This is a genomic window from Aliiroseovarius sp. S253 (assembly GCF_049800855.1).
Taxonomy (GTDB): domain Bacteria; phylum Pseudomonadota; class Alphaproteobacteria; order Rhodobacterales; family Rhodobacteraceae; genus Aliiroseovarius.
In genome coordinates, this window is the sequence record NZ_JBNAFW010000001.1 from 396,870 (window position 1) to 510,132 (window position 113,263).

At 59.0% G+C, this 113,263-nt stretch carries 108 protein-coding genes, 2 tRNA genes and 1 riboswitch (2 of these 111 only partly in view); of the genes, 62 read left to right on the forward strand and 48 right to left on the reverse strand.

From position 1 onward, the window contains the following. The 3 genes in view from hisS to hisG are tightly spaced (each overlapping or abutting the next) and all read left to right on the forward strand, a layout consistent with a single transcriptional unit that may run on beyond the window. On the forward strand, positions 1-1,288 hold the 3' portion of the coding sequence (gene hisS, locus ACP15F_RS01985) for a histidine--tRNA ligase (protein WP_424939174.1). The gene continues 203 nt to the left of window position 1, outside the view; the window shows 1,288 of its 1,491 coding nt (coding positions 204-1,491); its start codon lies off the left edge, out of view; it ends in the stop codon at positions 1,286-1,288. Further along, entirely contained in the window at positions 1,278-2,375 is a 1,098-nt protein-coding gene (locus ACP15F_RS01990) for an ATP phosphoribosyltransferase regulatory subunit (RefSeq protein ID WP_424939175.1), read from the forward strand. The genes hisS and ACP15F_RS01990 overlap by 11 nt, the downstream gene beginning before the upstream one ends. Next, positions 2,372-3,070 carry an ATP phosphoribosyltransferase gene (hisG, locus tag ACP15F_RS01995; protein ID WP_424939176.1) on the forward strand — a complete coding sequence of 233 codons (699 nt, stop codon included), beginning with the start codon at positions 2,372-2,374 and terminating at the stop codon, positions 3,068-3,070. The genes ACP15F_RS01990 and hisG overlap by 4 nt, the downstream gene beginning before the upstream one ends. Here the strand turns inward: hisG and ACP15F_RS02000 are convergent. The 3 genes from ACP15F_RS02000 to trpS form a co-directional block, all read right to left on the reverse strand. Continuing rightward, a complete protein-coding gene (locus ACP15F_RS02000) occupies positions 3,067-3,720 on the reverse strand; it encodes a TIGR02453 family protein (protein WP_424939177.1) in 654 nt (217 codons plus the stop codon). The genes hisG and ACP15F_RS02000 overlap by 4 nt on opposite strands. After that, positions 3,717-4,361, reverse strand: coding sequence for a CDGSH iron-sulfur domain-containing protein (locus ACP15F_RS02005; RefSeq protein WP_424939178.1), 645 nt, complete (start codon positions 4,359-4,361; stop codon positions 3,717-3,719). The genes ACP15F_RS02000 and ACP15F_RS02005 overlap by 4 nt, the downstream gene beginning before the upstream one ends. A 141-nt stretch (positions 4,362-4,502) precedes the next feature. Then, positions 4,503-5,528 (reverse strand): tryptophan--tRNA ligase, encoded by a 1,026-nt coding sequence (trpS, locus tag ACP15F_RS02010; protein WP_424939179.1) that lies wholly within the window; start codon positions 5,526-5,528, stop codon positions 4,503-4,505. 98 nt (positions 5,529-5,626) lie between these two features. Here trpS and ACP15F_RS02015 point away from each other — a divergent pair, with 98 nt between their 5' ends. Then, the gene (locus ACP15F_RS02015; RefSeq protein ID WP_424939180.1) at positions 5,627-6,313 is read left to right on the forward strand and encodes a rhomboid family intramembrane serine protease; all 687 of its coding nucleotides are present in this window, start codon (positions 5,627-5,629) and stop codon (positions 6,311-6,313) included. 61 nt (positions 6,314-6,374) lie between these two features. On the opposite strand, the gene murJ is transcribed toward ACP15F_RS02015, so the two are convergent. The 3 genes from murJ to ACP15F_RS02030 are packed head-to-tail and all read right to left on the reverse strand — an operon-like array spanning position 6,375 to position 11,855. After that, positions 6,375-7,913: a murein biosynthesis integral membrane protein MurJ gene (murJ, locus tag ACP15F_RS02020; protein WP_424939181.1), complete on the reverse strand. Its 1,539-nt coding sequence runs from the start codon at positions 7,911-7,913 to the stop codon at positions 6,375-6,377. Continuing rightward, positions 7,913-10,696, reverse strand: a complete 2,784-nt coding sequence (locus ACP15F_RS02025) for a [protein-PII] uridylyltransferase (protein WP_424939182.1) — start codon at positions 10,694-10,696, stop codon at positions 7,913-7,915. Before ACP15F_RS02025 ends, murJ begins: the two co-directional genes overlap by 1 nt. Further along, a complete protein-coding gene (locus tag ACP15F_RS02030; protein ID WP_424939183.1) occupies positions 10,683-11,855 on the reverse strand; it encodes an ABC transporter substrate-binding protein in 1,173 nt (390 codons plus the stop codon). The genes ACP15F_RS02025 and ACP15F_RS02030 overlap by 14 nt, the downstream gene beginning before the upstream one ends. 79 nt (positions 11,856-11,934) lie before the next feature. Between ACP15F_RS02030 and rsmI the strand changes: the two genes are divergently transcribed. The 4 genes from rsmI (at position 11,935) to ACP15F_RS02050 (ending at position 15,068) form a co-directional block, all read left to right on the forward strand. Continuing rightward, a complete protein-coding gene (rsmI, locus tag ACP15F_RS02035; protein WP_424939184.1) occupies positions 11,935-12,792 on the forward strand; it encodes a 16S rRNA (cytidine(1402)-2'-O)-methyltransferase in 858 nt (285 codons plus the stop codon). Beyond that, a complete protein-coding gene (locus tag ACP15F_RS02040; RefSeq protein WP_424939185.1) occupies positions 12,789-13,142 on the forward strand; it encodes a YraN family protein in 354 nt (117 codons plus the stop codon). Before rsmI ends, ACP15F_RS02040 begins: the two co-directional genes overlap by 4 nt. A 76-nt stretch (positions 13,143-13,218) precedes the next feature. Then, the gene (gshB, locus tag ACP15F_RS02045) at positions 13,219-14,160 is read left to right on the forward strand and encodes a glutathione synthase (protein WP_424939186.1); all 942 of its coding nucleotides are present in this window, start codon (positions 13,219-13,221) and stop codon (positions 14,158-14,160) included. Next, entirely contained in the window at positions 14,157-15,068 is a 912-nt protein-coding gene (locus ACP15F_RS02050) for an alpha/beta hydrolase (RefSeq protein ID WP_424939187.1), read from the forward strand. Before gshB ends, ACP15F_RS02050 begins: the two co-directional genes overlap by 4 nt. On the opposite strand, the gene ACP15F_RS02055 is transcribed toward ACP15F_RS02050, so the two are convergent. The 4 genes from ACP15F_RS02055 to cobU form a co-directional block, all read right to left on the reverse strand. Continuing rightward, positions 15,056-16,567: a YifB family Mg chelatase-like AAA ATPase gene (locus tag ACP15F_RS02055; RefSeq protein WP_424939188.1), complete on the reverse strand. Its 1,512-nt coding sequence runs from the start codon at positions 16,565-16,567 to the stop codon at positions 15,056-15,058. The two genes, ACP15F_RS02050 and ACP15F_RS02055, sit on opposite strands and share 13 nt — an antisense overlap. Before the next feature lie 64 nt (positions 16,568-16,631). Next, positions 16,632-17,513, reverse strand: coding sequence for a glutathione S-transferase (locus ACP15F_RS02060; protein ID WP_424939189.1), 882 nt, complete (start codon positions 17,511-17,513; stop codon positions 16,632-16,634). Positions 17,514-17,570: 57 nt separating this feature from the next. After that, positions 17,571-18,149, reverse strand: coding sequence for a histidine phosphatase family protein (locus ACP15F_RS02065; RefSeq protein WP_424940928.1), 579 nt, complete (start codon positions 18,147-18,149; stop codon positions 17,571-17,573). A gap of 2 nt (positions 18,150-18,151) precedes the next feature. Further along, positions 18,152-18,694, reverse strand: coding sequence for a bifunctional adenosylcobinamide kinase/adenosylcobinamide-phosphate guanylyltransferase (gene cobU, locus ACP15F_RS02070; RefSeq protein ID WP_424939190.1), 543 nt, complete (start codon positions 18,692-18,694; stop codon positions 18,152-18,154). A gap of 82 nt (positions 18,695-18,776) precedes the next feature. Here cobU and ACP15F_RS02075 point away from each other — a divergent pair, with 82 nt between their 5' ends. The 6 genes from ACP15F_RS02075 to ACP15F_RS02100 all read left to right on the forward strand — a co-directional run bounded on the left by ACP15F_RS02075 (position 18,777) and on the right by ACP15F_RS02100 (position 24,998). After that, positions 18,777-19,562, forward strand: coding sequence for a ChaN family lipoprotein (locus tag ACP15F_RS02075; RefSeq protein ID WP_424939191.1), 786 nt, complete (start codon positions 18,777-18,779; stop codon positions 19,560-19,562). A gap of 66 nt (positions 19,563-19,628) precedes the next feature. After that, on the forward strand, positions 19,629-20,828 hold the full coding sequence (coaBC, locus tag ACP15F_RS02080) for a bifunctional phosphopantothenoylcysteine decarboxylase/phosphopantothenate--cysteine ligase CoaBC (RefSeq protein ID WP_424939192.1): 1,200 nt from the start codon (positions 19,629-19,631) through the stop codon (positions 20,826-20,828). 48 nt (positions 20,829-20,876) lie between these two features. Beyond that, positions 20,877-21,341 (forward strand): dUTP diphosphatase, encoded by a 465-nt coding sequence (gene dut, locus ACP15F_RS02085; RefSeq protein WP_424939193.1) that lies wholly within the window; start codon positions 20,877-20,879, stop codon positions 21,339-21,341. Between the two features lies 1 nt (position 21,342). Beyond that, a complete protein-coding gene (gene moeB / locus ACP15F_RS02090; RefSeq protein WP_424939194.1) occupies positions 21,343-22,374 on the forward strand; it encodes a molybdopterin-synthase adenylyltransferase MoeB in 1,032 nt (343 codons plus the stop codon). 154 nt (positions 22,375-22,528) lie between these two features. Further along, positions 22,529-22,924 (forward strand): ACT domain-containing protein, encoded by a 396-nt coding sequence (locus tag ACP15F_RS02095; RefSeq protein WP_424939195.1) that lies wholly within the window; start codon positions 22,529-22,531, stop codon positions 22,922-22,924. A gap of 55 nt (positions 22,925-22,979) precedes the next feature. Beyond that, entirely contained in the window at positions 22,980-24,998 is a 2,019-nt protein-coding gene (locus ACP15F_RS02100; RefSeq protein WP_424939196.1) for a M3 family metallopeptidase, read from the forward strand. On the opposite strand, the gene ACP15F_RS02105 is transcribed toward ACP15F_RS02100, so the two are convergent. Both ACP15F_RS02105 and ACP15F_RS02110 read right to left on the reverse strand, forming a co-directional pair. After that, on the reverse strand, positions 24,995-25,906 hold the full coding sequence (locus ACP15F_RS02105) for a cation diffusion facilitator family transporter (protein ID WP_424939197.1): 912 nt from the start codon (positions 25,904-25,906) through the stop codon (positions 24,995-24,997). The genes ACP15F_RS02100 and ACP15F_RS02105 overlap by 4 nt on opposite strands. Positions 25,907-25,951: 45 nt before the next feature. Then, positions 25,952-26,485, reverse strand: coding sequence for an SH3 domain-containing protein (locus ACP15F_RS02110; protein ID WP_424939198.1), 534 nt, complete (start codon positions 26,483-26,485; stop codon positions 25,952-25,954). 134 nt (positions 26,486-26,619) lie between these two features. Here ACP15F_RS02110 and ACP15F_RS02115 point away from each other — a divergent pair, with 134 nt between their 5' ends. The 5 genes from ACP15F_RS02115 to ACP15F_RS02135 all read left to right on the forward strand — a co-directional run bounded on the left by ACP15F_RS02115 (position 26,620) and on the right by ACP15F_RS02135 (position 31,861). Beyond that, positions 26,620-27,606: a 2-hydroxyacid dehydrogenase gene (locus ACP15F_RS02115; RefSeq protein ID WP_424939199.1), complete on the forward strand. Its 987-nt coding sequence runs from the start codon at positions 26,620-26,622 to the stop codon at positions 27,604-27,606. A 6-nt stretch (positions 27,607-27,612) separates the two neighbouring features. After that, on the forward strand, positions 27,613-28,146 hold the full coding sequence (locus tag ACP15F_RS02120; RefSeq protein WP_424939200.1) for a hypothetical protein: 534 nt from the start codon (positions 27,613-27,615) through the stop codon (positions 28,144-28,146). Between the two features lies 1 nt (position 28,147). Next, positions 28,148-28,804 carry a hypothetical protein gene (locus tag ACP15F_RS02125; protein WP_424939201.1) on the forward strand — a complete coding sequence of 219 codons (657 nt, stop codon included), beginning with the start codon at positions 28,148-28,150 and terminating at the stop codon, positions 28,802-28,804. A 109-nt stretch (positions 28,805-28,913) separates the two neighbouring features. Further along, positions 28,914-31,418, forward strand: a complete 2,505-nt coding sequence (locus ACP15F_RS02130; protein WP_424939202.1) for a GcvT family protein — start codon at positions 28,914-28,916, stop codon at positions 31,416-31,418. Positions 31,419-31,495: 77 nt separating this feature from the next. Next, positions 31,496-31,861: a GFA family protein gene (locus tag ACP15F_RS02135; protein ID WP_424939203.1), complete on the forward strand. Its 366-nt coding sequence runs from the start codon at positions 31,496-31,498 to the stop codon at positions 31,859-31,861. Between the two features lie 3 nt (positions 31,862-31,864). On the opposite strand, the gene ACP15F_RS02140 is transcribed toward ACP15F_RS02135, so the two are convergent. From ACP15F_RS02140 to ACP15F_RS02155, 4 genes are all read right to left on the reverse strand, one after another. Then, on the reverse strand, positions 31,865-32,461 hold the full coding sequence (locus ACP15F_RS02140) for a DUF937 domain-containing protein (RefSeq protein ID WP_424939204.1): 597 nt from the start codon (positions 32,459-32,461) through the stop codon (positions 31,865-31,867). Positions 32,462-32,567: 106 nt separating this feature from the next. After that, the gene (locus tag ACP15F_RS02145) at positions 32,568-33,650 is read right to left on the reverse strand and encodes a DUF1513 domain-containing protein (RefSeq protein ID WP_424939205.1); all 1,083 of its coding nucleotides are present in this window, start codon (positions 33,648-33,650) and stop codon (positions 32,568-32,570) included. 4 nt (positions 33,651-33,654) lie between these two features. Further along, entirely contained in the window at positions 33,655-34,677 is a 1,023-nt protein-coding gene (locus ACP15F_RS02150) for an imelysin family protein (protein ID WP_424939206.1), read from the reverse strand. Then, positions 34,677-36,161 (reverse strand): di-heme oxidoredictase family protein, encoded by a 1,485-nt coding sequence (locus tag ACP15F_RS02155; RefSeq protein WP_424939207.1) that lies wholly within the window; start codon positions 36,159-36,161, stop codon positions 34,677-34,679. Before ACP15F_RS02155 ends, ACP15F_RS02150 begins: the two co-directional genes overlap by 1 nt. 171 nt (positions 36,162-36,332) lie before the next feature. Here ACP15F_RS02155 and ACP15F_RS02160 point away from each other — a divergent pair, with 171 nt between their 5' ends. The 4 genes from ACP15F_RS02160 to ACP15F_RS02175 are packed head-to-tail and all read left to right on the forward strand — an operon-like array spanning position 36,333 to position 40,092. Next, positions 36,333-36,737 carry an SxtJ family membrane protein gene (locus tag ACP15F_RS02160; protein WP_424939208.1) on the forward strand — a complete coding sequence of 135 codons (405 nt, stop codon included), beginning with the start codon at positions 36,333-36,335 and terminating at the stop codon, positions 36,735-36,737. A 32-nt stretch (positions 36,738-36,769) separates the two neighbouring features. Further along, positions 36,770-36,919: a DUF5989 family protein gene (locus ACP15F_RS02165; RefSeq protein ID WP_348646215.1), complete on the forward strand. Its 150-nt coding sequence runs from the start codon at positions 36,770-36,772 to the stop codon at positions 36,917-36,919. Positions 36,920-36,926: 7 nt separating this feature from the next. After that, positions 36,927-38,762 carry a carbamoyltransferase family protein gene (locus tag ACP15F_RS02170; protein ID WP_424939209.1) on the forward strand — a complete coding sequence of 612 codons (1,836 nt, stop codon included), beginning with the start codon at positions 36,927-36,929 and terminating at the stop codon, positions 38,760-38,762. 34 nt (positions 38,763-38,796) lie between these two features. Beyond that, complete coding sequence (locus ACP15F_RS02175; RefSeq protein WP_424939210.1) at positions 38,797-40,092, forward strand: GDSL-type esterase/lipase family protein; 1,296 nt, start codon at positions 38,797-38,799, stop codon at positions 40,090-40,092. A gap of 5 nt (positions 40,093-40,097) precedes the next feature. Here ACP15F_RS02175 and trxC read toward each other — a convergent pair whose 3' ends face one another. Together trxC and ACP15F_RS02185 are read right to left on the reverse strand one after the other, a co-directional pair. Beyond that, positions 40,098-40,538: a thioredoxin TrxC gene (trxC, locus tag ACP15F_RS02180; RefSeq protein ID WP_424939211.1), complete on the reverse strand. Its 441-nt coding sequence runs from the start codon at positions 40,536-40,538 to the stop codon at positions 40,098-40,100. Between the two features lie 60 nt (positions 40,539-40,598). Continuing rightward, entirely contained in the window at positions 40,599-41,024 is a 426-nt protein-coding gene (locus tag ACP15F_RS02185; protein WP_424939212.1) for an Lrp/AsnC family transcriptional regulator, read from the reverse strand. A gap of 128 nt (positions 41,025-41,152) precedes the next feature. Here ACP15F_RS02185 and ctlX point away from each other — a divergent pair, with 128 nt between their 5' ends. From ctlX to ACP15F_RS02200, 3 genes are read left to right on the forward strand one after another with little or no spacing between them, the layout of a single operon-like run. Then, on the forward strand, positions 41,153-42,109 hold the full coding sequence (gene ctlX / locus ACP15F_RS02190) for a citrulline utilization hydrolase CtlX (protein ID WP_424939213.1): 957 nt from the start codon (positions 41,153-41,155) through the stop codon (positions 42,107-42,109). Continuing rightward, entirely contained in the window at positions 42,106-43,035 is a 930-nt protein-coding gene (gene rocF / locus ACP15F_RS02195; protein ID WP_424939214.1) for an arginase, read from the forward strand. The genes ctlX and rocF overlap by 4 nt, the downstream gene beginning before the upstream one ends. A gap of 11 nt (positions 43,036-43,046) precedes the next feature. Further along, positions 43,047-44,096, forward strand: a complete 1,050-nt coding sequence (locus tag ACP15F_RS02200; protein WP_424939215.1) for an ornithine cyclodeaminase — start codon at positions 43,047-43,049, stop codon at positions 44,094-44,096. A gap of 59 nt (positions 44,097-44,155) precedes the next feature. Here the strand turns inward: ACP15F_RS02200 and gcvH are convergent, their stop codons facing one another. Continuing rightward, the gene (gene gcvH, locus ACP15F_RS02205) at positions 44,156-44,515 is read right to left on the reverse strand and encodes a glycine cleavage system protein GcvH (protein WP_424939216.1); all 360 of its coding nucleotides are present in this window, start codon (positions 44,513-44,515) and stop codon (positions 44,156-44,158) included. A gap of 107 nt (positions 44,516-44,622) precedes the next feature. On the opposite strand from gcvH, the gene ACP15F_RS02210 reads away from it, so the two are divergent. Further along, positions 44,623-45,231: a gamma-glutamylcyclotransferase family protein gene (locus ACP15F_RS02210; protein WP_424939217.1), complete on the forward strand. Its 609-nt coding sequence runs from the start codon at positions 44,623-44,625 to the stop codon at positions 45,229-45,231. Here the strand turns inward: ACP15F_RS02210 and ACP15F_RS02215 are convergent. The 3 genes from ACP15F_RS02215 to gltX form a co-directional block, all read right to left on the reverse strand. Next, entirely contained in the window at positions 45,160-46,560 is a 1,401-nt protein-coding gene (locus tag ACP15F_RS02215; RefSeq protein WP_424939218.1) for an MATE family efflux transporter, read from the reverse strand. The two genes, ACP15F_RS02210 and ACP15F_RS02215, sit on opposite strands and share 72 nt — an antisense overlap. Positions 46,561-46,664: 104 nt before the next feature. Beyond that, positions 46,665-47,315, reverse strand: a complete 651-nt coding sequence (locus ACP15F_RS02220; protein ID WP_424939219.1) for a DUF4386 family protein — start codon at positions 47,313-47,315, stop codon at positions 46,665-46,667. Positions 47,316-47,349: 34 nt separating this feature from the next. Then, entirely contained in the window at positions 47,350-48,675 is a 1,326-nt protein-coding gene (gene gltX, locus ACP15F_RS02225; protein WP_424939220.1) for a glutamate--tRNA ligase, read from the reverse strand. A gap of 61 nt (positions 48,676-48,736) precedes the next feature. On the opposite strand from gltX, the gene ACP15F_RS02230 reads away from it, so the two are divergent. Beyond that, positions 48,737-49,132, forward strand: coding sequence for a metallopeptidase family protein (locus ACP15F_RS02230; RefSeq protein WP_424939221.1), 396 nt, complete (start codon positions 48,737-48,739; stop codon positions 49,130-49,132). Positions 49,133-49,139: 7 nt separating this feature from the next. On the opposite strand, the gene ACP15F_RS02235 is transcribed toward ACP15F_RS02230, so the two are convergent. Beyond that, complete coding sequence (locus ACP15F_RS02235) at positions 49,140-49,568, reverse strand: DUF1801 domain-containing protein (RefSeq protein WP_424939222.1); 429 nt, start codon at positions 49,566-49,568, stop codon at positions 49,140-49,142. A gap of 106 nt (positions 49,569-49,674) precedes the next feature. Here ACP15F_RS02235 and ACP15F_RS02240 point away from each other — a divergent pair, with 106 nt between their 5' ends. Continuing rightward, on the forward strand, positions 49,675-50,610 hold the full coding sequence (locus tag ACP15F_RS02240) for an MBL fold metallo-hydrolase (protein WP_424939223.1): 936 nt from the start codon (positions 49,675-49,677) through the stop codon (positions 50,608-50,610). 18 nt (positions 50,611-50,628) lie between these two features. Here ACP15F_RS02240 and ACP15F_RS02245 read toward each other — a convergent pair whose 3' ends face one another. Beyond that, the gene (locus ACP15F_RS02245; RefSeq protein WP_424939224.1) at positions 50,629-52,290 is read right to left on the reverse strand and encodes an NAD+ synthase; all 1,662 of its coding nucleotides are present in this window, start codon (positions 52,288-52,290) and stop codon (positions 50,629-50,631) included. A gap of 207 nt (positions 52,291-52,497) precedes the next feature. Here ACP15F_RS02245 and ACP15F_RS02250 point away from each other — a divergent pair, with 207 nt between their 5' ends. From ACP15F_RS02250 to ACP15F_RS02285, 8 genes are all read left to right on the forward strand, one after another. Beyond that, positions 52,498-54,012: a 2-isopropylmalate synthase gene (locus ACP15F_RS02250; RefSeq protein ID WP_424939225.1), complete on the forward strand. Its 1,515-nt coding sequence runs from the start codon at positions 52,498-52,500 to the stop codon at positions 54,010-54,012. 260 nt (positions 54,013-54,272) lie between these two features. Next, positions 54,273-55,811, forward strand: coding sequence for a 2-isopropylmalate synthase (locus tag ACP15F_RS02255; protein ID WP_424939226.1), 1,539 nt, complete (start codon positions 54,273-54,275; stop codon positions 55,809-55,811). Between the two features lie 252 nt (positions 55,812-56,063). After that, positions 56,064-57,101, forward strand: coding sequence for a rod shape-determining protein (locus tag ACP15F_RS02260; RefSeq protein WP_424939227.1), 1,038 nt, complete (start codon positions 56,064-56,066; stop codon positions 57,099-57,101). 51 nt (positions 57,102-57,152) lie between these two features. Next, a complete protein-coding gene (gene mreC / locus ACP15F_RS02265; protein WP_424939228.1) occupies positions 57,153-58,097 on the forward strand; it encodes a rod shape-determining protein MreC in 945 nt (314 codons plus the stop codon). Further along, positions 58,094-58,633, forward strand: a complete 540-nt coding sequence (locus ACP15F_RS02270; RefSeq protein WP_424939229.1) for a rod shape-determining protein MreD — start codon at positions 58,094-58,096, stop codon at positions 58,631-58,633. The genes mreC and ACP15F_RS02270 overlap by 4 nt, the downstream gene beginning before the upstream one ends. Beyond that, positions 58,630-60,585, forward strand: a complete 1,956-nt coding sequence (gene mrdA, locus ACP15F_RS02275; protein ID WP_424939230.1) for a penicillin-binding protein 2 — start codon at positions 58,630-58,632, stop codon at positions 60,583-60,585. The genes ACP15F_RS02270 and mrdA overlap by 4 nt, the downstream gene beginning before the upstream one ends. Continuing rightward, complete coding sequence (gene rodA, locus ACP15F_RS02280; RefSeq protein WP_424939231.1) at positions 60,582-61,727, forward strand: rod shape-determining protein RodA; 1,146 nt, start codon at positions 60,582-60,584, stop codon at positions 61,725-61,727. Before mrdA ends, rodA begins: the two co-directional genes overlap by 4 nt. Then, entirely contained in the window at positions 61,727-62,659 is a 933-nt protein-coding gene (locus tag ACP15F_RS02285) for a 2-hydroxyacid dehydrogenase (RefSeq protein ID WP_424939232.1), read from the forward strand. The genes rodA and ACP15F_RS02285 overlap by 1 nt, the downstream gene beginning before the upstream one ends. A gap of 12 nt (positions 62,660-62,671) precedes the next feature. On the opposite strand, the gene dtd is transcribed toward ACP15F_RS02285, so the two are convergent. From dtd to ACP15F_RS02325, 8 genes are all read right to left on the reverse strand, one after another. Continuing rightward, positions 62,672-63,109, reverse strand: coding sequence for a D-aminoacyl-tRNA deacylase (gene dtd, locus ACP15F_RS02290; protein WP_424939233.1), 438 nt, complete (start codon positions 63,107-63,109; stop codon positions 62,672-62,674). Continuing rightward, complete coding sequence (locus ACP15F_RS02295) at positions 63,106-63,786, reverse strand: nitroreductase family protein (protein ID WP_424939234.1); 681 nt, start codon at positions 63,784-63,786, stop codon at positions 63,106-63,108. Before ACP15F_RS02295 ends, dtd begins: the two co-directional genes overlap by 4 nt. 9 nt (positions 63,787-63,795) lie before the next feature. Next, positions 63,796-64,911, reverse strand: a complete 1,116-nt coding sequence (locus ACP15F_RS02300; protein ID WP_424939235.1) for a primosomal protein N' (replication factor Y) - superfamily II helicase — start codon at positions 64,909-64,911, stop codon at positions 63,796-63,798. 76 nt (positions 64,912-64,987) lie between these two features. Beyond that, positions 64,988-66,094, reverse strand: a complete 1,107-nt coding sequence (locus ACP15F_RS02305) for an SPFH domain-containing protein (RefSeq protein ID WP_424939236.1) — start codon at positions 66,092-66,094, stop codon at positions 64,988-64,990. A 28-nt stretch (positions 66,095-66,122) separates the two neighbouring features. Further along, complete coding sequence (locus ACP15F_RS02310; RefSeq protein WP_424939237.1) at positions 66,123-67,085, reverse strand: DUF2927 domain-containing protein; 963 nt, start codon at positions 67,083-67,085, stop codon at positions 66,123-66,125. A gap of 28 nt (positions 67,086-67,113) precedes the next feature. Next, positions 67,114-68,307 (reverse strand): toxic anion resistance protein, encoded by a 1,194-nt coding sequence (locus ACP15F_RS02315; protein WP_424939238.1) that lies wholly within the window; start codon positions 68,305-68,307, stop codon positions 67,114-67,116. Positions 68,308-68,324: 17 nt separating this feature from the next. Then, complete coding sequence (locus ACP15F_RS02320; protein ID WP_424939239.1) at positions 68,325-69,209, reverse strand: 5-bromo-4-chloroindolyl phosphate hydrolysis family protein; 885 nt, start codon at positions 69,207-69,209, stop codon at positions 68,325-68,327. Between the two features lie 277 nt (positions 69,210-69,486). Beyond that, a complete protein-coding gene (locus tag ACP15F_RS02325; RefSeq protein ID WP_424939240.1) occupies positions 69,487-70,545 on the reverse strand; it encodes an alkane 1-monooxygenase in 1,059 nt (352 codons plus the stop codon). 144 nt (positions 70,546-70,689) lie between these two features. Between ACP15F_RS02325 and ACP15F_RS02330 the strand changes: the two genes are divergently transcribed. Beyond that, positions 70,690-72,375: an NAD(P)H-dependent oxidoreductase subunit E gene (locus tag ACP15F_RS02330; protein ID WP_424939241.1), complete on the forward strand. Its 1,686-nt coding sequence runs from the start codon at positions 70,690-70,692 to the stop codon at positions 72,373-72,375. A 110-nt stretch (positions 72,376-72,485) separates the two neighbouring features. Further along, the gene (locus ACP15F_RS02335; protein ID WP_424939242.1) at positions 72,486-73,121 is read left to right on the forward strand and encodes a lysoplasmalogenase family protein; all 636 of its coding nucleotides are present in this window, start codon (positions 72,486-72,488) and stop codon (positions 73,119-73,121) included. Here ACP15F_RS02335 and ACP15F_RS02340 read toward each other — a convergent pair. Continuing rightward, positions 73,118-73,864 (reverse strand): lipopolysaccharide kinase InaA family protein, encoded by a 747-nt coding sequence (locus ACP15F_RS02340; protein WP_424939243.1) that lies wholly within the window; start codon positions 73,862-73,864, stop codon positions 73,118-73,120. The genes ACP15F_RS02335 and ACP15F_RS02340 overlap by 4 nt on opposite strands. Positions 73,865-73,968: 104 nt before the next feature. Here ACP15F_RS02340 and ftsY point away from each other — a divergent pair, with 104 nt between their 5' ends. Genes ftsY through ACP15F_RS02355 form a run of 3 tightly spaced genes read left to right on the forward strand, consistent with a single transcriptional unit; the run spans position 73,969 to position 76,804 of the window. Then, the gene (gene ftsY / locus ACP15F_RS02345; RefSeq protein ID WP_424939244.1) at positions 73,969-75,282 is read left to right on the forward strand and encodes a signal recognition particle-docking protein FtsY; all 1,314 of its coding nucleotides are present in this window, start codon (positions 73,969-73,971) and stop codon (positions 75,280-75,282) included. Positions 75,283-75,288: 6 nt separating this feature from the next. Then, on the forward strand, positions 75,289-76,191 hold the full coding sequence (locus tag ACP15F_RS02350) for an EamA family transporter (RefSeq protein WP_424939245.1): 903 nt from the start codon (positions 75,289-75,291) through the stop codon (positions 76,189-76,191). Positions 76,192-76,201: 10 nt separating this feature from the next. Continuing rightward, the gene (locus ACP15F_RS02355; RefSeq protein WP_424939246.1) at positions 76,202-76,804 is read left to right on the forward strand and encodes an inner membrane-spanning protein YciB; all 603 of its coding nucleotides are present in this window, start codon (positions 76,202-76,204) and stop codon (positions 76,802-76,804) included. A 20-nt stretch (positions 76,805-76,824) separates the two neighbouring features. Here ACP15F_RS02355 and ACP15F_RS02360 read toward each other — a convergent pair whose 3' ends face one another. After that, positions 76,825-77,526 carry a glutathione S-transferase N-terminal domain-containing protein gene (locus ACP15F_RS02360; RefSeq protein WP_424939247.1) on the reverse strand — a complete coding sequence of 234 codons (702 nt, stop codon included), beginning with the start codon at positions 77,524-77,526 and terminating at the stop codon, positions 76,825-76,827. A gap of 122 nt (positions 77,527-77,648) precedes the next feature. Beyond that, positions 77,649-77,727, forward strand: a riboswitch (SAM riboswitch). A 65-nt stretch (positions 77,728-77,792) separates the two neighbouring features. Here ACP15F_RS02360 and ACP15F_RS02365 point away from each other — a divergent pair. From ACP15F_RS02365 to ACP15F_RS02380, 4 genes are all read left to right on the forward strand, one after another. After that, positions 77,793-78,971 (forward strand): aminotransferase class I/II-fold pyridoxal phosphate-dependent enzyme, encoded by a 1,179-nt coding sequence (locus tag ACP15F_RS02365; protein ID WP_424939248.1) that lies wholly within the window; start codon positions 77,793-77,795, stop codon positions 78,969-78,971. Between the two features lie 85 nt (positions 78,972-79,056). Beyond that, a complete protein-coding gene (gene folE2 / locus ACP15F_RS02370) occupies positions 79,057-80,163 on the forward strand; it encodes a GTP cyclohydrolase FolE2 (RefSeq protein WP_424939249.1) in 1,107 nt (368 codons plus the stop codon). A gap of 105 nt (positions 80,164-80,268) precedes the next feature. After that, positions 80,269-80,496, forward strand: a complete 228-nt coding sequence (locus ACP15F_RS02375; protein ID WP_424939250.1) for a DUF1127 domain-containing protein — start codon at positions 80,269-80,271, stop codon at positions 80,494-80,496. A gap of 49 nt (positions 80,497-80,545) precedes the next feature. Then, complete coding sequence (locus ACP15F_RS02380) at positions 80,546-81,994, forward strand: TrkH family potassium uptake protein (protein WP_424939251.1); 1,449 nt, start codon at positions 80,546-80,548, stop codon at positions 81,992-81,994. 66 nt (positions 81,995-82,060) lie between these two features. Here ACP15F_RS02380 and ACP15F_RS02385 read toward each other — a convergent pair whose 3' ends face one another. Then, entirely contained in the window at positions 82,061-83,902 is a 1,842-nt protein-coding gene (locus ACP15F_RS02385; protein WP_424939252.1) for a trypsin-like peptidase domain-containing protein, read from the reverse strand. Between the two features lie 214 nt (positions 83,903-84,116). Between ACP15F_RS02385 and ACP15F_RS02390 the strand changes: the two genes are divergently transcribed. The 8 genes from ACP15F_RS02390 to glmM all read left to right on the forward strand — a co-directional run bounded on the left by ACP15F_RS02390 (position 84,117) and on the right by glmM (position 94,497). After that, on the forward strand, positions 84,117-85,061 hold the full coding sequence (locus ACP15F_RS02390; protein ID WP_424939253.1) for a glycine--tRNA ligase subunit alpha: 945 nt from the start codon (positions 84,117-84,119) through the stop codon (positions 85,059-85,061). A 26-nt stretch (positions 85,062-85,087) separates the two neighbouring features. Next, positions 85,088-85,525: a DUF6446 family protein gene (locus ACP15F_RS02395; RefSeq protein WP_424939254.1), complete on the forward strand. Its 438-nt coding sequence runs from the start codon at positions 85,088-85,090 to the stop codon at positions 85,523-85,525. Between the two features lie 5 nt (positions 85,526-85,530). Then, positions 85,531-87,756, forward strand: coding sequence for a glycine--tRNA ligase subunit beta (gene glyS, locus ACP15F_RS02400; protein ID WP_424939255.1), 2,226 nt, complete (start codon positions 85,531-85,533; stop codon positions 87,754-87,756). A gap of 106 nt (positions 87,757-87,862) precedes the next feature. After that, on the forward strand, positions 87,863-90,421 hold the full coding sequence (locus ACP15F_RS02405; protein WP_424939256.1) for a putative PEP-binding protein: 2,559 nt from the start codon (positions 87,863-87,865) through the stop codon (positions 90,419-90,421). 71 nt (positions 90,422-90,492) lie between these two features. After that, positions 90,493-91,143: a cell wall hydrolase gene (locus ACP15F_RS02410; protein ID WP_424939257.1), complete on the forward strand. Its 651-nt coding sequence runs from the start codon at positions 90,493-90,495 to the stop codon at positions 91,141-91,143. Between the two features lie 90 nt (positions 91,144-91,233). Then, complete coding sequence (locus ACP15F_RS02415) at positions 91,234-92,133, forward strand: dihydroneopterin aldolase (protein WP_424939258.1); 900 nt, start codon at positions 91,234-91,236, stop codon at positions 92,131-92,133. Further along, the gene (gene folP, locus ACP15F_RS02420) at positions 92,130-93,134 is read left to right on the forward strand and encodes a dihydropteroate synthase (RefSeq protein WP_424939259.1); all 1,005 of its coding nucleotides are present in this window, start codon (positions 92,130-92,132) and stop codon (positions 93,132-93,134) included. The genes ACP15F_RS02415 and folP overlap by 4 nt, the downstream gene beginning before the upstream one ends. Positions 93,135-93,150: 16 nt before the next feature. After that, on the forward strand, positions 93,151-94,497 hold the full coding sequence (gene glmM / locus ACP15F_RS02425) for a phosphoglucosamine mutase (RefSeq protein WP_424939260.1): 1,347 nt from the start codon (positions 93,151-93,153) through the stop codon (positions 94,495-94,497). Here glmM and ACP15F_RS02430 read toward each other — a convergent pair. Together ACP15F_RS02430 and ilvC are read right to left on the reverse strand one after the other, a co-directional pair. Then, positions 94,494-95,396, reverse strand: coding sequence for a DMT family transporter (locus ACP15F_RS02430; protein ID WP_424939261.1), 903 nt, complete (start codon positions 95,394-95,396; stop codon positions 94,494-94,496). The two genes, glmM and ACP15F_RS02430, sit on opposite strands and share 4 nt — an antisense overlap. Positions 95,397-95,492: 96 nt before the next feature. Beyond that, a complete protein-coding gene (ilvC, locus tag ACP15F_RS02435) occupies positions 95,493-96,515 on the reverse strand; it encodes a ketol-acid reductoisomerase (protein ID WP_247089244.1) in 1,023 nt (340 codons plus the stop codon). A gap of 139 nt (positions 96,516-96,654) precedes the next feature. On the opposite strand from ilvC, the gene ACP15F_RS02440 reads away from it, so the two are divergent. From ACP15F_RS02440 to ACP15F_RS02450, 3 genes are read left to right on the forward strand one after another with little or no spacing between them, the layout of a single operon-like run. Further along, on the forward strand, positions 96,655-97,110 hold the full coding sequence (locus ACP15F_RS02440) for an Lrp/AsnC family transcriptional regulator (RefSeq protein WP_108855559.1): 456 nt from the start codon (positions 96,655-96,657) through the stop codon (positions 97,108-97,110). Beyond that, a complete protein-coding gene (locus ACP15F_RS02445; RefSeq protein ID WP_108855560.1) occupies positions 97,107-97,562 on the forward strand; it encodes an Lrp/AsnC family transcriptional regulator in 456 nt (151 codons plus the stop codon). The genes ACP15F_RS02440 and ACP15F_RS02445 overlap by 4 nt, the downstream gene beginning before the upstream one ends. 59 nt (positions 97,563-97,621) lie before the next feature. After that, positions 97,622-98,749 (forward strand): aminotransferase class V-fold PLP-dependent enzyme, encoded by a 1,128-nt coding sequence (locus ACP15F_RS02450; protein ID WP_424939262.1) that lies wholly within the window; start codon positions 97,622-97,624, stop codon positions 98,747-98,749. A 62-nt stretch (positions 98,750-98,811) separates the two neighbouring features. Here ACP15F_RS02450 and ACP15F_RS02455 read toward each other — a convergent pair whose 3' ends face one another. The 3 genes from ACP15F_RS02455 to ACP15F_RS02465 form a co-directional block, all read right to left on the reverse strand. After that, entirely contained in the window at positions 98,812-99,012 is a 201-nt protein-coding gene (locus tag ACP15F_RS02455) for a hypothetical protein (protein WP_424939263.1), read from the reverse strand. Positions 99,013-99,125: 113 nt separating this feature from the next. Then, positions 99,126-100,325, reverse strand: coding sequence for an FAD-dependent monooxygenase (locus ACP15F_RS02460; protein ID WP_424939264.1), 1,200 nt, complete (start codon positions 100,323-100,325; stop codon positions 99,126-99,128). A gap of 14 nt (positions 100,326-100,339) precedes the next feature. Further along, positions 100,340-100,987, reverse strand: coding sequence for a pyrimidine 5'-nucleotidase (locus ACP15F_RS02465; RefSeq protein WP_424939265.1), 648 nt, complete (start codon positions 100,985-100,987; stop codon positions 100,340-100,342). A gap of 150 nt (positions 100,988-101,137) precedes the next feature. Here ACP15F_RS02465 and ACP15F_RS02470 point away from each other — a divergent pair, with 150 nt between their 5' ends. Further along, the gene (locus tag ACP15F_RS02470; protein ID WP_424939266.1) at positions 101,138-101,782 is read left to right on the forward strand and encodes a GntR family transcriptional regulator; all 645 of its coding nucleotides are present in this window, start codon (positions 101,138-101,140) and stop codon (positions 101,780-101,782) included. Here the strand turns inward: ACP15F_RS02470 and ACP15F_RS02475 are convergent. Continuing rightward, complete coding sequence (locus ACP15F_RS02475) at positions 101,754-103,760, reverse strand: glycosyltransferase family 2 protein (RefSeq protein WP_424939267.1); 2,007 nt, start codon at positions 103,758-103,760, stop codon at positions 101,754-101,756. The two genes, ACP15F_RS02470 and ACP15F_RS02475, sit on opposite strands and share 29 nt — an antisense overlap. A gap of 128 nt (positions 103,761-103,888) precedes the next feature. Continuing rightward, positions 103,889-105,061 (reverse strand): glutamine-hydrolyzing carbamoyl-phosphate synthase small subunit, encoded by a 1,173-nt coding sequence (gene carA, locus ACP15F_RS02480; protein WP_424939268.1) that lies wholly within the window; start codon positions 105,059-105,061, stop codon positions 103,889-103,891. Between the two features lie 188 nt (positions 105,062-105,249). Between carA and ACP15F_RS02485 the strand changes: the two genes are divergently transcribed. Then, positions 105,250-105,708, forward strand: coding sequence for a GatB/YqeY domain-containing protein (locus ACP15F_RS02485; RefSeq protein WP_424939269.1), 459 nt, complete (start codon positions 105,250-105,252; stop codon positions 105,706-105,708). Positions 105,709-105,757: 49 nt separating this feature from the next. Here the strand turns inward: ACP15F_RS02485 and ACP15F_RS02490 are convergent, their stop codons facing one another. After that, positions 105,758-106,261: a DUF2244 domain-containing protein gene (locus ACP15F_RS02490; RefSeq protein ID WP_424939270.1), complete on the reverse strand. Its 504-nt coding sequence runs from the start codon at positions 106,259-106,261 to the stop codon at positions 105,758-105,760. Between the two features lie 140 nt (positions 106,262-106,401). Between ACP15F_RS02490 and ACP15F_RS02495 the strand changes: the two genes are divergently transcribed. Next, positions 106,402-106,752, forward strand: a complete 351-nt coding sequence (locus ACP15F_RS02495; RefSeq protein ID WP_424939271.1) for a hypothetical protein — start codon at positions 106,402-106,404, stop codon at positions 106,750-106,752. A 66-nt stretch (positions 106,753-106,818) separates the two neighbouring features. On the opposite strand, the gene ACP15F_RS02500 is transcribed toward ACP15F_RS02495, so the two are convergent. The 3 genes from ACP15F_RS02500 to lipB all read right to left on the reverse strand — a co-directional run bounded on the left by ACP15F_RS02500 (position 106,819) and on the right by lipB (position 109,972). Further along, positions 106,819-108,492: a cytochrome c oxidase subunit I gene (locus ACP15F_RS02500; RefSeq protein WP_424939272.1), complete on the reverse strand. Its 1,674-nt coding sequence runs from the start codon at positions 108,490-108,492 to the stop codon at positions 106,819-106,821. Between the two features lie 196 nt (positions 108,493-108,688). Next, the gene (locus ACP15F_RS02505) at positions 108,689-109,174 is read right to left on the reverse strand and encodes a c-type cytochrome (RefSeq protein ID WP_424939273.1); all 486 of its coding nucleotides are present in this window, start codon (positions 109,172-109,174) and stop codon (positions 108,689-108,691) included. Between the two features lie 114 nt (positions 109,175-109,288). Beyond that, a complete protein-coding gene (lipB, locus tag ACP15F_RS02510) occupies positions 109,289-109,972 on the reverse strand; it encodes a lipoyl(octanoyl) transferase LipB (protein WP_424940929.1) in 684 nt (227 codons plus the stop codon). A 124-nt stretch (positions 109,973-110,096) separates the two neighbouring features. Between lipB and ACP15F_RS02515 the strand changes: the two genes are divergently transcribed. Continuing rightward, a tRNA-Leu gene (locus tag ACP15F_RS02515) sits at positions 110,097-110,183 on the forward strand. Positions 110,184-110,221: 38 nt separating this feature from the next. Here the strand turns inward: ACP15F_RS02515 and ACP15F_RS02520 are convergent. Continuing rightward, complete coding sequence (locus ACP15F_RS02520) at positions 110,222-112,111, reverse strand: cation:proton antiporter (RefSeq protein ID WP_424939274.1); 1,890 nt, start codon at positions 112,109-112,111, stop codon at positions 110,222-110,224. A gap of 192 nt (positions 112,112-112,303) precedes the next feature. Here ACP15F_RS02520 and ACP15F_RS02525 point away from each other — a divergent pair. Continuing rightward, a tRNA-Ser gene (locus ACP15F_RS02525) sits at positions 112,304-112,393 on the forward strand. 260 nt (positions 112,394-112,653) lie between these two features. Here ACP15F_RS02525 and ACP15F_RS02530 read toward each other — a convergent pair. Then, positions 112,654-113,263, reverse strand: partial view of an aminotransferase class III-fold pyridoxal phosphate-dependent enzyme gene (locus ACP15F_RS02530; protein WP_424939275.1) — the final stretch only. 2,390 nt of this gene lie beyond the right edge of the window; 610 of the gene's 3,000 nt are visible here — the last part of the coding sequence; the start codon falls outside the window, past its right edge; its stop codon occupies positions 112,654-112,656.

A 113,263-nucleotide genomic window follows, 5' to 3' on the forward strand; every position in this document is an offset into this window, starting at 1 on the left:
CCCGAACGAAGGCGTCTTCGCGTGGCAAGAGTTTGACGAGAAAGACAATGGCGACTGGATGGCCCTGCGCTATGACCTGACCGCACCATTGGCCCGCGTCTATGCGCAGCACCGCAACGACCTGCCGACCCCCTATCGCCGCTATGCGATGGGTCCGGTTTGGCGCAACGAAAAGCCTGGACCGGGACGCTTCCGCCAGTTTTATCAATGTGATGCGGACACAGTCGGTACCGCCTCGATGGCTGCAGATGCCGAGATCTGCGCCATGCTGGCTGACACGCTGGAAACCGTCGGCATTCCGCGCGGCGACTATCTGGTGCGGGTGAACAACCGCAAGGTTATGAACGGCGTGCTGGAAGTCATGGGCGTGGGCGAAGGCCCCGAACGTGAAGCGGTTCTGCGCACCATCGACAAGTTCGACAAAGTCGGCGAGGCCGGCGTGCGCGAGCTGTTGGGCAAGGGGCGACTGGATGCATCCGGTGCTTATATCGACGGCGTAGGTCTGTCGGATGAACAAGCTGAACCGGTGATTGCCTTCCTGACCTCGAAAGGGGCGACGGCTGACGAAACCCTGACGAACCTGCGCGCCGCTGTTGGCGAAAGCGCCGTTGGTGCGGAAGGTATCGCCGAGCTGGAGCAGATCGCGGATCTTTTGGCCGCTCAGGGCTATGGTCCCGATCGGATCGAGATTGACCCGTCCGTCGTGCGCGGTCTTGGCTATTACACTGGCCCCGTGTTCGAGGCCGAGCTGACCTTTGAAATCCAAGACGAAAAAGGCCGTCCGCGCCAGTTTGGCTCGGTCGCCGGTGGTGGTCGCTATGATGATCTGGTCAAGCGCTTTACTGGGCAGGCTGTGCCCGCCACGGGCATTTCGATCGGTGTTGATCGCCTGCTGGCCGCGCTCCGCGCCAAAGGCCGAATGGGTGGCAAGGCCGTTGGTCCTGTCGTCGTCACGGTGATGGATAAATCGCGGCTGGCGGACTATCAGTCGATGGTCTCGGATCTGCGTAACGCGGGCATCCGGGCCGAGGTCTATCTGGGTAACCCGAAGAACTTCGGCAACCAATTGAAATACGCGGACAAGCGCAACTCGCCCGTCGCCGTCATCGCTGGCTCGGACGAATTCGACGCGGGCAAAGTCCAGATCAAGGATCTGGTGCTGGGCGCGAAAATTGCCGAAAGCGCCACGCTTGAGGAATGGAAAGAACGCCCCAGCCAGTTCGAATGCGACCGCGCTGACATGGTCGCTAAGGTCCGTGAAATCATCGAGGCATCTGATGACGGATAAGGCACAGATCCGGGTGGAAGCCGCCCGCCTGATGGGGTTCTTTGAAGCCAAAGGGGCCACAGCCGTCGAAGCGGACATTCTGCAACCCGCAGGCACGCTTCTGGACCTCTATGGCGAAGATATCCGGGGCCGCGCCTTCGTGGCCCAAGACCCGATCCGGGGCGAGGCGATGTTGCGCCCTGACTTCACCGTACCGGTCGTGCAAATGCACATGGCTGACGGCGCAGAACCCGCCCGCTATACCTATATGGGCGAGGTTTTCCGTGCCCAAGAAGAAGCCGCCCACCGTGCGTCCGAAAACTTTCAGGTCGGCTACGAGGTCTTTGACCGCGACGCCCCCGTCGAAGCAGATGCCGAGGTTTTTGCCTATATCCAAGACGCACTGTCGCCCCTGTCGCTGCGCGCAGCTACCGGCGATATGGGCCTGCTTTTGGCTGCTGTGCGTGGATTAAAAACCACGGATCGTCGTAAAGCGGCCCTGCTGCGCCACATCTGGCGCCCACGCCGTTTCCGCGCTTTGCTGGATCGGTTCGCCGGACGCGCGCCTTTGCCCGAAGGGCGCGAGGCAATGTTGGCCAAGGAAGATCCCATGCAGGATGCGGGCCCTCAAATTGGCTTGCGCTCGGCGGCTGAAATCGCTGACCGTATCGCAGCTTTGCGTGAAGACGCTGCCGCCGCTCCGATCTCGACACAGGAAGTCGAGCTTCTGGACGATCTTCTGGCCCTGCGGGAAACCACCGTAAACGTGCTGGAACACCTGCGCGACATCGCCGTGGACATGCCCGCCATTGCGGATGCTGTGGACCGGCTGGAAGCCCGGGCCGAGGCATTGGCCATGCGCGGTGTAGACGTGACCAAGTTGGATTTCGAAGGCAGCTATGGCCGCACCTCGATGGAATACTATGACGGGTTTGTTTTTGGCTTTTACGCCGAAACGCGCCCTGATCTGCCCCCCGTGGCCACGGGCGGGCGTTACGATGCGCTGACCCGCGTGCTGGGCCGTGCCAAGGGGCATGAAATCCCTGCCGTTGGCGGCGTCATCCGCCCCGAGATTGTGTTGGAACTGACCGCAGGGGGCGCAAAATGACCCTGAAGATTGGTGTGCCCTCGAAGGGCCGTCTGATGGAAAAGACCTTTGACTGGTTCGGCGCGCGTGGCGTGGAACTGGCCCGCACCGGATCGGATCGCGAATATGCAGCCGCGGTTAACGGGATCGATGGGATCGAATTGGTCTTGCTGTCCGCAGGTGAGATCCCGCGCGAATTGGCCGCCGGTCGCATCCATCTGGGCGTAACGGGCTCGGACCTTGTGCGCGAGAAGCTGGGCGGCTGGCAGGACAAAGTGTCTGAACTGGCCCTGATGGGCTTTGGTCACGCGGACCTGATCATTGCGGTCCCGAAATGCTGGGTCGACGTGAATACGCTGGACGATCTGGATGCAGCGGCCGCCGCCTTCCGCGCGCAGCATGGTTTCCGCCTGCGCATTGCCACCAAATTCCACCGCCTGATCCGCGATCACCTGCGCGATCACGGTGTGGCGGATTATCAGCTGGTGGACAGTCAGGGTGCCACTGAAGGCACCGTCAAGAACGAAACCGCAGAGGCCGTGGCCGACATTACCTCGACCGGCGAGACGTTGCGGGCGAACCACCTGAAAATTCTGGCAGGCAAGCCTGTGCACAAATCGCAAGCCACCCTGTTCAAGTCGCGCAATGCGGATTGGAATGAACAGACCCGCGCGACACTTGCAACGCTGACCGGTAAGCTGGGTCTTCAGTCCTAAGTCGGCGGCCCCAGCGCGAGCTTCATCCAATTGCGCAGAGGCTCCATTGCTGCAAGTTCGCCCGCGATCGTTTCAGGTGCGTCCGGTCCCATAATCTCGTTCTGCGGGACGTGATCGTTCCACCAGACGATCCCTTTGCGCCGCAAAAGCTCGCCTTGCGGATGATCTGCTTCCCAAGCTAGGGGGATGCGTTTCAAATCGGGTTCGGAGATGCGCAAGCCATCTGAAATTGCTTGTGCGTGCAGCCCTTGCAGGATCTCCCCCTGAGGTCCGGCCACAGTTTCGCGCCAGTGATCCAACGTCTCGCGTTCGAATGCGAATACCCCAAACCCCACCACAAGATGATCGGTTTGCAACCCCACCATCCAGCTGGCGCCAGTCTGCCCGTCTGAAAAGCCGATATGGATATGGGTGTTATAGGGTGTCTTATCCTTGGCGAACCGCAGGTCGCGGTTTATCCGAAAAATGCGTGTTGTCACGTCGGTCGCATAGGTGGTCGCTAGCTTCCGGTTCAACGCATCAGCAAACTGCGCGGCGGCGTTTTTGACATGCGCCTCATAGCGCGACTTGTTCTCCTGAAACCAGTCGCGGCTGTTGTTGTTAGATAGGTCGCGAAGAAACGACAGGGTTTCGTCGCTGAACCAGGTCATGACGCCGGATCGACCGGATCAGAGAACCCCGCCGCCTTGTGACTGCCATCGCAGAAGGGCTTGTTCTTCGATGCCCCGCAACGGCACAGAAATGCCTTTCCGACGGTTCCGATCCTCCGCCCGGTGCCAGAACAGACTTCAAGATTTCCATCCACCACAAGAGGCCCATCCGGACGGCGCGAAACATCTGCTGGGCCGCCTGCCTCCTCGGATTCCGTGGGCGTGGTCGGGGTGGGCTCCCCAGTGGCCTCAAATCCACCTTCCACATGACTGTAGTCGCAATAGGGTTTGTTCTTCGAAAGCCCACAGCGGCACAGCGCCACGCGGGTTTCGCGATCCTCGCCTTCGACGCAGACGTCGCCTGCCAGAACCAGAGGTCCGTTTTCCAAAACTGCCAGACGGTTAATCTTCGGCGCGCGTTCCTCGACACCCGAGTTCCGCCGAAACGCCAAAGCCCCCGATGGGCAGGTGCGGATCATCGCGGCCACTTCCTCGGCGCTCGCATTGTCGGGCTGTACCCAAGGCCGCTTCGCGGGATCAAAAACCTCGGGCAATTGCAGAAAGCAGTTCCGCGCATGAATGCAGCGCTTCAGATCAAAGGTGACTGTGATCTCTTCGCCCGTATACTCTTTACGTTTCATAGCTGGCTCCTTGGCTGACTTCGTTCAGCCTAGCCCAGCCCCGTGAAATCACAAAATCACGAAAAAAGGCGCCCACGACAGGGCGCCTCTCATTTTCTTACCAAAAGTATCCCGGGGTCCGGGGCTGGCCCCGGTCCAAACTTAACGCTTACGCGAACGCAGGAAGCCCGTGATGTCATAGGCGCGATCCAGAATAGGCTGGGCAATTGCCTCGGCCCTGTCTGCGCCTTCGCCCAGAATACGGTCGATCTCGGCTTTGTCGTTCATCAGGCGCGACATCTCTTCCGAGATCGGTGCCAGCTTCTCGACCGCCAGATCCGCCAGCGCGGGCTTGAACTTGCCCCAGCCAGCGCCAGCGTACTCTGTGATCACCTGTGCGTTCGTCAGGCCCGACAGACCCGCGTAAATGTCGACAAGGTTCTTGGCCTCGGGGCGATCCTTCAGACCTTCCAGCGTCTCGGGCAGAGGCTCTGGATCGGTCTTTGCCTTCTTGAACTTCTTGGCGATCTTGTCGGCATCATCGGTCATGTTGATGCGTTCCATGTCGCTTTCACCCGACTTCGACATCTTCTTGGTGCCGTCGCGCAGATTCATCACGCGCGTGGCCGGGCCTTCGATGATCGGCTCGGGCTGCGGGAAGAAGCCTTCTGCCTTGAAATCGTGGTTGAACTTCGCCGCAATATCGCGCGTCAGTTCCACATGCTGCTTCTGATCCTCACCCACGGGCACGTGGGTCGCGTGATACAGCAGAATGTCAGCCGCCATCAGCGACGGATAGGCGTAAAGCCCAAGCGAGCTTTGCTCGGCGTTCTTGCCAGCCTTGTCCTTGAACTGGGTCATCCGGTTCATCCAACCCACGCGCGCCACGCAGTTGAACAGCCATGCTAATTCCGCGTGCGCTGGGACTTGGCTTTGGTTGAACAAGATCGACTGGCTGGGATCAATGCCTGCAGCAAGGAAGCCGGCGGCCACTTCACGGGTTGCGTCAGTCAGCTCTTTCGGGTCTTGCCAGACGGTGATGGCATGCAGGTCGACGACGCAGTAAACCGTCTCGAAATCCTGTGCCTGCATGTCCACGAAACGCTTGATGGCGCCAAGGTAATTGCCCAGCGTCAGCCCGCCCGAGGGTTTGATCCCCGAAAATACGCGCGGCGTGTGATTGGTCATGTGTTTACTCCGTCTGGAATTCTGTGCCCATGTCGATTACCTAGCTGGGCAGAGACCGTCAAGGAAAGCCCGTCGACAAGACGGCGAAGGAGCAATGCATGACCCATCCGCATGATGAAAGCCCCGTCAATCCTCTGCCTCCGGTGGTGATTGCGTTGGCTGTTTTCCTTGTCGGGATCGAACTGGTATTTTGGGTCGGCAGCAAGGGGCTGATTGGTGGGCCCGAGGCCGCAGGCTGGCGCATTGCCACGATCGAGAACTGGGGCTTTCGCGAGCCGCTATTCGCGTGGATGGTTGAAAACGGGCGCTATCCCTTAAAGGACATGGCGCGGTTCTTCACCTACTCGTTCTTGCATCTCAGTTTCACACATCTTTTGTTCGTGCTCGTCTTCCTTCTGGCGCTTGGCAAGATGGTGGGAGAGGTCTTTTCGAACTTTGCCTTTCTGGTCGTCTATTTCGGGTCCGCCATTGTCGGTGCGCTGGTCTATTGGTTGGTTTGGGACACGGGCGTCGTGCTCTTTGGTGGCTATCCAGCGGTGTACGGCTTGATCGGAGCCTACACGTTCATCCTGTGGGCCCAATTGGGCGCGACCGGGGGCAATCAGCTCTCGGCCTTTCGGATCATTGCGTTTCTTCTGGGGATCCAGTTGATTTTCGGACTGCTATTTGGAGCGGGGCTGAACTGGGTTTCCGAGGTGTCGGGCTTCATCGCAGGCTTTGGGCTGAGCTTTCTGGTGAGCCCCGGTGGTTGGTCGCGCGTGGTGCATCGACTGCGTCAGCGGTGAGGCCGGGCCGGGGCCAGCCCCGGACCCCGGGATATTTTTAGTAAGAAAATGAGAACGAGTTCTATCCTCTGCGGAAAGCGGCTTTAATTTCCGACAGTCGGAAAGCGCCGAACAGCTGGCCAAAGAGGCCATAGGCTGCGATGCCGCCAAAGACCAGAATCGTAAGCGCGACGACCTTTAGCCCCGCCGTGCCGAACATCGGCCCCATTACCATCAGAAGAACCCACAAGAGGGCACCCATCGCCCAACTTGCGGCGATGATGCGCCAGAAGCGGGACCAGAAGCGTGCGTCAAAGCGCGTGTCTTCGCCAATTCGGGCAGCGCCGATCCAGGTCAGGCCAGTGATGGTCCACGCGGCTATCGTGGTGGCGATGGCAGCGGCGATGAACCCCAGATAGTAGCTTAGCCCGATGGCCAGCACCGCGTTCACCACCATGCCGACTAGCGCGAAGTGGAAGGGCGTGCGGGTGTTCTCGCGCGCGAAATAGACTGACGCCAGCACCTTTTGCAGAACGAATGCGGGCAGGCCGACGCCGTAGACGGCCGTCGCCATTGCGGTGCGGGCGGTATCGTCGGCCGAGAAGGCCCCGCGCTGAAATAGCACTTCGATCAGTTGGGTGGGGACCACGATTAGGGCGACAGCGGCGGGGATCGTCAAGGCAAGCGACATCTCGCCCGCACGGCTAAGCGCCTCGCGACTAGCGGTCATATCGCCCGCGCGCAGATTACGTGACAGTTCCGGCAGAAGTACGATGCCGATAGCGATACCGACGACGCCCAAGGGAAGTTGGTACAGGCGATCGGCATAGTAAAGCCACGCCACCGCGCCCTCATAGAAGCTGGCGACCTGCCGTCCCACCAGAAGGTTGATCTGGGTCACTCCCCCCGCAAGGGCTGCGGGGGCGGCGATGATGGCCAATCGTTTCAGTTCGGGCGTCATATGCGGCATACGTGGAATCAGACGGTATCCCGCGCGGTTGGCAGCCACCCAGACCAGCGCGACTTGTGCGATGCCTGCAACCGGTACGGTCCACGCTAGTGCCGTGCCGATGTCGATACCCATATAGTCCGCGCACAGCATCGCTGCGATGAAGATCACGTTCAAAAGCACCGGGGCGGCAGCAGCGGCCACGAAGCGCCCGGTGGCGTTCAGAACCCCTGACAAAAGAGCCGCCAGTGAAATGAACAGGATATAGGGGAAGGCAATCCGCCCATAGGTGACGGCCAGATCAAACCGGCTGTCCACCGTAAAGCCCGACGCCATCGCATAGACCAGCGCGGGCATGAAAATCTGCGCAATGATCGAGAAGATCACCAATATGAACGCGAGCCCGGAGAACGCATCGCGGGCGAACTCCAATGCGCCGTCCCCACCTTCGTGTTTCTTGGCGAACATCGGCACGAAGGCCACGTTCAGCGTACCTTCCGCAAAGAAGCGACGGAACATGTTCGGCAGCGAGAACGCGATCAGAAACGCTTCGGCCACGGCCGAGGATCCCAGAAACGCGCCGATCATAATGTCGCGCACGAAGCCAAGGATGCGGCTGGCCATGGTCCAGCCTCCGACGGTCATGAAACCCCTGGCCAATCTTGATGCCATTACGCTGTCGCCCTTTCCGCGCCCTTTTCAATGGCGGTGCGCAGTTTATCTGCAAGCAGATCCTGCTTGTGTTCTGCATAGAATTTCAGACCAAACATGTCTTTGACATAGAAGCTGTCCACCACCTGTTCGCCATAGGTCGCGATCACGGCAGAGGCAATATAGACATTCGCATCGGCCAGTGTGCGGGTCAGGTCGTATAGCAGGCCAGGGCGGTCGCGGGTATCGACCTCGATGATCGTATAGATCTCGGATCCTTCATTGTCGAAGGCGATCGTGGTGGGCACTTTGAAGGCGCGTTCACGTTTCTTGATCTTGTCGCGGCCAGCAATAGCATCGCGCGCAACGACCTCGCCCTTCAGGATTTTGTGAGTCATCTGTGTCAGGCGCTTTTGCTTAGCCACGTCGAACGGGCTGCCATCGGCGTCTTGCACCCAGAAGCACGCGGTCGCATAGCCGTCCTTCGATGTATATGTGCGCGCGTCCACGATGTTGGCCCCGACCGAGGTCAGCGCGCCAGCAAGGCGCGAGAAGATTCCGGGATGGTCGGCCAGTACAAAATAGACGCGGGTGACGTCGCGGTCCTGATCCGGCTCCAGCTCGATCCGAACTTCGTTGTCCTGAATGTCGCGTAGAAGCCGGGCAAAGACAGCATGTGCCGAGACATGAAGCCCCTGCCAATAGGCATCATAGTGCCGGGCGGTTTCTGTCTTCAGATCCTTGGGCTTCCAGTCGGCGAGTTCTTTGCGCAGTGCGCGTTTACTGTCCGCCCCGCGGCTTTCACGATTCAACGCCTCGGTCCCGTCTTCCAGAACCCGGCGGGTCTGGTTGTACAGCGTGCGGATCAGTGTGGCTTTCCAGTTGTTCCACGTATCCGGCCCGACGCCGCGAATGTCACAAACGGTCAGAACGGTCAGCAGATCCAGCCGCCGAACCGAGCGAACCGCTTTCGCGAAATCCTGCACCGTGCGCGGGTCTGAAATATCGCGCTTCTGCGCCATGTCGGACATCAGCAGGTGATAACGCACCAGCCATTCGACCGTCTCGCATTCCCGTTGTGTCATTCCTAGACGCGGGGCCACTTTGCGGGCAATCTTTGCGCCCAGAACCGAGTGATCTTGCGGTCGCCCCTTGCCGATGTCGTGCAGCAGCATCGCCACCATCAGGGTCTTGCGATTGACACCTTTGTTGATGATTTCCGAGCTGATCGGCAGCTCATCTTCCAGCTCGTGCCGTTCGATCTGTGCGAAGTTCGAGATTACCTGAATCGTGTGTTCGTCCACCGTGTACGAGTGGTACATGTTGAACTGCATCATCGCCACGATGGGCTCGAATTCAGGGATGAAGGCGGACAAGACGCCCAGCTCGTTCATCCGGCGCAGCGCGCGTTCGGGGTTGCCGTGTTTCAACAGCAGATCAAGGAAGATGCGGATGGCTTCCTTGTTTTCGCGCACTTCGTCATCGATCAGATGCAGATTGTGCGAGACCAGCCGCATGGCATGGGGATGGATCAACATGCCTGTGCGCAGACCCTCTTCGAAGATGCGCAGCAGGTTCAGCTTATCGGATAGGAACGCGGTCTCGTCCGGCACATCCAGACGGCCCTGCTGTTCAACAAAGCCATGCTTCAGTTTGCGGCGACGTTTCAGAAGCCGCATCAGGCGCGGCTCTTTCTTCAGATGCTGCGCTTCCAGCGCCGTCAACACGATCCGCGTCAGGTCTCCCACCTGTGTGGCATGGCGAAAATAGACCTGCATAAAGTGCTCGACTGCACGGCGGCCTTCGGTGTCTTTGAACCCAAGCCGGTCCGCGACTTCGACCTGCAGATCGAAGGTCAGTTGGTCCGAGGGGCGATTGGTCAGCAGATGCAACTGACAGCGCACCGCCCACAGAAAGCTTTCAGCGTCGCGGAAGGTGTCAAACTCGTCCTCGGTGAAGACCCCTTTCGAGACCAGCTCGGACGGGTGGCCCACGCGGTGTTGGTACTTGGCAACCCAGAACAGCGTTTGCAGGTCACGCAGCCCGCCTTTACCCTCTTTTACATTGGGTTCGACAACATAGCGTTGCCCCTGTTTGACATGGCGGGTGTCACGCTCGGCCAGTTTGGCTTCGATGAATTCGGCCAGCGTGTCGTTGAACAGGTCTTTCCAAAGGCGGTCGTCCAGTTCCTGGGCCAGTTCGGCGTCACCGCAAACGGGGCGTTGCTCTAGCAGGGCGGTGCGGATGGTGTAATCCTCGCGGCCCAGCCGCAGGCAATCGTCGATCGTGCGCGAGGCGTGACCCACTTTCAGCCGCAGATCCCACAGCATGTAAAGCATGCTTTCGATGACGCTTTCCGCCCAGGCGGTGATCTTGTAGGGGGTCAGAAACAGCAAATCCACATCGGATTGCGGCGCCATTTCTCCGCGTCCATAGCCGCCAACGGCGATCACTGCGATGCGTTCGGCAGTGGTGGGGATGGGCAATGGGTGCAGGCGTTCGGTTGCGACACGGTGGACGCAGCGCACAAGGCCATCGGTCAAGTGGCTATAGGCGGCAATGGCGGGGTGGGCATCCAGCGGTGCATTTGACAGAGCGTCAGCGATTTTAGCGCGGCCGGCCTTCATGCTGGTGCGCAGTTCGGCAACTGTCAGTTTGCGAATTTCGGATGCGTCCTTGGCGTCCTCGAAAGCCTGTTCAAGTCGCTGCCATAGGGCGCTTTCATTCAAGATATCTTCGGCAGGGCAGATCAACCGCCCCGCCAATTGGTCCGGATCGCTCCGGTCGGCCTCAGAAACCGGCACCGGAGAAGCTTCTGGGCGCCGGGTCGATGATGACGACCTGACCGTTTTGGATCTGGGCAATGGCCAAGCCGCGGTCGTTCGTTCCGTTGCCACGCAGGCGGAAGATGCCGTTTACACCGACAAAGCCTTGCGGCTGGGTCAGTGCGGTGGTGGTTAGGGCATTTGCTTTACCCGCCTTGACCAGCGCACCGATGGCGGCGACGCCATCATAGGCCAGTCCGGCAATTGGGTGCGGTGCTGCGCCATACTTGGCCTGATACCGTCCGGCAAATCGGTTGCTCAGCGCGGGATCCGGAATCGCGAACCAACCGCCCTGAAGTCCGGGCAGGGACTTGGCGTTGGCCGGGATGTCCCAACGCTGCAGGCCGATATACTGGATGCTTGCAGGATTTACGCCGTTTTCAGGCAAGAGACCCGCCAAGAAGGGCAGTGCGCCAGAGGTGCCCGAGGTCAAGAAGATCGACTGCGCCCCTGAGCTACGTACTTGCGAGCTGATGGCTGGCAGCGCGTTGACGATACCATTTTGCGACAGTTCGAACGAGGCCGTGCCCGCCAGCGTTGCGCCAGAGTTCTGGATCGCCGCCTCGATTGCGGCACGTCCCTGCGCCTCGGCCTGATCATTGCCATTCAAGACCATAATGCGGCCTTTGCCCTGACGTGCAGCAAAGCGGGTCAGGCGGTTGGCCGTGTTTTGGAATGTGTTGCCCAGAATGAAGACGTTGCCGCCCGCGATGCTGGGATTGTTCGAAAAGCTCAGCACGTTCACGTTGCGGCGCGATACGGCCACACCGGCAGCGTTGGCGCTTTGGGCAAAGACCGGGCCAAGGATGATCTTCGCACCGTCATTCACCGCCTTGGTCGCCATCGAGGCCGCCTGATTCGCATTGCCCGCGGTGCTATAGACGCGCAGGTCGATGGTGACACCCGATAATTCGGACATGGCCAGACGGGCGGCATTTTCCAGCGACTTCGCCAAGTTTGCATCATTGGCAGAGCCGGACCCTGACGGCACCAGAAGGGCAACGGGCACGGGTTTATTGGTGTTGATATTCTGGCCGACTTGCGGGGCTGCAACATTACAGGCAACAAGGGCAGAAAGCGACGCAACGGCGGTCAGTGCACCCAGCGCCTTGCGGGTACGTGAGAAAACGGCAAACATACAATATCCTTTCCCGGGCGAGGCAGAACGCACCCCGACAGACAGCTGCATAATAACCCTCAGAACAGGCAGGTCCAGTGTGAAACCCCTGATTACTCCCCTTGATCCCGGACTTTATCTGGTCGCAACCCCCATTGGAAACGCACGCGATATCACGCTGCGTGCTCTGGATGTTCTGGCCTCGGCAGACGTGATCGCCGCTGAAGACACCCGGACCACCCGTAAACTGCTCGAGATCCACGGGATTTCGCTGGGCGACCGCATGCTGATTGCCTATCACGATCACTCGGGTCAGGCCGGGCGCGACGGGATCATGAAGCTGATCGGGCAAGGCAAGTCCGTTGCCTATGCCAGCGAGGCCGGCAGCCCACTTGTGGCAGATCCTGGCTTTGCGCTGGCGCGGGACGTGGCACAGGATGGCGGGTTCGTGACCGCGCTTCCGGGGGCAACCGCCGCGATCACAGCGCTTAGCCTGTCTGGTCTGCCCTCCGACCGGTTTTGTTTCGCGGGGTTTGCCCCTTCGGCCAAAGGCGCGCGCCAGAAATGGCTGTCAGAGCTTCTGGCCATTCCCGCCACGTTGATTATCTACGAAAGCCCCAAACGCATTAATCGTCTGTTAGAAGAACTGTGTTCGACTGAAGCCAAATCTCGCTCAGCCGCGATTTGTCGGGAGCTGACTAAGAAATTTGAGGAAATTCGGCGTGGAACGGTGCAGGACCTTTTCGATCAGATCGCGGATATGACGCTGAAAGGCGAAATCGCCCTTGTGCTGGGGCCGTCCGAAACGGGCACTGAAGAAGTGGATCTTGAACAGATGCTGGGCAATGCCTTGAAGGATATGAGCATGAAGGATGCGGTCGCGATGGTGACACAGGCCACCGGACTGCCGCGACGCAAGGTGTATCAGGCTGCACTGGCGATGGAGCGCGATGCATGAGCGGAATGGTCTCATACCTGTCCGGCATCGCCGCCGAAGACAGTGTGGCCCGCGCCTATCAAGAAGGCGGGCGGCAAGTGGCGTTTCGACGCTGGCGGGGTAAACGCGGCGAGATTGATTTGATCGTACGCGACCGCGATGAAGTGATCTTTGTCGAAGTAAAGAAATCCCGTGATTTCATGCGCGCCGCCGAAGCCCTGTCCAAAGCTCAGATCAAGCGCCTTTATCAGACGGCGGCGGAATTTCTGTGTGGCGAACCCAAGGGGGATCTGACGCCTAGCCGTTTCGACGTGGCATTGGTGAACGAGGTAGGCGAGGTTCAAATCGTTGAAAATGCGCTGGGTTATTGAAATGGGGTGTAGACCCCATTGCGCCACGGGCTGCTCTGCCCCATTTATGGGGGACTGAATTCAGACGGAGCCCCCCATGTCGCTTAAAGTTGCCATTCAAATGGACCCGATCGACCATGTCGACATCAATGCCGACAGTTCTTTTCGCATCGCGGAAGAAGCACAGGCGCGCGGGCATAGTCTTTTCTATTACACTCCCGACCAGCTATCCTATCGCGAAGGTCGTGTTGTGGCACGAGGCTGGCCGCTGACCGTACGCCGTCAACAGGGCAATCACTTCACCTTGGGCGAACTTCAGGACATCGATCTGGCCGAGATGGACGTGGTCTGGCTGCGCCAAGATCCGCCCTTTGACATGGGCTATATCACCACGACGCATATTCTGGACATGATCCACCCAGACACTTTGGTGGTGAATGACCCGTTCTGGGTGCGCAACTACCCCGAGAAGCTTTTGGTTCTGGAATTCCCCGACTTGACGCCCCCGACCATGATCGCGCGCGATTTTGAAACGCTGAAATCGTTCAAGCACACTCATGGCGACATCATCTTGAAGCCGCTTTACGGAAATGGCGGCGCTGGCGTGTTCCGTTTGGACGAAAATGACCGCAACCTTGCCTCGTTGCACGAGCTGTTCGCTGGCATCAATCGTGAGCCCCTGATTGCACAGAAATTCCTGCCCGACGTGTCGAATGGCGATAAGCGTGTCATCCTTGTGGATGGGGAACCCGTCGGCGCGATCAACCGCGTTCCGGCAGAGGGCGAAACTCGTTCAAATATGCATGTGGGTGGTCGGCCCGAGAAGATCGGCCTGACCGAGCGCGACCTCGAAATCTGCGCCGCTATCGGCCCGCTTTTGCGCGAGAAAGGCCAGATCTTTGTCGGCATTGATGTGATTGGTGATTATCTAACCGAGATCAACGTGACCTCTCCTACCGGTATTCAAGAGCTGGAGCGATTTGACGGCACCAATGTCGCCGAGAAGATCTGGCAGGCCATCGAAGCCCGCCGCGCATGAGCTGGCTGCGTCGTCCCCTGAACCTGTGGCTGCGCCTGACTGAGCGTCCGGCGCTAACCCGCGCTACGCCCGAAACAGTGGGCCGTGTGCGCAGACGGTTCGAGCGGGTGACGCGCCTTTCTTTGCACCCCCCGCGCGGGCTTCATTATACTTGGCATGATTTGACTCGTCCGGTGATGGAGATTGATCCAGGCGTGCCCGATGATGCGCCGATCCTTCTGTACTTCCACGGTGGTGGTTACTTCTTCGGGTCGCCCAATACCGTGCGTAATATGGTTGGCCGCATCGCGCGAACGGCCGGGGTGCGAGCGCTATTGCCCGCCTATCGCCTAGCCCCAGAGTACCCCTTTCCCGCAGCCCCTGACGATGCGCTTGCTATCTACCGCGAGGTTCTCGCGGCCCATCCTGGCCGGGCTATCGTCCTTGGCGGCGACAGTGCCGGAGGTGGATTGGCCTTAGCGCTGCTATCGCAGATCGTAGCGCTGGGGTTGCCAAAGCCTGCGCTGACTATTGCTCTTTCGCCGCTGACCGATTTGACGACCAGCGGTGCGTCGATACGCGAAAATGACGCGACCGAAGTTGTGCTGCCCGCCGAACGGATGGATGAGCTTGCCAAATACTATCTCGATGGTGCCGACCCGCGTGACCCTCGCGCCAGTCCGCTTTTTGCCGACTTCACGGGGTCCACTCCGGTTTTGATCACCGTCAGCCGTTCTGAGATTTTTCTGGATGATGCTCGCCGCATGGCGAAGGTGTTGGAAGATCAGGGCGTATCCGTTAATCTGCATGAGGCCGACGGCCTGCCTCATGTCTGGCAGATGTTCGCGGGTCAGTTGCCCGAAGCCAATCAATCTGTGCGTCGCATCGCTGAAGCAATCAAGAAAACCCTCTCCGATCACGCAGCCTGACCGACCAGTCTATATCCCAGCGCCTCGGCCACGTGGCTGCGGCTCACGTGATCGGCCCCATCCAGATCCGCAATCGTACGCGCCACGCGCAACACGCGATGATACCCGCGTGCGGTAAGGCCAAAGCGATCAGCCGCCTTGTTCAGAATCTCGCGCCCCTCTTGATCAGGGGTGGCCACCTGCGCCAGCAGATCCCCTTCGATATCGCAATTCGTTGTGACCTCGGGCTGGTTGGCATAGCGTTCCGTTTGTCGCGCTCGTGCTTCTGCCACGCGGGTCGCAATGGCCGAGGATGGCTCTCCCGTTGCCGGAAGATCGAGGTCTTGAAAGCTGACAGGAGGCACCTCGAGCCGCAGGTCGAACCGGTCTAGCAAAGGCCCCGATATCTTACTCATATAGTCCGCCCCGCAATTTGGGGCGCGATTGCAGGCGCGTCCAGCGTCGGTCAAGTAACCGCATTTACAGGGGTTGGCGGCGGCCACCAGCAGGAATCGGCTGGGATAGCGCAGATGCGCATTAGCCCGTGCGACGGTCACATCACCGGTTTCCAGTGGTTGGCGCAAGGTTTCCAGCGTTTGTCGGTTGAACTCGGGAAATTCGTCCATGAACAAGACGCCGTTATGGGCCAAACTTATCTCTCCGGGCTTTGCACCACGTCCACCGCCCACGATCGCCGCCATCGATGCTGTGTGATGCGGCGCGCGAAAGGGTCGCGTTTGCGAGATCCCGCCCGCGTCTAACAGACCGGACACGGAGTGAATCATCGAGGTTTCCAGCGCCTCACGTGCCGACAGCGGTGGCAGAATGCCCGGAAGGCGTGCGGCCAACATCGACTTGCCCGATCCGGGCGTGCCGATCATTAGCAAGTGGTGGCGCCCCGCAGCGGCAATCTCTAGCGCCCGTTTAGCGCGCTCCTGACCTTTCACCTCGGCCAAGTCTTTGGTCGTGGTTTCGGTTGTGACCTGTCCGGCCGATGCAGGCACGATGGGTGATTGTCCGGTGTAGTGTTGAAGTACTCCAGCAAGGCTGTCGGCTGCTAAAACCTTTGTGGCGTCGATCCACGCAGCTTCAGACCCGCAGGCCTTTGGGCAAATCAGGTCCAGCTCGTATTCGGCAGCGGCCAGCGCGGCGGGCAAAGCCCCCAATACCGGGATCAAGGATCCGTCCAGCGACAATTCCCCGATGGCCAATGTGCCCGCCAGCTCTTCACGATTGACCAACCCGGCTTCAGCCAGAAGGGCCAGTGCGATGGGCAGATCGAAATGCGAACCTTCCTTGGGCATATCCGCAGGCGACATGTTGATGGTGATTTTGCGTGGGGGTAGGGCGACGGACATTGACGCCAGCGCCGCGCGTACCCGTTCGCGCGCTTCCGAGACGGCTTTGTCTGGCAAGCCTACGATCGCAAAGCCCGGTAGACCGGGCGAGAGGGCGCATTCGACCTCAACTATTTTGGCGTCGATGCCTTCGAACGCCACCGTGCTGATGCGTGCCACCATGATCTAGCCTGCCCCTTTTCAGGCAGGCTAGACCGGCATGGTTAGCAAAAGGTTAATTGCAGAGCTAACCGTTGTGTGCAGCGACCATCTCCATGAAGGCAGGCCATGCTTCCGGGTCTTTCACCGTCTTGTCGCGACAGCCGGGATTACAGAAGCCCCAGGCCCGTCCGTCCAGCTTCAGAAAATCCGTGACCGGATCGCCGGAATAGGGGCAGGTGTCGTTGAGCGACGGGCCTTCACAGGCCACGGCGGCCATAGGGGCAGGGCCGGGCCAAGCCGCCAAGGGCAGCCCGTCGATATAGGGCACCGGATCATAGGACTTCAAAAGCCCAACCGCGCGCCAGCGGCGAAACACTGGGTCGGCCAGATGTGCCGAGACATACGCCCCAGCTTCCGCGCTGATCGGCAGTCCAAACCCAGCGATCCGTGCGGCCACGGGGGCATAGAACACATCCGCCAGCGAATAGTCCCCGAACAGCCAAGGGCTGTCGGCCCGGCCAAATTTTGTGCGTGCTATCGACCACAGCTCTTCGATCCGGGCCAGATCGGCCAAAACTGCATCGGAGGGTTCAAACCCCTCGACCACCCCCAACAGCTGCATCGGACAATCGCCACGTAAAGCGCCGAAACCCGAATGCATTTCTGCAACCAGCCATCGCGCCAATGCGCGGGCGGCGGGATCTTCGGGCCACAGCCCCGCATAGGGGTGACGCTCGGCCAAGGTCTCGGCCATCGCCAGAGTGTCCCCCACCGGCACACCGTCCGGCGTCTTCATCACAGGCACAAACCGCGCCGGGGCCAGTTCGGCCAAATCTTCTTTCAACGTGCCGCTATAGAGGCCAGCCAAATGGGTGCGGAAGGGGATGTTGAACGCTTCGAACATCAGCCATCCGCGCAGGGACCAGCTCGAAAATGTCTGGTCGCCGATATAAAGGTCATAACTCATGCACACAGATTAACGTGGCGTGACCGGTGCGCAATTTCCAATTTGTGACGCAGTTGTTCACGGCAGGTGATTGATGTCCCCGACAGACCAGACCGCCCCATCCCAATGCAGTCGCGTGACCGACAGGTTGTCGATCTTATGGCCAAGCGCGTCATAGGCGCTCATGCCGCCCGCCCGCGCAATCTGGGTCAGGATCACGCCGAAATGGGCGACCGCGATGATGTTGCCGTGCCCCGCGCCGTTCAGCCCGTCCACCACGCCCGACACCCGCGCCGACAGTTGATTCCAGCTTTCGCCACCTGGCGCGACGTGATCCCCCGGCGTTTCCCAAAAGGCGCGCGACAAGTCTGGATCGCGATCCGAGACCTCTTGCCAGCCTAGACCATCCCACTCTCCGAAATGAAATTCGCGCAGGTCGGGGTGATGGGGCAGGCGGGTCCGACCATTTCCAATGGCATCCGCCGTGGCAGCGGCGCGGATCAGATCGCTTGAGATGACTGCGGCGCTTTCCGGCAGATGATCCGCCAAACGGGCAAGGGCCGCTGTGTCCGACAGGTCCGCTGGCAGATCCCGCCAACCTACCATGTTTTTGGCATGGGTCGGGCCATGGCGCACCCACCACCACGTGACCGGCATGCTCATGGCGTGCCGTCCGGCAGAGAACCTTTCAGCGCCAAAGGCAGACCCGCCATCACAGTGATGACCAGATCCGCACGCTGGGCAAAGCGCTGGTTCAGCTCGCCCTGAGCCTGACGGAATCTCCGCGCCAAGGCGTTCTCAGGCACAATTCCCGCGCCAACCTCGTTCGAGACGACGACAACCGGGGCCGCGCAGTCGGACATGGCCTTGAACAAAGCGACTTCAGCGTCACCCAAATTTGTTTCGGCAAACAGTTGGTTCGACAACCACATGGTTGCGCAATCGAACAGCACGACCTCGTCTTCCCGTGCACAGGTAACGGCATCAGCGGCATTCAGATGCGCTTCGATCGTGCGCCAGCCTTCCCCCCGCCGTGCTTGGTGCCGGGCGATCTTGTCATCCATCTCGGCGTCAAAGGGCTGGGCTGTGGCGATATATAACATCGGGCGTTCGGTGGCCGTGACCAGCCGTTCGGCATAGTCCGACTTGCCGGACGCCGCGCCGCCCAGCACAAGGGTCAGTGGGGGAAGTGAAATACTCATCCATCCGACGTGGCATTGCCGCCTATGGCCCGTCAAGACGAAAGCGCTTGAGACGTTCGCGCCCACGTCCTAACCTTTTCCCATGAAACAATTTTTCATTGCCCAGACTTTGTTGGTCTCGCCCGCCTGCGCTCAACAGGCAGCGTTAACCTTAGAAGACCTGTCGCGTCTGAAGACCGCTGATGTTGTGATTGTGGGCGAGGTGCACGACAATCCCACCCATCACGCGGCGCAAGTTCAAATCGTGCAGGCAATAGTCCCGTCCGCGCTTGTGATCGAGATGTTGGGGCAGGAGGATGCGGAAAAGCTGGCCGCTGATCCCGCCGGGTTTGCTGACCGATGGGCCGAAACAGGATGGCCGGATTTCCAGATGTATCTGCCGGTTTTTCAGGCGCATGACGGCCCGGTCATTGGGGCCGCAGTGCCCCGAGATGTGGCGCGCGCGACCTATGCGGATGGGGTTGAGGCGCATTTTCAAGGGGATGCGGTGGCCTATGGCCTGACCGAAGCACTGCCGGAAGATCAGCACGAACAAAGGGTCGAACTTCAGTTCCAGGCCCATTGTGAAGCCATGCCGCGCGAGATGATGGGTGGCATGATCGAGGTACAACGGCTGCGCGATGCCACTCTGGCGGCTGGTGTGGTTCAGGCCGTCACCGACACGGGCGGGCCAGTGGTGGTCATCACCGGAAACGGCCACGCACGCAAAGACTGGGGCGTGCCCGCCTATCTGGCGCGGGTTGCGTCGGAAATGACGGTGATTTCGGTCGGACAGGGCGAGGATGGCGTGCCACCTGAAGGCGGGTTTGACATCGTTTTGGATGCCCCCACGCCGGATCGGCCTGATCCATGCGCACAGTTCAAATAGAACCTGCCCATTGAAAGGCAGGCCGTGCTCCCGTAACTGTTTGATTGTACTTAAAAGGGGATCCCCATGCTGGCTGGCAAACATATCCTTCTGATCATCGGCGGCGGCATCGCAGCCTTCAAATCTTTGGACCTGATCCGGCGCCTGCGCGAACGCGGAGCCGAGGTCACGCCCGTGATCACCAAAGCTGGGCAAGAGTTCGTGACGCCACTGTCCGCGTCCGGGCTGACAGCGAACAAGGTCTATACCGATCTGTTCGATCTGACGGACGAGGCCGAGATGGGTCATATCGAGCTCTCACGCGCTGCCGATCTGGTGGTGGTTGCGCCAGCAACGGCGGACCTTCTGGGCAAGATGGCGGGGGGGCTTGCGAACGATTTGGCCTCGACCCTTTTGATGGCGACGGACAAGCGCGTGCTGGTCGCGCCCGCGATGAACGTGCGCATGTGGGAACACCCAGCCTGTCAGCGCAATGTTGAAACATTGAAAGGCGACGGCGTGTTGTTTGTCGGTCCGAATGAAGGCGCAATGGCCTGTGGCGAGTTCGGTCCCGGCCGTATGTCTGAGCCACTTGAGATTGTGTCCGCCGTCGAAGCGGCCCTGATGGACGGTCCCTTGACCGGCAAGCATGTGCTTGTCACCTCGGGCCCGACGCATGAACCGATCGACCCGGTGCGCTATATCGCCAACCGGTCATCCGGGGCACAAGGTACCGCGCTGGGCAATGCTTTGGCTGCGCTTGGGGCGGATGTGACCTTTGTCACTGGCCCGGCAGACGTGCCGCCACCTGAAGGGGTGAATGTGGTAAAAGTGCAAACCGCGCAAGAGATGCTGAAGGCCGTGAAAGCCGCCTTGCCCGCCGATGCTGCCGTCTTTGCCGCCGCCGTGGCCGATTGGCGTGTCGCCTCGGCCTCGAAAAGCAAGATCAAGAAGGATGGCAAGGGCAGCCTGCCGGTTCTGAAGTTTGACGAGAACCCCGACATTCTGGCCCGGGTGTCGAAGATGAAGAAGGGACGCCCTGCGCTGGTCGTGGGGTTCGCTGCGGAAACCGATGACGTCATGGCCAATGCCACCGCGAAACGCGAACGTAAGGGCTGTGATTGGATCGTGGCCAACGACGTTAGCCCCGAGACTGGGATCATGGGGGGCAGCGAAAACGCTGTGACGTTGATTTCTAAGGACGGCGTAGATGTCTGGCCGCGTATGGGCAAGGACGACGTTGCCCGCCAGCTTGCCGCACGGATTGCCGAGGCGTTGGATGAATAGAATTCGTGCCTCCGGCGGGGATATTTGAAGTAAGAAAATGAGGGGCAGATGCCACAGATCAAAGTCATTCGCGATGAGGGTTCAGACGCGTCCGTGGCGCTTCCATCCTATGAGACTGCCGGCGCTGCAGGGGCCGATTTGCGCGCCAACCTTCCCGATGCGGATCGTGCGGATGGTTGGGTGCTGGCTCCGATGGAACGCCGTATCGTGCCCACCGGTCTGCGCGTCGAAATACCTGAAGGATACGAGATGCAAATCCGCCCCCGGTCTGGGCTGGCAGCGAAGCACGGCGTGACGCTGGCAAATGCGCCGGGCACCATCGATAGCGATTATCGAGGGCCGCTAGGGGTGATCCTGATCAATCTTGGGGCCGACCCCTTCACTATCGGCCACGGCGAGCGTATCGCGCAGGCCGTGATCGCTCCGGTCGTGCAGGCGGATTATGTGCAGGTGGATGCGCTGGGTGGCACCACGCGCGGTGAAGGTGGCTTCGGGTCTACGGGGCGCGGCTAAGATGTCTTGGGTTCTGCTGACATTGGCTTTGATCTGGTTGGGTGGTGCCTATTTGCGGTTCACTAGGTCGCAACGCTGGTATCTGACCGGACTGTTGGCCACCGTCGTTCTGCTGAGCTTTGCGGTCCTGCCCGCGGGCAACCCAATCACTACCGGTCTGGGCGGAAACTTCACAATCTGGGCGGTATTCTTTGCAGCGATCGGATTGGCCGCGCTTTATGGTCGAGGTCTAGCATGGCTGAAGGCACGTGTGCCAGATGCGCCGCAAGCTGACACCGATGACGGTCCGTTCACAGATATCGAGCTTGATCGCTATGCGCGCCACATCGTGTTGCGCGAAATCGGTGGGCCGGGGCAAGTCGCCTTAAAAGAAGCCAAGGTATTGGTGATTGGTGCAGGAGGACTGGGCTCGCCGGTGCTGCTATATCTGGCGGCGGCGGGGGTTGGCACCCTTGGTGTGATCGACGACGATGTGGTCGACAACTCAAACCTTCAGCGGCAGGTCATCCACCGCGATGCCGATATTGGTGTTCCGAAGGTTTTCTCGGCTGAAGCTGCCATGCGCGCCCAAAACCCTGCCATCGAGGTCCGCCCATATCAACGCCGTTTGACTGACGACATCGCGGACGAGTTGCTGGCCGAATATGACCTGATCCTTGAAGGCTCGGACAATTTCGAGACCCGCTATCTGGTGAACCGTGTGGCGGCCAAGCTTGGGAAACCCGTCATCGGAGGCGCGCTCAGCCAGTGGGAGGGGCAGGTCTCGACTTTCGATCCTGCGCGTGGCGCGCCCTGCTATCAATGCATCTTCCCCGAAGCCCCCGCACCGGGCCTTGCTCCTAGCTGCTCGGAAGCTGGCGTCGTCGGACCTCTGCCTGCCATCATCGGCGGCATCATGGCCACGGAAGCGGTGAAAGAAATCACCGGCGCTGGCGAGGGCCTTCGTGGGCGGATGCTGATCTATGACGCTATGTATGCGGAAACGCGCGTGATCAAGACGAAGCAGCGGGATGGGTGTGAGACTTGTGGGTGACAGCGTTGGGATATCCGCAATCATGTTCGGGATATCGGTGTCCATTTGCAACTCCAAAGCGTTGACTGCAATGTTGGCCAACCACGCAACGCGACACATCCGTTCATCCTTCGCAAATAACTGTGCCAAGTCAGATTAATGGAGGTAACCCACCATGAGCGGTGAGACCAATTTGGACGAACTGATTAGATCCCTTTCGGCAGTTCTTGTTGAGGGGGTGTATGTGTTTGTGACCGTTCCGCCGGGTCAACCACTGCCGGTCATCGAACCCCGTATGACTTTTAAAGAGTCAGAAGGTACAACTTACATTTTACTGAAATCCGAAGCTGAAAAGCTTGGGCTGCGCTATGAATTTCCGTGCCGAATGATCACTCTTAACATTCATTCGTCGCTTGAAGCGGTTGGCTTCATGGCACGGATTGCCACTGAACTTGCAAAGCACGACATGGGCGTAAATCCTGTCTCAGGATTTTTTCACGACCATTTGTTTGTGCCGGATGGACGCGAGCATGACGCAATGGACGTTCTAAAGGCCATGTCAAAACGCTGACTACTCCTTCCCTTTCTCCCTCACCCCACCTAGCTTCCCTTCAAAGGAGATCCCCATGACCAACCCGCTTCTGTCCGCTTGGGACACGCCCTTTGAGCTGCCGCCGTTTGACCGGATCACGGACGCCGATTTCGAACCGGCTTTTCATGCCGCATTAGACGACACCCGCGCGGCGATTGCTGCGATTACCGACAATTCCGACGCTCCTAGCTTCGCCAACACGATCGAGGCGCTAGAACTTGCAGACGCGCCGCTCGACCGCGTTTTGGGTGTGTTCTACAACGTGGCGGGGGCTGACAGCAGCCCCGCGCGTGAGGAGTTGCAGCGCACGTTCTCGCCCTTATTGGCAGCGTTCTCGTCCGAGGTGACGATGAACGCGGACCTATTTCAGCGGATCGAGACGCTGTGGCAGTCCCGCGAGACACTGGATCTGACCGACGAACAGGATCGCGTGTTGATGTTGACTCGTCGCAACTTCGTGCGCTCCGGCGCGCTACTTCAAGGTGCGGATCGTGATCGGTTGAAAGAGGTGTTGGAGCGCCTCGCCACGCTGGGGACCGAGTTCACCCAGAACCTTCTGGCGGATGAACGCAGCTGGTTCATGCCTTTGGGTGCGGATGATTTGGAGGGTCTGCCCGATTTCGTTCTGGACGCCGCCCGCGCCGCCGGGGCCGAGAAGGAAGTGGACGGGCCTGCGGTGACGCTCTCGCGCTCGGTCATCACGCCGTTTTTGCAGCATTCCACCCGCCGCGATCTGCGCCAAAAAGCATATGAAGCTTACACCGCCCGTGGCGCGAACGGAGGTGACACTGACAACCGCGCGATTGCCGCCGAAACCCTGTCCCTGCGCGAAGAACGCGCGCGCCTGTTGGGCTATGACAGCTTCGCGGCCTTCAAGCTCGAGACCGAGATGGCCGGCACCCCCGACCGGGTGCGCGATCTGCTGATGCAGGTCTGGGAACCCGCCCGCGATGCGGCCAACAAAGACGCAGCCCGCATGACCGAAATGCTGCATGCAGATGGCCATAACGGCGATCTGGAACCGTGGGACTGGCACTTTTACGCAGAGCGCCGTCGCGAGGCGGAACATGATCTGGACGAGGCCGAGATCAAGCCGTTCCTGCAACTCGACCGTATGATCGAGGCGTCGTTTGACACCGCGAACCGCCTGTTCGGGTTGGAGTTCGCGCCCTTGGACGTGACGCTCTATCACCCCGACGCGCGCGCATGGGAAGTGACCCGAAATGGCCAGCATATCGCAGTCTTCGTGGGCGACTATTTCGCCCGTGGGTCTAAGCGTTCGGGCGCGTGGTGTTCGGCGATGCGCAGCCAGCAAAAACTGGCAGGCGACATCCGCCCCATCGTCGTGAATGTCTGCAATTTCGCCAAGCCCGAAGACGGCCAGCCCGGCCTTCTGTCGTGGGACGACGCGCGGACGCTGTTCCATGAATTCGGCCACGCGCTGCACCAAATGCTGTCCGATGTGACCTATTCGTCGATTTCCGGCACTTCAGTCGCCCGCGATTTCGTCGAGCTGCCCAGCCAGCTTTACGAACACTGGCTGGAAGTGCCCGAGGTTCTGGGCAAGTTCGCCACGCATGCCAAAACCGGCGAGGCAATGTCGAAGGCGCTTTTGGACAAGCTGCTGGCTGCGTCGACCCATGACACGGGGTTCCAGACAGTTGAATTCCTGTCCTCGGCCATTGTCGATCTGGATTTCCATGACGGGGCTGCGCCTGCCGACCCGATGGAGGCGCAGGCGGCGACATTGGAACGGATTGGCATGCCCTCGGCCATTCGAATGCGCCACGCGACACCGCATTTCGCCCATGTCTTTGCTGGCGATGGATATTCGTCGGGCTACTACAGCTATATGTGGTCCGAGGTGATGGACGCCGACGCGTTCGATGCGTTCACGGAAACGGGCGACGCCTTCGACCCGGCCATGGCCGAAAAGCTAGAAGAGCACATTCTGTCGAAAGGCGGATCGGTAGACGCGGCAGATCTGTACACCGCGTTCCGGGGGCGCCTACCCGGAGTGGAGCCTCTGCTGAAAGGGCGTGGGTTGGCCTAACTTTTCTGGGGGTCGTCCGGATGCGTTTCGACCCCCACCGGATCCTTGTGGATCAGCACATCGGTATTGGGGTAGGCCCGCAATATGGCGCGGCGCAGGCTGGCACCGATGGAATGCGCTTCGTCCAATGATTGTGTGCCATCCAGCTCGATATGCATATTGATAAAGGTGATCGATCCTGACCGGCGCGTCTTCAGGTCGTGAAATCCGTAGATGCCGGGATGGTCGCGGGTGATGGCCTCGACCCCTTCGATCACGGCCGGATCGGCGGCGCGGTCCATCAACCCGTCCCATGCGGTTTTGAAGATGCGCAACGCACCTACCGCCAGCATAATCGCGGCACCAATGGCGACGACGCTGTCGATCTGCTCCATCCCGAACCAAGCTGCAGCCCACAGGGACAGGATTGCGCCGATATTGGGGATCAAGTCGCCCAGATAATGCAGGCTGTCGGCCTTCACCACTGCCGACCCGGTGCGGGTCGCGACGTGGCGCTGCCATAGGACCAGCGCCAGTGTCAGCACGATGGATACCACCATGACGAAGATGCCGCTTTCATGGGACATGATTGGCGCGGGCTCGCCTGATAGCAGACGTGCCACAGCCGCCCATGCGATGATCCCTGCCGACACCATGATGAACAGGCTTTGCCCAAGTGCTGCCAGATCCTCGGCCGAGGAATGGCCGAAAGCGTGATCTTCATCAGCGGGGCGTGACGCGTACCAAATCGCGGCCAGCGCTCCAAGCGACACCATCAGATCCATCGCACTGTCGGCCAGCGATGCGGCCACGGACAGTGCCTGCGTTTCGCCCAGCGCCCACAGCTTCAACGCCACAAGCGTGACCGCAACAAGCGCTGATGCGGCGCCTGCGGACAGGTTCAGTCTGGTGTTCTCGGGTCTGCTCATGGTTCTGGGCTAGCTCACAGGGGCAGGGGGTGCAAGCTTTGGTGGTTACTTGATCTCTTCATCCGGGCCAACGCCCCAGATCGATTCTTTGGTGGTCCAGCCGCGAATGCCGTCGGCCTTCAGGCGGCACCATGCCGGTCCGCAGCTTTCAATCCGCGCGATCACACCAGCTTCAAGATAAGCGTTAATCTGGCTTTCCGGGTTGGCTCGGCTGTAAAGCGGCATCAGATCCTGGTCGACAATCGCTGTCCGCGCGCCGGAGAGAAGCGAGTAATGCACCCAGCCGCCAACGCCGTCACGGTCTTGCACTTGGCGCCAGTGCTCGAACTCACCAATGACGCGAAGGGGCATGCCGCGTTGCTTGAACACCCAATCTATCCGATGGCGCAAGGACGGGCCGCGCCGCACGTTGCCTTCGGATCCTTTCAGGGACACGAAACGAGGAATAGGCAGGTTGGTGACCGCGCCGCGCTCGGGAGCGGCCTCGGGTGCGTTGTCAGTCTGGGCGGAACTCGCTTGCGTGGCCAAACACACGGCCAGCACAGACGCCGCAAAACGGATGCCAAATCGAAAACTCACACTGATCTCCTGCTGCCCTACACCGCCCGCGCAATTTTATTTCGTCTGCGATCCGGAGAGAGCTTGTACCTTGCCTCGTTCCTTGTCACTTTGTCAGGGACACGCGCAAAAGAAAACCCGCAGGGAGGGCTGGCATGAGTGCTGAACGTCTAAGTGTTGTCGTGACGCGACGGTTGCCCGAGGTTGTCGAGACCCGGATGATGGAACTGTTTGACGTTGAACTTCGGGACGATGACCGGCCGATGAGCCAGGCCGAGCTTGCCGATGCGATGAAGCGCTGCGACGTGCTGGTGCCCACGATCAACGATCAGATCGACGCGAACATGTTGGCCGGTGCAGGTGAACGTTTGCGCTTGATCGCAAATTACGGGGCCGGCGTGGACCATATTGATGTCGGGTCCGCCCGCCAGCGTGGTATTTTGGTGTCCAACACACCGGGCGTGTCCGCCGACGACACCGCGGATATGGCCATCGCCTTGATTCTCGCCGTCACCCGCCGCTTCCCCGAAGGCATCCGCGTCATGGCGTCGGGCAAGTGGGAAGGGTGGTCGCCGACCGCAATGCTGGGTCACCGTATTCAGGGGCGCCGCGTTGGTATTCTTGGCATGGGCCGGATCGGTCAAGCTGTTGCGACGCGTGCGCGCGCCTTCGGAATGCAGGTGCATTATCATAATCGCAAGCGACTGCACCCGCAGATCGAAGAGCAATTCGAGGCTACTTATTGGGAAAGCCTTGATCAGATGGTGGCGCGGATGGATGTCATCTCGATCAACTGCCCGCACACGCCGTCGACATTCCACCTGATGAACGCACGCCGTCTGAAACTGCTGAAGCCTGATGCGGTGATCGTGAACACCTCGCGCGGGGAAGTGATCGACGAAAACGCGCTGACTCGAATGCTCCGTGCGGGCGAAATCGCGGGCGCGGGTCTGGACGTGTACGAGCACGGCAACGAAATTAACCCCCGTCTTCGGGACCTGCCCAATGTGGTGGCGCTTCCGCATATGGGTTCGGCAACAGTCGAAGGGCGCGTCGAGATGGGCGAGAAGGTTCTGATCAACATCAAGACCTTCGCTGACGGTCACCGTCCGCCCGATCAAGTCGTGCCCGGAATGCTCTGACCCGGCATGCGCCGCCTTCTGGCCCTTCCCATAATGGTTGGCTTCGCCTGTGTGCTGGCCGGGATCTATGGCATCGTGCACAACCAGATCAGTTTCACGGTCGGGCCGGACTATTTCTATGCGCTGAAATTCCCTCAGTTCCGCATACCTGAGCTTCTGCAAAGCCGCATAGGCGCGGCCTATGTCGGATGGCAGGCAAGCTGGTGGATGGGGCTGGTGATCGGTATTCCGATTGCCGTTATGTCACTGGGGATCCCGTCCGCCAAACAGGCGCGGCGCGTGTTTCTTCAGGCGGCAGTGCTGGTGGTCGCAATCACGCTGACGCTGGGCTTGGTCAGTCTGGCTTTTGATCCGCCGATGGAGCACATTCCAGTCCCCGCGGCGGCAGAGGATCCCATCGGATACGGGCGCGCGGCGATGCTGCATGACACCTCGTATTTGGCAGGGATGATCGGGTTGGTTGTTGGGCTGATCTATGTCGGTGCGCAGGTGCGCTCTGCACGTCGGAAAACTTACGAGGTGCCCTCCGAAGGGCAATAGCATGCTGAAACACGTCGCCCTTATCGCGTTGGTCTGCCTAACCGCCTGTTCTCGCCCCCTGTCCGAGAACGAAGTTCAGATGTCACAGACTTTGTTCGGAGATTCTCTGGACGCCAGCAAGGTCCGCGTGCGTGCCGGGGTCGGAGCGCTGCCGCTTCCGAAACCTGATCCGATTCCCCAAGACACACCGAAAACCGCACCGCGGGACATTCCGAAAACCGTGTGCGACCGCGTGGCCCAGCCGGATCGGAAATGGACCTTCCCAGCGGGATTCGTTCTGTGGAATCAGATTTATCTGAAACGTGACTTCTATCGCGACGACATGTTCGCTGGCTGGCCTGAAAGTCTGCCCATGCCGCATGCGCTGTTGATGGCACATGAATTGGTGCATGTCTGGCAGTGGCAAAACCGCGCTCGCACGGGATACACGCCTTTCAAATCAGGGGCCGAGAGCTTTCAGCCGGGGGATCCCTATTACTGGCCGGGGCGCGAACCCGGCGCCTATCTGTCCTACAATTTCGAAGCACAGGCGGCTTTGGTCGAAGACTATATGTGCATGACGCTGTTCGTCCCCGATCATCCGCGCCGCAAAGAGCTTGAAGCTTTGATCGCGCCCGTGATCCCCGTGGGTCAACTTGCGGACGCGTTGGGGCGTTGATTCCGCCACCTATGTCGTTTTCTATCTGTGTAAGGTCGGGCAGGTTCGGACCTTGGCCCCGCGTTTCGGCATCTATGATGCAACAGATTTTTCCCAAGGGAGTCGCCCCATGAAAACCAATGTAAAAGCGCTTGTCGTCGGCGGTGGCGCCGTCGGTACGTCGATCGCCTATCACCTGGCCAAAGCTGGCTGGGATGATGTGATGCTGATCGAGCGTGACGAGCTGACCTCGGGCTCGACTTGGCACGCTGCCGGTCTTCTGCCGCTGTTCAACATGTCCTATGCGACGACCCACATCCACGACTACTCGGTCAAGTTCTATAAAGAGCTTGAGTCTGAGACCGGTCTAAACGCGGGTTTCGCCGTCGTGGGCAACCTACGTATGGCGCAGACCGACGAGCGTATGGATGAATACCAACTGTACGCATCGACCGCGGATACCGTGGGTATCAACTACGAATTCCTGTCCCCGGATCAGATCAAGGAACGTTGGCCTCTGATCGAGACGTCGGACCTGAAAGGCGCGCTCTATCACACCGAAGACGGGTATATTAACCCGGCAGACGTAACGCAGGCGATGGCGAAAGGTGCGCGTCAGCGCGGTGTGGAAATTCACCGCAAGCTGCAAGCCGATGACTTCAACTGGACTGGCACCCACTGGGAAGTCACCTGCACCAAGATGGTCGAAAAAGGTGGCAACCTGATCGAGAGCGACGAGAAGGTTGTGATCACCGCCGAACACGTCGTGACCGCTTCGGGCAACCATGCACAGCGCACTGCTAAGATGCTGGGCATCAAGATGCCCGCCATCCCGGTCGAGCACACGTTCATCGTCATGGACAAAGACCCCGAGCTGGTCAAATGGCGCGAAGCTGGCAACCCCGAGCACCCCGTAGTGCGCGACGCCGATAACGAAAGCTATGCCCGTGAAGAACGTGGCGGTTGGATCCTTGGCATTTATGAGCGTGGGGCTCCCGCCCGCTTTGAACATGGCGTACCGGACAGCTTCCGTGCTGACCTGTTCCCGCTGGATCTGGACCGGATTGCGGATCAATACATGGCGATGGCCGAACGCGTGCCGTCCTGTGCTGAAAGCGGCCTGAAAGACGACTTCAACGGCCCGATCTGCTACACTCCCGACGGCAACCCGCTGGTGGGCCCGGCGCCGGGCCTGCGTAACATGTGGCTGGCTGAAGGCTTCTCGTTCGGGATCACTGCGGCTGGCGGCACCGGCTATTACCTCGCCCAGATGATGGTCGATGGCGAAGCCGAGATCGACATGGCATCGCTTGATCCCAAGCGGTATTCGTCAAACTGGATGACCACCGAGTTCGCCGCGCGCAAGAACGAAGAGTGCTATGAGCATGTCTATATCCTGCACCACCCGGATGAAGAGCGCCCGGCCTGTCGGCCCCTGCGCACATCGCCCGCCTTCGACCGTCAGAAAGAAAAAGGCGCGCAGTTCGGTTGGGTCAACGGTTGGGAACGTCCGAACTATTACGGCCCGCTTGATGCGCCCTCGAACTTCGATGAAGAAAGCCGTTCCTTCCGCCGTGGCGGCTGGTGGCAATATGCTGTGGATGAAGCGAAGGCCGTGCGGGAAGGCGTTGGCCTGATTGACGCGACGGCCTTCACCAAGCACGTCGTCAAAGGCCCCGGTGCGACCCAGTTCCTTGACTGGTTCACCTGCAACAAGCTGCCGCGCGTTGGCCGGATCAACCTGACTTACGCCCTGACATCGCACGGCACGACCCGCACCGAATACACCATCGTGCGCAATGGCGAGGATAACTATTACCTCGTCTCGGCCGGTGCATGGACCGAATACGACGCCGACTTCCTACGCAAGGCGGCCGAGGACAAGATGGAGGAGTTCGGCTATATCGAGATCCAGGACGTGACCACCCAGTGGGGCGTCTTCGCCATCGCGGGTCCGAAGTCGCGTGATGTTCTGAAAGAGATCATCGTCGATGCAGACCCGGAAAACGCGCTGACCAACAAAGCGTTCCCGTGGCTGTCCGCCAAGCAAATCGAGCTGGGTATGTGCCCGGTGAACGCGATCCGTGTGGCCTATACCGGTGAACTGGGTTGGGAACTTCACCACCCGATCGAGATGCAGAACTATCTGTGGGATCTGCTGGTGAACGCTGGCGAAAAGCACGGCATGAAGCTGGTCGGCGCGCGCGCGCAAAACTGGCTACGTCAGGAGAAGTCTTATCGTGCATTCGGCACCGAGCTGGGCCGCGACGCGACCCCGGCCGAAGCCGATCTTCCGCGCTTCATCGATCTGGAAAAAGACTTCCACGGCAAAGACGCGATGGTGGCAACCGGCGTGCGCTCGAAATGCTGCACGCTTCTGATCGACGGACCGGATGATGCGGATCCGTGGGGCCGCGAGGCACTGTTCCTGGATGGCAAGAAAGTGGGGCGTCTGACCTCGGGCGGCTATTCGGTCGCGTTCGAGAAGTCGATCGGCATGGGCTATCTGCCGCCGGAACTGGCGGTGCCTGGCCAGAAGTTGAAGGTCAAGATCATGGGCGCGCTTTATGACGCCGAGGTTACGGTCGACAGCCCCTATGACCCGAAAAACGAAACGATCCGCGTCAACGGTTGATCAGTTCGGCAAACTTGGAAAGGCCCTGCGATTGCGGGGCCTTTTTCTTTGTGCAAGCATTGCGCAGGAGGTGCCCTATGTCCGGTAAAATCCAAGGCGCGTGTCACTGCGGTGCGGTCACGTTCGAAGTGAGCCAACCGAAATTTGTGGTGTCCTGCAATTGCTCGATGTGCCGCCGCTATGGCGCGCTGTGGGCGCATTGCCCGCCGAATGAAGGCGCGATCCTGACCGGGCAGGACCATACAAAAATCTATAGCTGGGGCGATCATATGATCGACTTCCACGCGTGCAAGACGTGTGGCTGCATCACCCATTGGGGGGCTGGCGAAAAGGCTGATCAAGACCGCTTCGCAGTCAATCTGCGCATGGCACCGCTTGAGGTGATGAATGCGCTAACTGTCCGCCACTTTGACGGGGCGGACAGATGGGAGTTTCTGGACTAGGCCTTACTTCGTCAGCTTTGCCATGATGTCGTCCACCACGGAGCCATCGCCATCTGCATCCAGAAGCGAGGTCAATGCGGACAGATCCGGACCGCCTTCTTTGCCGCCGCCCAGCAGACCGCCGACAAGACCCATCAGCCCGCCGCCCGAGCCTTGCGTTTGCGTGGCTTGCAGCGCATCGATCGAGGCATCAGGCATTTGTTTCTGCAGGCCGCCTTGGGCCATGGCTCCAAGCGAAGGCAGGAAGGCCATGATCTGATCCATGTCGATCCCGGTGCGTTCTGCCGCTTGTTCTGCCAGTGCGTTGGTGCCGTTATCGCCCAACAGGCCGTTCAGGAAGTTAGCCCCTTGTGCCGCGCCTTCGGGGCTGGCAGCCTGAGCGGCGTCGTCAAACATTCCGGCTTGCGCTTCGCCTTTCAGGGCGCCCAGAACACTTTCCAGACCGCCGCTTTCGGCCTGTTGTTTGGCTGCTTTACCGATCACCGGAGCCAGTAGATTGGTCAGATCTCCGGCTTGGGCTTGGTCCAGACCGACTTTTTCGGCCAAAGCCGACAGGCCCTGACCGTTCTGAGCTTGTTGTAGCAATTGCAAAAGGGACATGTCGTTCTCCTTGTCTAAATCGCAAGCAGTATGATGGGTGGTCGACGGTTGCATAAGGGGAAAGAGGGTGGTTTCGTAACCACCCGCATCCGAGGTGCTTTGTTGATCAGGTGGAGGAGATCGGGGCAAGATGGTTGTCCCACGCCCAATCGCCAGCGACCTTGATCACCGTTTCTACACCGTTCGCGCGATGCACCAGCCCGCCCTCACGGGTGATCATCAGGCCCCCGTTTCGCGACCGGGCCACGCCAGCAGCTGTGCCGTGTTGGGCCGATCCATTGGGTGTGCCATCGGCGTTGAAGAACAGCGTATGACCGCCTTTTGGACCTGTCACGGCAATCTCTCCGCTTTCCGAGCAGGTGGCGATGGACCCGGCATAATGCTTCAAGAGCCGCTGGTCTGGGTGCGTCAAGAAAATAGGAGCAGCGCCCTGTTTGTGGCGCAGGACAAGCGGCACTTGGCGGGTGGGTGGTCCTTGCCATTGCAATGCGGCAACCACGTGGCCCTGATGATCCAACGCGATGTGACGGATCGAGTTCTGGTGCATGTCACCGGTCAGCGCGACCTGCTCGGTGACACTTCCACTTGCATCCAGATAGGTCAGGTTGGTTTGCATGGTCGGCAGATTCAGCTTGGCGCGACCCACGTCGGGATGGGTCTGGATGCCGCCATTTGCGACGACCAGCCCTCCGCCCGGCAGGGTTAGAACCTCGTGCGGGCCAATGCCGCCAGATGTGACTTCTCCAATGCGGTTATAGCCATCAGAAACGTCCCAAATTCCCAAGACACCCGCAGGCGCATCAAAGTCGTTTTCCGTGGTGTACAGCAGCGCGCCATCAGGTGAAAAAGCCCCGTGGCCGTAGAAATGCCGGCCTTCGGGACTGTCCAATCGGGCGATTTCGGTACCAGTGGTGCAGTCTATGATGACAGCGAACCGTCCAGGGCGGCGGGCAAAGGCGACGGCTTCGGGCCGGGTTGGGTGCAGCGCGGCGGCGTGGCCACGTCCGGGGATCGGGATTTGGAAGCGTACGTCTCCTGCGACGCCTAACCCAACAAGCCATGTCGAGTTGTCAGGCTTGTTTCCGGCCGTCACGAAATCCGGCGCACCGGCGTCGGCCCAGACCGGAAGGGGCAGGGCGGCTGTGCCAAGTCCTGCCAACACTTTACTAAAGAAATCGCGGCGTTGCATCGGCTCAGTCTCCGTCGCCGGCGCTGAAGCCGGATTGGACACTCAGATCCCGGCCAAGATCTTCGTCCATTTGCGTTTGGAGATAGTCGAGTTTGGACATGATGCCTTCGATCCGGACGCGCATCAGCGGGTCCTCGACAGCCACGGCCAGAGGAGCCCCGATGGAGTCAATGCGGGTGCGGAGCTCTTCGAGGGTCTTGAGCGCCTCAACGCGTGCCGGCTTCGATACCGCATCCGCAAAGCCCTGATCAACAAGGGCGATGATTCCTTCAAGCTGTGAAATCATGATCTGGTTGGTTAGCCCTGAACGCCATGCCTCGGCCCGTTTTGGGAAGGCGCGCTCATACGTGCCCAACGGGCGGGCAAGGCGATGCTCTTTCAGCCGCAAAATCGAGAAGTCGATTGCGGTATAGATCTGTTTGGTGAACTCGGTATCTGCCAGATAGACCGGGTTGTCCGGTCCCGCCCCGCGTGCCAGATCAGCCCAGCCGTTAGCCGCAAACCAGCCGTCATAGAGGTTTTGCGCCATGTGGGCCAGATTGCCGGTGACGCCGACAAGTGAAGGGCACGTGGGCAGGTCTTCAAATAGCAAGCGCTCGATAGCGGGCAGCCCCTGTAAAGCGGCGGACGAGCTTGCCACGATGGCGGGATCATCCTGTTCAGCCTCGGGCCGTTTCAGATGCTGGTGCAGGGCGCGACCCGTGAAGTTCTTCTTGTCAGGGAAGAAGTTCACTGTCAGTGCTGCGGCCTGTTGCTCGATGGGACCGAACTGATATGCGTCCAGCGGAGCCCACGCCAACCATGTGGCTTCCAACGCGTCGATCACCGGTTCGCGTGCGCCTCCGTCACAAAAGTCTACCGCAGTCTGCGCAAGTGTGGCGCTTTCGTTCCGAAACGCGCTGAATTGGCTTTCGATCACGGTCAGAACGCGGTCCGAAATGTCGGCATGATCCGCTGTGGGGGCAACCTGCGCAGACAGGATTTGAGCGGGCAGAAGGCAGGTGGCAACAAAGGCGAACAGACGCATCAGAGCGACTCCAGAAATGTAATCAACGCGGCACGATCAGGCGCATCCATCAGACGCACGGTTTCGCGCGCGCTGAAGGCCTCGCCGTCATGCCATAGGATGGCTTCAAGAAGGGTTCGGGCTCGCCCGTCGTGAAGAAAGCTGGTCTGGCCGCTTACCGCGGCAGTCAAACCGATGCCCCACAAAGGGGGCGTGCGCCATTCTTGTCCCGAAGCTTGCCATTCGGGGCGGAGATCGGCCAGACCTTCCCCCATGTCGTGCAACAACAAGTCGCTATAGGGCCAGATCAGTTGGAATGACCGCGCGGGATCATCGGGCAGACGATGGGTGACAAAAGCGGGCGTGTGACATGACGTGCAGCCGGTTTGATAGAACAGCGCCTTACCGCGCAAAACCTCGGGATCGTCCGCGTTGCGTCGTACGGGCGGGGCAAGCGCGGCAACATAAGTGGTCAGCACGTCCAGCGCTTTGTCCCCCAGTTCGACCTCGTCCTGTGCCTCGGTTCCGCCGTGGCGTTCGTCGCGGCATTTGGTTTGTACTTCGGTGCAGTCACCCCAATGGTTGGGAACGAGGGTCGAGGACAGGCCGATATCTCCGTTCGCGGCATCAGCAGATTGCTGGCGTAGGGTTGGGTTGCCTGCCTTGTGGCCAAAGCGGCCCAGCATCGGCTGGCCGAACTCGTGCGACCAAACCACGTTAGGGCGGCCCGAGATGCCATCTCCGTCTGTGTCATTGGGGTCCGCCAGCGCCAGAATGTCAGCTTCCGGGATGGCTTCTAACAGGCCCAGCCCGATCATCTGTGGAGCAATGCGGGGCGAAGTTATGGTTTCTTCCAATAGACCCCCAAGGGTGCCGTTCTGGACAGAATACTGCGGCGCGCGGAGGGTGATGACAGTCCCATCACCTAGCGTGACCGGCATTTCCCCATAGGTGATGCCCAGCGTCCCCTCGGCTTGATGGCCCGAGATCGCGCGGTCCTGTAGTTGGAAGCCATAGTTCGGGTCGGGCTGCATCTCATCGCCGGGGACGGACAGTCGAAGCACCAAGCCTGTGTACTCATCCGGGCCGACGACCACGCCCCGGCCGTCCTGTATATGGCAGGCCGAACAGGCGCGTGTGTTATAGAGCGGTCCCAATCCGTCTGACGAATTGGTCGAGGCCGGAGCCTGCACCCAGAGCTTTTCGAACATGGCCTCTCCCAATGTGAAGTCCAGCTTCTGATCAGCGGGAAGATTAGGGAAGGGTGTCGAAAACTGGGTGCGCGACTGTGGTTCCATCTGAGTAGCCGCCCCGGCACTCCGGGTCTCAAACTTGTTTGGAATCGAGAAGTCGCTGGGTGGCGCAAGTGCTGCCTGAAGGCGTGCACGTTCGGCTGTGGTGCGGGGGACTGAAGATAGATGCGGCTCGCCCCAAGGGCCGAGACTGTCGGCGTAACATGGCGTGGCCGCCGCCATTATCCCTACCAGAAATGCTGTTGTGCGCATCGTGACCGCTCCTGTTTCCCGGGCGTTTTAGGGGGCTGAACGGGCAAGGTAAAGATAGCTGATAAAAATACTCGGATTATGGCCGCGACATAATCGCAACCGCACCCGGGTAAGCGTTTTGCGATTTCACGGAAATGGTTTACGCTTATCGGTAATTACGAGGCAATTTTTATGTCTGAACATATTTCGAAAACTGACGTGACCATGGGGTCCGACAAAAGCTTTGGCTTGGTCTTTGGCAGTGTTGCAGGGTTGATTACCTTGTATTTGTTGATCCGAGGCGGGGCGCTTTGGCCGGTGACGGCAATTCTGACTGTGGGTTTCATTGCCTTGGCGGTTATCCGTCCGGCGCTTCTGAATCCGCTGAATAAGCTGTGGTTCAAGTTTGGCTTGCTTTTGCATTCGATCATTTCGCCTGTGGTGATGTTTATGGTCTTTGCGATTGCTTTTGTGCCAATCGCGCTAATTTTCCGGCTGAAGGGCACCGACCCTTTGGCAAGGAAATTTGATCGCTCAGTACGGTCATATTGGAAGCCTCGGACAACCAAACCGGAAAGCATGTCCCGGCAGTATTAACGAAAATTGCTTCAATGGGTGGAGGCGAAACAATGTCATTTTTAGCAGAGCTCTGGTCGTTCTTGCGGGTCAGAAAGAAGTTCTGGCTGGCCCCGGTTTTTCTGATCCTTGTGATCTTTGGGGGCCTGATCGTGCTAAGCCAAGGCTCGGCCATCGCGCCGTTCCTGTACCCTCTATTCTAGGGGTAATATGACATATATTCTCGGTATCTCGGGGCTTTACCATGACAGTGCTGCGGCCCTGATCCATGATGGTGACATCGTGGCAGCGGCACAGGAAGAACGGTTTACCCGACAAAAGCACGACGCGCGCTTTCCCGAACATGCGATCGGATATGTGTTGGACGAAGCGGGCATCAGCTTGTCTGACGTTGATCACGTGGCGTTTTACGACAAGCCATTTCTGAAGTTTGAACGGCTCTTGGAAACCTATATTGCGACGGCCCCAAGGGGGTTTGCCTCGTTCCGTGTCGCGATGCCGATCTGGCTGAAGGAAAAGCTGTTTCTACGCCGCTTTTTGGTGAAAGAGCTACAGAAACTGTCGCCCGATTTCGACATGGCTCAGCTTTTATTTTCCGAGCATCACATCAGCCACGCCGCCAGCGCGTATTATCCGTCCCCGTTTGACGAGGCCGTGGTGTTGACCATTGATGGCGTGGGTGAATGGGCCACGACCACGCTGGGGATCGGGCGCGGGAACGAGTTGGAAATTCTGAAGGAAATTCACTTCCCGCATTCGCTGGGTCTGCTCTATTCCGCGTTCACCCATTACACCGGGTTCAAGGTGAACTCGGGCGAATACAAGGTGATGGGGTTAGCGCCCTATGGAGTTCCCAAATACAGGGACCTGATCCTTGAAACGATGGTCGATTTGAAAGAGGACGGATCGTTCAAACTGGATCAGACCTATTTCAACTACACCGCCGGTCTGACCATGACAAACAACGCCTTTGCCAAAGTCTTTGGCGAACCTCACCGTGCGCCCGAGGCTGACAAGCTGACGCAGTTCCACATGGACATCGCAGCCTCGATCCAAGCCGTGACCGAAGAGGTTGTCTTGCGGATGACCCGCGCGGCGGCGGCTGAATACCGGATCGAGAACCTGTGCATGGCTGGCGGCGTGGCGCTTAACTGTGTGGCCAACGGGAAGATCCTGCGTGACGGCGCGTTCAAGCAGTTGTGGGTGCAACCCGCAGCGGGCGATGCTGGCGGCGCGGTGGGCACGGCTCTGGCGGCGTGGCATCAGGAACTGGGCAAGCCCCGTCCCACGGCGACGGGCGATAGGATGAAGGGGTCCTATCTTGGACCGGTTTACGGTACGGGCAAGATTTGCGCCGATCTGGACCGGCTGGGCGCGATTTATACCGTGCATACGCAAGACGAAATGATCGAGGAAGCCGCCAGCGCCATCGCGGATGGCAAGGCCATCGGATGGTTCCAAGGCCGGATGGAGTTCGGCCCCCGCGCGCTGGGCGGACGGTCGATCCTGGGCGATCCCCGCTCGCCCGAGATGCAGAAGACCTTGAACCTGAAGGTGAAATACCGTGAAAGTTTCCGCCCCTTCGCCCCATCCATCCTGCGGGAAGATGTCAGCGATTGGTTCCAGCTGGACGATGACAGCCCCTATATGCTGATCGTCGCGGACGTGGCCGAGGCGCGCAAAAAACCGATGAGCGCCGAGGAAGAGGCGCTGTTTGGAATCGACAAGCTGAACGTCCCCCGGTCCGAGATCCCGGCGGTCACGCATGTGGATTATTCGGCGCGGGTGCAAACCGTACATGCGGACACCAACCCGCTTTATCACCGGCTGATCTCGCGGTTCAAAGACAAGACGGGCTGTCCCGTGGTCGTGAACACCTCGTTCAATGTACGGGGTGAGCCGATTGTCTGCACGCCCGAAGACGCCTTTCGCTGCTTCATGGGGACCGAGATGGACATGCTGGCGATTGGCAATGTGATCTTACGCAAGCCCGATCAGGATCCCGCCCTGAAAGAGGATTATACGTCGAAATACGAGTTGGACTGAGGATGCGCTGGCGAAAAGGAAAAGGTGAATTGGTATGATTTCACGAATTGGATCGATTCTGTGTCTGATCATGGCCGGGTATTTTTTGGCCACGGCGGGCTATGCGCTTCTGAACGCCTCGGACTATGCGGTGGGGACGGCGCGGCTTATGCGCTATGTGATTGTGCCGGGCGCGATTGGGCTGATCTTTCTGCTGGTTGCGCTGTTCGTAAAAAGCGACAGAAGGCTTTTGATCGGGATCTACGCCTTTGCATCCCTGATCGGGCTCTTTGCATTTGAGGCCTTCCTGACTTGGCGATCCATTCAGGGCTCGATTGGGCTGGCGGGCTTCATGCAGGACAAGGACGCCTCGTATGAACGCTATCAGCGGAGCGTGCCGCCGACCTATACACTGAAGGCGCTGAACCGTGATTTGAAAGTGCCCAGTCTGGCCGAGATGATTATGGGTGCGGTGCCGGGGGAAGAGGTGCTGCTGTGCACGCGGGGCGGGAAGCCAGTGAGCTATGTCGCGGATCGCTACGGGTTAAGAAACCCAGACGAGGTGCATGACGCTCCGGTGAAACTGTTGTTGCTGGGTGATTCCTTCACCGAAGGCATTTGCCTGCCCGAAGGCGAGGACATTGCCAGCCAAATCCGCGCCGAAGAGCCGGCAATGGTGAACACTGGATCACGCGGGGCTGGGCCTCTTTACGAACTGGCCGTGTTGCGCAGATGGGGTGACAAGCTGCGCCCCGAGCATTCGGTCATCTTCTTCTTCGAAGGCAATGACTGGCAGAATATCAGAAAAGAGCTGACCTTTCCGTTCTTGACCGATGCACTGGACCCTTCGAAACCGGTGGGGCCGGTGGCCAGCGCGGTGAACAGCCCGGAGGCGATCAACCAATTGCTGATGACATGGTGGGGCGAACAGCGCCAAACGCTTGAAGGGTTTCTGGGCCGCAGGTCGTGGCGTCGCAATTTCTTTGCGCTTCAGCAATCGGCCTTGGTGATGGGCCTGCACTATCCAAAGGCCACCGTGGATAAACCGGTATATCCGCAGATCCTACATGCTGCGCGGTCGACCGTGGATCAGTGGGGCGGGACGCTGACACTGGTCTATGTCCCGCAGGTTGATCGCTTCGTGGGGCTGTTGCCCAGTGCGTCGGTCTATGACGAATTGCGCATTCGTGTGCGGGATGCCGCGGATCAGGCCGGTTTGGATTTTGTCGATCTGGTGCCGCTGATTGAAGCGCAGAAATCGCCCAGGTCTGTTTATGCGGCGGATGCGCATTTCAATGCCGAAGGGGCACGTCTGGCCGCCGAAGCAGTGTTGCAGCACCTAGGCAAGTAAGCCCTCTACATCCGCGCTTTGGAGCGCACGAACTGCTCGATTGCGGGGGCAGGGACGGCGCCGGCCTGACGGGCGATTTCCTTGCCGCCTTGAAACAGGATCAGCGCTGGAATGCCACGAATGCCGAACTTGCGTGAGACATTGGGGTGGTCTTCCGTGTTGATCTTGGCAAAGCGAGCTTGCGGCGCAATCGAGCGCGCAGCCTGTTCGAAGGCGGGAGCCATCATTCGACAGGGCCCACACCACGGTGCCCAGAAATCAACCAAAAGCGGCGTGTCATCATTACGTTGCGCTTTGGACAGAGTGGCCGGATCCAACTGACGTACTTTGCCGTCATTCAGCTTAGTCCCGCAGGTGCCGCATTTTGGTCCCGCCGAAATCTTATCCTTCGGGACGCGGTTCACCGCGCCGCATTCCAGGCAAGTCATTTTCAGAGCGTTGGACATCTCGGGCCTCATTCATATTCTGTGGTTCGCATATGTGATCTGCGTGTGCGCGCGTCAAGATCAGACGGTGCTTAGAAGAATACTGGTTTCACTGTTGGTGATCCCTTCGACCACGCGTACCTCGCGCAAAACGCGGTCGAAATCGGTCAGGCTGTCGGCCGTCAACTGCGCCACCAGATCCCATTTACCATTTGTCGAGTGAAGGGACCGCAGCTGCGGCAAACCTCGCAGGCGCTTGACCACAGCGGTGGTCGACCGACCCGAAACCTCGATCATCATGATGGCGTGCACCCCGTCTGGCCCATGATCTTCGCGGGCACGGATGGTAAACCCAAGCACTGCGCCGCTGTCTTGAAGACGGTCCAGCCGGGATTGCACCGTGGCGCGGGACACGCCAAGGATTGTCGCCAGTTTCGAGATCGGCGCCCGCCCATCTTCCCGAAGGATGGAGATCAGTTCGCGGTCTAGGTCGTCAAAGATATGCATAGCAAAATGATAAATATTGATTATCAGATTGTCAAAAATATTAGGAGGTAGTGATCAATAGTGAAATATATTGTGAAATGTTGGGCTTGTTAAGCTGTTAACAACACCCACCGCGAACAAAGCCGACCATGCCTCATACATCTCTTCAGGCCCCGAGCGCCGTCATCATGATCCGCCCGCATCATTTCCTGCCAAATACGGAAACTGCGCAGGATAACGGGTTTCAAACGTCAGCCTTTGGCGCGTCGTCGCAAGACCTTGCCAAACGCGCGCATGATGAAGTCACTGACATGGTGGACACCTTGCGTGGCGAAGGGATCGAGGTGAACCTGTTCGAAGACCTGCGCGAGGATCGCCCGGATGCGGTGTTCCCGAACAACTGGTTCTCGACCCATCCCGGCGGTCATGTGGCCGTCTATCCGATGTACTCTAAAAATCGTCGGATTGAGCGTCGGCAGGACGTTCTGGAAATGCTCAAGACGCGCTTTCGCGTGCAAGACATCATCGACTATTCGGGGCTCGAGCAGGACGGCCTGTTCCTGGAAGGCACCGGCGCGATGGTGTTGGACCATGTGGAACGTGTAGCCTATGCGGCGCGGTCCAAGCGCACCAGTGAAGTTCTGTTGGAACGTTTCTGCACCCATTTCAACTATGAGCCGATGGTGTTTGACGCCCATGATGCAGACGGGCTGCCGATCTATCACACCAATGTTTTGATGTGCATCGGGACCGAGGTTGCGTTAATCGGCTTGGACACCATTCTTGACGCACAACGCCGGGAAGAGGTGCGCGAACGTCTGGCGCGCGGTGGACGCGATGTGATTGCTCTGTCGCAAAAGCAAATCGCCGAATTCGCGGGGAATGCCATCGAGTTGCAGGGCAAAGAGGGCCGCGTTCTGGCCATGTCCGCGCGCGCGCTGGCCGCACTTGAGCCAGAGCAGAAGTGGCGGATCGAAGCCCATCTGAAGGTCCTGCCACTGAATACTCCGACTCTTGAAATGGCCGGGGGATCGGTGCGTTGCACGATTGCGGGGATCCACCTGAGCCCGCGTCCCGAAGCCAAATCACTAGGAGAAGCCGCATGACCAATATTCACCTTCTTGGCGTCCCGATGGAGGAAGGCGCCGGGCGTCGTGGTTGCATCATGGGGCCGGCGGCTTATCGCACGGCTGGGCTGGCTGAAGAACTGGCGGCGCTGGGCCATGATGTCACCGATCTGGGTGATGTACAGCGCGAAGAGACAGGCGCGATTGAAACCGAATACACCCACCTGAAATTCCTACCCGAAGTGGCCGGTTGGACCCGCAGCCTGCACGCCCACGCGTATGAGCAGGCGCAAGGTGACGCGCTGCCGATCTACATGGGCGGCGACCACGCGCTGGCGCTGGGAACCGTAACGGGGCACGTGGCGGCGGCGGCTGACATGGGCCGCCCACAATACGTTTTGTGGCTGGATGCGCATTCGGATTTCAACACGCCAGCAAGCTCTCCCAGTGGGAATATCCACGGGATGCCGATGGCGTTTGCCTGCGGGCTGGACGGGTTCCCGGATCTGCTGGGCAAGCCGCTGCCCGCGAAGCTGGATCCGACAAAGCTGTGCATGATTGGGTTGCGGTCAGTGGATCGCGAGGAGCGGGACCTTCTGCAAAGCTCGGGTGTGCAGGCCCATGACATGCGCGCAATTGATGAACATGGCGTGGCACGCATTCTTCGCCCGTTTTTGGATGAAGTGGCACAGTCGAATGGGCTGCTTCACGTGAGCCTCGACGTCGACTTCATCGAACCCGACATTGCCCCCGCTGTTGGCACCACCGTCCCCGGTGGCGCGACTTTCCGCGAGGCGCATCTGATCATGGAGATGTTGCATGACACCGGCCTAGTAACCTCACTTGATCTGGTCGAACTGAACCCATTCCTTGACGAACGTGGCCGCACCGCGCGTCTGATGGTCGATCTGACGGCAAGCCTGTTTGGCCGCCGTGTCCTCGACCGTTTCACAACCAGCTATTAAGGAGCGCCCCCATGCCGCCTCTTCCTTCTGAACTTGCCTACGTCCCCTTCGTGTCGGTCGAACACATGATGGGCCTGGTTCACCATATCGGCATCGAAACCGTGCTGCGCGATCTGGCGGACGAGATTGAAGCCGACTTCAAACGGTGGGAGCTTTTCGACAAGACGCCGCGCGTTGCCAGCCACTCGGATGTGGGTGTGATCGAGCTGATGCCGACCTCGGACGGCGAGATGTACGGCTTCAAATATGTAAACGGCCATCCGAAAAACACCAAGGAAGGGCTGCAAACCGTGACGGCGTTTGGGCTACTGGCAGATGTGAACTCGGGTTATCCAAAACTTCTGTCGGAAATGACCGTGCTGACCGCGCTGCGGACTGCAGCGACCAGCGCCATGGTCGCCAAGCAACTGGCGCCGAAGGGATCGACCACCATGGCCATGATCGGCAATGGTGCGCAGTCAGAATTTCAGTGTCTGGCGTTCAAGGCGATTTGTGGGATCGAAACTGTGCGGCTCTACGACATCGACCCGGCGGCGACCGAAAAGGCCGCGCGGAACTTGTCGGGGCATGGGCTGAATGTCGTGTCCTGCAAGACCGGCGAGGAAAGCATGGAGGGCGCGCAGATCATCACCACCTGCACCGCCGACAAGCAATATGCCACGATCCTGACCGACAACATGATCGGCGAGGGCGTGCATATCAACGCCATCGGTGGCGACTGCCCCGGCAAGACCGAGCTGCACCGCGACATCCTTTTACGTTCCGACATCTTCGTGGAATACCCCGAACAGACGTGGATCGAGGGCGAGATCCAGCAGTTGGACCAAGGGCACCCGATTACTGAGATGTGGAAGGTCATTACCGGTCAGGCAAACGGGCGGACGTCTGACAAACAGATCACGCTGTTTGACAGCGTCGGTTTCGCGATCGAGGATTTCTCGGCACTCCGCTATATCTCGAACGCGATCGAGGGCACGGCTTATTTTACCCGGCTGGATATGCTTGCGGACCCTGATGATCCGCGGGACCTGTTCGGAATGCTGGAACGGTCGAAAGACTGACACAAAAAAGGGGCGCACACCAGTCTGGTTCGCGCCCCTTCCTGTTCAATGCGAAGCGATCAGGCGATGAATTTCTTATAGGCCACTTCATCCATGTAGTCGTCCAGCGGGCTGGTGTCGGATGCTTTGATCTTGAACAGCCACGCGTCACCTTCGGGGTCGTCGTTGACCTTGCCCGGTTCGTCCACCATGGTCTCGTTCACTTCGGCGATTTCGCCATCTAGCGGGCTCAGGATGTCGGACGCCGCTTTCACGCTTTCGATCACAACGATTTCGTCATCTTTCGAGACAGTGTCGCCAGCCTCGGGCAGTTCCAGAAAAACCACGTCGCCCAACTGCTCGGCCGCATGGGCGGTGATGCCCACAACGTAGACGCCATCTTCTTCGCGCAGCCATTCGTGTTCTTCGGTGTAATACATTCGGTGTCTCCTGCTGGTTTGATCTGACCGTATCGCCGCCCGCGCGCGGCGGCAAGAGCTTGTATCCCACCGCATGCGGGTGCAGTCTTCGCGTTATGAACACACCAGTGAATGACCCGCATTTCTTTGGCTATGGTTCCTTGGTGAACCGGCAGACACACAGCTATGACAACCCGCGTGCAGCGCGGGTAACGGGGTGGCATCGGGCGTGGCGGCGGTCTCCGCTCCGGGCGTTGTGTTATCTGACAGCGGTGCCGGACAGTTCGGATTATATCGAAGGGCTGATCGCGTCAGTCCCCGGCGCGGATTGGGCAGCTTTGGATGAACGCGAGCGCGCCTATGCGCGCGTGGCTTTGGGACCAGAAATCCGCCATGAGGGTGGGGATCTGGACGTGGCAATCTATGCGATTGCACCCGGCGAGCATCACGCGCCGACGGACGACAACCCGGTTTTGCTTAGTTATCTGGATGTGGTTGTGCAGGGCTATTTCCGCGAGTTCGGACTGGACGGTGTCACCCATTTTTTTGAGACGACCGAGGGCTGGAATGCCCCGATCCTGAACGACCGCGCAGATCCAATCTATCCACGTGCACAGGTGCTGAGTGCGGAAGAGATTGCGCTGGTGGACGAAGGCCTGTCGCGCTTATCGGCGGTTGTGAAAGAGCGAGATGAGACGGGTTTGTCGTTGGTACGGATGCGCGGTGCTGGGGCATAGACCAGCTTCGGCCTTGTTCAGAACGCGGACGGACAGGATCATGGCAATCCCCGCAAAAGCTACGCCGCCGATGGCTTGACCGATCAACACCCCGGGGGCACCCCAATAGGCAGCTCCGATCATCACCAGAGGGATGGTGCCAAGCGTCTGGCGCCCCCAGTTCACCCAAGTGGAATAGAACGGGTGGCCAAGGTTGTTGAAGCTGGCATTGGTGACGAAAATCACCCCGTTGAAATACCACGCCAGCGCAAGCGGGCCGCAGAACAGGAAGACCAGTTCGCGGCTTAAGCCTTCGGCGTTGAACAGATCCGCGATGGGGCCGCGTGCCAGATACAGAAGCGCTGTGACCACAAGTGTCACCACCAAGACGAACAGCAGCCCGTCCCGGATGGACCCGCGCACGCGATCCATCTTTCCAGCCCCGAAATTCTGCCCGACTATTGGTCCGATGGCCCCCGACAAGGCAAAGATTGTCCCGAAGGCGACGGGAACCAGACGCCCGATGATGGCCATGCCTGCCACAGCGTCTTCCCCGAATTCAGCCATCGAGCGCGTGACATAGGCCTGCCCCACGGGGGTTGCGAACTGGGTCAGAATGGCGGGCAGGGCGATGGTGGCGATGGCGGGAAAATCCACGCTAAACTCGGCCCGCGTGGGGCGATCCAAGCCGCCATAGTATTTGAAGATCGGATAGATCGACATGACCGCCACGGTCAGACGCGCCGCAACCGAGGCCAGAGCCGCGCCGGTCAGGTCCAGATTGAACCCGAAGATCAGGATGGGGTCGAGGATCGCATTCACAACGCCCGCACCAATGGTGGCCATCATGGCGCGACGTGCGTCTCCGTGTGCACGTAGGATCGCGCCGCCTACCATACCAGCAATCAAGATCGGAAGACTGGGCAAGATGATCCGCAAATACGATGTGGCTAGGGCAAGTGTGTCTCCGGACGCGCCCAGAAACGCGACCAGATTGGGGGTGAAATACCAGACGACGGCGGCGAAGATTGCCCCGATGATCATGCCGTAGAACAGCGCCGTGGCGGCCCGGCGACGCGCGGTGTGCGGCTCGCCTTCGCCCAAGGCGCGTGCCACCAGCGCACCCGCCGCGATAGACATCCCGATCCCGAAGGACGAGGTGAAAAACAAAAGCGCACCAGCATATCCGACTGCTGCGGCTAATTCGTCCCGGCCCAGCATCGAGATGAAGATCATGTCGACCAGATCGACCAGAAAGATCGCCATCAGCCCGACCGACGATGTCATCGACATTACCGTGATATGCCTAAGCAGACTGCCTTCGAGAAACTTCGCCTGTGCCTCGGCCATGATTGTCACCTTACCTGTTCGCTACAGGTCAGCATGACGCAGAACACGTGGTAGCGCCAGTGGCGGATGTGCACAGGGTCTGTGCGCAAATTGGCTAAGTGCGGTCAAGCTTTGCGTATCAGGACGACGCCTGCCCAAGCAAACCACACGATAAAGCCCAACCCGAAGATCATACCAAAAGCTTCGAGCGGCGGCATGATGGTCAACAACCCACACCCACCGATTACAAAACCAAATGCGTTTAGAAATCGTGGTAGAATACCGGAATTCCATGCCGCAAGGCCGACTGTAATGACCCAGATGGATCCCGCAATTTCGTTCCCTCCGCCAAGGCCGTTCTCGATCGTCGTGACCATGTGCCAAAGCTGGGCGGCCTGTTCGGGGGATCCCGTGTGAGACAGGACCTCGGTCAAGCCAACATTCGCGATCATGCCTGCACCCATGACCAAAGCGGCCCAGATCAAGCCAAAGCCAAGCGACAGGTCTGACAGGACCGGCGTGTGAGGGTGCAACAGCGCGCGCAGGGCGATGACCAGAGCGGCCAGTGCCACAGCGTTCACCACGTAGATGACCAGATACCAGACCGATAATGTAAGCTGCTGGGCGTTCAAAAACGAAAGCAGCTCTTCAGGCGTCGGGGTCTGTGCGCCAAAGCCAGCTGGCTCTAGCACCGCGACCATGATCGCGATACCGAAAAGGTATGTAGCCGCGCAAATAAGCCCACCTAAAGCGCCTGCGGTGCGATATCCGGACATGTTTAGTTCCCCTGGCTTGCAACCTGAGGTGAGGTTAGCCTTTTGCGCGGATCACTTGTAACAGAGGCATCAGCGACGACATGTCCGGGCCGCGCTCCATGCCGGTGACGGCTTTGCGCAGTGGCATGAACAGGCCCTTGCCTTTGCGACCGGTTGCCTCTTTCACGGCAGAAGTCCAGTTGGACCAGCTGTCGCCGTCATAGGGTGCGTCGGGCAGAAGAGTCATGGCTTCGGCGATGAAGTCCTTGTCCTCGTCGTCGATCATCGGTTCAGCGCCGTCGCGGCACAGCACCCACCAACCTTCGAGATCACCCAACGTGGTGATGTTTTCGCGGGCGACGGACCAGAAGGCCTCGGCCATTTCACCGGGCACGCCAATTTCGTCCAACTTTGCGGAAACAGCTTCAACGGGCAGGGCCGAGAGATAACGGGCGGTCAGCGGGAACAGGTCTTGGACATCGAACTTGGTCGGGGCCGAGCCGAAGGTCGACAGATCGAAGCCTTCGATGATCTCGTCCAGAGAGCTGCGCAGCTCGACCGGTTGCGACGATCCCAAACGCGCCAGCAGGCTGAGCAGCGCCATCGGCTGCACGCCCTGTTCGCGCAGGTCGCGGATGGCCAGCGTACCCAGACGCTTGGACAGAGCCTCGCCCTGCGGGCCGGTCAGAAGCGAGTGGTGTGCAAAGCTGGGGACAGTGCCACCCAATGCTTCGATGATCTGAATTTGCGTACCGGTGTTGGTTACGTGATCCGAGCCACGCACAACGTTTGTGATGCCAAAATCGATGTCATCGCAGACCGACGCCAGCGTATAGAGGAACTGCCCGTCACCACGGATCAGCACTGGATCAGACACGGATGCCGCGTCGATCGAAATGTCGCCCAGAATGCCGTCGGTCCAGTTGATCCGTTCGTGATCCAGTTTGAAACGCCAGTGGCCCTGACCGCGTTCGTCACGCAGCTTGGCCTTCTCGTCATCTGACAGCGCCAGCGCCGAGCGGTCATAGACCGGCGGTTTGCCCATGTTCAGTTGCTTCTTGCGCTTCAGGTCCAGCTCGGTCGGGGTCTCGAAACACTCATAGAAGCGGCCCATGTCACGCAGCTCTTGCGCGGCAGCTTCATAGCGGTCCAAACGATCCGACTGCTTTTCCACACGGTCCCATGTCAGGCCCAGCCATTCCAGATCTTCCATGATCGCGTCTGCATATTCCTGCTTCGAGCGTTCTGGGTCTGTGTCATCCAAGCGCAGGATGAACTGGCCACCCGATTTGGCAGCGATCAGATAGTTGAACAGCGCGGTGCGCAGGTTGCCCACATGGATATAGCCGGTGGGCGAAGGGGCGAAACGGGTGGTGGTCATGGGTTGATCTCCTTGGCGGTCCCTCTTTCATATTGGCCCGTCTTTGTCCATAATATTCACTATGGAAACGTCTGCCCCCAGTTTGGCGCAGATCGAGCAACTTGCGCTTGAGGCGCGTGCCCATCTGCCTGACCCGTTTGCCGAGCCCGCCCTGGATGTCGGTATCCATGTGGCCGAGATCCCGGATGCCAGCATATTGGCCGATCACGAAATTGCCGATCCCTATACGCTGACCGGGCTGTATGTCGGTGTGCCTATGACCGAAAAGATGCCAAGCGATCAGCCTTTGGCGATGGACGCAATCTGGCTGTTCCGGCGGCCCATTTTGGATGAGTGGGCGGCGCGCGGGAACGTGACCATGGCCGAGCTGGTAACCCATATCGTCGTACACGAATTCGCACATCACTTTGGTTGGTCGGACGAGGATATCGCCGCGATTGACCGCTGGTGGGAATAGTCGTCGTTCAGGTCGGCTGGACGGGCCATTTCTTGTCGAGGTCTGCAAGCCCCGCGCGGATCAGCTCGGCGAGGACATCCAGATCAATATCAGCCAATTTGTTCACATACAGGCAGGACTTGCCCATCTTGTGTTTTCCAAGGCGTGCAAGGATATCGCCGTAATCGGCATATCCCGGCATGATATAGATCGAGTGGCGCGCCTTGCGGGGTGAGAAACCGGTGGCCAGAAAATCGCCCTGCCGCCCGCTGTCATAGTCATAGTGATACTGGCCATATCCGATGATCGATGGCCCCCACATGACCGCTTTGTATCCGGTCACGCTTTGGAACAGTTGATCAAGTACCTTAGCGTCTTCTTGTTTTGACGCAGGTTCGACCGACGCGATGAAATTTTCAGCAGTTAGGTCGGTTGGTGTTGTTTTGTTCTGGGCCATGTCTTGCCGATCTTTTCACGATGACGTGACGCGCATCAATTCAGGATGATATCCGAGTATAGTTCACCCTGTCGCATTAACAAAATCCAACAAATTGGAGAATGACATGACAGATTTTCCCATCCCTCGCATTTCACGGCGTCACTTGCTGGCCATGGGGGCCGCGTCGCCTCTGGTTGCTTTGGCTGCAGCGCCAGCCCGCGCCATGGCTCCGCAGTTGGGCGCGCAAACCATTGATGCGCGTCGGTTCAAGCTGGGGTCGTTCGAGGTGACAACCTTGCTGGCAGGTGCGCGCACGGTGCCGGACCCTCAGACCATTTTCGGCATGAATGTCGGCGCAGACGAGTTCGCCACTGCAAGTGCGGGCGCCAATATCCCGACGGATGCGGCCCAGTTTTTCTTCACGCCCACCTTGGTGAACACCGGGGTCGATCTGGTTCTGTTTGATACTGGCTTGAATCCCGAAGGGATCACCGCGGCAGTGACCGCAGCCGGATACACTCCCGATGATGTCGATGTTGTCGTCATCACCCATATGCATGGCGATCACATTGGTGGGCTGTCGGGCGATGCGGGCGCAACCTTCCCGAACGCACGCTATGTGACCGGCGCGGTCGAGTTCGATCACTGGGCGGCTGCCGGAAATGAACGGTTCGATGCCAAAGTGGCACCGTTGGCTGAACAAACGACGATGCTGAACCCCGGCGACGCAGTCCTGTCAGGGATCGAGGCGGTCGAAGCCTTTGGCCATACGCCCGGCCACATGGCTTATCGCTTGGACAGCGACGGGCAGTCGCTATTGATCGCGGCGGATTTCGCCAACCACTATGTCTGGTCGCTGGGCTATCCCGATTGGGAGGTGAAGTTCGATATGGACAAATCAGCCGCCGCTGCCACACGCAGATCTCTGCTGGGCATGCTGGCCGCCGAGAAGATGCCCTTCATCGGCTATCACATGCCGTTCCCGGCGCTGGGATATGTTGAGGCCCGTGATCAAGGCTTCCAATACGTGCCGCACAGCTATCAGCTGTTGATGGGATAAACACGCAGGCGGGGTGGCTTAGGTGCCGTCCCGCCAGCGGTTCACGATCGGATAACGCCTATCCAGCCAGAAGCTGCGCTTGGTCAGGCGGGTGCCGGGCGCAGACTGGAAGCGTTTGTATTCGCTGATGAAGACCAGATGCTCGATCTTCTTGACCGTTGCCTTGTCAAAGCCTTCCGCAACCAGATCGGCCACGGATTTCTCGTCATCGATCAATCCTTCAAGGATCGCATCCAGCACGTCATAGGGCGGCAGGCTGTCTTCGTCCTTCTGATCCGGGCGCAGCTCGGCGGATGGCGGCTTGTCGATGATCGAGACGGGGATGACCTCGCCTTCCGGGCCTTTCATCCAGTCTCGGTGATTGGAGTTGCGCCAGCGGCATTGTTCGAAAACGCGCGTTTTATACAGGTCTTTGATCGGGTTATAGCCCCCCGACATGTCGCCATAGATCGTGGCATAGCCCACCGCGACCTCGGATTTATTGCCGGTGGTCAAAAGCATCGCGCCGGTCTTGTTGGACAGGGCCATCAACAGCAGCCCGCGCAGGCGGGACTGGATATTTTCCTCGGTCACGTCGGGCTGGGTGCCTTCGAAGAACGGGGCGAGTGTATTGGTGATCGCGTCGCGGCCTTCCTTGATCGGCACGAAATCATAGGTGCAGCCCAAACGGGTCGCGATGTCCTTGGCGTCGTCGAGCGAGCCTTGCGACGTGTATTCCGACGGCAGCATGACGCAACGCACGTTTTCTGGGCCAAGCGCGTCGGCGGCGATGGTCGCAACAATCGCGCTGTCGATCCCGCCAGACAGACCCAGCAGCACCTGTTTGAACCCGGTCTTGCCCATATAGTCGCGCAGGCTTTCAACCATTGCGCGGTAGTCCTGTTCCCACTCATCGCCAAGGGAAGCGATGGGGCCGCTTTCGATCCGCCAACCATCGTCAGAGCGGGTCAGATCCACGTGGCGGATCTCTTCATCAAAATTGGACATGCGGAATGCCAACTCTCCGCCCGGGTTCAGGGCAAACGTGGCGCCGTCAAAAACCTGATCATCCTGTCCGCCGACCATGTTCAGATAGACCAACGGCAGGCCGGTTTCGACCACACGGCCCACCATATGGTTCAGGCGCACGTCGAACTTATTGCGGTAATAGGGCGAGCCGTTGGGGATCAGCAGAAATTCAGCGCCGCTTTCGGCCAGCGTTTCGCAGACATCTTCCGCATGCCACGCATCTTCGCAAATCGGGGTGCCGATGCGGATCGGTCCCATTGAATATGGGCCTTGCGGGTCGGCCGACGTGAAATGACGTTCCTCGTCAAAGACGGTCTCATTGGGCAGACGCTGTTTCAGGATCCGCGTGGCGATCTTGCCGCCTTGCAGGATGTAGTACGCGTTGTACAGATCCTTGCCGTCATGATACGGCGCGCCGATGCCCATCGCGGGGCCGTCCGCGCAGTCTTTGGCCAGTGCCTCGACCGCGTTCATCGCGTCGCGGAAGAACTGCGGGCGCATCACCAGATCCTGCGTCTGGTATCCGGTCACGAATGCCTCGGGCAGGGCCAGCATGTCGCTGCCGGCCTCTTTCGCCGTTTTCCAGGCTTCGCGTGCCTTGTCAGAATTGGCTGCAATTGCGCCTACGGTTGGGTTCAGTTGTGCCAGTGTCAGGCGGAAATTGTCACTCATCGCGCTTGTCCTTCTGCCCGGTCCTTCTATTGGTCTGGCCGGGGATGGTTCGGCACAGATGTAGCAGGTTTGCCCGCAGGATAAAGGGGCTGGATCGCTAGGGTGTACGGGAAAAGCGTTGTCTCGGCTTTTTGGACAGCATAGTCTGGGCGCGAACGCGCTTCGGCCGTCCAATAACAAGTCAAAGAATTTAAACGAGGTTTCGAGATGCAACGCCCCCTGTACGGATTTCGCGGGTTGGTCGCCCTAACGCTTTTGCTGCCTTCGGTGGCGGTGGCGCAGGTCGAAACCAAACAGTACGAGGACGGCTCGGTTTACGAGGGGACGTTCAAGGGCGGATTGCAGCACGGCATGGGTACGCTGACCCTTCCGTCGGGTTATGAATACACGGGCGAATTCATTGACGGCGAGATCGTCGGTCAAGGCGTCGCGCGTTTCCCGAACGGGTCCGTTTATGAAGGTAACTTTGTGAAGGGTAAGCCCGAAGGATTCGGCAAGATCACCTTTGCAGACGGCGCTAGTTTCGAAGGCGACTGGGTGGATGGCAAGATCAACGGCTCGGGGCAGGCGCTTTATGCCAATGGCATTCAATACGAAGGCGGCTTTCGCAACGCGATGCACCACGGGCAAGGACGGCTGCAAAGCCCGTCCGGCTATGTCTATGAAGGCGATTGGGTTGCTGGCGTGAAAGAAGGCCGGGGCAGGTCCACCTATTCTGACGGATCCGTTTACGAAGGTGGCATGCGCGGCGGAGAGCGCGACGGCGCAGGCAAGCTAACCCAGCCGGACGGCATGATGTATGAAGGCAATTGGGCGCAGGGTCAGATGGACGGTGAGGGTGTGCTGACGCAAGCCAATGGCGATGTTTATTCCGGTCAGTTTCAAGCCGGATCCCGGCAAGGGGCTGGAACGGTCAACTACGCCAATGGGGACCGTTACGAAGGCGGCTTTGACGCAGATCAGCGGCACGGCATAGGTGTCTTTGTCGGAGCGGATGGGTATCGCTACGAAGGCGGCTGGGTCGCCGGCGTAATCGAAGGCGAAGGCGGTGTGACCTATCCCGACGGCTCTGTCTATAAGGGCCAGTTCAAAGCTGGACTGGCTGATGGCAAGGGTATGATCACCTATCCTGACGGCAGCAGTTTTGAAGGCGACTGGAAGGGCGGCGTGATCGAAGGTAAGGGCATTGCCCTGCTGGCCGACGGCGCACGCTATGAGGGTGATTTCAAAGAAGCGCTATTCGACGGAGAAGGCGCATTGGTCACGTCAGATGGTGCCAGTTATTCCGGTGGATGGCAGTCCGGGATGTTCCACGGCCAAGGCGTGTCGAAGCTGGCGGATGGCTCGATTTATGAGGGCGAGTTTGTCGGCGGCAAACGCGAAGGTCGCGGCAAGTTCGTGACCGCTGACGGGTTCAACTATGATGGTGCTTGGCGCTCGGGCTTGTTCGAAGGGGCAGGCATTGCGATCTACCCCGGCGGAGATCGTTATGAAGGTAGCTTCAAAGACGGCAAACGTCATGGTCAGGGCGTGGTCTATCGCGCGGACGGCAGTCAGGAAGAGGGTGTCTGGGAAGAGGGTGTGCTTGCGGACGCCGTTGAAACGGCCCCGGCGCCAGCAGTGGACAGCGATGCTGCCGCGGCTGCGGCAGAGGCTGCTGGTGCGGCCTCGACCGCAGGAGCAGATAACGCCCCGACAGACGACCAAGCTGATAGCGAATAACATCCTGAAGGATGGGCCTGTTCCGGTGGTTTCCTGAAAAAAGGGCTTTAACTTGGCAAAATCCGACGTATATTTGCGCCCATGACGACGCAGACCCATATCATTTACCGCCCCGCACTGGGCCTTCTGCTACTGCTTAGCCGCCTCTGAGCGTGCCGTTTTGGCGCGACCGCTCAGGGGACACGCCAGCCGCGCCACGAACCGGCCCTACCCAAGTGGGCCACATAGGCTAAGAACTTATATCTAAAGAGACCAAGACAATGACCAATCCCTCGGATCACGTGTTGATTTTCGACACCACTTTGCGTGACGGTGAACAAAGCCCCGGCGCAACCATGACCCATGACGAAAAGCTCGAGATCGCCGAGATGCTGGACGAGATGGGTGTGGACATCATTGAAGCGGGCTTCCCGATTGCGTCCGAAGGCGACTTCGCGGCTGTTTCGGAGATTGCAGAGAACTCCAAGAACTCGGTGATTTGCGGCCTGAGCCGTGCCAATTTCAAGGACATTGACCGCTGCGCCGAAGCGGTGCGCAAGGCCGCAAAGCCGCGCATTCACACCTTTATCGGTACCTCGCCCCTGCACCGCGCTATTCCTGACCTGACCAAGGACGAGATGGCCGACCTGATCCACGAGACTGTCAGCCATGCGCGCAATCTGGTGGATGATGTGCAGTGGTCGCCAATGGATGCGACCCGGACCGAGCACGACTATCTGTGTCGCGTCATCGAGATTGCGATCAAGGCGGGTGCGACCACGATCAATATTCCCGATACGGTGGGCTATACCGCGCCGCGTGAAAGTGCCGACCTGATCCGCATGCTGATTGAACGTGTGCCGGGTGCGGACGAGATTGTCTTCGCCACCCATTGTCACAACGATCTGGGCATGGCGACTGCCAACGCCCTGGCTGCGGTTGAAGCGGGCGCACGGCAGATTGAATGTACGATCAACGGACTGGGCGAACGTGCGGGCAACACCGCACTGGAAGAGGTCGTCATGGCCCTGAAAGTGCGCAACGATATCATGCCCTACCAAACCCAGATCGACACGACGAAGATCATGAACATCTCGCGCCGCGTGGCGCAGGTGTCGGGTTTTGCGGTGCAGTACAACAAGGCCATCGTCGGCAAGAACGCTTTCGCCCATGAAAGCGGTATTCACCAGGATGGCATGCTGAAGAACCCGGAAAACTTCGAAATCATGCGCCCCGAAGACATCGGTCTGGCCGGTACCTCGCTGCCATTGGGTAAGCACTCGGGCCGCGCGGCGTTGAAGGCCAAGCTGAATGATCTGGGCTTTGATGTGGGTGACAACCAGTTGAAGGACGTCTTCGTGCGCTTCAAGGACTTGGCCGACACCAAGAAAGAGGTGTTCGACGACGATCTGGTCGCCCTGATGACCGACGGCACCGATGACGCCAATGACCAGTTGCAGGTGAAATCCCTGCGCGTGGTCGCGGGCGGCGAGGAAAAGAACACCGCCGATCTGACCATGACCGTGAACGGGGTCGAGCACAAAGTGACCTCGGAAGGTGATGGTCCGGTTGACGCGGCGTTCAACTGCGTGAAGATGATCTTCCCGCATGACGCGCGTTTGCAGCTGTATCAGGTACATGCCGTGACCGAAGGGACCGACGCGCAGGCGACGGTATCGGTGCGGATGGAAGAGAACGGCAAGATCGTGACTGGCCAGTCCTCGCACACGGACACAATCCTGGCTTCAGTCCGGGCTTACGTGAACGCTTTGAACAACCTGATCACCCGGCGCGAAAAGACCAAGCCCGAGGGCGTCTGATCAGAAAACACTATGCGGGCAAATTTAATTTTGCCCGCATAACAAAGGTTTTGTTCGAAAAATGAAAGTCTTGCGTGCCATGGGCGGGCGATCTTTCATCTATTGTTTGATTTTCACATGTTCTTGGCGATAAGCCGCTTGCCCGTTTGCATTAGGGCTTTCACCGCAGGGCTTGGACGCTTATATATCCACCGGTCTGCACCTTAGGGGAGTCGCGGGCAAGAAGGGCATTTGAACGGGATAGGCATCCAAATGGCAGGGCTTTCGAGTTTGTTTTCGTCGGATATGGCGATTGACCTTGGGACCGCGAATACGCTGGTCTATGTGAAGGGCAAGGGCGTCATTCTGAACGAGCCCTCGGTGGTCGCTTATCACGTGAAAGATGGTGTGAAGAAAGTTCTCGCCGTGGGTGAAGATGCCAAGCTGATGCTGGGCCGCACACCCGGCTCGATCGAGGCGATCCGACCGATGCGCGAAGGCGTCATTGCTGACTTCGACAGCGCGGAAGAGATGATCAAACACTTCATCCGCAAGGTGCACAAACGCACGACGTTCTCGAAACCGAAAATCATCGTTTGCGTACCGCACGGTGCAACCCCAGTTGAAAAGCGCGCCATTCGCCAGTCGGTTCTGTCGGCAGGCGCACGTCGTGCCGGTCTGGTGGCTGAACCCATCGCTGCCGCCATCGGGGCAGGCATGCCAATCACCGATCCAACCGGTAACATGGTTGTTGATATTGGTGGCGGGACGACCGAGGTCGCAGTTCTGTCGCTGGGTGATATCGTTTATGCGCGCTCGGTCCGTGTGGGCGGCGACCGGATGGACGACTCGATCATCAACTATCTGCGCCGTCAGCAGAACCTTTTGGTGGGAGAAACCACCGCAGAGCGTATCAAGACCACCATCGGTACCGCACGTATGCCCGATGACGGTCGCGGCACATCGCTTCAGATCCGTGGGCGTGACCTGCTGAACGGTGTCCCGAAAGAAACCGAAATTAATCAGGCGCAGGTTGCCGAGGCACTGGCCGAACCGGTGCAGCAGATTTGCGAAGCCGTGATGACCGCGCTGGAAGCCACCCCGCCCGATCTGGCGGCTGACATCGTGGATCGCGGCGTTATGCTGACCGGTGGCGGTGCGCTGTTGGGCGAGCTGGACCTAGCCCTGCGCGAGCAGACCGGCTTGTCCATCTCGGTTGCAGATGAAAGCCTGAATTGTGTGGCACTGGGCACCGGCAAGGCGCTGGAGTTCGAAAAGCAACTGCGCCACGTCATCGACTACGACAGCTGATCGGGTCTGCCCCGCCGGTGGGGCGCGCCCGTCGGGTAACCGGAGGCCAGATTGGCACGCAAACCGAACCAGACCGAGGAATATGGCCGTCCGCTGCGCAGGTTGTTTGTCGGCCTGCTTATGCTGTGCTTGTTTCTGGTGTTTCTGGTCTGGCGGATCGACAGTCCGCGGGTGGAACGTTTCCGATCAAACCTGATTGATACAGTGGTGCCCAGCTTCGACTGGGCCTTGGTGCCGGTGACCAAGCTGGTCGGTATGGTCGAGAATTTCCAGTCCTACACACGGATTTACGAGCAGAACCAAGAATTGCGCCGCGAGCTTCAGCAGATGAAGGCGTGGAAAGAAGCCGCACTCCAGTTAGAACAAGAAAACGCGCAACTTCTGAACCTGAATAACGTGCGGTTGGATGCACAGCTAAGCTATGTGACCGGTGTTGTGCTGGCAGACAGCGGCTCTCCTTTCCGTCAGTCGGTGCTTCTGAACATTGGCACCCGTGATGGGTTGGTTGATGGATGGGCCGCGACAGATGGTTTGGGGCTGGCAGGGCGTATCGCGGGCGTGGGGAAGCGCACCAGCCGCGTGATCCTGCTGACCGATAGCAACAGCCGCATTCCGATCATGGTGCAGCCATCCGGGCAGGATGCGCTGTTGGTTGGTGACAACTCCGCCGCCCCACCGATCGAGTTCTTGGAAAGTCCGGAAAAAGTCCGACCCGGCGACCGTGTCGTGTCGTCTGGCGACGGGGGCGTGTTCCCGGCGGGACTTTTGGTAGGCCATGTGGCGATGGGAAGCGACCGCCGCCTGCGGGTGCGCTTGGCTGCGGATTACGAGCGGCTTGAGTTTCTGCGTGTGCTGCGCAGCCACCCGGGCGAAATGGTCGAAGGCGAGGGCAGCCTGATCGTTTCGACCCCGGCAGTGCCACCGGTGTTGGTCGAGGCAGAAGAGGTTGGCGAAGAAGAAGACCCAACCGCCGCAAACGGGGACGCAGACGAATGACCGATCGCGTCACGCTTCTTCGTTGGGCTTTCTGGGGACTTCTGGTCGCAATCTCGGCAGGGCTATTGTTTGTGAAGCTTCTGCCATTGGATCTGAGTGCGGGCCGCTTTCCCGGCCCTGACATCTTTATAGGCTTTGTGATGGCGTGGATGCTGCGCCGCCCGGACTATGTGCCAATCTTGTTAGTCGCCATCCTGATTTTCCTTACCGATCTTCTATACCAAGACATACCCGCCGTCGGCGCCCTGATGGCGGTTATCGGGCTTGAGGTTCTCAGACGACGCGAGGCAGGATTGCGCGAACAGCACTTTGTGATCGAGTGGGGCGCCGTTTCCGCAGTGTTGTTGGCGATGCTTTTGGGCGAACGGATCCTGCTCATGGTCTTCTTTGTCGAACAGATCCCCTTTGGTCGGGCGCTTTTGCAGTTTATGACCACTGTCGCCGCCTATCCGGTGGTGGTTTTCATCTCGGTCTTCGTGTTGGGCGTCGAGAAACTTCAGCCGGGTGATGATCCTGTGCGGAGTCAGGCGGCATGAAGCGTTCCCCCTCAGATACCGAGGCAAGCGCCCGCAAGATTACCCGACGAGGTTTGCTTTTGGGCGGGCTTCAGGTTTCGTTCGCGGCGATGCTTGTGGGACGGATGCGGTACATGCAGGTCGAACAGGCCGATGAATATCGCAACCTCGCTGAAGAAAACCGAGTGAAGTTTTCATTGATCCCGCCCGCGCGTGGGCTGATTTATGACCGCAACGGGGTGCTGATTGCAGGAAACGAACAGAACTATCGCATCGTAATGGTGCGCGAGGATGCGGACGACCCGGAAGCGGTGTTGGAGCGTCTTCGAAAGATCGTCTGGATTGACGATGCGGATGTGAAACGCACTTTGGATGAAATGCGCCGCCGCAGTCCCTTTGTGCCCGTAACCGTTGCCGATCGTGTCGCGTGGGAAGATCTTGCTGAAGTCGCTGTGAACGCACCTGCTTTGCCCGGCATCACGGCCGAGGTCGGCATGTCGCGCAGCTATCCGCGCGCTGATGATTTCGCGCATGTGATCGGCTATGTGGGACCGGTTTCGGACTATGATCTGTCCAAGTTGGAAGACCCTGATCCCCTTCTGCAGATCCCGCGCTTTCAGATCGGCAAAAGCGGGGTGGAAGCGAAGATGGAGCTAGACCTGCGCGGCTCGGCGGGGACGCGCGAAGTCGAAGTAAATGCCGTCGGTCGAGAGATGCGCGAACTGGGCCGCGAGGAAGGCCGTGCCGGTGACAACATCCAGTTGACCGTGGATGCCGATCTGCAGGCATATGTGCAAGCGCGTCTGGCCGGCGAAAGCGCAGCAGCGGTTGTGATGGACACAGTTACGGGTGATTTGCTGGCCATCGGGTCGGCTCCGACCTTCGACCCCAACAAGTTCGTGCGCGGAATTTCCAGCAAGGACTACAACTCGCTTCTGAACGACATATACCGCCCGCTAGCTGCAAAGCCGGCTCAGGGCACCTATCCACCCGGATCGACCTTTAAGATGGTTACGGCCTTGGCCGCACTTGAGGAAGGTGTCATCGATTTGAACGAGACCATACGCTGTGTCGGCCGGGTCGAGGTTCATTCGCGCAATTTCCACTGTTGGAAGCGATCAGGGCACGGGGCTGTTGATCTGGCGAAAAGCCTGCGTGAAAGCTGTGACATCTATTATTACGAGATCGCCCAACGAGTCGGGATCGAAAAGATCTCGGCGATGGCGCGCAAGTTAGGACTGGGTGAACGCCATGATTTACCCCTGTCCGCTGTCAAACAGGGTCTGATCCCCACCAAAGCTTGGAAACGCGAAGCGCGCGGGGCCGATTGGGTGATCGGCGACAGTCTGAACGCAGGCATTGGACAGGGTTTCGTGCTGGCCTCGCCCCTGCAGCTGGCAGTGATGACCGCGCGGCTCGCGACAGGGCAGGCGATTCATCCGAGGCTTGTACGTTCAGTCAACGGGGTCGAGGCACCAGTGCGTAATGACGGACCCTTGGATATCAGTTCGAGTAACTTGGCCGCAATTCGTCAGGGCATGTACGAGGTTGTGAACGCAAAGCGCGGAACGGCTGGGCGATCCAAGATCGTGGGCGACGACCTGCGCATGGCGGGCAAAACCGGCACAAGTCAGGTTCGCAACATCACTGCCGCTGAACGCGCGCGCGGGGTTAGCCGCAATGAAGACCTGCCGTGGGAACGGCGCGACCACGCGCTGTTTGTCGGCTATGCGCCGCATGATAACCCGCGCTATGCTGTTTCGGTCGTGGTCGAACATGGCGGTGGCGGGTCCAAGGCCGCGGCCCCGATTGCGCGCGATGTGATGTTGCAGGCAGCTTATAAGGGGCAACCCCCGCTCGAGGCGTACCCCTCGAACCAGCGCGGTACCATCCGCTCTCGCCAACGCGACATCGAAGAGATGTTGGAAATGCCACATGACGAGCGGGTGAAGGCCGCCGAGGGTCGGGCATGAGCTATCTTGAATATAACGTCAAATACGTGCCGTCCGGGCTGCGCAAGGTTCTTTATCTGAACTGGTCCCTCGTGCTGCTGTTGACCGCCGTTGCCAGCGTTGGTTTCCTGATGCTGTTTTCGGTTGCTGGTGGAAGTATGGACCCGTGGGCCATGGCGCAAATGAAGCGTTTTGCGCTGGGCATGGGGCTGATGTTCATCATCGCCATGGTGCCCATCTGGTTCTGGCGGAATATGGCGGGGGTGGGGTATCTGCTTTCGCTGGTCTTGCTGGTTTTGGTCGAGGTGATCGGTTCGGTCGGTATGGGCGCGCAGCGCTGGATCGACCTTGGCTTTATGCGTCTGCAACCGTCCGAGCTGATGAAGATCACCTTGGTAATGATGCTGGCGGCTTACTATGACTGGCTTGATATCAAGAAAGTATCGCGTCCGCTTTGGGTGCTTATCCCGGTGATCCTGATCCTTTTGCCGACCATTCTGGTGCTGCGGCAGCCAGATCTCGGCACCTCGATCCTGCTGGTCACAGGGGGCGGTGTGATCATGTTTTTGGCGGGCGTCAGCCTGTGGTATTTTGGGGCGGTTATCGCCTCGGGTGTGGGGCTGGTTACATCAGTCTTCATGTCGCGGGGCACGGAATGGCAGCTGTTGAAGGACTATCAGTACCGCAGGATCGACACCTTCCTTGACCCGTCTTCGGATCCTTTAGGGGCTGGATATCACATCACCCAGTCAAAGATCGCGCTGGGGTCAGGCGGTTGGACCGGCCGGGGCTTCATGCAGGGCACGCAGTCGCGTCTGAACTTCCTGCCGGAGAAACACACCGACTTCATCTTCACCACTCTGGCGGAAGAATTCGGCTTTCTTGGAGGCGCGTCGCTGTTGACGCTTTACGTTCTGATCCTTGCGTTTTGCGCGATCTCGGCCTTCCAAAATAGGGACCGTTTCAGCTCGCTTTTGATCCTCGGAATTGCCGTCACCTTTTTCTTGTTCTTTGCCGTGAACATGTCCATGGTGATGGGCCTTGCCCCGGTTGTCGGGGTGCCGTTGCCAATGGTCAGCTATGGCGGATCTGCCATGCTGGTTTTGCTGGTAGGCTTCGGTTTGGTCCAAAGCGCACATGTACATAGAGCGAGACAAAAGTGATGAGCATCAATGTCCTGTATGCAGGCAATCCCAAACGCTGGGATGTCTATCAGCACGAGATCAGCAAGGCGCTTGATGACATCGATATCGAGGCCACCCTGTCTTGCGATCTGCCCGCCGATCAGGTCGACTATATCATCTATGACCCAAACAGCGCGCTTCAGGACTTCACCCCCTTCACGCGCGCCAAGGCGGTGCTGGGCCTTTGGGCTGGTGTGGAACGGATCGTCTATAATCCGACCCTGACCCAACCCTATGCGCGCATGGTGGATCAGGGGCTAAGCGAAGGCATGACCGAGTGGGTCGTTGGTCACGTTCTGCGCCACCATCTGGAAATGGATCAGGACATTCACAACACCGACCCTGCGTGGGGCCGTCTTGCGCCGCCCTTGGCGCGCGACCGCCGTGTCGGCATTCTGGGATTGGGAGAGTTGGGGCAGGTCGCCGCTAAAGCACTGACCGATCTGAACTTCCCGGTGTCGGGTTGGAGCCGAGGCGCAAAATCCATTGACGGTGTAACCTGTCTTCATGGCGATGACGGGTTGGAACAGGTGCTGCATAATTCGGACATTCTGGTCCTGCTGTTGCCTGCCACAAAAGCGACCGAGAACGTCCTGAACGCCGAGCGGATCGCGATGCTGCCCGAGGGGGCAGTGATCATCAATCCGGGACGTGGGCCGTTGATTGATGATGCGGCGCTTTTGGATGCGTTGGATCGCGGCCATATTGCGCATGCGACATTGGATGTGTTCCGCGTCGAACCCTTGCCAGATGACGATCCTTTCTGGGCCCACCCGAAAGTCACAGTCACGCCGCATATCGCCTCGGATACACGTCCTGACACGGCGGCGAAGGTCATTGCTGAAAACATCCGCCGTGGCGAAGCGAAAGAGCCCTATTTGCATCTGGTGGACAAAAAAGCGGGCTACTAAACCCTGTCGGCCTTAGAACTCCATCCAGATTGTGATGGGGCCGTCATTCACAAGCGATACTTTCATGTCGGCACCAAAGCGGCCCTGTGCGACCTCGATCCCGTGACCGCGCAGTTGGTCCGAGAAATACTCGTACAGTCGCTCGCCTTCGTCTGGACGGGCCGCCGTTGAAAATCCCGGACGGTTCCCGCGCGAGGTGTCTGCGGCCAATGTGAACTGGCTGACCACCAGAACCGCGCCGCCTGTGTCCAGCACGGATCGGTTCATCTTGTCCGCGTCATCCTTGAAGATCCGCAGCTTCGAGATCTTGGCCGCCAACGTGTCAGCATTCGCCTCGGCGTCCCCGTCCATCGCGCAAACCAGAACCAAAAGGCCGGGGCCGATTTCACCAACGGTTTCGCCATCCACACGGACGGCGGCTTCGCTGACGCGCTGGATCAAAGCTCTCATGTGATGTCCTTTCCATGCCAGTTTACCCATTCGCCCATTTCTGCCCGTTCGGTGCGGAAACTGTTGGCGGGGTGGGCTTCGTCGCTTCGCCCAAAGGCGATGCCGCAGAGGATCACGCGATCTTCGGGCAAATCAAACCAGTCGCGCAGGAAGGGCGCGAAGGCGGCCACTGCTGCTTGCGGGATCGTGGCCACGCCCTGTGCGGTGGCGGCCAGACAAAACCCGGTCACGAAGCCTCCGCAATCCAGATAGGCATAGGGGCCAAGCTCGGCTGGGGCGGTGATCAGAGCGATATGTGGTGCGCCGAAAAAACGGAAGTTCTCCAACATCTGCTGACCGGATGCTGCGCGATCCCCGGGCGTGACGCCCACGCTTTTGTAAAGCTGCAGGCCACAGGTCTTGCGGCGGTTTTGGTGCAACCCGGTGTAGGCACTGGGCCAGTCCACGTCGGGGTTCTGTTGTGACTGCATCGCATGGGCATAGAAGGCGTCGCGCAGCCGGTCGGTTTCCGGAGCGGTTGTGATCTCGACCTGCCATGGCTGAGCATTACACCAGCTTGGCACCTTCTGTGCTGATCGCAGGATCTGTTCGATCACCGGATCGGGGATCGGATCGGGGCGGAAAGCGCGGCAGGAATGGCGGGCGCACAGAAGCGCGTCAAAGTGATCGGGATCCATGGGTACCTTCTATTGGCTTTGGGCCGACAGATAGCCGATCACACCAGCCGCGATCAGCCCCAAAATCACCGCAAAGGTTATTTTCCAGACTGAGTACGGGCGCTCGCCCTGCACGCGTCCGTTTTGTCCGTTCACCACAAAGCGATAGGTCTTGCCGCGATATTTGTAAGCAGCCAGCCAGACCGGCAGCAGAATGTGCTTGAAAGTCAGGTCGGACATGTCGGTGTCCATCGAGGTGACACGTTGACGATCCCCGCCAATATCGAACTTCACATCCCGCAGGATGATGCGGTTCATATAGTCACGCGCTTCGGTAAAGCCCTCGTCCAGTTCGACCGTGTACCCTTCGGCGCGGAAACCGGCCAGATACTCGGGTCGGTAGGGTTCAAGGCGAGATAGATCCCACGGTTCCAGCGCATCAGTGTATTTCTTCGGAAGTCCCCTTGAGGCGAGTACCAGTACATCATCAAAGAACCGCGCTACGCGGCCCGACACAGAGGTCCAGCGGACGTGCTTTGTCGTGCGCTGTTCGCGTTTGCCGTTCACTGTGACCGTTCGTGTGCGTTCATGCACGATCCCGCGCTGGCCCGCATAGCGCGTCTTGGTGTCTGCATCAAAGGTCCAATAAGGCACATAGATGCCCGTCATCTTGCGCCCTTTGCGGGCGTAATCCTGCAGGCCGTTTGGCGCAAACCACAAACGCCCCAGCCAGTCTGTCATAGCCTTGCGCGCCTCGCGCTCTTCGATCTCGAACGGGGCCAGACCTTTGGGCTTGATATGTCGATGCGTGCCCGTATCGGTCACGACTGGCGTGGCGCAGAAGGGGCATTCGGCGGCGTGGGTGTGCGTGTCGAACTCGAACTGGGCGGCGCAGTTGGGACAGCTTACCACCCGCGTCTCTTCCATCTCGTGATCCGGAAGATCTGCCGATAGGGCGCGTTTCAGGTCCAGTTCGCGAATGACAGGCTGGGCGGGTTGTCGATCCTCGATAGGAGACTTGAAGCCGCAATGGTCACACGTAAGCTGATTGTGCTCGGGATCAAACCGCAGATCCGCCCCGCATTGGTCGCAGGGGAAGCGGTGTTCCTCGATGGGTGTTTGGGTGTCTTCGCGCGGATAGGCCATCCGGGGGAAACCTCGTCAGAGATAGGCGTGGGGAAGGGGCGACCCAGCAGGCCGCCCCGTCAGATCATCGATCAATTCACGCGCCCGGCGGGGGCGGCGGCAATATGGTGAAAAGCTGGGCCAGCTCAGCCACATCTTCTGCCCGCATCCAACCGTCTTGACCTGGGGTCCAGACATGGCTGTCGCGGCTAAGCTCGCCGGCTGTTGCCATACGGCCCATAGCGGCCTTCGAGAATGGCCCTTTGGTTTCACCGTTCTCGGCAATATGCCAGACATGTTCAACAGGCGGGGGCGGAGGAGGCGTTTGCGCGCGGGCAGCGGGGGCTGCGCCCCACGGACCAGCCTGCATTTGGCCAGCCATGCCCATGCCCATGGCAGCGCCCATGCCAGCACCCATCGACGATGCCATGGCCGAGGTCTCGGCGCCCATCGCCTCGGCTGCGTTGAACTTCATATAGTTGTCCAGATTTCCGGCGATCCCCATCGAGGTGCGCTTGTCCAGAACCTCTTCTACTGCCGGCGGCAGCGAGATGTTTTCGATATAGAACTCGGGGATCGACAGGCCGTAATCGGCGACAATGCCCGTGATCTCGGCCGCAACGATCTTGCCCAGATCGGCGGTGTTGGCGGCCATATCCAAAACAGGGATGCCCGCACTTGCGATCACGCGGCTGAAGGCCTGCACGATGATGTTGCGGATTTGGAAGCTGATCTCATCCATCGTGAACTCGCCATCGGTGCCCACGATTTCCACAAGGAATTTGGCGGGGTCCGTCACGCGGACGGAATAGGTGCCAAAGGCACGAATGCGGGTCGGGCCGAACTCGGGATCACGCAGCATGATCGGGTTCTTGGTGCCCCATTTCAAATCATTGAATCGCGTCGTGTTGACGTAATAGATCTCGGACTTGAAGGGAGATTTGAAGTTGTGATCCCAGTGGTTGATCGTCGTCAGGATCGGCATGTTGTTGGTTTCAAGCATATACAGGCCGGGCGTGAAGACATCCGCCAACTGGCCCTCATGAACGAACACGGCAGCTTGACCTTCGCGCACGGTCAGCTTGGCACCATATTTAATCTCGTGATCCTCGCGTTCAAAACGCCAGACCATCGTGTCGCGGCTGTCATCCACCCAATGAATGACGTCGATGAATTCGCCAGTCAGAAAATCAAGAATACCCATGGTCAAATCCTCCTAGGGGGCAAACGGGTCAAACAGAGCCGCCCATAAGTTCGGCTGCAATTTTGGTGAAGATCGGGCGCGCTTCGTCTGCGCTCATGCCCGGTTGCAGGCGTTTGTCATAAAGCATCTGCAACAAAAGTTCGTCATGCGAGGTCAGAAGTCCGAACTCGTCTGAATCGTTAAAGATCGAGGGGCGGGCCACAGGGCTGTCATTGGGAAGGCCAAGACCCTGCGCCAGTTCTTCGTGCAAACAGGCCGCGCGCATCAGGTCAGGCAGTTCCGCCCGGATTACGGCAACAGCCCGTTCAATCTGATTGTCGTCATCCCGGTCAACGGCCAATACGACGCATTGCGTATCACGACGAAGGCCGATGATCTCGCGCTGATCAGACGGGTTGATGCCGGGGATGGCAGCGCGCAGGCCGGGGCCGAACCCGCGCCGTTCGTCTTCGGTCAAGATGAACACGTTGAAATTGCCACCGCTGGACGCTTCACTGATCGGGTGGCCGGTGTGGCGCGCCAGGCGGGTGACGTATTTCGAGAAGGTTTGGCGGTCTTTTTGCTGGCTGTCTTCCGGCACCTGATCCCCGAAGCTTATCGAGAACCGGACCGGTCGCGCCCAGCGGGTCAGCTTGACCGCCCGTTCTTGTGAGACACGGCGGTTTCCGATTGTGCTGTATTCGCTATTGAATGCGATGCGTTCGAAGTTGCGTGCCAACATCTCGGCAGTGAAGGGCGTGTCCGGCCCTCCGCCGTCCCGTCGCAGCTGGTCGTGGATCAAAAGGCTGCTTTGGATCTTTGCGTAATAGTTCTTGTAAAAGGCGCTGCCACCGGACGGGGGCGACAGGGTCAGAGGCGCCAGTGGTTTTTCCGCTACGGGGCGTTGTGCCGGAGCAGACGCGGGTTGTTGCATATTGCAGGCCGCCACAGCAGTCAGGGCCGTCATCGCAACGACGGCCCTTTTGAAGTTCTGAAATGCGGTTCTGCTCACCACTACGCCTTTCGGGTTTTCGCCCTTCTTAGCTGGCCGACACGCTTTCCGCCAGATTGTGACCCGATGCGGTGCCACGTGCCTTGGCGGCAGCCAGAGTGTCTTTCAGCTCGGCTTCCATTTTGATCAGCTCTTCTTCGGCTGCGGCGCGCTTGGCTTTGCCTTCGTCGGCGATGGCCAGGCTTTCCTCGATCGTGGCGATCAGGGTGGCGTTGGCCGATTTCACGGCTTCGATGTCGAAGACGCCGCGTTCCATTTCCTGACGGACCATGCGGTTGGCCTCTTGCAGGTTTTCTGCATTGGCGGTCAGCAGTTCGTTGGTCAGGTCAGTGGCGTCTTTCACAGCCACCGCCGCTTCGGCCGAGCGCTGGATGGTCACAGCTTGCGCCAACTGGGTTTCCCACAGCGGAACGGTGTTCACCAAGGTCGAGTTGATCTTGGTCACCAGCGACTTGTCGTTTTCCTGCACCAGCCGGATCGAGGGCAGCGACTGCATCGTCACCTGACGGGTCAGTTTCAGGTCGTGTACACGGCGCTCCAGATCGTCACGCGCGGCGCGCAGGTCACGCAGTTCCTGCGCTTTGATCACACCTTGCTCTTCAGGGGCCGCTTCGACCTCGGCGACTTTGGCGGGGATCACGGTGTCATCAAGCTCGGCCAGTTTGGCTTCACCTGCCGAGATGTACAGCGCCAGCTCGTTATAGAAATCGAGTGTCTTCTCATAGAGCTTGTCCAGCGACTTGATGTCCTTCAGAAGCACGTGTTCGTGGTTCAGCAGGTTGTCGGTGATCTTGTCGATCTGGCCCTGAACGTCTTCATAGCGCGCCATGAATTTGGCAGCGGGCGCCAAGCGACCCAGAAGTTTTTCCCACCAGCTGCGCTTGCGGCGCATGTCCAATTCGCTGATCGAAAACCCACGGATCGTAGTGACGATGTTGCGCAGGCTGTCGCCCGCTGGGCCGACATCCTTGTTGCGCACACCTTGCAGCATGTCTTGGCTGATCACCTGAAGCTCTGCCTGAGCAGCCGAGCCGAATTCGATGATCGACTGGCTATTGGCCATGTCAATCTCGTCCATGCGCTTCTGAATTTCAGCGCTGGTTGGCTTGTCGGCCTCGGTCAGGGGTACCAGAGCGGTCGAGGGCTCGGGCAGGATCACGGCGGTGGCTTCTTCAATCTCTTTCAGTGCGGCTTGCGCTTGTTCACGGGTGGTTTGGGTCATGAAATTGTCCTCGTCACTTAATCTTCAGTACGCACGCCTTCGCGTGCCAGTCGTTCGCGCAGAACCTCGATCTCCACATCAAGGTCACTACGATCGTCATTCAAGAACTGTTTGGTCTTCGCAGCAAAATTTGCCTCGAGATCATCCAACAGAGTTTCATAATCGACCAACGCGCCACCATTCGGGTCGCGAAGGTGAATGTCGACAAATTTGGTCGTCGCATCGCGGGCACCCAGCAGGTAGACGCCCAAATACTTGCGGGCAGACGTCAGGTCGCGGGGATCGTCTTCGACCGTACGGAACATGTCGCGGGCGGTGGCGATAAACTGATCCAGACGCGCCTCGATGTGGCGGTTCCGAATGCGGGACACGGCGTCTCGCATGGCGTTCAGGTGCTTCTCAGCCTCGCCCACGGCGCGCGCCACACGGTCGGTTTGAAACTCGTCAATGCCCTCGGCACCTTTATTGCGCAGAGGGTCCGGGCCAAACGCGGCCAGATGCAAGCCGATACCAAGCGCGCCAAAAATCACGGCGTTCAGCACCGAGCCTCCGGCAAAGCCCACCAGTGCCAGACCCGCTCCCATTAGGGCCGAGCCGAAAAGCTTACGCGGGATGGCAGGGCGGCGCGCAATTTTTCGCGCGTCATATGCTTGATGCGCCATCACGCCGTCGCGGGTCAGCCAAGCCGAACCGATCAGCAATCCGAATGCCACAAGGGTCAGAGCCATTTCTGTTGGCGGTTGAAAAAACGCGCGGATCGCAAGGGGCAGGGGGGCCAAGAACAGAAAGTTCACGCGCCCGGCGCTTCGTGCAGGCTCTTGCCCATCAAAAGGGCGGCGGGCTGGCGGAGAATTCTTCGGCTGTCCACCGGGGCTGAACTCGCCCCCAAATCGTTGTGCCATTACGCCCCTCCCATGATCGAGACATAGAGGATCAGCGCGAGCAGCATGAAGAACGCAGTCTTCTGCAATCCGTTTTCAGACACGTTCGCCCCCTTCCAGGAACGGCGTTGCAATCACCTGAAAGGCCGAGGCACGATCCCGCGCCGCGCGGCCTTTTAGAACAACACGTTCCATGAATTTTGTATCAGTAAGAAGAATAAGCGTGGCCGCGTGATAAACAAGGGGGAATGCTTTTGCAGGCTCCCCCTTGGCGGGAAAACACGCAGCACGTGACGAATTACACCGGGCGGGCTTCCGAAGCTTGTTCACGCCACCGCTTTAGGGCGCGCCCCATGACCCGATTCCATAAGGTCGGAGACAAGGCGAGAGTCGCCATAACTGGCAGCGAGTAGGGCAACATCGGTGCTTCTTGCGACGTGGGTAGCCGCAGGGACGGATAGGGTCGCATGGGATGGGCATGGTGATCTGAATGGCGCGGGGCATTCAGCATCAAATGTGTGGTGAACCAATGTGGTGCATTCCAGCTGTGCTGCGGGCCGACTGGCTCTAAACGCCCATCTTCTCGCATCTCTCGTATCAATCCATAATGCTGCACATAATCCGATAAGAGCAGTTGCATCTGGGCGTAGGCAGAGATCAGAAGATAACCCAGAAGCCCGCCAAATCCTCCGATCAGGGTTGCTAGAATGATCATCACCACGCCTCCCAGAACATAAATGTAATAGGGGTTGCGCACTGTGCTGCGTCCGGCACGTTCAAGATCGTGCATCTCCATTTCGTAGCCCGCGAGGAAAGACCCCTTCCACGCACGTGGGGCGAAGGCATAGAAGCTTTCCCCTTCCTGTGCGGTGTTGGGATCGTCGGGGGTTGCAACAAAGCGATGATGAACCTTGGGATGGGCCGAGCTGTGATGCCCGAACAGAAGCGAGATATAGACCCACACGCCCAGCTGCCTCAGCCGTTTGTCGGCGCGGTGGATCAGTTCATGTGCGTTAGAGTTCGAGACCTGACCGAAATACAGGCCCGCCCCCCACAACAGACCAAGGCGCTCCCACCCCGTCAGGCCAGTTCGCCCCGAAAAGGCGATGATAACCAAGACAAGTGCGGCGAAATGAGCGACAGCAATGGCGATCGACAAAATGTCGGCGTCTCGGGCGATGTCTTCCTTGTCGATCGCTGGGGGGATGCGTGCGATCGCCTGATCCAGCCCAAAAGCGATGGCTGTCATGTAAAGAACAAGAGCGACACAGAAAAACCCGCCGAGAAAGCTTGCGACAGCGATCAGCAGCGCCGGGATACCCGCGGCAATGGCGAAGAACCTTAGGGGGTGTGACACCTTAGACCTCGGACGATGAATTACCGTTCCTGCATGTAAACTGGAAATCGAGCATCTACGCAATCCGTCATGCTCATGTCGTTTTTGAATGGCGCGGAGGATTGGGGGGCCGTTATGATATGCGGGTGCTTCAAGGGGAACATCATGGCGCTGGACGACAAAAAAGGCATCTGGAAATCGGGCAAAGGCAAAGGGCGTCGGACGCCCAAGGGCCGTCAGCTGAATATGGATGCGCTGGAGCGTGTGCAGGCTTTGCTGGGCGACCGCCCGCGTCGCCGCGAACTGCTGATCGAATTTTTGCACTTGATTCAGGACGAGTACGGCCATTTGTCTGCCGACCACATCCGCGCGTTGGCGCAGGAAATGGGCACCGGTCAGGCCGAGATTTACGAGGTCGCCAGCTTCTATGCCCACTTTGACGTGGTGAAAGAAGGCGAGACACCTCCGCCCGCACTGACCATCCGGGTCTGTGATTCCCTGTCCTGCGAACTGGCTGGTGCCGAGGCGCTGCAAAAGGCGCTTGAGGATGGGCTGGACGCGTCCGAAGTGCGTGTTGTGCGTGCGCCGTGCATGGGCCGTTGCGATACCGCCCCGGTGCTAGAACTGGGCCACAACCACATTGACCACGCCACGTTTGACAAGACCTTGGATGCGATCAAAGCCGATGATACCCACGCGCATATCCCCGACTATCAGGATCTGGCTGCCTATCAAGCCGAAGGCGGTTACGCTAAGCTTGCCGAGCTGCGCGACGGTGGTGATTGGAAAGACGTACAAGAAACCGTTCTGAACGCCGGTCTTCGCGGCCTTGGCGGCGCAGGCTTCCCGTCGGGCACCAAATGGGGCTTCGTGCGCGCCAATGAAGGCACGCGCTATCTGGCCGTGAATGGCGACGAGGGCGAACCGGGCACGTTCAAAGACCGTTACTATCTGGAACGCACGCCGCATCTGATGCTGGAAGGTATGCTGATCGCTGCTTGGGCGGTCGAGGCCGAAACCTGCTTTATCTACATGCGCGACGAATACCCCGCTGTGCTGGACATCCTGCGTCGCGAGATTGCTGCACTTGAAGACGCGGGTATCGTTGCCGCCGGCTATATCGACCTGCGCCGTGGTGCAGGTGCCTATATCTGCGGCGAAGAAAGCGCGATGATCGAATCGATCGAAGGCAAACGCGGCGAACCGCGCCACCGTCCACCCTTTGTGGCGCAGGTCGGCATCTTCAATCGCCCGACGCTGGTCCACAACGTCGAGACCCTGCATTGGGTCGCGCGGATCATGCGCGAAGGCCCCGAGATCCTGACCTCGGTCGAGAAGAACGGCCGCAAAGGTCTGCGCTCTTATTCGGTGTCGGGCCGTGTCGCCAATCCGGGCGTGCATCTGCTGCCTGCCGGATCGACCATCACTGATATCATCGAGGCTGCTGGTGGTATGCTCGATGGCCACAATTTCAAAGCCTATCAGCCGGGCGGCCCGTCCTCGGGTCTGTTGCCCGCGTCGATGGCCGACATCCCGCTGGACTTCGACACGCTGCAGCCGCATGGCACCTTCATCGGCTCTGCTGCCGTCGTGGTTCTGTCCGACAAAGACAGCGCCAAGGAAGCCGCTTTGAACATGCTGCGCTTCTTCGAGGATGAAAGCTGCGGTCAGTGTACCCCATGCCGCGTCGGTTGCGAGAAAGCTGTGAAGCTGATGCAGGCGGACAAGTGGGATCAGGATCTTCTGGAAGAGCTGAGCCAGACAATGGTCGACGCGTCGATCTGTGGTCTGGGGCAGGCTGCGCCGAACCCGATCCGTCTGACCATGAAGCACTTCCCGGACGAGGTCTGATCTTCCAAGTACGGTAACGTCATGCTTGACCCGCGCGTCATGCGCGGGTTGGCTGGGTGCGTGTTGACGGTGGTCAATGCGTTGTTAACCCACTTGGATTACGCAAAGACATGGCTCAACTGCCCCTCATCCTTGGCCTGCTGATTTCGCTGGCCTATTTCCCGCTGACCTCGCGCGCGCCCACGTGGCCGCGCTCGATCATCAAGACGATCCCGCTTTTGGCCTTCTCATTGGCCGCCTATCTTGGGGGGGGATCGGCCTTTCTTGTGGCCGGATTGTTCCTGTCGGCGCTTGGGGATTTTGGCCTGTCGCGCGACGGGGACGGCCCGTTCCTTTATGGCCTGTCCGCCTTCGCTTTGGCGCATCTGCTGTTCATTCTGCACTTTCTGGGCCTGTCGGGTGCCCCGATATACGAGGCATTCACCACCGCACCCATCCCCGCGCTTGTGTTGGTCGGGTTGATGGTTTCGACCGAGCTGTGGTTGGCGACACATACTGGGCATCTGCAATGGCCGGTGCGGATCTATGTCATCATTATTGGCGTGATGGGGCTGACCGCGCTGGCGCTTCCCTTCGGCTTGACGGTGATTGGCGCGGGGTTGTTCATCATCTCGGACGTCATTTTGGCCATCAGCCTGTTTAGGATGTCCGACACCTATCACCACCGGCTGAAAGCGGGCTATGCGATCTGGGGCTTCTATATCGCGGGTCAGGTACTGATCCTTCTGGGTGGGCTACCCGTCTAGCGTACACCAAATGTTTTGAGCGTCAGGGGAATGGCTTTGAACTCCATCGCACCGACGCGATTGCCCCATTGAAGTGGCTTCGTCACCGGATCCAGCCAACGCATCTTACGACACCAAGTTGCCGCGCGATCCCAAGTACCCGTCGTGTCATTGGATCGATACCCTTCGGCGGCAGCTTCGGCTTCGGGAATGTCTTTTGGCACAAACCCATAGATAGAATGGATGAAGATAATCAAATCGTGCATATGGCCGCGCGCGGTATTGCGTGAAGGCGAAAACCGCTCAAAGTCTAGAAACGAGATGGTCTGCCCGTCCCAGCACATGTCTTTGATGGCAGGGCGGCCATGAGACAAACCTTTGCTATGCATCCCGGCAAGTTCGACCCCTGCGGCATGAAAAGCCTGAAGGCGCGTTTCCTGATCTGCTTTCTGTTCGACAAGTAGCGTCGAAAGCGTCGGCCCACTGTCTTCGGTGACGATGAAATCTTCCCCTTCGGCGACAATCTCGGGCACCGGAACGCCTGCATCGGCAAGCGCATGATGCCCGGCGACATCGGCGCGGAAGGCCTCCATCGGGTCGCCCTTCTGGATGCGCCAGCGCAGGGAAAGAGTCTCGCCCTTTTTGGCCCAGTAGCAACGCCCCTTATGCTCAAGTCGCGCAATGCGGGCACCTTGATCAGACAGAAACTGATCGAGTTGGGCTTGAAGGGCTGGGTCGGCGAATTGGCGTTCATGAATGCTCATGCGCGCAATGTAACATTTCCATGACGATTTAGAAGGGGACGGCCCTCTTCCATCTGGAGGTTTTGTGCCTTACTTGGAAGGAAAGGGACAATGAGGGCGCTGGAATGGCATTCTTCTCGAAATTGAAGGAACGGTTGTTCAAATCGTCGTCGAAGCTTGAAGAAGGGCTTGAGGCGATTGTCGAGGACGGCGGCGAGGAAGAGCTGGTCGAGGCCATAGAGGCCGAGGCCCCTGCCGAGGTGCCAGAACCTACACCAGTTGACGCGCCCGCTCCGACCGAAGACGCCGCTCCTGAGCCTGAGCCTGAGCCTGAGCCTGAGCCTGAGCCTGAGCCTGAGCCTGAGCCTGAGCCTGAGCCTGAGCCTGAGCCTGAGCCTGTTGCGATTGTTGAAGATCCAGTTGATGTTTCACCGGAACCGGAACCGGAACCGGAACCGGAACCGGAACCGGAACCGGAACCGGAACCGGAACCGGAACCCGCTGTTCAACCGGTCGACGCACTTGTGGAACAAGCCTCGGAGCCAGCCGAGAAACCGGGCCTTCTGGGCCGTATGTTCGGTCGCCGCGAAGCCCAAAAAGTCGTCCGTCGCACAGTTGACGACGACATGCTGGAAAGCCTTGAAGATCTGATGATCACGTCCGACATGGGCGTGGACACAGCGATGCGCGTGACGGCCAACATCTCGGAAAGCCATTACGGCAAGAAATTGTCGGTGGCCGAAATCAAAGCCGTTTTGGCGAGTGAGGTCACGCGGATCATGGAGCCCGTGGCCGTGCCCATGCCGCTTTATCCCAAACGCCCTCAGGTCGTGCTGATCGTGGGTGTGAATGGCGCTGGCAAGACCACGACCATTGGTAAGTTGGCCAGCCAGTTCACTGCCGCCGGAAAGAAGGTTGTAATCGCTGCTGGCGACACGTTCCGTGCCGCCGCGGTCGAGCAGCTTCAAGTCTGGGGCGACCGTGCTGGCGTGCCGGTCCTGACTGCGCCCGAGGGATCCGATCCCGCATCATTGGCCTTTGATGCCATGACGCAGGCCGAGGCTGATGGCGCCGACCTTCTGATGATCGACACGGCGGGGCGCTTGCAAAACCGCTCGGACCTGATGGAAGAGCTGGCCAAGATCGTTCGTGTCATCAAGAAAAAAGACGAAAGCGCGCCGCACAACACTTTGTTGGTGCTGGATGCGACGACGGGGCAAAACGCGCTGTCTCAGGTCGGGACGTTCCAAGATCTGGCTGATGTGTCCGGACTTGTGATGACCAAGCTGGACGGCACCGCAAAAGGTGGCGTGCTGGTCGCACTGGCAGACAAGTTTGCGCTGCCGATTCACGCCATCGGCGTGGGCGAACAGATTGATGATCTGGCCCCGTTCGACCCCGAAGAGTTCTCGCGTGCCCTGATCGGCATCACGGATTGATGCGGAATGAGCGACTGGCTGACGTCGCTTGAAGGTACGCCCGCCGGGCATGACCTTGCGCTAGTCCTTGCGCTGACTGCGGCCTTTCTGCACGCGCTTTTCGGCGCGCTTCAAAAAGGGCGCCATGATCCGTGGCTGTCACGCGGGGCGATTGACCTGAGCTATGGCCTGATCGCGGCCCCGTTTGCTCTGTTCGTTGTTCCGTGGCCAGAGCCGCATATGTGGCCGATCTTCGCGGTCGTGTGGCTAATCCATGTGGGCTACAAACTGGCGCAAAGCTATACCTATGTGCTGGGCTCATACACTGTGGTTTATCCGGTGGTGCGTGGCACTGGTCCGTTGTTTACGGTCATCGGCGCGGGTTTCCTTTTTGGTGAAAGCTTTACCGGTCTACAATGGGTCGGCGTACTGACCCTTGTGGCTGGGATCTTCGCCTTGGCTGCTTACAACCTGCGCCATTGGCCCCTAGGTCGGGACAAGCGGCGCCCCGCCCTTGCGATGGCGGTTCTAACCGGTGGGTTTGTCGCCGCCTACACCACCTATGACGCGTACGGAATCCGCGCGACGGCGGACCCGTTCACCTTCCTCGCCTGGTTCTTTTTTATCGACGGGTTCTTCATGCCGGTCATCGCAGCCCTTAGATGGAAGAACATGGCCGCGCGTCCTGCGCTTACCCCCCTGATGGGGCGCGGCGTGTTGGGGGCCTTCGTGGCCTTCGCCAGCTTTGGCTCAATCATGCTGGCGACACGTCTGGACAGTGTGGGCGAGGCCGCGGTGTTACGCGAAACCTCGACCGTGTTTGCGGCCTTGATCGGCTGGATCGTGCTGGGTGAAAAGGTAGGGCCGCGGAGGCTGATAATGATGGCTTTGATTGCGGCAGGGGCCGTGCTAGTCGAAATGGGCGGATGAAGGAGTTCCCATGACCGAGAAACAGGTAAATCCCGCCCTACGAGGCGCGCTAGAATACGGACCCATCATCCTGTTCTTCGCCGCCTACACATTCCTGAAGGATCAGACTTTCATGGTCGCGGGGACCGAGTATTCTGGATTTGTCGCCGTCACTGCGATGTTCATCCCGGTGCTGGTTTTGGCCACCTTGGCGATGTGGAAACTGACTGGCCACCTGTCGAAAATGCAGATCGTCACGCTTGTGCTGGTGATTGGGTTCGGCGGGTTGTCGATCTGGTTCAACGACGAACGCTTCTTCAAGATGAAACCCACGATGATCTATCTGCTGTTTGCCGGGCTTCTGGGCTTTGGCCTGATGCGCGGTGAAAGCTATCTTGAGGCCGTGATGGACAAAGCGCTGCCGCTTGAACGCGAAGGCTGGATGCTTTTGACCAAGCGGCTGGCCGTTTTCTTCCTGCTTCTAGCCGTCGCGAACGAGGCGATCTGGCGCATGATGACCACGGATGCCTGGGTGAATTTCAAGACTTTTGGTCTGCCTGCGGCAACTTTTGGGTTCTTCATGTCTCAGGCAGGTCTTTTCAAGCGTTTCGGAACGGACGAAGAGGCCTCCTAAGCCCGCCCGAATGCAAGACCTCATCGCTTGAACAGAAGCTCCTGTGCTTTGCGGTCGTCCTCAAGTTTACTGCGCGATTCCGCGGCCACTGCGCGTCCACGCTGAACGGCGGGGCGTGCGCCAACTTCGTCCAGCCAACGCACCAGATGCTGCTTGTCGCTTAGATCCTGTTGCTGGCCTTCCCACAGCGATGCCCAGCCCCAGCAGGCCATATCCGCAATCGAGAAAAAGTCGCCTGCCAAATAACGGTTACCCGCCAAACGTCGATCCATGACGCCATAAAGGCGCGCAACCTCGGCCCGATAGCGGTCCTTGGCATAAGGAAGATCCTGCGGCGGATCCATTGCAGGGGCGTATTTCAGGAAGTGATGCGCTTGACCCGCCATCGGACCCAACCCGCCCATCTGCCACATCAGCCATTCTTCGACAGCAACCCGATCACGCTCGGCCTGGCCATAGAACTTCCCGGTCTTCCGGGCGAGGTATTGCAGGATTGCCCCGCTTTCAAACACGGAAATGGGTGCGCCATCCGGTCCGTCCGGGTCAATGATTGCCGGCATCCGGTTGTTCGGCGCGATCTTCAGAAACTCGGGCGCAAACTGGTCGCCCGCGCCGATGTTGATCAGCTTCACCTCGTAAGGCACGCCCATCTCTTCCAGAGCAATCGAGATTTTCCAGCCGTTTGGCGTCGGCCAGTAGTAGAGTTCAATGGGATTGGACATCGTGTTTCCTTTTAGCGTCCTACAGAACATGGCAGTCCACCCGGAAATGACAAGTATGCAGGTTTCACGATATGGCGAGCCAACCTTTTGTCGCTCTTGACGCCTTAGTTTGCAGGCGATATGGCGATGTTCGAGGCGATTTGTCCACCGGATTGCGGGCCTCGTAAAACATTCCGCTAAAGAGGTCAGGGTAAGCGGGGCATCCCGTGCCGCAATCCCCCGACGCTCACAGCGGTGGGGGTTTTTTTGTGCGAAAGGAACGCGCGATGACAAAATGGGGTAAACGGACCGAGGCCGTACACGGAGGCGTACGCCGCAGCCAGTATAACGAGCTGTCCGAGGCCATGTTCATGACGCAGGCCTTTGTCTATCCGACCGCGGAAGACGCCGAGCAGCGCTTCATCGAAAGCGGTCCGGACGAGTTTATTTATGCGCGCTATGGCAACCCCACCAACCGCATGTTTGAAGATCGCATCGCGGCGATGGAAGGCACTGAAGACGCGTTCGCCTGCGCCTCGGGCATGGCCGCAGTGAACGGTGCCTTGATGGCGCTGACGCAAGCAGGTGATCACATCGTGTCTTCGCGCGCGCTGTTCGGCTCTTGTCTTTACGTGCTTGAGGACATTCTGGGTCGGTTCGGCGTGGAAATTACTCTGGTTGACGGCACCGACAATCAGGCGTGGGAAGACGCAATTCGCCCAGATACCAAGGTGGTTTTCCTCGAAGCGATCTCGAACCCGACGCTCGAGGTGATTGATCTGGCCCATGTGGTGAAGCTGGCCCATGCGAATGGGGCGCTGGTCGTGGTCGATAACGCCATGCCAACACCGATCTTTTCCTATGCGACGGAAATGGGCGCCGACCTTGTGGTCTATTCCACGACCAAGCACGTGGACGGGCAGGGGCGGATGCTGGGCGGTGCCATCTGTGGCTCGCGCGAGCTGATCCGCGGCCCGATCGAGACCTATGTCAAACACACCGGCGGGGCGATCAATCCGTTCGCAGCGTGGACCCACCTAAAGGCGCTGGAAACGCTGGACTTGCGCGTGCGTGCGCAAGCCGATGGCGCGTTGAAGGTGACAGAGGCGCTGCAAGGCCATCCGAAGCTTTCGCGGATCAGCTATCCGACCCATCCGTCGCACCCGCAGTATGACATTGCGATTGGGCAGGCGCCTTCGGGCGGGACCGTGTTGGCGATTGAGGTGGACGGCGGCAAAGAGGCTTGTTTCCGTTTCCTGAACGCGCTTCAGATCTTCACGATCTCGAACAACTTTGCGGATGCGAAGTCCATCGCGACCCACCCCGCCACCACGACGCACCAGCGCCTTCCACAGGAACAGAAGGACATGCTGGGCATTTCGGATGGTCTGGTGCGCCTGTCCATCGGGCTTGAGGATGTCGATGATCTGATCGCCGATCTTCTGAGCGGCTTGGACGCGGCCTGATCTGTCGCATTTCGTCCATCGCGTTTGGCGTTTATGTGTCAAATGACTATGTTATAGGCGTGCGACAGCAGGATGGGGGTTCGACATGAACCAGATGAAGCGCAAGAGCGGGGACGCGGTGGATACCGCTCAGGCACAGGATGCTCTCGAGGTCCTGCGCAACTGGGCTGCAAATGCGGACCCAGTTGAAGTTGCTGCGCTTGATCCGGCGATTGCACGGCTTTTGCCGTCGGCGGATCTGCCGAACTATCCCGAGCTTAGCCGAACCTATCCGGACGATTTCGCTCCGGATGCCGATTACAAGGCGTCGATGCCCGATCTGCAAAACGGTCCTGCCAGCCTAATCCAAGGGGCAAAGCGGCACATCCAGCATGTAGGGATCTCGAATTTCCGTCTGCCTATCCGCTATCACACACGCGATGGGTCGGACGTTACGCTGGAAACCTCGGTCACTGGGTCGGTCAGCCTTGAGGCGGGCAAGAAGGGCATCAACATGTCGCGCATCATGCGCAGCTTCTATGGCCATGCCGAGAAGACCTTCAGTTTTGACGTGATCGAAGCCGCGCTGGACGATTATAAAAACGATCTGGAAAGCTTGGATGCGCGTATCGAGATGCGCTTTTCCTATCCTGCACGGGTCGAAAGCCTGCGGTCTGGGCTGTCCGGCTATCAGTATTACGATATTGCGCTGGAATTGGTTGAACACCGCGGTAAGCGGCGCAAGTTCATCCATCTGGACTATGTCTATAGTTCGACCTGCCCCTGTTCGCTGGAGCTGTCCGAGCATGCCCGCCAGATGCGTGGACAACTGGCGACGCCGCATTCGCAGCGCTCGGTCGCTCGGATTTCGGTCGAGAAGATTCATCAGCCCTCGGGCACGTTGTGGTTCGAGGATCTAATCGATCTGTGTCGCTTGGCAGTACCCACCGAAACGCAGGTGATGGTGAAGCGCGAAGATGAACAGGCCTTTGCAGAGCTGAACGCCGCAAACCCGATCTTTGTAGAAGACGCCGCGCGCTTGTTCTGCGAGCAATTGCAGCAGGATGACCGGATCGGAGATTTCCGCATCGTCGCCAGCCATCAGGAAAGCCTGCACAGCCATGATGCTGTGTCGATCCTAATCGAAGGCGATACATTCGAGGCTGAGAGCCTTGATCCAAAGCTGTTCTCAACGCTGTTTCACGTTGGCTGACCGCAAATGCATAGCTGGTTTGTGGAAACGGCAATGGTTATGTCACTATTGCTGACCTAACGTGGTGTCAGGGAGGAAACCAACAGCTTTGACAAGAGGTTTCCAATGGCTACGCAAACGACAAATATCGAAAATCCGGCCTTTTCACTGTTCACTTCGGTTCGCGCGTTTTTCTCGGCATTCGGTCGCGCCATGATCGTCGCTGCAGAAAACTCATCACGCATGCGCCGAATCGAGGCTTTCAACGCGATGACCGACGAAGAGCTGGCGGAACGCGGCCTGAAACGCGAAGATATTGTGCGCCACGTTTTTCGGGATTTGATGTACGTCTAGGTTTGGACGACGCTTGACACTATGGGCGTAGGAAGCCAACCCTGCGCTCATGTTAGATCTGCGACCTGTCATCTATGTAATCGGGCTTCTTGTCGCCGTTTTGGGCGCCACGATGCTGATCCCAGTTGTGGTCGACCTAGTGGACAACAATCCCGATTGGCAGGTGTTCCTGCAAAGCGCGGTCGTCACCATGTTGATCGGAGGCTCGATGGCCTTGTCGACGGCCAACGGGGTCGGCAAGGGGCTGACGATCCAGCAGACCTTTCTTCTGACAACTGGTGTTTGGGTGGCTCTGCCTATCTTTGGGGCTTTGCCTTTTGCCTTGGCCGAGATTGACGCCCGTCCCGTGGATGCGTTCTTCGAGGCAATGTCAGGCCTGACCACCACCGGCTCGACTGTGTTGTCAGGGCTGGAGGAATTGCCCAAAGGGCTTCTTTTCTGGCGCGGGCTTTTGCAGTGGTTTGGCGGCATCGGCATCATTGTTGTGGCCATGGTGTTTCTGCCCGAACTACGCGTCGGCGGTATGCAGATCTTCCGGTCCGAGGGCTTTGACACCTTCGGCAAAATCCTACCCCGCGCAACCGAAATCTCGTCGCGTATCTCAGTGATCTATTTCTCGCTGACCGCTTTGTGTGCAGTGACTTACTTCGCTTTGGGAATGAGCTTTTTTGACGCTGTAACCCACGCGATGACCACCATCGCGACGGGAGGATACGCCAACTATGACGCATCTTTCGGGGCGTTTGGTCCCGGCCCGGAATATGCGGCGGTCGTGTTCATGTTGCTGGCCGCTTTGCCGTTTGTGCGCTACGTGCAGATCCTTCAAGGCACCGCGCGTCCGCTTCTTCACGACCCACAAGTCCGCGCGTTCTTTATGACACTGGTGGTTATCGTCCTGATCATGGCGCTTTGGCGCTGGCTGGCTGCGGGGCAGCTCAGCGAAGAAGCCTTGCGCAAAACGCTGTTCAACCTGACCTCGATCCTGACAGGAACCGGCTATGCGTCGCAGGATTATATGCTGTGGGGCGGTTTCCCGGTTGTGATGTTCTTCTTCGTAGGACTGATTGGCGGCTGCGCTGGATCGACCGCTTGCTCTATCAAGATCTTCCGCTATCAGCTGCTTCTGTCTTCGATCAAGGCACAGATCCAGTCGATCCACTCTCCCCACGGGATTTTCACCCCGCGATACGGTGGACGCCGTGTGGACGAGGACGTCTTGTCCTCGGTCATGGGGTTCTTCGTTTTCTTTGTGGTGACCCTGGGCGTGACAGCGGTGGCCTTGGGCCTGACAGGGCTGGATTTCACCACGTCCTTGTCAGGCGCGGCGGCGGCTCTGGCCAATATCGGACCGGGACTGGGGGATCAGATCGGGCCCGCAGGCAACTTTGCGGGGCTGAGTGACACCGCCAAGTGGATCTTGATTGCTGCGATGCTGATCGGCCGGTTGGAGCTTCTTGCAGTGTTCGTGCTGTTCACTGTGAGCTTCTGGCGGGGCTAAAAACTTCCAAAAAATCAAAGGCCCGGCACGATCAGCCCGGGCCTTTTTTAGTCAGGGACCTTCGGATCAATTCCAGCAGCTAACCAGAACCGTCATATCAGCCGCCTTGGTGTTCAGCTCGACCGGATCGATCGAGGTCACGCTGTCCGTTGTGCTGGTCGAAACGCCGTTCGCGGCCAAAAATGCAGCCACGGTGTCTGCGTCCATGGCAAAGCTGGTATCAGCGGGTAGGGTGCGGCCTTTGTCGCCACTTGCCGGCAGAAGCATCCCCATCACCGATCCACCAGCGTCCAGAACCGGGCCACCCGCATCGCCGGGTAGGGCGGTCAGAGTCAGGCGGGACAGTTCGGTCTCGCCATTCAAGCCGGTCAGCTCAGAGAGGGTGCCGAAGGTTAGGCTGGGCGAACTCAGGCGGCCCTCATATGAAAAGCCTGCCACGGCCACATCCGATTTTAGGCGTGGTTGCGCAGTCAAGAACGATGCGAACGAGATCGGCGCCTGTGCTGTGGCTGGTTCCAGCAGGGCCAGCCCCAGCGTGTCGTCCATAGCCACTACATTGGCATCAAACTCGTCGTTAACAGAGACGCGCGCGCATGACTGCACGGCTTCGACAGTGGTCAGGATGCGGCCAGTGCCATCCACGTAGAAGCCAGAGCGCGACAGGTCAGGCGTGCGAATTTCCAACCCGGACAACAGGTCCAGACTTTGCGTGGATGCGTCCAGCCCGGCGTCATCAGCCAGTGCCTGCGAACCCAGCGAGGCAAAGCTTGCTTTCATGTCCCCCAGCGCCAAGTTACGGCGCTTGTCATCACCTTTGGGCCAGACCAGCGTAAAGCCTTTCACGGTTCCGTTTACCAGTTTGACCTCCGTGAACGAGGTGATCTTGTCGTTCTCACCTTCGATGGTGAACCCATTCTTGCCACGTTGGCGCGGACCATCGGCGGGGACGATCTCGAGCGTTTGCAGGATGTCATAGAGGCCAAAAAGAGTGTCCTGATCTCCAGTCTGGCTGATCATCACCAACTGCACGTCATTGTCGCTTTTGGTTTTGAAATGTACGAACGGGGCTTCATAGCGGTCGAACTCGACCATTCCTGTGGGAATGGCCATCGCAATGCCGGCGCTCTGATCCTCGTAGGGGGCCATGCCCAAGGCTTCCAGAACGGATTGATACTTGTCCAACAACGCGGCGCGCTGGCGTGTGGTCAAAACGCCGGTTGCATCATAGCCATAGTCGGCCTGCCAAGCGGCCATGGACCGGCGGGTGCCGGGACCAAACGCGCCATCGATGGCCGAGGTGTAATAGCCTTCCCACTGAAGTGCGACCTGAAGGGCCTTACGCGCATCACGGTCCAAAGCACGCTCGCTTGCCAAGGCTTCACGTTTGGTTTCGTCCTGTACCAGCACCACAGGTTCAGAGGTGGCAGCCGGTGCGGTCGCGGTGACTTCGGGCTGGGTTTCTTGTTCGGGCTGAGCGGCCGGGGCGGCAGGTGCCTCGATTGGGGCGGCGGTCAGGGTGCTTTCGCCGATGGGCCAGAATTGCTGGCGGAACTGCCTTGAAAACGCGATGAAGCTGTCTTGTGGGATCAGGCCTGCATTCTTCAGGTTGCGCAGCTGCACTTCGGCGGCGCGTTCGGTGTATGGTCCCAACACGATCGCGTACCAGTTGCCGTTTAGGCGGAACCCGTTCACCCCGTCAAGCCGGCCAGCATAGGCGCGGGCGCGGTTTTCAGCCTCGCGCAGCGAGGGCTGGGCCTCGACCTGAATCCAACGCACCGATTGTGCGTTTGTCGCTTGTTGAGCCACAGCCGGTCCGGCCGCCACGATCGCCGCCACGCTGGTGGCCGCCATTGGGGTCACTGCGGGAAGAAGGCCGGTGGCCAATGCAAGGGCAAATTGTTTGGTCATGGATCCTCGTAGCCAATCTGGCGAAATGGTCTGAATTTCGCGCAAGTAACACACCCGCGCATGGCAAGGTCAATATCGGCGCGACGCCTTTCGGAAATTTATGGTGCCTAGGGGCGGGAAAACCCAACCCTTGTGCGCCTTTCCCGCGTTGACGCTGTCCGGGCCAGCGCCTATTGAGTGGCAGACTTTGTACAAACCAGTTCAGGGCAGTGCCATGGCCACGACCAAGACCAAACCGCAATGCTTTCAGGAAATCATCCTGCGGCTTCAGAATTACTGGGCCGAAAAGGGCTGCGCGGTGATGCAACCTTATGACATGGAGGTTGGCGCAGGTACGTTCCACCCGGCCACCACGTTGCGTTCGCTGGGCTCGCAGCCTTGGGCGGCGGCTTACGTTCAGCCCTCGCGCCGTCCGACCGATGGGCGCTATGGTGAGAACCCGAACCGTTTGCAGCACTACTATCAGTACCAAGTGCTAATCAAACCCAGCCCGCCCAATCTGCAAGAGCTGTATCTGGGCTCGCTCGAAGCCATTGGCATCGATATGGACCTGCACGATATCCGCTTCGTGGAAGATGACTGGGAAAGCCCGACATTGGGCGCTTGGGGTCTGGGCTGGGAAGTCTGGTGCGACGGTATGGAAGTCAGCCAGTTCACCTATTTCCAGCAGGTCGGCGGTCATGACTGCAAACCTGTCTCGGGCGAGCTGACATATGGTCTGGAACGTTTGGCCATGTATGTGCTGGGCGTCGATCACGTAATGGACATGCCGTTCAACGCACCGGATGCTCCGATTGCGCTGACCTATGGCGATGTGTTCAAGCAAACCGAAGAAGAATACGCGCGTTGGAACTTCGACGTGGCCAACACCGACGTATTGCTGCGCCATTTTGAGGAAGCCGAGGCCGAGTGTCAGGCGATCCTTGATCAGGAACAAGTCGACCCGAAAACCGGCAAGCGCATCATCATGGCGCACCCGGCTTATGACCAGTGCATCAAGGCCTCTCACTTGTTCAACCTGTTGGACGCGCGCGGAGTGATTTCGGTCACGGAACGTCAGGCTTATATCGGGCGTGTGCGCGCGCTGGCCAAGCAGTGCGCCGATGCGTTTGTGCAAACCAGCGCCGGTGGCTGGGCCGCTGATGGGGATGCGGCGTGAGCGGCCGTCTGGTAGGGACATTTATCGTGGGAATTGCCCTTGTAGCCGGCGTTGCGATCTATTGGTTGCAGCTTTATGCGTTTTATGACGAGGTTTCAGCCGAGGATGGTATCCGCATGACCAATCTGGTCACGGGCCAGCCCGAGGTCGTCCTCTACGACAGTTTCGAGGGGATCGACGCCGACAGTTCGCCCTTGCGCTATCGGAGTTGCTTCACGACGACGATGAGCCTTGCCATGCTCACCGAGACATTCGAGCACTACGAGCATGCGACACCCCTGACCGCGCCCCGCTGGTTTGACTGCTTCGATGCAGTGGCCATTGGTGCGGCGATCGAAAGCGGCGAAGCCTTGGCCTTTTTGGGCGAACACAACATCAAAGATGGGGTCGACCGTGTCGTCGCCATCTTCCCTGATGGCCGGGGCTATGCCTGGCATCAGCTGAACGAAAAATATAGCGAGTAAGCGATATGCCTGACCTGCTGATTGAACTCTTTTCCGAAGAAATTCCGGCCCGGATGCAAACCCGAGCGGCGGAAGATCTGAAAAAGCTGGTGACCGATGGTTTGGTCGAGGCTGGCCTGACCTATGCCGGGGCTGCTGCCCTGTCCACGCCGCGTCGCCTGACGTTGGCGGTCGAAGGTCTGCTGGCCCAGTCGCCCGATACGCGCGAAGAACGCAAAGGCCCGAAAGTGGGCGCACCGGACAAGGCCATCGAAGGCTTCCTGCGCGGCGCAGGCGTGACCCGTGATCAGCTGGAAGAGCGCGAGACCCCCAAGGGTGCGGTCTATTTCGCGACGATCGAGAAATCTGGTCGTCCGGCCGCAGAGATCATCGCCGAAGTTTTGGAAAACGCGATCCGCAACTTCCCGTGGCCTAAATCGATGCGTTGGGGATCTGGCAGCCTGCGCTGGGTGCGTCCGCTGCACTCGATCCTTTGCATTCTGTCGGATGAAGCTGGCGCCGCCGTGGTGCCGTTGGACGTTGATGGTATCGCTTCTGGCGACACCACCGAGGGCCACCGCTTCATGGCTCCGGGCCGTTTCTCGGTCACCGGATTTGCCGATTACGAAGCCAAGCTGAAAGCCGCCAAGGTGATCTTGTCACCCGCCGAGCGCGCTGACCACATCTGGGCCGACGCGAAAAGCGCTGCCTTCGCACAGGGGCTTGAGATCGTCGAAGACAAAGGTCTGCTGGCCGAGGTCGCGGGTCTGGTCGAATGGCCCGTCGTCTTGATGGGCGACATTGCTGACGACTTCATCCACCTGCCGCCCGAGGTGCTGCAAACCTCGATGCGCGAGCACCAGAAGTTCTTTTCGGTAAAGAATCCGAAAACGGATCGGATCGAGAAGTTCATCACCGTTGCCAACCGTGAAACCGCGGATCACGGCGCGACCATTCTGGCCGGAAACCAGAAGGTTCTGTTCGCCCGTCTGGCAGACGCCAAATTCTTCTGGGAAAACGACATTCGCGTGGCCGAAGCTGGCGGTCAGCCGTGGCTCGACAGCCTTGCCAACGTGACTTTCCACAACAAGCTGGGCACGCAAGCCGAACGCATCGACCGGATCGCCGTGATGGCGCGTGCGCTGGCCCCTTCGGTGGATGCCGATGCCAAGCTGACTGAAAAAGCAGCCCGCTGGGCCAAGGCCGACCTGTCGTCGGAAATGGTTTATGAGTTCCCAGAGCTTCAGGGCCTCATGGGCAAATACTATGCCGCCCCCGCTGGCTATTCGGCCGAGGTCGCCGATGCCGCGCTAGAGCATTATTCGCCGCTTGGCCCGTCGGATGACGTACCTTCAGCGCCCGTGTCGATTGCTGTGGCAATGGCCGACAAGCTGGACACACTGACAGGTTTTTGGGCCATCGACGAAAAACCCACCGGATCGAAAGACCCGTTCGCTCTGCGTCGCGCCGCGCTGGGTGTCATCCGTCTTGTGCTGGATAACAATCTGCGGGTAGAACTGGACAAGCTTTTCGACGCACAGCTTCTGCGTCACGAGATTGCACTGAACGAAAACGGTGAAGCACGGGCCGCGCTATTGCGTGATCTGGACAACGAGATCGCAGATCACGGCGTGTTCGGCGCAGCCATCCGTACCATTCTGGATCATTTCGACGGCGACCTGTCCAAACACCTGAGCGAGGTGAAGGACAGCCTGCCAGATGTGTCGCGCGATCTCTTGTCGTTCTTCCACGACCGGCTGAAAGTCTATTTGCGTGATAAGGGCGTCCGCCATGATGTGATCGACGCCTGTCTTGCGATGCCGGGCAATGACGATCTGACACTTTTGGTCAAGCGGGCCGAGGCATTGGCCACGTTCCTGTCGACCGAGGATGGCGAAAACCTGATCCAAGGTGTGAAACGTGCGTCGAATATCCTGACGCAGGCCGAAGAAAAGGACGGGGTCGAATACTCCTATGGGGCGGACGTGAAATTTGCCGAGGACGACAGCGAGAAGGCTCTGTTCGAGGCTCTTGATGCTGCTGAAGCCGCGATCAACCCAGCGATGGAAAGCGAAGACTTTGCTGCCGCGATGCACGCGATGGCCGCCCTGCGCGCACCGATTGACGCATTTTTCGAGGCTGTGCAGATCAATTCGGACAATCAAGTGATCCGGCGCAACCGTCTGAACCTTCTGTCGCGCATTCGCACGATCTGTGGTGGCGTGGCCGATCTATCGAAAATCGAAGGCTAAGCGACGGGGGAAACACCCCTGTTGCTGATCCGGCTTCTCAGCGCACATGTATCTCTTGTGTGACGGAACATCCGCGCTATGGTGACGGGTGAAAGGTGGTGCTGCGGTGCAGAAAAATCAGACTTCAGGATTCACGGAAATCACCCCGTCAGCCGAGATCGAAGCGGCGCGTCACGGTGGTCGGGCGAAATGCCTGCAACGGCTGATCCGATTAGAGATGCCGGTGCCGCGCACGGTTGCGCTTGATTTCGATGCCGTGCACGGTGTTTCGGCTGGTGAAATGCCGGATCTTGAAGCCATGCTGGCGCTGTTTGGTGCTGATCCTCTGGTATCAGTTCGCCCCTCTTCCGAAGACCCCGACTGGGGCGGGCCCGGGGCCATTCTGAACATCGGGATGAACGACAAGGTTCATGCAAGCCTGATCAATACTCACGGGGAAACGGCGGCCAATGCGCTGTATCTTCGTTTTATTCAGTCCTATGCGGTTCATGTCGGGCGTTTGGACCCGGATGAGTTCGACGCGCTGACGACCCCGACTGCCGACACGCTGCGCGAGGCGTTGGAGCTTTATGAGGAAGAGACTGACGAGTATTTCCCGCAAGACCCCAAAGTTCAGTTGGCCGAGATCCTACGCTCGATGGCACGAGCTTGGGAAGGCACGACAGCGCGGCTTTTGCGACAGGCCAAGGGTGCGCCCGCGGATGCGGGTCTTGGGCTTGTCGTGCAGCAGATGGTGCTGGGTGTCGGACAGGGAATCTGTGGGTCTGGTGTGATCCAATTTGTGAACGGCATCACTGGCCACCGCGAAATCCGCGGTCGTTATCTGTGCAAAAGCCAAGGGCGCGATGCGCTGGCAGACGCAGAAGATCGCGATGTCATGTATCTGACCAAAGACCCGCGCGGTCGGTCCATCGAAGAAGTGTTGCCGCAGAATTTTGCAGACCTCGTCCGTTTTGGAGAGTTCTGCCGCGCCCGTCTTCGCGAAGAGATGGAGATTGAGTTCACCATCGAGAACGAAGAGCTATTCATTCTGGATGCGGTACGTGTGCCTCGTTCGGAGCGGGCGAATGTGCGCATCGCTGTTGGGCTGGCCAAAGACAATATCATCTCTCGCGCAGACGCTGTTTTGCGCATCCCCCCCCGTGCCTTGACCGAACTTCTGCACAGTCAGGTTGATCCCGATGGCCCTCGCAACCACTTTGCCACTGGCATCGCGGCCAGCCCAGGGGCAGCAACCGGTAAAATCGTTTTCAACGCGCGCGCCGCGCAGACACTGGCCTCGCAAGGCGAAAACTGCATTTTGGTGCGTCGCGAAACCAGCCCCGAGGATATTCGCGGCATGCATGCGGCCAATGGCATTCTGACCATTCGCGGTGGGATCACCAGCCACGCAGCAGTGATTGCGCGTGGGCTAGGGCTGCCATGCGTTGTTGGCGCTGCGGATCTGACCTTGGACAAGCGCAAGGGTAAGCTGCTCACATCCGATGATCGCGTCCTGCGTGAAGGCGATGTGATCACCATCGACGGCAGCGCTGGCGAAGCCTTGATCGGTGCAGTGGATATGCTTCCCCCTGAGCTGGGTGAAAGCTTTCAAACCCTGATGACTTGGGCGGACGAGTTGCGCGACATCGGGGTGCGTGCCAATGCCGATACGCCTCCGGATGCGCGTAACGCAAGGATGTTCGCTGCGGAAGGCATTGGACTGTGCCGGACGGAGCATATGTTCATCGACGATGATCGCCTGCTGGCCATGCGCGAGATGATCTTTGCCGATCACACGGATGATCGCCGGGCCGCACTTGATCGCCTATTGCCGATGCAGCGCGCCGACTTCACCGAGCTGTTCGAGATCATGCAGGGCCAACCTGTCTGCATCCGTCTGTTCGATCCGCCGCTGCACGAATTCCTGCCCCATGGGCGCGAGGGGCTGCGTGAATTGGCCGAGGCGCTGGATCTGCCTCTGAAAGATGTCGAACGCCGTGTTGCTGGCCTGCGCGAGTTTAATCCCATGCTGGGTATGCGTGGGGTGCGCCTTGGTGTGACCGTACCCGAGATTTATGACATGCAGGCGCGCGCGATTTTCGAAGCGACCGTTGAGGCCTCGAAATCCGGAGCGCCTGTGGTGCCCGAGGTGATGATCCCTCTGGTGTCCGCCAAGCGCGAAGTCGAGATCGTCAAAGCCCGTGTCGACGCTGTCGCCGCAGCTGTTCGGATCGAGCAGGGCGCTGACTTCACCTATCGATTGGGTGTGATGGTGGAAACGCCGCGCGCGGCATTGCGTGCGGGCGAAATCGCTCAGCATGCGGCTTTCATGTCCTTCGGCACCAATGACTTGACCCAGATGACCTATGGCCTGTCGCGCGATGATGCGGGGCGTTTCATGGGGGAATACGTGTCTCAGGGTGTCTATGAAGAAGACCCATTCCACATGCTGGACGCAGACGGCGTGGGCGAATTGCTCGAGATGGGGGCCGACCGTGGCCGTAACGAAAACGCCGATCTGACGTTGTCGATTTGCGGTGAACACGGGGGCAACCCGGAAAGCATTCGCTTCTGTCGCGACGCAGGTTTCGACTATGTCTCGTGCTCGCCCTTCCGGGTACCAGTGGCGCGATTGGCCGCGGCGCATTTGGCAATCACCTCGCCTAAACCGACCGAGGTCTGACCGCGCGGGACTGGACGCAGCGCATGCAATCGCATAGGACTCCCGCGCAGTTACTCGGGAAGTGTTGTGTTATGTGTATCAAGTGGAAACCTCAGATTATTGCCGTTTTTGCCGTGGTTGCGGGATCGCTTGCGCCTGCGTTGGCCTCGGATTCTGATCCGGCATCGAATCCCTTTGGAGCAGCCCTGATGCAAGAGCATTCGGGCCTTGGTGCGATGGGGGGCGAGAAGCTGAGCGCGATTTCGGTGCTTCCGGAAGCCTCTAAACCTGCACCTGAGGGCTTCGCACGTTCGGTTGCTTGGTTGTCAGCGCAACCCATCCCGAAACAGGATGCCCAATGGAATTGTCTGACGGAAGCGCTGTATTTCGAAGCTCGAGGTGAAACCGTTCAGGGCCAGTTTGCAGTGGCCGAGGTGATCCTGAACCGCGTCGACCATCCTCGCTTTCCAAACACAATTTGTGGCGTGATCAACCAGGGCACAGGCAAGAAATACGCCTGCCAGTTCACCTACACCTGTGACGGACGCGAAGAGGTTATTAACGAGCGGGCCATCCATGATCGACTGGGACGCATTGCGCGCGCCATGATGGATGGAGCTCCGCGCGACCTGACCCATGGGGCGACGCATTACCACACCACCGCAGTGGCGCCGCGCTGGGCCAGCAAGTTTCAGAAGACTGCGTCGATCGGTGTGCATCGGTTCTATCGGATGCCCGGCTAAGGACGCCGGTTCGTGCCAATCGGTCGCTTTGGGCTGGCGTTTCGTGGCGGGTTCGGGGCATTGTCCTGCCAAGTTTAAAGGGGACATGCAATGACCGAGGCCAGTCTGGCATTTTCTGATTTGGAAGCGCGCGCGCGCGCCATGTCTGGGGACGTCCCCGCAGACCGCATTTCCGTGCGCGATCACGTGGTCGACGTGGAAATTGGTGCGTTTCAGGCCGAACGCGGTGTGACCCAGCGGCTAAGCTTCAGCGTGGTGGTCGAGGTTTTTGACCACGGTGGCGCGGAAACAGACGATGTAGATGATATCCTGTCCTATGACACGATCACCGAAGCGATTATGGCCGAGCTTGAGGCCGAGCGTCTTAACCTGCTGGAAACCTTGGCCGAACGCATCGCGCAGCGGCTTTTGCTGTCACCGCAGCCGCAACGCGTATTTGTCCGGATCGAGAAGCTGGACCGTGGTCCCGGCAAGCTGGGGGTCGAAATCGTCCGCGACCGTGCAAGCGGTGCGGCCGAGGTCGAAGCACAGGATGCTCCCGCCCCGATTTTGACTTTTCTGTCATCGGCGGCTCTGCGATCCGAGGCTCTGCCGACCTTTCTTGACCAATTCGAAGAAGATGGCGCACCGACCATTCTAGTCGTCGATGTAGACCTGCCTCAGGTGCAAGACAGCTGGGCCGCTCGCAACATCGTGCTTCTACAGGCGGATCAGGCCGCATGGGAGCTGGCATCGGTTGATCCCCGTGCGGTCCCTGTTGGCACGCGGACCGAGTTGGACTGGGGACTTAAAAACGAACAGCTGAGCGTTTGGGCGCCATCCAAGATGGTGCTGGATGCGGTGGATGCACCCATTGCCATCAGCCTTAGGGATCTGACGCTTTGGTTTGCTGAACAAATGCAGGCCTGCCAGATCTTGTGGGTGGGTTGCGATGCACCTGACACGCCGGGTATCGATTCGCATTCTGTCATGCTGGAGGGTGTGTCATGAGCCAGCGCTTTCAGCCTATCGCCCGCTCGGGTCGTCCGTACGCGGGGAAGCAACTTTGCGGCAGCAACAGCCTATGGTTCGATCAGGTCTTGCAGCGCCAGCGCGAGGGCGAGACCCGCACAATTGAACTTGCCGATCTGGATGACGCATCCGTTCAGCGCCTCAGTGATCCGCGCCCGACCCTGTGTGGACTGACACTGGACCAACCGCGTTTGATGGGCATTCTGAACGTGACGCCTGACAGCTTCTCGGACGGGGGGGAACTGGATACGATCGAAGCCGCTGTCACACGCGCGCGCCAGATGGCAGGCGATACCGACATTCTGGACATTGGCGGGGAAAGCACCCGGCCCGGTGCGGAAGAGGTGGATATTCAGGAAGAAATCCAGCGCACCGCACCCGTGATCGAAGCGATCCGTGCTGCGGGTGTAACCACGCCAATTTCGATCGACACGCGCAAAGCCCGCGTGGCCCAGGCCGCGTTGGATGCAGGTGCGGATATCGTGAACGACGTGTCGGCCTTTACCTTCGATCCGGAACTTGCCGACCTTGTGGCCGAACGCGACGTATCCGTCTGTCTGATGCATTCTCAGGGCCGTCCCGAGGATATGCAGAACGATCCGCGTTATGATGACGTGCTATTTGACGTGATGGATTATCTGGAGGAACGGATCAGCTTTGCTGAAGCCAAAGGCATCAAACGTGAGCGGATTATCACCGATCCCGGCATCGGGTTTGGTAAGATTCTGGAACACAATGTGACTTTGCTGCGTAACCTGTCGCTGCTACATGATCTGGGACTTCCGGTGTTGCTGGGCGTCTCACGCAAGCGGTTTATCGGCACTATTGGGCAGGCAGAAGCGGCCCGTGATCGGGTTGCCGGATCCGTAGCCGTTGCGATGCATGGCATTGCGCAGGGCATGCAGATTTTGCGGGTCCATGATACATTTGAAACACGGCAGGCTTTGCGCCTTCACGCAGCCATGACCGAAAAAAAGTAAGAACAAGGGCAGCAGTATGGTCGAAAAACTTTTCGGAACCGATGGGGTGCGTGGGCTGGCGAATTCTTGGCCCATGACAGCAGAGATGGCGTTGAAGCTGGGGGCCGCAGCAGGGCGCCACTTCCGCCGTGACCATTCCAACGGGCACCGAGTGGTGATCGGCAAGGACACGCGGCTGTCAGGCTATATGCTGGAAAATGCTTTGACGGCGGGGCTGACATCGACCGGGATGAATGTGCTTCTGCTGGGGCCAGTGCCAACGCCTGCCGTTGGGCGCGCGACCCATTCCATGCGTGCGGATCTAGGGATCATGATCTCGGCCTCGCATAACCCTTTTCACGACAATGGTATCAAGTTCTTCGGCCCGGACGGGTTCAAGCTGTCGGACGAAGACGAAGCCGAGATCGAACGCATGGTGCACGAGGGCGTCGACCCGGTGCAGCCTCAGAACATCGGCCGCGCCAAACGGATCGAGGAAGCCCGTCAGCGTTATACCGAATATTTGAAAACCACCTTCCCGCAGCATAAGCGTCTGAACGGTATGAAGATCGTGATCGACTGCGCCAACGGGGCGGCCTATCGGGCAGCACCCGATGCGTTGTGGGAACTCGGGGCCGATATTATCCCTGTGGGGGTTTCGCCCGACGGGACCAACATCAACAAAGGATGCGGGTCAACGGACACCGCTTTGGCTGCGCGCACTGTGGTGGAAAACGGCGCAGATCTGGGCATCTGTCTGGATGGTGACGCCGATCGGATCATGATCATCGACGAAAAAGGCCAAGTGGCTGACGGCGATCAGCTCATGGCGCTTTTCGCTTCGCATTGGGCGTCCGAGGGACGCTTGAGCGGTGGCAAGCTGGTTGCGACAGTGATGTCGAACCTTGGGCTGGAGCGTCATATGGCTGAACAAGGGCTTGAGCTTTTGCGTACCAAAGTGGGTGACCGCCATGTGGTCGAGGCGATGCGTGCAGGTGGATATAATCTGGGCGGCGAACAGTCTGGCCATATCGTGATGACGGACTACGCGACGACGGGCGATGGTTTGTTGGCCGGTCTTCAGTTCTTGGCTTGTATGGTCGAGACGGGGAAACCCGCGTCAGAGCTTTGCCAAGTCTTCGAAACAGTGCCTCAACTGCTGAAGAACGTACGCTATACCGTGGGGCAGACGCCGCTCGAGGTCGATAGCGTCAAGGAAGCAATCGCGGACGCCGAAGTTCAGCTGAACGGAAAAGGGCGCCTTTTGATCCGAAAATCCGGTACAGAACCTCTGATCCGCGTGATGGCGGAGTGCGAGGATGACGGCCTGTTGGCGCTGGTTGTGGACGGGATTGTGGCCGAGGTCGAAGCCGCGACGGTCTAGCGTCCGACGAACATCTTCCGAAGGCTGAACCACTGGCTGATGGCCAGCCCGGTCATGATCAATGCAAGCGCTGCGAAAAAGCGCAGGGGAAGGGCTTCGGACAGGATCCACGCGCCGAACACCATCGACCATGCGGGCACTTGATAGTTCACCAAAGTCATGAAGACCGAGCCCGCGCTGAGGATGATCGCAACCCGCAACAGCGTTGCCAATGCGGTGGGCAAAAGCCCCAAAGCAACGATCGCAAGTCCCGACCGCGTGCCCTCCCATGCGGGCCAGCCTTCGGTGGCGAGCATGATGGGAAACAGGATCACCGATCCGACCACAAGGGTCAAAGCTGCCAGCACCACCGGGTCAATGGGTGGGCAGCGGCGCGTCAGGATTGAGGCTACGGAATAGCAAAGCGCTGCCCCGATACAGGCCAATTGTGCCAAAGGTTCAGTACCTTGCCCAAGCTGGGCCAGCCCCGGCCCAATCAGAACTAAAGCTCCACAGAATCCAAGTGAGACCCCAATGAATTTGCGCATGTTCAACGGCTCGTCCGAGAAGAAATGCGCCAGAGGCAACACCATCAAGGGGATTGCGGCCATCGATAGACCTGCAAAGGCCGACGGAACATATTGTTGCCCCCAGCTGAGCAACATAAACGGCAATGCTGTGGACAGAATGCCGATGATCGAGATCGACCACCACAGTGCCGCATCCCATTTCGGCAATCCACGACCTGTTGCCATGACCAGCCCCATCAACGCGACCGCACCCAGTGTGGTGCGCGCGGTGGCAACGGTCACAGGGCCGTAGCCCTCGAGTGCGATGGCCACGACCATGAACGTGCCGCCCCAGATCAGGCCAAGGGCGATAACGCCCGCCCAGTCGCGGGTGGTGGGGTTGTCGGTCATGGAACCTCGCAAAGAAAAAGGGCGCCCGGTGTCGGACGCCCCACTTGATCTTTTGTTGCGGTGGAAATCAACCCACCGCGTGACCGCGTTCAGGTCTTAGTTCTTTTCTTGGTCAACCAGCTTGCCAGCCGAGATCCAAGGCATCATGTCGCGCAGTTTCTTACCGACAACCTCGATCTGGTGCTCGTCATTGTGGCGACGCGACGCTTTGATGGTCGGCTGACCAACAGCGTTCTCCAGCATGAAGTCACGCACGAATTTACCGGTCTGGATGTCTTCCAGCGATTCTTTCATGGCTTTCTTGGTGGCTTCGTAGGGCAGGATGCGCGGGCCGGTGACGTACTGGCCGTATTCTGCAGTGTTCGAGATCGAGTAATCCATGTTCGCGATGCCGCCTTCATAGATCAGGTCTACGATCAGCTTGGTTTCGTGCAGACACTCGAAGTAAGCCATTTCCGGTGCGTAACCGGCTTCAACCAGAGTCTCGAAACCGCAACGGATCAGTTCAACGATACCGCCGCACAGAACGGCTTGCTCGCCGAACAGGTCGGTTTCGCATTCCTCGCGGAAGTTGGTTTCGATGATGCCCGAGCGGCCGCCACCGATGGCTGAGCAATACGACAGGCCGATTTCCAGCGCTTTGCCAGTTGCGTCGGTGTCAACAGCAACAAGGCAAGGAACGCCGCCGCCTTTGACGTATTCGCCGCGTACGGTGTGACCCGGGCCTTTGGGGGCCATCATGATTACGTCAACGCCTTCTTTCGGCTCGATCAGGCCGAAGTGAACGTTCAGGCCGTGAGCGAAGGCGATGGCTGCGCCCGGCTTGATGTTGTCGTGTACGTATTTCTTGTAGGTTTCGGCCTGCAGTTCGTCGGGCATGGTGAACATGATGACGTCGCACCAAGCAGCTGCTTCGGCGATGCCCATGACTTCCAGACCTTCAGCTTGTGCCTTCTTGGCCGATGCCGAGCCTTCGCGCAGGGCAACAACAAGGTTCTTGGCACCCGAGTCGCGCAGGTTCAGCGCGTGGGCGTGGCCTTGCGAGCCGTAGCCCAGGATGGCAACTTTTTTGTCTTTGATCAGGTTAATGTCGCAATCGCGATCGTAGTAAACGCGCATATCGGGTGCTCCGTTGCATGGGTTATTCTCTGAGGTCGCATCATAGGCATGGATGTGCGGCATTCGAGATGAATAACCGGTATTTTGCAGATGAAATTGGCGCTAACTATTCGCCAAATGATATGATAATAGAAAAATCATGTTAGACGATCTCGATAGACGTATTCTTAGGCAGATGCAGGCGGATCCGGGTTTGGCCGGGGCTGAACTGGCAGACCGGGTGGGTCTGTCTGCAGCGCGCCTGTCGCGCCGGATTGAGCGCCTGCGCGATCAGAAGATCCTGCGCGGTCCGCGCGCGGTGATCAATTGGCGTGCCTTAGGGTACGAGGTCGAGGTCAGCCTGCGCGTGACGCTCGACAAGACACAGCCCCGCGCCTTTGATGATTTCATCGAGGCCGCTCGCGCGATTCGGGAAGTAATCGAGATCCAGACATTCGTCGGTCGTGTGGACGTACGCCTGTCCGTCATCGCGCGGGACATGCCGCACTATCAGGGCATCTATCGTGACCAGATCCTGTCATTGCCCCATATCGCGGATATCGAAGCGTTGATGCATGTGGCGCGGATCAAGTCGGATGAAAGCCTGCCGCTATGACAGAGTTTGACGAGATTGATCTGGCCCTGCTGCGCCTGTTGGCCGAGGATGCCACCCAATCGGCTGGCGCCTTGGGTCGCGAGGTCGGGTTAAGCCAGCCCGCTGCATGGCGTCGCATCAAGCGCCTGACGGATCACGGGGTGATTGCAGGACGGCGGCTGGATTTGGACCGCGAGGCTCTGGGCTTCGGTGTGACCGTGTTTCTGGGTGTAAAACTCGCCACAAAGGGCCGCATCAGCTTGGATGACTTCGAGCGCGCTGTGTCTGCCATTCCCGAAGTGCAAACGGTCGAACATGTGCTGGGACTGTATGACTACCGCTTACGCGTGGTCGCCCGCGACATTTCAGATTTCGAACGTGTTCTGCGCCGCCGGATCATGACCATGCCCGGAGTAGGTGACGTGGAGGCCAATGTGCTGTTGTCAGAAGAACGTCGCCCTGGGCCGATTTGACCTCTTCCCTGTTGGCGCAATCTGGGTCACGCTGATCCGGCACAGCGAAGGAGAACCCAATGTCCGCACTTCTGCCCGATATTGACCCCGATGGAATGCTTGAGTTTTCGGTCGTGTTCACTGACCGGTCCCTAAACCACATGTCCAAAGCCTTTCAGGGTGTGATGACCGACATCTCGGCCACGTTGAAAGAGGTCTATTACGCCGATGCCGTGGCCCTTGTTCCCGGCGGCGGCACCTATGGGATGGAGGCCGTGGCCCGTCAGTTTGCGACCGGCAAGCGGGTGATGGTCATTCGAAACGGATTCTTCTCGTTCCGCTGGAGCCAGATTTTCGAAATGGGATCTATCCCATCCGCCGAGACCGTGATGAAAGCGCGCCGTGTAGGAAATGCGCCGGATGCGCCGTTTGCCCCGGCTCCGATCGACGAGGTCGTTGCGAAAATCCGGGAAGAGAAGCCCGATGTCGTGTTCGCCCCACATGTGGAAACCGCGTCGGGTATGATTTTGCCGGACGACTATATCGCCGCCGTGGCCAAGGCTGTGCATGCGGTTGGCGGGATCTTTGTGCTGGACTGCATCGCCTCGGGCTGTGTTTGGGTTGATATGAAGGCAACCGGTGTGGACGTGTTGATTTCGGCCCCGCAGAAAGGCTGGTCGGCGCAGCCTTCTGCCGGGATTGTCATGATGAACGGCACCGCGCGGGATATGGCGAAAGCCGCGACCTCGACATCATTTGCAGTGGATCTGGGCAAGTGGCTATCGATCATGGAAGCTTATGAAGGCGGAGGCCATGCTTATCACGCGACCATGCCCACCGACGCGCTGCGCGCCTTCCGCGATACCATGCTGGAAACCAAGGAGTACGGTTTTGAGAAGTTGCGTGATGCCCAGTGGGAGCAAGGCCGACGCGTACGCGCCTTGTTGGCCGAGAATGGCATCAAATCTGTGGCCGCCGAAGGATTCGAGGCACCCGGAGTGGTCGTATCCTACACCGCAGATCCCGATATCAAGGCGGGCAAGGCGTTTGCTGCAGAAGGTGTGCAAATCGCAGCGGGTGTGCCGTTGATGGTCGATGAGGGCGACGACTATTCGTCTTTCCGTCTTGGTCTCTTCGGACTGGACAAGCTTTATGATGTCGATGCCAGCGTGGCCCGACTTGAGGACACGCTGAAGAAAGTTCTTTAGAAATCAAAACGGCGCGCAGGATCCCGCGCGCCGTTTCGTTTTATCCGGTTGAGTCCGCGTGTTTATCCTCTGCCGCCCGCCATGGTCAGCAGCAGCAGATAGATCACGGGGACGGTCGACAGGGCAACAAGCCCCACGCCCATGATGCCTTTCAGAAAAAAGCCCGCGGCAAGGGCTGCGATAACGGCGCCGATGATCATGAAGGCGATCTTTTCAGCACGTGCGTCTTTGGCTTGCTGTTCCGGGGTTACTTCGGTTGCCATGATGATGTCTCCTGTTCACGTTGCGAGGCGTATATCCTGCATGTGTTCAGGAAGCGGAATGCGACAATCCTGTCATGTGGCGCCATGCCGCAGTGCAGCATTTGAACATCAGATCAATTGGGGCCAAGCCCTGCACGCATCACGCGCTTGCGCATGGGGGCCACGTCATGCACCGCTTTCAGGCCCAGAAGGCGTACGGTTTGCATAACGCCATCCCCTGATCGGGTGACGCGGTTGAACAGGTCGATGGCACGGGCGCGGCGCGCGATGTCGGGCGCACGGGCAGCGTCATAGGCCTTCATCATTGAAGGATCTCCTAGGGCGGTTGGATTGGCCTCGGCCAGTTCAAGCAGGGCAATCACATCGTTTAGTGAGGTGTTCAGTCCCTGCGCGCCGATCGGAGGCAGAGCGTGGGCGGCCTCGGCCACGACGGCCACGCGGCCTGACACCAGCTGATCGGCCGTCTGGGTGATAATTGGCCAGACCGAGCGGTTGCCCTGAAGATGCATCCGCCCCAACAGCCCGGTCGCGCGCTGGAACATCACGTCTTCGAATTCCGGCACGTCCATATTCATCAGCTCAACCGCGCGCGGACCTTGGTTCATCCATACAATAGCCGAGGCATGTTTGCCGTCCATATCGGGTAGGGGCACGATAGTGAACGGCCCGCCCTCGTTGTAGATTTCGGTCGAGATATTGCCGTGCGGCAGGTCATGCGTGACCGTGAAAGCCAGCGACTTCTGCCCATAGCGCGTGGTCGAGACGGTGATCCCCGCGGCCTCGCGCAGGGGCGAGAATTTGCCATCCGCGGCGATCCCCATCCGGGCGCGGATGCGGTCTCCGTTTGTCAGGGTGACGATGATCTCTCCGGTGCGTTGCACCATGGATCGAAACCCTGTGCCGTAAAGAGGGGTGATCAGCGGCTGGTCTTGAAGGTACGTCCAGATTTCACGCCGGACGACCCAGTTCATCAGGTTCCAACCAAAGGGATCGTCCCCCATGTCGTCCGAGCGAAACACGCGACGATCCCGAACTTCTGGTGGCCAGCCGGTCGTGTCGATCACTGCCAGCTGATCCAGCGGCTTGGCATGGTCCTTAAGGAGCGGCCACAGTCCGATGCGATCAAACAACTGGCGTGCGGGGCGTAAAAATGCGGTTGAGCGCAGGTCGGACTTCTCTTCGTCTGCGGTGGTCACAGGCACGAAGGGGTCGGCCATGACCACACTGAACCCGGCAGCGGCGAAGGCTGCGGCGGACACCTGCCCGGCGATCCCGCCGCCCGAGATGAAAATGTCAGCACGATGTTCAGTCATGGCGTGTCCCTTGGCTATTTCACCAGCCGCTCCAGAAACGCGGTCAGGTCGTCAGTGTGGTGGTGAATGTGGTCGGCAGGTTCCGGGTCCGGCGCGACATGGACGGTCTTCATACCTAGCTCGTGCGGCACGGCCAGATTGCGCGGGTCGTCTTCGAACATGGCGGCGATGTCGGGTTTGACACCATCGCGGGCAAATACGACATCAAAGGCTGCACGTTCCGGTTTTGGGTGAAAATCGGCATGCTCTACGCCATAGACCGCATCAAAAAGGCCAGACAATCCCCGCCCGGCTAGAACCTGTTCGGCATAAGGGGCTGAGCCATTGGTGTAGACGATCTTGCGTCCCGGCAAATTTTTGATGTGGTTGGCAAGATCGTGGTCGGGTTCCAGCGCATCAAAGGAGATGTCATGCACGTCATGCAGATACGGACCGGGATCCACCCCATGTTCGCGCATCAGCCCGGCCAGCGTGGTGCCGTGCTCGCGCCAGTATTTGTTGCGTAAGCGATCCGCCTCGGCCCGGTCGACGCCAAGCTCGTCCATGACCCAATTGGTCATCCGCACTTCGATCTGGTCAAACAGCCGTACCCGCGGCGGATACAGCGTGTTGTCCAAGTCAAAAACCCAGTGACTGACATGAGAGAACAGATCGGCGACCATGGAGGGAAAGTAGACTGCCGCACGGACGGGTGAAAGGTCTTATTCGACGAAATCATACTCTGCGACGACGCGACGCGTGGTTGTTGTTTGCCATGTTCATAGCAGCGTGCTTATCTGTGCGGATCAAGAAGGGCCGGGAAGGACAACATAGTGGCTGAGGGTAAACAGGGACAACGCGACGCGTATGAGATGATCCTCGATGCGATTGATACGGGTACGTACAAGCCCGGAGACCGGCTGGTCGAAAACGAGCTGGCCGAGCGATTTGGCGTATCCCGCACCCCGATCCGCGAGGCGCTTCAACGGCTGGAAACGCAGTCTCTTTTGACGCGCGATGGGCGCAGTCTGATTGTGGCATCCTTGGACCACAGCCAGTTGGCCGAGCTTTATGTCGTACGTGCCGAACTGGAAGGGCTGGCGGCATCGTTGGCTGCCCAACATGCAGCCCCCGAAGAAATCCGCGTGCTGCGCGAGATGGTCGAAGAAGATCGGCAGTTGCTGGACAATCCATCCGCACTGGCGCGCGCCAACCGTCGCTTCCACAAGCAGCTTCATCTGGCGTCACACAACCGCTATCTGGTGCAGCAATTGGATCTGGTCCACCGTTCCATGGCGCTGCTGGCCACGACGTCGCTGGCGGCGGAAGGCCGTAGCGAAGACGCTATTTCAGAGCATGACGCGATCGTCACTGCCATTGAGGCTCGCGATCAGGACGCTGCGCGCGCTGCCTTGAGAAAGCACATCTCGCTGGCGTTCGAAACGCGTATCAAGCTGGATTCGTCGCTGACGGATTGATGGGCGCATCGGTGTCATCCATCGCTGTCGGTTCATCAAACTTCCCGTGCTGGGTTTTGTCCCAATAAAACGGTTTGGTCATAATCTCGAAAAACCCTTTCATCGCGGCCAGTGAGGCCAGCGGGTAATAGAAGTGTAGGGTGGGCACCCAATATCTGAGCCAGCGATGCTTGGGATTGCTGACGGCTTGCACCCCGACAGTGATCGTCAACAGCTCGGCCGCCATGAACACGGTGCCCAACACGACCAGTAGGTTATGCGGTGCGACCCCACGCAGAGGGTGAGGCAGGCCAAGTGGGAAGGCCCAGAAGGTCCACAGGATTGGGGCCAGCAGGAATTGCGACAGCGCGCCCAGAAACAGGATCTGGAAGCCTGCGAATTTCCACCAGCCGAGTTCGCGGCGCAGCTGACGCGGGTTGCGCATGTGCACGCCATAGGTCATCGCATAGCCCTTGATCCAACGCGACCGCTGCTTGATCCACGGCCAGACACGGCAATTTGCTTCCTCTTCCGTCACGGTGTCGATCAGCTCGGTTCGGTATCCACGACGGGCCAGTCGGATGCCAAGATCCGCGTCCTCGGTCACGTTGTGGGCGTCCCAACCGCCCAGTTCTTCAAGTGCGGCGCGACGGAAAAACAGGGTGGTGCCGCCCAGCGGAATGGCAAAGCCCATGCGTTCGACACCCGGCAGGACCAGCCCCCACCATGTCGCGTATTCTACCGTGAAACAACGGCTGAGCCAGTTGGTGCGGGCGTTGTAGAAATCCAGCTTTCCTTGCAAACACGCCACTTCAGGTCCGCGCTCCGAGAAACGACGTACAACCTTGTGGATCTGATCGGCTGCAGGGGCGTCTTCCGCATCATAGACCCCGATAATCGACCCCTTGCAGAAATCCAGTGCGAAATTCATGGCCCGCGGTTTGGTTTTAACAACTCCGCGCGGCACCACGATTTGCCGCATCCAACGCGGGAGATCTGAGCGTGCCAAAGTCTGCTGGGTCAGTGCGTCGTCTTCTTCGACCACCAGACAAATATCCAAAAGTTCACGCGGATAAGACAGGCGCTCAAGTCGCTTTACCAAGCGCCCGGCAATTTCGCGTTCCTTGTAAAGCGGGACAAGAATGGACACGGTCGGCAGCTTCAGAAAGCCCTGCGGGGAGTGCGCTAAGTCGAACACGCCGTCGTCGTCGCGTTTCGTATGCCAGAACTGCCACGCGGCAATCGCTTTCAGGGATGAATTTAGGATCAGCGTCAATACCGCCCAGCCGACCAGCACTGCGAAACCGGCGAAGCTTGAGACAACGAAAACCGCGCTGAGTGCCAGCACAAGCGACAGCCCGAACCGCATCACGGCGGATTGGCTCCAAGTACGGCAACTATCTTCTGCCGCCACACGGCTTTCGGCGCGACGGGCAAGGGTGCGGTGGCGCAGGTCCACGAGGGCGGTGTGGATGTCTTCTTCGGGAGCGATCGCCAGATAGCATTTACCCCACGAGGGGGGGAAGTCCTTGGACAGATTTTCGAACTGGTTGGGGTGCGCGCAGATCACGATGGTGGCCCCGCCTGCGCGTTTCCACGGGACAATGCCGTTCCGGATACAATACTCGGCCCCGATCTGGTCGATCAGGCGCACGTCTGGCCTGTGCTGGGTCAGGTTCGCAATCGCGCAATTGTATTGGAGCGCCAAGGCCGCGTAGAGGTCGGGCTTGCTGACCCAGCCGTTGGCCAAAAGGATGTCGCCAAAACGGGCATCCTCGCGGGCTAACAAGGCCACGGCCAAAGATAGGTTTTCTGGGGACAACGCACCCATTTCCACCAGCACTTGGCCCAAGGGCTTACGGGGTGCTGGTGCAGTTTGGGGCTGCGGTTGTGCGACCGGTTGGGCCGCATATGATCCGAATGCGCGGTGTTCTTCGATCCCTGCCTGAACCGAAACCGCATCATTCGTGTGGATGATACGTAGATCTGGAGATGGCATTTTATGCTCGTTGTACTGTCAGACCAGACGAGCTTGGGCGCTTAATGGTTAATGGCGGGTTAACCAACCCGCCATCACGTTTGTTAAGTGCAATTTTACCACGACCGCTGGAGGCGTGCCGCCATAGATCAGGCGCGTGCGTCCATCGCGTCCGAGAAGCGCTCGAACAGGTAATAGCTGTCCATCGGACCGGGGCTTGCCTCGGGGTGGTACTGAACCGAGAAGACTGGACGGGTTTCCATACGGATCCCGCAGTTCGAGCCGTCAAACAGCGACACGTGGGTTTCCAGAACACCTTCGGGCAGGCTGGCCGCGTCGACGGCGAAACCGTGGTTCATCGAGGTGATCTCGACTTTGCCGGTGTCATTATCTTTCACCGGGTGGTTTGCACCGTGGTGGCCGTGGTTCATCTTGATCGTGCGTGCGCCAAGTGCCAAGGCCAGCATCTGGTGACCAAGGCAGATTCCGAAGACGGGCAGATCGGTGGTGTCCAGAATGGTCTTGATCATCGGCACAGCGTATTCGCCGGTGGCCGCGGGATCGCCGGGGCCGTTCGACAGGAATACGCCGTCGGGATTGTGGGCCAGAACCTCTTCCGCGGTGGCAGTGGCGGGCAGGACGGTGACATCACAACCAGCCGAGGCAAGGCAGCGCAGGATGTTGCGCTTGGCGCCGAAGTCCAGCGCGACGACTTTATGGCGTGGCTTGTCCTGCTTGGGATAGCCATCCGGCCAAGCCCAACGCATTTCGTCCCACTTATAGCTTTCGGCGCAGGTAACTTCTTTCGCCAGATCCAGCCCCTCGAGACCCGAGAAGCCACGTGCTTCGTCGATCAAGGCTTCAATGTCGAAGTTGCCGTCCGGGTCATGGGCGATAGCAACATGAGGCGCACCCTGTTGGCGGATCGCACGGGTAAGGCGGCGCGTGTCTACGCCCCCAATGCCGATGCGGCCGGTCTTGGCCAGCCAGTCAACCAGACGTTCGGTCGAGCGCCAGTTCGAGGGTTCGGTCGGATCCCACTTAACGATCATCCCGGCGGCAACCGGGTTCGTGGTCTCGTCATCTTCTGGGTTCACACCCACATTGCCCACATGGGGGAAGGTGAAGGTCACAACCTGTCCGGCATAGGACGGGTCGGTCATGATCTCTTGATACCCGGTCATTGCGGTGTTGAAGCACAGCTCGGCGGTGGTGATACCGGTGGCTCCGAACCCCTGACCGTAAAAGATCGTGCCGTCAGCAAGGACAAGACAGGCGGTGGGTTTGGCATTTTCCTGAGAAAGGGCGGTGGCAGCGGACATTGGACGACTCCCGATCGACAAATTGGCGCGAACCTAGTGTCGCGGCCGACAAGGGTCAAGGCCGCTATGTGCTGAAAAGGCACGGCTGTTCTTTTTTACTATGTTAGCGCCTGACAGATTGGTTGATTGCCCCACGGCTTTTGGATAAGTTCCGGTCTTTGTGAATGCCACAGATTATGGATGGACCCATGGACATGCGCAGCCGGGTGAATGACGCCCTGAAAACGGCGATGAAAAACAAGGATGCCGCGCGGCTTACGACGCTGCGGTTGATCAATGCTGCAATCAAAGATCAGGACATTGCCCTACGTGGAAAAGGCGAAGATGCTCAGGTGTCGGATGCCGACGTGCTGGCCATTCTTGGCAAGATGGTCAAGCAGCGTCAGGAAAGCGCACGCGCCTACGAAGAAGGCGGACGTCTGGAGCTGGCCGAAAAGGAACTTGAAGAGATCACAGTGATCGAAGACTTTCTGCCCAGACAGTTGTCGGATGACGAATCCGAGGCCGCTGTGGCCGCAGCCATTGCCGAAGTCGGTGCAGACAGCATCCGCGATATGGGCAAGGTAATGGGTGCACTGAAAGCCAAGTACACGGGTCAGATGGACTTTGGAAAAGTCGGTCCGATGGTGAAGGCCAAGCTTGGCTGATCGTCTCAAGTATTGGTAAGAAAAAATGCGGGGCCTTGGCCTCGCTTTTTTATTGGTGTGATTTGACTTCAACAAGGCGTTGGGCAAGTTCATCATGCATCGCGGGGCGCTCATCCTCTGACAGGAAGGCGCCCAGCTCGACTTCGCGGCCATTGCCTTTTAGGGTCACATAGTCCGGAACGGGACCGCCGGATTTATGAAGTTGGACTGTCACCCAATAGGGGTTTCCTTCCCATTCCTTCAGATCGCCGCGCGGGCCGTGGCGGATCAGGGTCATGTGATCGGGCCAGATGCGAAGTTCCTCAAGGATTTCGCCGTCCTTATAGCTCTTCTCGATGAAGAACCACAGCGCGCCCAAAGCGGCTAGACCGAAGGGCAACAGCCACCAAAGAGCGATTGTTCCAACCATGCCCAGCAGGGGCAGCAGCATAAACCCAAACCCCATCCCCATGATCCACACAAAGCCACGCCGGGGCAGGGACCGATAGGGCCACAGGTGAAGCTCGGCTTTGGGGGCGTCTGGCCCGTCGGGTTGGACCCACTCGTAGGGCATCGGGGAACCTCTTTCTGAATAGGTAAATTTTCGCAAATGTGACGTGCCTTTGGCAAGCCTGTCAGGTGGGATGCTCGCTGCGTTGTGATTGGTCTTTGTGTCTTACTGGGGGCAAGGTGAGGCAAAGACAGGAGAGTGCGATGCGTACAGTATTACTGGGGCTGGCCCTCATGGCAGGTCCCGCGTTTGCAGATGACGCGGTGATTGAAGGGGCGACGGCGCGGGCAAGTGCGTCGGGGTGGAGTTTCAGCGTCACCCTGCGCCATGCCGAAACGGGATGGGATGACTATGCAGACGGTTGGCGGGTCGAAGCCGAGGATGGCGAAGTTCTGGGAACTCGCGTGCTCGCTCATCCGCATGTGAACGAGCAGCCCTTTACCCGCAGTTTGTCCGGAGTTGTCGTGCCCGAAGGGACGACGGCCATCGTGATTCGAGCGCGGACAAGCGCAGATGGCTGGGGAGAGGATCTGTACCAGTTGGATCTGCCTTAATCGACTGCCCCATCAGAAACAAAAAAGGCCCGGATAAACCGGGCCTTTTCTTTATTCAGTGTCACCTTAGTGCGAGTGGCCTTTATCCCACTCTTCCTGCTTCGGCAGGATTTCAAAGGTGTGCTCGGGCGGCGGGGTGGGCAGTGTCCACTCCAGCGTATCCGCGTACTCGTTCCAATAGTTGTTCTCGGTCACGCGTTTGCCGCGTGTCAGCGTGTAGAACACGATGCCGATGAAGAACACGAACGAGGCAAACGAGATGAACGCGCCGTACGAGCTGATCTTGTTCCAGTAAGCAAAGGCTTCCGGGTAGTCGATGTAACGACGGGGCATGCCTTGGCGGCCCAGGAAGTGCTGCGGGAAGAAGGTCAGGTTCACGCCGACGAAGAAGGTCCAGAAGTGGATCTTACCAGCAAGCTCGGGATACTGACGACCGGACATTTTGCCGATCCAGTAGTAGATGCCTGCAAAGATACACATCACTGCACCAATCGACATAACGTAGTGGAAGTGAGCAACCACATAGTAGGTGTCGTGATACAGACGGTCGACGCCAGCCTGCGACAGAACCACGCCGGTAACACCGCCGACGGTGAACAGGAACAGGAAGCCGAACGCGAACAGCATCGGTGTCTTGAACTCGATCGAACCACCCCAGAGCGTTGCGATCCACGAGAAGATCTTAACACCCGTTGGTACCGCGATAACCATCGTTGCCAGCATGAAGTAGCTCTGCTGCTGTAGCGACATACCAACCGTGTACATGTGGTGTGCCCAAACAACGAAGCCAATCGCGCCAATTGCGATGATCGCCCAGACCATCGGCAGATAGCCGAAGATCGGTTTGCGTGCGAAGGTGCCAATAACGTGGCTGATCAGACCGAAGCCCGGCAGGATCACGATGTACACTTCCGGGTGTCCGAAGAACCACAGGATGTGCTGGTACAGAACCGGGTCACCGCCACCAGACGGGTCAAAGAATGTCCCGCCGAAGTTACGGTCGATCAGCAGCATGGTGATTGCGCCAGCCAGAACCGGCAGCGACAGAAGGATCAGCCATGCGGTGACGAAGATCGACCAAGCGAACAGAGGCACTTTGAACAGGGTCATGCCGGGGGCACGCATGTTCAGGAAGGTGGTGATGATGTTGATCGCACCCAGAATGGATGACGCACCCGAAACGTGTACCGCGAAGATCGCCAGATCCATCGAGTATCCGCCTTCGGTCGTGGACAGCGGTGGGTACAGAACCCAACCAACGCCTGATCCAAGCTGGTCATTGCCGCCCGGAGCCAGCAACGAAGCAACACCAAGTGCTACACCCGTGGCGTAAAGCCAGAAGGACAGGTTGTTCATGCGAGGGAAGGCCATGTCCGGCGCACCGATGTGCAGCGGCATGAAGTAGTTTCCGAAGCCACCAAACAGGGCCGGAATGACAACGAAGAACATCATCAAGACGCCGTGATACGTGATCATCACGTTCCACAGGTGGCCGTTTGGTGTACATTCGGCAGTTGCATCTGCGATGAAACGAGCGCCCTCAAGGCACATGTATTGAACACCGGGTTCCATAAGCTCCATGCGCATGAAAACGGTGAATGCGACCGAGATGAAACCCGTCAGACCGGCAAGGAACAGGTACAGGATACCGATGTCCTTGTGGTTGGTCGACATGAACCACCGGGTAAAGAAACCACGATCGTCGTGGTGGTCGTGGTCGTGGATGGCTGCGTCCGCCATGTATCCCTCCCTTTGGGGTTAAACGAGGACAGGGCTGGGAAAATCCCTGCCCGGCTTTTTAACGTGTTTAATATGCTGGGTGGGTCAGGGGCAACGCTGCATTACAGCGAAATACCAAAAAAAATGCGTCCTGAACCGGGATTTTCGATTCAGGACGCACCGTTAGCGCAATAACGCGACCAGTTGGTCGGGTTTCTTATTCGCTTGCAGTCGATTCGGCTTCGGTTGCTTCACCTTCAGCCGCTTCGCCTTCGGCAGCGTCTGCCGGCATCTCGGCCGAGAAGGTGGCCAGGAAGGCGATGATGTTTTCAGGCTTGCCCCATTTGAAGGTCATCTTCGATTTGGCAGCGTTGTCACCGGTGGCTTCTTTCAGGAAGCCTTTGGGGTCTTTGATATAGGCTGCCAGGGTGTCGGCGTCCCAAACCAGACCAGCGGTGCCTGCGTCCACGATCGAGTTGCCGTATTTGAAGCCTTCAACGGCACCAGCGGCGCGGCCAACAACGCCGTAAAGGTTCGGGCCAGTTTTGCCGCCTTTGAAGATCACTTCTCCTGCGTCATCAACAATGGCGTGGCAGGATTTGCACTTTTTGAAGTCTTTTTCGCCTTTTGCGGCATCGCCTTCGGCAAACGCAGTGCCGGACAGTGCGATGATCATGGCTGCGGATGAGAGAATCGTTTTCATAATAGTCCTCTTGCTTGATCACATGCGCCAAGTGGCGCGAATTCCGGGGGAACCTGCGTTAATTTCGTTCCAAATGGAAGGGGTACCTATGTCGCAGTTGCGAGAAGCCGCAAATTAACGCTGGTTTGGGCCAAATACCTCATCAAAGACACGGCGCAAGGCCACGTCCAGATCGTCCATCGTCACCGGAAGTCCCAGATCCACAAGGCTGGTCACACCGTGTTCAGAGATTCCGCAAGGTACGATGCCTGAGAAGTGCTCTAGATCCGGTTCGACATTGATCGAGATGCCGTGGAAGCTGATCCATTTGCGCAGACGCACGCCGATGGCGGCGATTTTGTCCTCGGGCGGCTGTCCCAGCGCGGTCAACGGCTTGTCATCGCGCACGACCCAGACACCCACGCGCCCTTCGCGCCGCTCTCCGGTCACGTTGAACTCGGCAAGGGTCTTGATGACCCATTCTTCCAATGCAGCCACGAAAGCCCGCACATCGCGTCCGCGTTTGCCAACGTCCAACATGACATAGGCCACGCGCTGACCGGGGCCGTGATAGGTATACTGCCCGCCACGCTTACTCTCGTAGACGGGGAATCGATCCGGGGCGACCAGATCGCGCGGATTGGCCGATGTGCCCGCGGTATAAAGCGGCGGGTGCTCTAGCAACCAGATGAGTTCTCCGGCCTCGCCGCGCGCCATGGCGTCGGCATGGGCCTCCATTCGGGCGACGGCGGCCTCGTATTCGACCAGATCAGCGGCGACTTCCCATGTGACGGGGGGCATATCCAAAGCGTTATCCATGATCGTCATGTGGCACCTGAGGTGCCTCATGTCAAAAAGCGCGTGGAAATTATTTTCGGCGCGCGGTTTTGGTCTTCACATCATCCAGACCCTTCGCTATGAAGCGCGTCACCTAGCCTGACATGCGGTCGTGGCGGAATTGGTAGACGCGCAGCGTTGAGGTCGCTGTGAGGTAACACTCGTGCGGGTTCGAGTCCCGCCGACCGCACCACTTCTCCGAATCAAATACGACAGATTGTGCCCAATGGATTAGTCCGTGGGATTGTCTGCTTTGATGTCTTGCATCCGCCCACGCAACTGCTCCTGCCATTCTTCCATCATCTCGTCGACGCGGTTCATATAGGCTTCGTTTTCAAACGGAGGGATGTCGATGTCATAAAGCCCGGCCAGATCAAGCATGACTTCGCGGTCGGCGGCTTCAAATTCCTCCAGAAGTTTCTCCGCCTGAGGGCGCGTATGGCCCAACGCCTCGAAGACCGAGCGGCTGGCCCTGATCGAGCTGTCATAGGTCTCGCGAATGATGTCGCGGCACCCAACGGACCACAGATCATAGACGTGATTACGGTCAATCGCGCGCGCAACAAGATGCACGTTTGGATGATGTTCCACCATGTAGCGGACCAATTCCGTAATGGCCTCTTTGTCATCAATGGCGATGACCAGAACTTTGGCTTCATCAATGCCCGCCGCATGCAGAAGATCCGGGCGCGTGGCGTCGCCGAAATGCACGCTGATATGAAAACGGCGCAGCATCTCGAGCTGCTCGGACGAATAGTCCAGCACCGTCGTGTCATAACCGGCCCCGCGCAGGGTGCGATTTACGATTCCGCCGAACCGGCCATGACCCGCGATGATGATGGGCGCTTCGCCTTCGATCTCGTCCGCTTCGCGTTCGTCTTGGCCGCTGTATTTCGGCGCGATCACACGATCGTACAGAATGAATAGGGCAGGGGTCAGAAGCATCGACAATGCGACGACAAGAAGTAGCGTATCCGCAATATCTTGCGGAATCACCGCATTGGCGACGGTGAAAGACAGCAGCACGAATCCGAATTCGCCTGCCTGTGCCAGCCCAAGAGCGAACAGCCATTTGTCGCCACCTTGAAGTTTGAAGGCGCGGCCCAGCACCATCAGGACTGTGGCTTTTAAAACAATCAATCCAAGGGTCAGACCGATGATCAGTGCGAAGTTGCTGCCCAACAGGCCGAAGTTGATTCCAGCCCCGACTGTGATGAAGAACACGCCCAGGAAGATGCCCTTGAACGGATCGATATCGCTTTCCAATTCGTGCCGGTATTCGCTGCCTGCCATAACGACGCCTGCCAGGAAGGTGCCAAGCGCGGGGGACAGTCCCACCATGGTCATCAGAAGGGCGATCCCAAGCACCATCATTAGCGCGGTTGTAACGAACAGCTCGCGAAGACGCGCGCGCGCTACGAAACGGAAAATCGGCGTTGTCAGATAAGTGCCGATGAAGATGACACCGGCAATGGCGGCTAGAGTAACAAGTGCGGTCTGCCAACCGTTCAACCCATCGACAAGGCTTAGGTTCAAGCCGCCGCCATGCCCATCATCGTGGCCATCGCCGTGACCGGCTCCATGCAGCAAAGCCTCGGACAGTTCCGGCATGGCCAGAAGCGGGATCAGGGCCAACATGGGAATCACCGCGATGTCTTGCATCAAAAGGACCGAGAAGCTGGCCTGCCCTCCGTCGGATCGCAAAAGCCCCTTTTCCCGCAGTGTTTGGTTCACGATCGCCGTCGAAGACAGCGCCAGCACGAGCCCGATAGCCAGTCCGACCGTCATGGGCAGCCCCACGGCCAGCGAGACGGCCAAAACTGCGCCTGTCGTGAGGCTAATCTGAAGACCTCCCAACACGAAGATACGGCTGCGCATCTCCCACAAAGATTTGGGGTTCATTTCAAGCCCGACGATGAACAGCATCATTACCACGCCGAACTCTGCAAAGTGCTGAAGCGCAATCACGTCCGTCCCAGCCCAATGCAGAATTGGACTAATCGCGATGCCGGCAACCAGATATCCTAGAACAGACCCAAGCCCAAATCGCGAGGCGATGGGAACAGCAATCACCCCCGCCAGAAACAGGATGAATGTAATCAGCATGAATTCAGCCGTCATGATGCCCTCGCAATCAAATACCAAGAATGAAACGATGCCCTGTTCGCGCTGGGCGTAGACCCAAGAAAGCCGCCCATGGGCGGTAGGTCAAGCAAGTGGAGCCCAAACGGGAAAAGTGGCCGCATGGAAATCCGCACAAAAAGTGCCATTTGACCCTTGCTCCTGCCGAGCGAGATAGCTAAACGGGTCGACGGAGACGTGGCCGAGTGGTCGAAGGCGCTCCCCTGCTAAGGGAGTAGGCGGGAAACCGTCTCGAGGGTTCGAATCCCTTCGTCTCCGCCACCTTTCTTTCGATCGAGCCTGTGGTTGGTTCAAAGAAAGGGTGTTTTCCAAACAATGCTTAGATTTACGATGTCGTGTCGTCTGTCTTCCGACCTTTGGAGAAGCTTCGGTAGATGCTCGCGTTGAGGGGCGGGGGCAGATCTATGCGCAGGCGTTACGCTGTTTACAGACAGAATTCCCCAGCGGATGCTCATTTGGCTGAAAATCACAAAATACTTGTGAACAACAGGGGCGACCAAGATGGCCGCTCTATAAGAAATTTATCCCTGCGACGCTTCCATTAGGACCTTGTCCAACACAGCCAAAATCATGTCGACGTCCTCAGCCTCGATCGTCAGGGGTGGGCGGATCTTCAGGATGTTGTCTTTCGGGCCTTCGCTGCCAATCAGGATGCGGTGATCGCGCATGCGGTTCTTGATGAACTGACAGATCTCGGTCGCTTCACCTCCATCTGGGGTGATCAATTCCACCCCCAGAAACAGCCCCATTCCGCGCACGTCGCCGACACATGCATACTTGCCTTCCAGCTCGCGTAGCCCGTCGTTCAAACGTGCGCCCATCTGTTTGGCGTTCTCTTGCAGCCCCTCGTCATCAACGATGTCCAGAACCTCTTTTCCGATGCGGCAAGACAGGGTCGAGCCACCGAAGGTCGAGAAGAACTCGATCCCATTGTCAAAGCTTTGCGCGATTTCTTTGGTGGTGACCAGCACGCCCAAGGGGTGGCCGTTGCCGATGGGTTTGCCCATCACGACGATGTCGGGCAGGGCACCTTGGTGTTCGAACCCGAAGTAGTAGTCTCCTAGGCGGCCCAACCCGGTTTGCACTTCGTCCGCGATGCAGACGCCGCCTGCCGCGCGGATTTTCTCATAG

Bases quoted from the DNA above. Each gene is read 5' to 3' on its own strand.
- ACP15F_RS01990 (WP_424939175.1), top strand. From the start codon at position 1,278: ATGACGGATAAGGCACAGATCCGGGTGGAAGCCGCCCGCCTGATGGGG.
- hisG (WP_424939176.1), top strand. From the start codon at position 2,372: ATGACCCTGAAGATTGGTGTGCCCTCGAAGGGCCGTCTGATGGAAAAG.
- ACP15F_RS02000 (WP_424939177.1), bottom strand. From the start codon at position 3,720: ATGACCTGGTTCAGCGACGAAACCCTGTCGTTTCTTCGCGACCTATCT.
- ACP15F_RS02005 (WP_424939178.1), bottom strand. From the start codon at position 4,361: ATGAAACGTAAAGAGTATACGGGCGAAGAGATCACAGTCACCTTTGAT.
- trpS (WP_424939179.1), bottom strand. From the start codon at position 5,528: ATGACCAATCACACGCCGCGCGTATTTTCGGGGATCAAACCCTCGGGC.
- ACP15F_RS02015 (WP_424939180.1), top strand. From the start codon at position 5,627: ATGACCCATCCGCATGATGAAAGCCCCGTCAATCCTCTGCCTCCGGTG.
- murJ (WP_424939181.1), bottom strand. From the start codon at position 7,913: ATGGCATCAAGATTGGCCAGGGGTTTCATGACCGTCGGAGGCTGGACC.
- ACP15F_RS02030 (WP_424939183.1), bottom strand. From the start codon at position 11,855: ATGTTTGCCGTTTTCTCACGTACCCGCAAGGCGCTGGGTGCACTGACC.
- ACP15F_RS02040 (WP_424939185.1), top strand. From the start codon at position 12,789: ATGAGCGGAATGGTCTCATACCTGTCCGGCATCGCCGCCGAAGACAGT.
- gshB (WP_424939186.1), top strand. From the start codon at position 13,219: ATGTCGCTTAAAGTTGCCATTCAAATGGACCCGATCGACCATGTCGAC.
- ACP15F_RS02050 (WP_424939187.1), top strand. From the start codon at position 14,157: ATGAGCTGGCTGCGTCGTCCCCTGAACCTGTGGCTGCGCCTGACTGAG.
- ACP15F_RS02055 (WP_424939188.1), bottom strand. From the start codon at position 16,567: ATGGTGGCACGCATCAGCACGGTGGCGTTCGAAGGCATCGACGCCAAA.
- ACP15F_RS02060 (WP_424939189.1), bottom strand. From the start codon at position 17,513: ATGAGTTATGACCTTTATATCGGCGACCAGACATTTTCGAGCTGGTCC.
- ACP15F_RS02065 (WP_424940928.1), bottom strand. From the start codon at position 18,149: ATGCCGGTCACGTGGTGGTGGGTGCGCCATGGCCCGACCCATGCCAAA.
- cobU (WP_424939190.1), bottom strand. From the start codon at position 18,694: ATGAGTATTTCACTTCCCCCACTGACCCTTGTGCTGGGCGGCGCGGCG.
- ACP15F_RS02075 (WP_424939191.1), top strand. From the start codon at position 18,777: ATGAAACAATTTTTCATTGCCCAGACTTTGTTGGTCTCGCCCGCCTGC.
- coaBC (WP_424939192.1), top strand. From the start codon at position 19,629: ATGCTGGCTGGCAAACATATCCTTCTGATCATCGGCGGCGGCATCGCA.
- dut (WP_424939193.1), top strand. From the start codon at position 20,877: ATGCCACAGATCAAAGTCATTCGCGATGAGGGTTCAGACGCGTCCGTG.
- moeB (WP_424939194.1), top strand. From the start codon at position 21,343: ATGTCTTGGGTTCTGCTGACATTGGCTTTGATCTGGTTGGGTGGTGCC.
- ACP15F_RS02095 (WP_424939195.1), top strand. From the start codon at position 22,529: ATGAGCGGTGAGACCAATTTGGACGAACTGATTAGATCCCTTTCGGCA.
- ACP15F_RS02100 (WP_424939196.1), top strand. From the start codon at position 22,980: ATGACCAACCCGCTTCTGTCCGCTTGGGACACGCCCTTTGAGCTGCCG.
- ACP15F_RS02105 (WP_424939197.1), bottom strand. From the start codon at position 25,906: ATGAGCAGACCCGAGAACACCAGACTGAACCTGTCCGCAGGCGCCGCA.
- ACP15F_RS02115 (WP_424939199.1), top strand. From the start codon at position 26,620: ATGAGTGCTGAACGTCTAAGTGTTGTCGTGACGCGACGGTTGCCCGAG.
- ACP15F_RS02120 (WP_424939200.1), top strand. From the start codon at position 27,613: ATGCGCCGCCTTCTGGCCCTTCCCATAATGGTTGGCTTCGCCTGTGTG.
- ACP15F_RS02125 (WP_424939201.1), top strand. From the start codon at position 28,148: ATGCTGAAACACGTCGCCCTTATCGCGTTGGTCTGCCTAACCGCCTGT.
- ACP15F_RS02130 (WP_424939202.1), top strand. From the start codon at position 28,914: ATGAAAACCAATGTAAAAGCGCTTGTCGTCGGCGGTGGCGCCGTCGGT.
- ACP15F_RS02135 (WP_424939203.1), top strand. From the start codon at position 31,496: ATGTCCGGTAAAATCCAAGGCGCGTGTCACTGCGGTGCGGTCACGTTC.
- ACP15F_RS02140 (WP_424939204.1), bottom strand. From the start codon at position 32,461: ATGTCCCTTTTGCAATTGCTACAACAAGCTCAGAACGGTCAGGGCCTG.
- ACP15F_RS02145 (WP_424939205.1), bottom strand. From the start codon at position 33,650: ATGCAACGCCGCGATTTCTTTAGTAAAGTGTTGGCAGGACTTGGCACA.
- ACP15F_RS02150 (WP_424939206.1), bottom strand. From the start codon at position 34,677: ATGCGTCTGTTCGCCTTTGTTGCCACCTGCCTTCTGCCCGCTCAAATC.
- ACP15F_RS02155 (WP_424939207.1), bottom strand. From the start codon at position 36,161: ATGCGCACAACAGCATTTCTGGTAGGGATAATGGCGGCGGCCACGCCA.
- ACP15F_RS02160 (WP_424939208.1), top strand. From the start codon at position 36,333: ATGTCTGAACATATTTCGAAAACTGACGTGACCATGGGGTCCGACAAA.
- ACP15F_RS02165 (WP_348646215.1), top strand. From the start codon at position 36,770: ATGTCATTTTTAGCAGAGCTCTGGTCGTTCTTGCGGGTCAGAAAGAAG.
- ACP15F_RS02170 (WP_424939209.1), top strand. From the start codon at position 36,927: ATGACATATATTCTCGGTATCTCGGGGCTTTACCATGACAGTGCTGCG.
- ACP15F_RS02175 (WP_424939210.1), top strand. From the start codon at position 38,797: ATGATTTCACGAATTGGATCGATTCTGTGTCTGATCATGGCCGGGTAT.
- trxC (WP_424939211.1), bottom strand. From the start codon at position 40,538: ATGTCCAACGCTCTGAAAATGACTTGCCTGGAATGCGGCGCGGTGAAC.
- ACP15F_RS02185 (WP_424939212.1), bottom strand. From the start codon at position 41,024: ATGCATATCTTTGACGACCTAGACCGCGAACTGATCTCCATCCTTCGG.
- ctlX (WP_424939213.1), top strand. From the start codon at position 41,153: ATGCCTCATACATCTCTTCAGGCCCCGAGCGCCGTCATCATGATCCGC.
- rocF (WP_424939214.1), top strand. From the start codon at position 42,106: ATGACCAATATTCACCTTCTTGGCGTCCCGATGGAGGAAGGCGCCGGG.
- ACP15F_RS02200 (WP_424939215.1), top strand. From the start codon at position 43,047: ATGCCGCCTCTTCCTTCTGAACTTGCCTACGTCCCCTTCGTGTCGGTC.
- gcvH (WP_424939216.1), bottom strand. From the start codon at position 44,515: ATGTATTACACCGAAGAACACGAATGGCTGCGCGAAGAAGATGGCGTC.
- ACP15F_RS02215 (WP_424939218.1), bottom strand. From the start codon at position 46,560: ATGGCCGAGGCACAGGCGAAGTTTCTCGAAGGCAGTCTGCTTAGGCAT.
- ACP15F_RS02220 (WP_424939219.1), bottom strand. From the start codon at position 47,315: ATGTCCGGATATCGCACCGCAGGCGCTTTAGGTGGGCTTATTTGCGCG.
- gltX (WP_424939220.1), bottom strand. From the start codon at position 48,675: ATGACCACCACCCGTTTCGCCCCTTCGCCCACCGGCTATATCCATGTG.
- ACP15F_RS02230 (WP_424939221.1), top strand. From the start codon at position 48,737: ATGGAAACGTCTGCCCCCAGTTTGGCGCAGATCGAGCAACTTGCGCTT.
- ACP15F_RS02235 (WP_424939222.1), bottom strand. From the start codon at position 49,568: ATGGCCCAGAACAAAACAACACCAACCGACCTAACTGCTGAAAATTTC.
- ACP15F_RS02240 (WP_424939223.1), top strand. From the start codon at position 49,675: ATGACAGATTTTCCCATCCCTCGCATTTCACGGCGTCACTTGCTGGCC.
- ACP15F_RS02245 (WP_424939224.1), bottom strand. From the start codon at position 52,290: ATGAGTGACAATTTCCGCCTGACACTGGCACAACTGAACCCAACCGTA.
- ACP15F_RS02250 (WP_424939225.1), top strand. From the start codon at position 52,498: ATGCAACGCCCCCTGTACGGATTTCGCGGGTTGGTCGCCCTAACGCTT.
- ACP15F_RS02255 (WP_424939226.1), top strand. From the start codon at position 54,273: ATGACCAATCCCTCGGATCACGTGTTGATTTTCGACACCACTTTGCGT.
- ACP15F_RS02260 (WP_424939227.1), top strand. From the start codon at position 56,064: ATGGCAGGGCTTTCGAGTTTGTTTTCGTCGGATATGGCGATTGACCTT.
- ACP15F_RS02270 (WP_424939229.1), top strand. From the start codon at position 58,094: ATGACCGATCGCGTCACGCTTCTTCGTTGGGCTTTCTGGGGACTTCTG.
- mrdA (WP_424939230.1), top strand. From the start codon at position 58,630: ATGAAGCGTTCCCCCTCAGATACCGAGGCAAGCGCCCGCAAGATTACC.
- rodA (WP_424939231.1), top strand. From the start codon at position 60,582: ATGAGCTATCTTGAATATAACGTCAAATACGTGCCGTCCGGGCTGCGC.
- ACP15F_RS02285 (WP_424939232.1), top strand. From the start codon at position 61,727: ATGAGCATCAATGTCCTGTATGCAGGCAATCCCAAACGCTGGGATGTC.
- dtd (WP_424939233.1), bottom strand. From the start codon at position 63,109: ATGAGAGCTTTGATCCAGCGCGTCAGCGAAGCCGCCGTCCGTGTGGAT.
- ACP15F_RS02295 (WP_424939234.1), bottom strand. From the start codon at position 63,786: ATGGATCCCGATCACTTTGACGCGCTTCTGTGCGCCCGCCATTCCTGC.
- ACP15F_RS02300 (WP_424939235.1), bottom strand. From the start codon at position 64,911: ATGGCCTATCCGCGCGAAGACACCCAAACACCCATCGAGGAACACCGC.
- ACP15F_RS02305 (WP_424939236.1), bottom strand. From the start codon at position 66,094: ATGGGTATTCTTGATTTTCTGACTGGCGAATTCATCGACGTCATTCAT.
- ACP15F_RS02315 (WP_424939238.1), bottom strand. From the start codon at position 68,307: ATGACCCAAACCACCCGTGAACAAGCGCAAGCCGCACTGAAAGAGATT.
- ACP15F_RS02320 (WP_424939239.1), bottom strand. From the start codon at position 69,209: ATGGCACAACGATTTGGGGGCGAGTTCAGCCCCGGTGGACAGCCGAAG.
- ACP15F_RS02330 (WP_424939241.1), top strand. From the start codon at position 70,690: ATGGCGCTGGACGACAAAAAAGGCATCTGGAAATCGGGCAAAGGCAAA.
- ACP15F_RS02335 (WP_424939242.1), top strand. From the start codon at position 72,486: ATGGCTCAACTGCCCCTCATCCTTGGCCTGCTGATTTCGCTGGCCTAT.
- ACP15F_RS02340 (WP_424939243.1), bottom strand. From the start codon at position 73,864: ATGAGCATTCATGAACGCCAATTCGCCGACCCAGCCCTTCAAGCCCAA.
- ftsY (WP_424939244.1), top strand. From the start codon at position 73,969: ATGGCATTCTTCTCGAAATTGAAGGAACGGTTGTTCAAATCGTCGTCG.
- ACP15F_RS02350 (WP_424939245.1), top strand. From the start codon at position 75,289: ATGAGCGACTGGCTGACGTCGCTTGAAGGTACGCCCGCCGGGCATGAC.
- ACP15F_RS02355 (WP_424939246.1), top strand. From the start codon at position 76,202: ATGACCGAGAAACAGGTAAATCCCGCCCTACGAGGCGCGCTAGAATAC.
- ACP15F_RS02360 (WP_424939247.1), bottom strand. From the start codon at position 77,526: ATGTCCAATCCCATTGAACTCTACTACTGGCCGACGCCAAACGGCTGG.
- ACP15F_RS02365 (WP_424939248.1), top strand. From the start codon at position 77,793: ATGACAAAATGGGGTAAACGGACCGAGGCCGTACACGGAGGCGTACGC.
- folE2 (WP_424939249.1), top strand. From the start codon at position 79,057: ATGAACCAGATGAAGCGCAAGAGCGGGGACGCGGTGGATACCGCTCAG.
- ACP15F_RS02375 (WP_424939250.1), top strand. From the start codon at position 80,269: ATGGCTACGCAAACGACAAATATCGAAAATCCGGCCTTTTCACTGTTC.
- ACP15F_RS02380 (WP_424939251.1), top strand. From the start codon at position 80,546: ATGTTAGATCTGCGACCTGTCATCTATGTAATCGGGCTTCTTGTCGCC.
- ACP15F_RS02385 (WP_424939252.1), bottom strand. From the start codon at position 83,902: ATGACCAAACAATTTGCCCTTGCATTGGCCACCGGCCTTCTTCCCGCA.
- ACP15F_RS02390 (WP_424939253.1), top strand. From the start codon at position 84,117: ATGGCCACGACCAAGACCAAACCGCAATGCTTTCAGGAAATCATCCTG.
- glyS (WP_424939255.1), top strand. From the start codon at position 85,531: ATGCCTGACCTGCTGATTGAACTCTTTTCCGAAGAAATTCCGGCCCGG.
- ACP15F_RS02410 (WP_424939257.1), top strand. From the start codon at position 90,493: ATGTGTATCAAGTGGAAACCTCAGATTATTGCCGTTTTTGCCGTGGTT.
- ACP15F_RS02415 (WP_424939258.1), top strand. From the start codon at position 91,234: ATGACCGAGGCCAGTCTGGCATTTTCTGATTTGGAAGCGCGCGCGCGC.
- folP (WP_424939259.1), top strand. From the start codon at position 92,130: ATGAGCCAGCGCTTTCAGCCTATCGCCCGCTCGGGTCGTCCGTACGCG.
- glmM (WP_424939260.1), top strand. From the start codon at position 93,151: ATGGTCGAAAAACTTTTCGGAACCGATGGGGTGCGTGGGCTGGCGAAT.
- ACP15F_RS02430 (WP_424939261.1), bottom strand. From the start codon at position 95,396: ATGACCGACAACCCCACCACCCGCGACTGGGCGGGCGTTATCGCCCTT.
- ilvC (WP_247089244.1), bottom strand. From the start codon at position 96,515: ATGCGCGTTTACTACGATCGCGATTGCGACATTAACCTGATCAAAGAC.
- ACP15F_RS02440 (WP_108855559.1), top strand. From the start codon at position 96,655: ATGTTAGACGATCTCGATAGACGTATTCTTAGGCAGATGCAGGCGGAT.
- ACP15F_RS02445 (WP_108855560.1), top strand. From the start codon at position 97,107: ATGACAGAGTTTGACGAGATTGATCTGGCCCTGCTGCGCCTGTTGGCC.
- ACP15F_RS02450 (WP_424939262.1), top strand. From the start codon at position 97,622: ATGTCCGCACTTCTGCCCGATATTGACCCCGATGGAATGCTTGAGTTT.
- ACP15F_RS02455 (WP_424939263.1), bottom strand. From the start codon at position 99,012: ATGGCAACCGAAGTAACCCCGGAACAGCAAGCCAAAGACGCACGTGCT.
- ACP15F_RS02460 (WP_424939264.1), bottom strand. From the start codon at position 100,325: ATGACTGAACATCGTGCTGACATTTTCATCTCGGGCGGCGGGATCGCC.
- ACP15F_RS02465 (WP_424939265.1), bottom strand. From the start codon at position 100,987: ATGGTCGCCGATCTGTTCTCTCATGTCAGTCACTGGGTTTTTGACTTG.
- ACP15F_RS02475 (WP_424939267.1), bottom strand. From the start codon at position 103,760: ATGCCATCTCCAGATCTACGTATCATCCACACGAATGATGCGGTTTCG.
- carA (WP_424939268.1), bottom strand. From the start codon at position 105,061: ATGTCCGCTGCCACCGCCCTTTCTCAGGAAAATGCCAAACCCACCGCC.
- ACP15F_RS02485 (WP_424939269.1), top strand. From the start codon at position 105,250: ATGGACATGCGCAGCCGGGTGAATGACGCCCTGAAAACGGCGATGAAA.
- ACP15F_RS02490 (WP_424939270.1), bottom strand. From the start codon at position 106,261: ATGCCCTACGAGTGGGTCCAACCCGACGGGCCAGACGCCCCCAAAGCC.
- ACP15F_RS02495 (WP_424939271.1), top strand. From the start codon at position 106,402: ATGCGTACAGTATTACTGGGGCTGGCCCTCATGGCAGGTCCCGCGTTT.
- ACP15F_RS02500 (WP_424939272.1), bottom strand. From the start codon at position 108,492: ATGGCGGACGCAGCCATCCACGACCACGACCACCACGACGATCGTGGT.
- ACP15F_RS02505 (WP_424939273.1), bottom strand. From the start codon at position 109,174: ATGAAAACGATTCTCTCATCCGCAGCCATGATCATCGCACTGTCCGGC.
- lipB (WP_424940929.1), bottom strand. From the start codon at position 109,972: ATGGATAACGCTTTGGATATGCCCCCCGTCACATGGGAAGTCGCCGCT.
- ACP15F_RS02520 (WP_424939274.1), bottom strand. From the start codon at position 112,111: ATGACGGCTGAATTCATGCTGATTACATTCATCCTGTTTCTGGCGGGG.